Below are 108607 nucleotides of genomic sequence, written 5' to 3' on the forward strand. Positions count from 1 at the left end.
CGCGGCGCGACGGGCTGCCTGCCGATATCGTGACCGGCGATCCGCTGGAAGGATACGATCTGCGGGTCGAGGCGCAGACCTGCCTGATCGCCGCGCCGCTGGAGGTGGTTTTCATCGCCGCCAAGGATGCCCACGCCCGGCAGAGCATGGCGAAGCTGCGCGTTACTCTCGGGGCCAGCGCGCGCCTGACGCTGATCGAGCATCATGCCGGTTTCGGCGCGGGCGCGGCGCATGCGGCGGTGACCGAAGTATCCGTCGCGCTCGGCGCGCAGGCGAAATTGCTGCATGCGAAATTCCAGGATATGGGCGCGGAGGATTATCATCTCGCCGCGACGAAAGTAGATGTCGAAGGCGGCGCTTATTACGACCGTTTCGCGATGACCACCGGCGCGGCCTTATCGCGCGACGAGGTTCATGTGACGCTCAAAGCGCCTTTGGCGCAGACGCAATTGCACGGCGTCTATCTGCAGCGCGGCGCGCAGCATGCGGACACCACGACGGTCATCGATCACGCCGCGCCGCATACCAGCAGCCGCGAAGTCTATAAGGGCGTGCTCGACGGAAAATCGCGCGGCGTGTTCCAGGGGCGCATCACGGTGCGCCCCGGCGCGCAGAAAACCGACGGCCATCAATTGAGCCGCGTGCTGCTGCTCTCCGATCAGGCCGAGGCCGACGCCAAGCCGGAGCTTGAGATTTACGCCGACGACGTGAAATGCAGCCACGGCGCGACGATTGGGCAATTGGACGAGACGGCGCTGTTCTACCTGCGCTCGCGCGGCATTCCGGAGCGCGAGGCGCGGGCGCTGCTGATCCAGGCTTTCGCCGCCGAGATCATCGACGGGCTGGCGAGCGAGGAATTGCGCGCCTACGCTTCGGCGCGGGCGCATGAATGGCATGGGGGCCGCCCATGAGCCAGAACCAAGCCGCCGAACTTTTCACCTGCGCCGCGCCGCGTGGCTTCGATGCCGCGAGATTGCGCCGCGATTTTCCCGCGCTCGACCAGCAGATCAACGGCAAGCCCCTGGTCTATCTCGACAGCGCCGCCAGCGCGCAGAAGCCGCTGCAGATGCTGGAGGCGATGGAGCGATTCTACCGCAGCGACTACGCCAACATCCATCGCGGCGTGCATGAGCTTTCGGGCCGCGCCACCGCGCAATATGAAGCCGCGCGCGCGTCGGTGCGGCGTTTCATCAACGCGGCGGACGAGCATGAGATCGTCTTCACCCGCAACGCGACCGAAGCGGTCAATCTCGTCGCGGCGAGCTGGGGCCGGAGAAATCTGAAGGCGGGCGACGAGGTGCTGGTCACCGCGCTCGAGCATCACGCCAATATCGTGCCATGGCAGATGCTGGAGGCGGAACTTGGGATTAAATTGGTCGCCGTGCCGATCTCCGACGCGGGCGAAGTGACCATCGAGGCGGTACGCGCCTGCCTCACATTGCACACGAAACTGGTGAGTGTCGCGCATGTCTCGAACGCGCTCGGCACGATTTTGCCGGTCGCGGAGATCATTGCGCTGGCGCACGGGCGGAATATTCCCGTTCTGATCGACGGCTGCCAGGCGGTTTGCCATATGCCGGTCGATGTGCGGGGGCTGGGCGCCGATTTCTATGTTTTCTCCGGCCACAAGCTTTACGGCCCGACCGGCATCGGCGTGCTGTATGGCCGCGCGGAAGTGCTGGCGGACATGCCGCCCTATCAGGGCGGCGGCGACATGATCGAAACCGTCTCCTTCAAGGGAACGGTTTTCAAGGAGCCGCCTTTCCGTTTCGAGGCCGGGACGCCCGCGATTGCTGAGGCCATTGGCCTCGCGGCGGCCATCGATTATGTTTCCGCCATCGGCATGAGCCGCATTGCCGCGCATGAGCAGGATTTGCTGGCTTACGCGACGGAACGGCTGAAGGGCATCGACGGCTTGCGGCTCGTCGGCACGGCGAAGGAAAAAGCCTCGGCGATTTCCTTCGTGATCGAAGGCGCGCATCCCGGCGATATCGGCACGCTGCTCGACAAATACGGCGTCGCGGTGCGCACAGGGCATCATTGCGCCCAGCCGGTGATGGAGCGGCTGGGCCTGCCGGGCGGCACCGTCCGCGCCTCGTTTGGGCTATATAATACGCATGAGGATATCGACCGTTTTGTCGCGGCGCTCAAGGAAGTCCGGGAGATGCTCAGGTGAACGAAGCTGCGGAAATAAAAGACGATGCGGCGGTTGAAGATTTGCGCGCGCGCATCATTTCTCAGTTGCAGACCGTGCACGATCCGGAAATTCCGGTGAATATTTACGATCTTGGGCTAATCTATCGTTTAGATTTGATGCCGGAGGGCGACGGTTACCGCGCGGAGATCGACATGACGCTGACCGCGCCGGGCTGCCCCGTCGCGGGCACGATGCCGGGCCTGGTGGCGGACGCGGCGCGGCAGACGCCGGGGCTGACGGATGTGAAGGTCGAGCTGGTCTGGGACCCGCCATGGGACCGCTCGCGGATGTCAGAGGCGGCGCGGCTGGAATTGAATATGTTCTGACGCGATATGTGATATCTTGTAGAAGAGGTTTTTATGAAAAACGCCATTACGATCCATGCCGATGTCGTCGCTTATCTCAAAGATAAGATCGCGATGACGGCGTCGCTCGATCCGGGCAAGAAAGTCATCGGCCTGTGGGTCGAGGTGACGAAAAAGGGCTGCTCCGGCAACGCCTATGATTTCGACGTGATGACCGAGGAGAGACTGGCCGAATTCGCCGGGCGCAACCGCTTCGACCAGCCGGAAAAGATCGAGCAGGACGGTGTGACGGTCTATCTCGATCCGCAGTCGGTGATGAAAATCGTCGGCTCGGAACTTTATCTCATCAAGGATCAGTTCAGCGCCCGCCTGGATTTCCGCAATCCCAACGCCAAGGAATTTTGCGGCTGCGGCGAGAGCTTCACGGTGGAAACCCCCGTTCAAGGCCACGCCTGAGTCCGGCCTAAAGCCCCTCGCGCCGCGCCAGCGTGCGCCCGAGCGGAAGATCGACGCCGAAGCAGCGCTGGTAATATTCGGCGACGATGGGGCGCTCGGCCTCGTCGCACTTGTTGAGGAAGCTCAGGCGGAAGGCCGCCGCGATATCGCCGAAGATTTCCGCGTTCTCGGCCCAGGTGATGACGGTGCGCGGCGACATCACGGTGGAAAGATCGCCCTGGATGAATCCCTGGCGGGTCATCTCGGCGAGCGCGACCATCGTCGCCGCCGTCTTCTGGCCTTCCGCATTGTTGAGCGCGGGAACCTTGGCGCAGACGATTTCGACCTCGGCGGCAAGCGGCAGATAATTGAGCGTCGCGACGATGTTCCAGCGATCCATCTGGCCCTGATTGATTTGCTGCGTGCCGTGATAGAGGCCGGTGGTGTCGCCCAGCCCGACCGTGTTGGCTGTGGCAAATAAACGGAAGGACGGATGCGGATAGATGACGCGGCTTTGATCCAAAAGCGTCAGTTTCCCTTCGACTTCCAGAACTCGCTGAATCACGAACATCACGTCCGGGCGGCCCGCGTCATATTCGTCGAACACCAGCGCGCAGGCGTGCTGCAGCGCCCAGGGGAGAATGCCCTCGCGGAATTCGGTCACCTGCGCGCCTTCGCGCAGCACGATGGCGTCCTTGCCGATCAGGTCGATGCGGCTGATATGCGAGTCGAGATTGACGCGCACGCACGGCCAATTGAGCCGCGCCGCCACCTGCTCGATATGCGTCGATTTGCCGGTGCCGTGATAGCCTTGCACCATCACGCGGCGGTTATGGGCGAAGCCCGCCAGAATCGCCAGCGTGGTGTCGTGGTCGAAGCGGTAGGCCGGGTCGATCGCGGGCACATGCTCTTCGGCGGCGCTGAAGGCCGGGACTTCCATGTCGATGTCGAGGCCGAAAGTCTCGCGCACTTTGACAGTCGTATCGGGGGCGGTCGCGTCGGGCTTGCCGGGCATCGCGGCGGCATTCTTGGTTTTCGGCATCGCGGTCAAGAGCGGCTCCCTGTTGAGACAGGATCAAGATGGAACAGGCGGGGAAGATTCGGAAGCTAAATTTGTCGCGGTGGCATGAGAATCAAGTCCAATCCCCGGCCGCATGGATTTTCCGCAGCGTGGTGAAGGCGAGGTTGATCTCTTTCAGTTTCGCCTCGGCGCTTAGGCTGCCGCCATTGGCGTCGGGGTGATGCTTCTTGACCATGACCTTATACTGCGCCTTGACGCAGGCGAAATCGGCGGGCGGCACGAGTTCCAGGACTTCGAGCGCCGTCACGACCGAGGCGGGCATATGCCGGGTTCGCGCTTTGAAGGGCGGCGGGGCGGCATCGCCGTCTTCGCCGAAGAATTCGCGGGCGACATGCTCTTTCAGGGTTTCTTCGCGCCGCCGCCAGCTGCCGAGCGGCTTGGTTTCACGCTCCCAGCAGACGGCGTCCTTGATCGCCGCCTCGATCTCGGCCTCGTTCATGCCCGCGTAATAGTCCCAGTTCAGGTTGTATTCCCGCACATGGTCGAGGCAGAACTGGTAGTAATCGGTCAGTTCCCGGTTTTTGGGCGCGCGATATTCTCCCTGGCCCGGACAGCCGGGACAGTCGCAGGCGCGGGTTTTCACCGGCCGGTCGAGGCCGAAGAAAATCGCGTCCGTGACTTTGGTTTCGTAGCGCATGATGCTTTAATATGGCGTCTCGTTCGTTCTACCGCAACTATAGCCCGGAAAGTTTTACCATGTCGTCAACTTCTCCATTCGTCGCCGACCGGATCAAGGCCAGGCTTATGGCCGCATTTTCGCCGGTTTCGATGGAACTGATCGACGAATCGGCAAGCCATGCCGGCCATGCGGGCTATAAGCCGGGCGGCGAAAGCCATTTCCGGCTGACGATCGCGGCGGCGGCGTTCGACGGCAAAAGCCGCCTCGAGCGCCAGCGCATGGTGAATCAGGCCCTGGAAGAGGAGCTTGCCGATATTCACGCCTTGAGGCTGACGGTGCGCGGCGCAGAAGAATAAAGAAGCGTATATGGGGATATAAAATAGCTATATCAAAAACAATTATGAATTGTATTCATATCATCATACGAGGGTAACGCCATTTTCCTAAAATGGTATTATGCTAATGATATTACAATAAAAAATTGTTGATTTTTATAAAATGATATGATTACCTGTGCGTGTATTCCTCTCTGTCTAGTCCGGTCGTTCGAGCCCGGGGAGTTTCTGGATGCATACAGAATCTGTTGCGCGCGCGGTGTCGAGGCTCTCCGATCTCGAAGCCAAAGACAGCAATCTTGTCAGCCGTAATGTTACCGTCGATGGGCATCGCACCAGCGTGCGGCTGGAGCCAGAAATGTGGGAGGCGGTTAAAGAAATATGCCGCCGGGAACGGGCCAGCCTGCATGAAATCTGCACGATGGTGGCGCAGTACCGCCGCCCCAATTCCTCGCTTACCGCGGCGGTCAGGGTTTTTATCATGGCTTATTTCCGAACCGCCGCGACCGACGAAGGCCATGATCGCGCCGGACATGGCCGCGGGCCGTCGCTGACTCTCGCCGCCAATACGGTGATGCGGACCGATTTTGGCGCCGGCAGGGTCATGGCCGTTCCTCAGGACAAGTCATCATAAAAGGCGCCGCCGAGTCGGCCATCTCGGCTTTCCGGGGGTCAGGGCGCAGCCTCGCCACGCCTTAATTTTGAGCGGGAACGGAAAAATATCTTCTTGACAACTTGTGAATAACTTCGTGGAAGGTTCATATATGCATTTGAAATATCATGAGTTTTCAAAAGGCTTAAGCCTCGTTTGTTAATAAATGCCATCTCGGTTAATTTGAAGTTAAAGGCCCGGCGGAAGTTTGGGGTTGACAGTCAATCATGGCTTAATCATCTTCACGCTCAATGCAGAGGAAATAATCCCGGCATGAGGAAAGTATCGCGTGAAATTCTACTCTGACCTTCGCTTCGCCAGTTCTCAGTTCTCTGAACAGATTACCGCTCTCATTCTTGCTGGAGTTGTTGCTGTCATTGTCGGCGGTGTCGCTCATGTGGGCGTTCACCATCGCGATATTGCGCGCCAGGATCGGGACGCCGAAACCCGCGCCGCCGTTTCGGCGATGAATGCCGGCGGGAATGCCGCCGGGATTTTGAACAGCCAGCCCATTATGCAATCGGGTATGTCGGCGCGCGATGCTCATGCTTCGAACGCGGCCGCCGCGCCGTCCTTACCGACAATATCCGCCGCGCCCAGCGCCGCCCCTGTCTCACAGGTCTCGCCCGCCCTTCATCAATTAGCCGAAAACGCCAAGGCGGCGATTCTGACGCCTGAGCCTGTCGTGCGCGCCGTCGAACTCAGCCGGGGCGATACGCTTGCCAGCCTGCTCGCCGATGCCGACCTCGAAGCCAGCGACGCTCATGAAGTGCTCGAAGCCATCGGCAGCGTCTATAATATGAGGAAGCTGCCGCGCGGCCTCGAAGTCAGCATGCGTTTTACGCGCCTGGGCTCCGAGGAGACTTTCGACGGCCTGACCTTCCAGCCTGAGCCGACGGCGGAGATTCGCGTGGCGCGGGTCGATGGCGCCTTTAAGGCCGAGAAAATCGTCACGCCGGTGGAACGGCAGCGTTTCGCGGTCGAAGGCGCGATCGATTCTTCGCTATACGAGGCCGGCGCCGCCAAGGGCGTGCCGCATAGCGTCATGGCGGCCATGATCCATGCTTTCTCGCATACCGTCGATTTCCAGCGCGATCTCCAGCCCGGCGACAAGTTCCGCGTCCTTTACGATCAGCCCAGGACCAAAAGCGGCCAGCCTGCTGGCGACGCGACGATCATTTACGCGGCTCTCGAGGTCGGCGGCGTGGCCAAAGCGGTCTACCGCGTTCTTTACAGCGACGGCACCTCGGAATATTTCAACGACAAGGGCGAAAGCGTCCGGCGCGGCCTGATGCGCACGCCCATCGACGGCGCGCGCCTGAGCTCGTCCTTCGGCATGCGCCGCCATCCGATCCTGGGCTACAGCAAATTCCATAAAGGCATCGATTTCGCCGCGCCCACCGGCACGCCGATTTTCGCCGCCGGCGACGGCGTGGTGCAGGAAGTCGGATTCAAGAACGGCTATGGCCGCTTTATCCTGGTGCGGCATACGGACGGCCTTGCCACCGCCTACGGCCATATGAGCCGCTTTGCCAGGGGGATCAGCCGCGGCAGCCGGGTGCAGCAGGGCGATGTCATCGCCTATGTCGGCATGACCGGCCGCGCCACCGGCCCGCATTTGCATTTCGAGGTTCGCCGCGAAGGCCAGCCGGTCAACCCGCTCAGCGTCGATATGCGCGCCCGCTACGCCCTCACCGGCAAACAGCTGACGCAATTCACCAGCGGCAAGGCGATGATCGATCAGGAATTCAAGCGCCAGACGCTTGCCGACGCCGAGAAAGCCGCCGCAAAAGGCCGGGAAGTCCAGGTCGCTTCCAACAACGGCCGTCCGAAGCTGGGCGACAATTAAGGCGCTTCCGCGCGCCTCATAATAAAGGGGGCGCGCATGACTTCCTCTGTTTCTTCTGTTTCCTGGGTTTCCGCGGGCCCGCCTGTCGCCGTCGACGGGCTGCTGGAGCATCAGCGCCTGCAAGAGCCGCGAAGCCGGATTCACGTTCAGCCGATGCCGCTCGGCGCCATACCGGACGCGGAGACGCTGATCCGTCAAGTCGAACGAGGCGGCGGCGCGGATTGCGCGCTTGAAGAGCGCGCCGGCAGGTTTGTGCTGGTGCATCGCCCCGATCCGGCGGAAAATTTCCAGTGGGAGACGGAGTTCAGAAAGCCGATCAAAGAAGAAATCGAAAATGTGATGCTGCGGCAGCCGATATTTGCCGGTGGCGAGACCAAGCTTGCCGGGATTTGGCTGGTGGATACGCCCTACCTGGCTGTCGTCGCGTGGAACGACAAGCATCGCATGGCGCTGCCGATTGTCGGGCTCGGTTCGTCGCTAAGACCGCTCGATCGATATCTCAGCCAGTTATCCGAAGCGGTATCTGCGGCGCCGTCGCGGCCCGGCGCATCCTCATCGCCGCCGTCGAATCCGCCGGTACCCGCTTAAGCGCGCCGATCCGAACCCCGTCTATTTATAGCCTGTCGTCACGCACTGGCCTTCATTCAGGGCCTGCTGCATCGCGCTTGGATATTCTTTGCCGTCCATCACGTAGGTCGACTGGATGTTCGAGCCGCTGGCGGAGGCCGTGCCATGGGTTTTGCCGCTTATGGGTTTTCCCGAAGCGTAATTCCGGAGTTCCTCGGTCACGGCCTGGCGCATCTCGGGCGTATAGGCGCATTCAAGCCTGCCGCCGCCCGGCATCTGCTCCGTGTAAAGGCATTTGCCGTTATTTTCGCCGCGGATGTTTTTTTCCATCGCCTGACGCGTGAAAGGATGGACGAAGCTGCATTGATAGGGAGAGCAGGACTCGAGCATGGCGGGAAAATCGGCGCAATCGTCCGCGCGGCTTTGGCCGGGCATGGCGGCGAGAAACGCGCATGCCAGCAAGAATAAACGATATTTCATATTTCTCTCCGCGATCATGACTGCGCCGGGAATCGAATCCAGGGATTACGTGTTCTTCATTCCCTTGGCTTTTTTATCCAGCACGTCGATCAGCGCCTGAACGCCGTCGTCGCGGATGACCGAGGAAAACTCGGCGTGGCGGACGGCAAGCTCGCTGATGGTCGCGTCGAGATAGACATCGTTGATGCGCCATTCCTTGTTCGCGTCCTGGCGCAGCAGATAGTTCAGCGTCACGGGCGTCTCGCCTTCATGCGGCACCAGCCTGGTTTCGACGATCATGCCGCCGCCCGGGGCGGGTTTCTCGCCGATGACTTCAAACTTTTCGCCCGAGAATCCGGCGAAGCGGCTGGCGTAGGTCGCCACGCTGAAATCGCTGAAGGCGGCGATAAGGCGCTGCTGCTCCGCGGGCGCGGCCTTGAACCAGTCGCTGCCGACGGCGAAGCGGGTCATCATCGGCAGATCCAGCGCGCGCTCGATGGCAGGCTTGAGCTGGGCGTAGCGGCCCTCGAAGCCGAGCTTGTCGCCGCGCTGCATCACGAACAGCAGCTGGCCGTAGAAAGTCTTCACGACGTCCTGGGCGCTTTGCTGCGCTTCGGCGCGCGGCTGCTGGACGGGCTTCGCCATGGCGGCGCGCGCAACCTTGTGCGGCTGTTTCGGCATATCCGCGGCTTGCGCGGCGCCGTGCGCGGCAAGAAAGATCGCCGTAGCGGTTAAGAGGAATCGCATGGTGGTGTCTCCTGTTATGGCCTAGGCGTAAGCCGCCTTGGCTTCCTTCGTCGCGTCTTCGATCGTCATGCCCAGCATGTTCAGCGCCGTGGCGACGATATGCGCGGCGTTCAGCCTGGCTTCGTCATACTGCTTCATCGGCGCGTCATGCTCCTGGAATTGATCCGGCAGGGTCATGGTCCTGATCTTGAGGCCGTTGTCGAGCGCGCCCATTTGCGCGAGGTGATGCAGCACATGGCTGCCGAAACCGCCGATCGAACCTTCCTCGACGGTGATGACGGCTTCATGCTCGGCGGCCAGCATGCGGATAAGGTCGAGGTCGAGCGGCTTGGCGAAGCGCGCATCGGCCACGGTGGTGCTCAGGCCGCGCGCCTGTAGCGCATCGGCGGCTTTCAGGCACTCGCCCAGACGGGTGCCGAGACTGAGCAAGGCGATCTTGCCGCCCTCGCGGACGATCCGGCCTTTGCCGATCGGCAGCACGGAGCCGCGTTCCGGCAACGCGACGCCCATGCCCTCGCCGCGCGGATAGCGAATAGCGGAGGGCGCGTCGTCGATGGCGGCCGAGGTCGCCACCATGTGCATCAGGTCGGCTTCGTCCGCCGCCGCCATGATGATCATGCCCGGCAGGCAGCCCATATAAGCGAGGTCGAAGGAACCGGCGTGAGTCTGGCCGTCGGCGCCGACCAGCCCGGCGCGATCCATCATGAACCGCACCGGCAGCTTTTGCAGCGCCACGTCATGCACCACCTGGTCATAGGCGCGCTGCAGGAAGGTGGAATAGATCGCGCAGAAAGGCTTAAATCCTTCGCAGGCGAGACCGGCGGCGAAGGTCACCGCATGCTGTTCGGCGATGCCGACATCGAAGGTGCGCTTGGGAAAGCGCTTGCCGAAAATGTCGAGTCCGGTGCCGGACGGCATCGCCGCGCTGATGGCGATCACGCGCTCGTCATGCTCGGCTTCCTTGATCAGCGCTTCGGCGAAGACCTTGGTGTAGCTCGGCGCGGCGGGCTTGGGCTTGATCTGCTCGCCGGTGACGACGTTGAAGCCCTTGGTGACGGGCGTGGAGCTTATCGGCGGACGATTCCGCCGGGGCGTAGCCGTGGCCCTTTTCGGTGACGACATGGATCAGCACCGGGCCGCCGACGGGATCGTTCTTGACGTTTTCCAGCACCGGAATCAGATGGTCGAGATTATGGCCGTCGATCGGGCCGACATAGTAGAAGCCCATTTCCCTCGAACCAGGTGCCGCCGGTGATCATGCCGCGCGCGTAATGCTCGGCCTTGCGCGCCGCCTCTTTGATTGGGCGCGGGAACAGATCGGCGAAGACGCCCGCCATATGGCGGATATTGCGGTATTCCTTGGACGAGGCGCAGCGCGACAGATAGGCGCTCATGGCGCCCGTCGGCGGCGCGATCGACATGTCGTTGTCGTTCAGGATGACGATCAGGCGGGAATTGGACGCGCCCGCATTGTTGAGCGCCTCATAGGCCATGCCCGCGCTGATCGCGCCGTCACCGATGACGGCGATGACATGGTTGTTCTTGCCCTTGAAATCGCGTCCCGCCGCATAGCCGCAAGCCGCCGAAATCGAAGTCGAGCTGTGCGCCGCGCCGAAGGGGTCGTACTCGCTTTCGCTGCGCTTGGTGAAGCCGGAAAGCCCGCCGCCCGTCCGCAAGGTGCGGATACGGTCGCGCCGCCCGGTAAGGATTTTATGCGGATAGGCCTGATGGCCCACGTCCCAGATCAGGATGTCGGCGGGGGTCTCGAACACATAATGGATGGCGACCGTCAGCTCGACGACGCCCAGGCCCGCGCCCAGATGCCCGCCGGTATGCGACACCGCGTCGATGGTTTCGGCGCGCAGTTCGGCGGCCAGTTGCGGCAATTGCTCCACATCAAGTTTGCGGAGGTCGGCGGGGATTTTGACCAGATCGAGTAACGGGGTAACCGGCTTGCCGCCCGCGAGCGGCTGGATCGCCTCGGCTTCAACGAAGCACTCGGTTTGCACGGGGGAAAGCTTATCGGCATTCGGACGATCAATTTTGTTCAAGGTCTATACTCCCCAATGAAGACGCGCCTCGCCCGCGAGCGGCAGCGCATCGTTCTAAAGCCGTTATGTGTAGCGGGTCAGGTGGCAGAAAAGCAAGCACAACGGCGAATAATTTCGCTTGCAGAACAGTAGCTTGGTTAATTTTTTCACAGGCGTGGCCGTGCCGCCACAGCCGAATCGGGAATTTTGCAACTGCGAAAGGCGGATAATGGAAAGCGGATATCAAAGAGCCTGATTCGCATTTCAATTATTTTCATGGAATTCGGGGTATTGTCGAAGGCTGATATTACGAAGGAGGGCATGGGTTATGTCCAAATTGCGCGGCACGCTTATCGCCGATATGGGTGAAAAGCGTAAATAAAGAAGCCGAAAAGGCTTCCGGGTTTTCGCGTCTGCGCGGCGACTTGGCCAAGCGGCAAGCCGAATTCCTGGCCAGCGACGGAAAAACCGTCATTAAGCCCGGCGACGAGGTTCAGACCAAATCCGTCGAATCCGGCAATCTGAATCAATGGACGGTGCAGGAGATTTTCACGCAGGAAAAAAGGGGGTTATGCGTCAGGCTGGCGCAGGGACCGGCCCGCGTCGTTTTCAGCCAGAATGACGTCAAGCAAACGGCGGACAGGCTGACGTTGCTGCGCAAAGCCCTCGTCCCTTAAGCCTGCTCTTTCCCTCTCCTTTCACTTTTCTCATATGCCCGACCCACTGCGGCATCAGCGCCCAGTTGCCGCGCAGGATGAAGCTCGGGTGATAGGTGCAGATCACCGGGATTGTCGGCGCGAAGCGGCAGGGATGGGTCTTGCCCGCCTCTGCCGTCACGCCATTGAGGCCGGTCAGCGCCCATAGCGGCGTGCGCCCGACCGCCAGCAGTGCGCGGGGCTTTTCGGCCAGGATCGTATCACGCAAATGCTCAAGCTCGGGCTTGAATTGGGCGAGGCACAGCTTGCCGCTCATCAGGCCCCAATCCTCAGCCAATGCTTCGCCCGCCGCCTTCGCCGCGCGGCGCGAGGCGAAGAAATGGTCCACCCTTGTTGCCCGGCGGCTGATAGCGAAAGACATTGGCGATGAAGCTGGCGGGGCGCTCGATGCCCGCCTCGGCCAGGGCTTTGTCGAGCAGTTGCCCGCTGCGCCCGACGAAGGGGCGGCCCTGCCGGATTTCCCTCGGCTCCCGGCGCTTCGCCGACGATCATGACGCCGTTCCAGGCCGCGCGTGGCCGTTCATAATCGGCGAAGGGAAGCGTTAATCTTTGGGGCATGGCGCGGCGTTCAAGAGGGTTTTACTTTCGCGATTCGTTGTTATAATTAGCCCGATTTAATTTAATTGCGCGCTCATTTATTTTTTTAGGAGTCCGTCATGAAAAACGATGGCTTTGCGGAATTCGCCCAAGATTTGACCCGCGCCGCGCTGGAAGCGGGATAGCGCCTGGGTCGCCGCCAGCAACCTTGCCGTTCTGAGAAAAATTGTTAAGGCCGATAGGTCGCTCGCCGGATGGCACATGACAAGGGATCTGCTCGATATTCAGGAAAAATATCCCACCGGCCCCGCGCGCCGCGCGGCAAATGCCGTATGGGATCTTCTTCCGAAGCCGGCGGCCGCTTAAAGCTGTTTGCCGTACCGGTTGCATCCGCGCCGCCGATTAATGTAAACGAACCCCTCTTGTGGCAGAGGGCGCGTAGCTCAGCGGGAGAGCACTACCTTGACATGGTAGGGGTCACAGGTTCAATCCCTGTCGCGCCCACCACTGGTTTTTCTTAGCGAGCGCAGCGAGTTTAGAAAAACCGAGTGTCCGCCATAGCTCGCGTAGCGAGCGAAGGCGGACTGGCCGTCATGCGCGCCTTCGCGCGCGGCCCATATTCAGCAGCTATTGGCACCTCAGCCCAAAAATTGCTTTACTGGAATTATGGCTGATTCGCGTTCCGGGTCGAAAAAAACACGGGCTTCCCCCAAAGGCGGCGGCTTCGCCGCTGGCTTGGCGCGCCTGGCGTCCGGTTTGCGCCGGAAAATTTTTTCCAAACCCGCGCCGCGCGCCGCGACCATTCAAAAAGCCATCAAGCCCGAACCTGCCGCCGTTGCGCCCGCTTCACCTCCGGCCGTGCGTCCGGGATGGCGGACAAGCCGTCCGGAGCTGCTTGAAAGAATATGGGGCGCGGGGTGGCACCTGCCGCTCGGCAAGCCCCTGATGGAAGTCATGGTCGCGCCCTTCGGCCTGACCAAGGAAATGAGCGTCGTCGATCTTTCCGCAGGGCTTGGCGGCATGGCGCGGAGGATCGCCGGCGAATACAAGACCTATGTCACCGGCCTGGAACCCGATCCCGCGCTCGCGGCTTACGGCGCGGCGCAGTCGCTGCGCCAGGGCATGGCCCGCAACGCGCCCGTCGATCACTATGACCCCGAGATCCACGAAGCCGAGCGGCGCTATGATTGCGTGCTGGCGCGCGAGCTTTTTTTCCGGATCAAAGACAAGCCGCGCTTCATTGGCGTCGTGACCGGCAGCCTGAAAAGCTACGGCCAGGTGTCATGGACCGATTTCATCGTCGAGGAACCCGATCTTTCGCTGCCCGCGATGGAGGCATGGCTCGGCCATGAAGCGGGCGCGCGGCCATTGTCGCTCAATGCCTCGCAGGAATTATGGTCGGGCTTCGGCTATGATATGCGGGTCAGCGAAGACCGCACCGAGGCCTATAAAAAAGATATTCTGCAGGCGCTGGCGCGCTTCGTGCCGTTTCTCAAGCAGCAAAAGCTCGCCGAGGACGTCAAGCCGCTCATCATGGGCGAAATCGAATTATGGGCGCGCCGCGCCGCCGCGTTCCAGGCCGGGATGAAGTTCTACCGTTTTTACGCCACCAAGAAGACGGGCGCGTGATTTAGAGATCACCGCCGCGCGTGATGTTCCGAGAAATCCCAGATCAGCTCCTCAGCGCCGGACGGCCATGCGTGGGCGCCGCCGGGGATCGTATAGAAGGCGGCATCCGCGCCGTAGCGGCAGTCGCTCCACTGTTCGGCGATCATCCCGCTTCTTATGGCGCGCGCGGGTTTCGGATCGCAGCGATTTTGCGCCGTCCTGCCGCGCATGAAGGCGCGCGGGCCGAACTGGATGAAGCGTCCGTAATAAGGCATGATTTTATCCGCCGTGCCGTGAAACGCGATCACCGGAAGCGGCAGGCTGCTTTGGCAGTCATCGTAGAGCGGATAACTGCCCGCGACCGGCGCGATCGCCGCGAACAGATCCGGCGCGACGCATCCCATGCGCCATGCCATCTGCGCGCCGTTTGAAAGACCGGCCAGAATAATGCGCCCCGTATCGACGGGCATGCGGGCGGCGATGTCGCCGATCACGGCGCGGATGAAGTCTACGTCTTTTTGCGAATCCTGCTGTGCGAAGCGCCAGCCGCCAGTTTCCGCTTCGGGATAGGCGGCGATGAATCCCTGCCGGTCGGCCATCGCCGAAAATCCGCTCAACGATTCCATCGCGGCGGCGCTTTCGCCGAACGCGTGCAGGACGATGACCAGCGGCGCGGGCATGGCGCTTTGCTGCTGCGGCAGATGCAGCAGATAATGCCGAGGCTCGTTGTCAGATTTGACGGTTATATCATGGCTCTGCGTCTGATCGAACAGGCAGGCATGGGCTGGCGCATCGGCCGTGACGAGGAATGCAATGAGGGCGAGGAAAGTGCAGCGCCTTTTATGCACGCGCTAGCCCGTCGAGGTCGGCGGCGCGGGCTGATGGCTGAAATTCATGCCGGGCGTGGCCGCGGCGCGGCGGGCTTGGTTCTTCGCGACTGGCGCTGCCTTGTTTTGCGGACCGCCCCGGTTTTGCGCCGCCTCCCGCTCTTGCGCGACTAGGCGGTAGCCGAGAATGCCTGCCGGGTCGATGAAGGGATTTTTATCGCCGACCTCGATATAGCGCTGGATGCCGCCGAAAGACAGCCGATCCCGGCCCCCGCTCTCCTTGTCGCCGAACAGCGCTTCGCGGGCCAGCTCTTCGATCTCGGGCGGCAGGATGGGCACGGGCGCGTCGATGTCGGCCAACCGGTCAAGAGGGAAGCCATCGTCGATCGCGCGCTTCAAAACCTCTGGGGGCGCCTTATACATGGTGTGAACCCTAACCGGCCTCTGCCGGCTCTTCATAATATTTGCCGTTGCGGTATTTCACGAAGCTCGTGTCATAGCCTTCGATCACTTTTTCATTTTCTATTCTAATAAGCAATATCTTACGGATTTTTGTTAGGTAATAATTGACCTCGTCCGTCGCCATCCAATCCATCGGATAGTCGGTTCCGGTATCGAAGATGATTTTCATTTTTTTGGCGTCGATATCGTAGGCGACCCATACCGGGACCGCCTCGAAAGCCTCGTCATGGACAAGGCATACTTTGCCCTTGGCATTAATGATCAAGCCGATATTCAAAACAGCCCTCGTGGAAATGAGGCCCGCGCCCCATGCTTATCTGTGCGACGCCGAAGACATGTTGTCAACCGAATCCGTTAAGAAGCGGTGAAAGCGGTTCAACTTCCTTATGACGCTTTTTTTCGCCCCAGCATCGCCGCCGTCAGGGTCCCGTCATCGAGATAGTCGAGTTGTCCTCCCACCGGCAAACCATGACCCAGGCGGCTGATATGGATGCCCCCCGGCGCAAGCCTTTCGGCGACATAGTGGGCGGTGGTCTGGCCGTCCACGGTGGCGTTGAGCGCCAGGATGACTTCCTGCACCGTGCCGTTGCCCGCGCGCTCCATAAGCTCGGCGATGCGCAGATCGCCGGGCCGGATGCCGTCGAGCGCGGACAAGCTGCCCCCCAGCACATGATAAAGCCCGCGAAAGGCATGGCTGCGCTCGATCGCCCACAAATCGGCGACATCCTCGACGACGCAAATCCGCGTCCGGTCGCGCGCGGCGTCGGTGCAGACCCGGCAGGGATCGACGACGTCGAGATTCCCGCATTGAGAGCAGAAATTCATCTGCGCCGCCGTTTCCTGCAGCGCCTCGATCAGCGGCAGCATCAGCGTCTCGCGCTTTTTCAGCAGATGCAGCACCACGCGCCGCGCCGAGCGCGGGCCGAGGCCGGGAAATTTCGCCAGCAGCTGGATCAGGCGTTCGAGCGCGTTCATGCGTGGCTCATGGCGGCGGCTTTTTCCAAATCTTCGCGGCCGATCGTGCAATAGGACCAGCCGGGATAAATGACCGCTCCGGCTTTCTTGTACAAATCTTTGGCCATCTCGTTATGGCTTTCGACGACGCCGCTGATGAACTGAAAGCCGTGATCGAGGGCGTAGCGCGCGACGAAACGGTATAATCGTATGCCGTAACCGAGGCGCTGATATTCCTTCTCGACATAGATTCCCGGAATGTAAAGTCCGCGCTGGCAGCCATAAGAGGTGAAGGCTTCGTAGAACATGACGAAGCCGATGGGCCGCCGGTCGCGCTCGCCGAAAAAGGCCCGCACATTGGTGCCGCCGAAAAAAAGCTGCTCGCCAAGCTCGCGCGCGTTGATCTCGATTTTATAGCCGTCATGCGCGGCGAGATCGACGCAGAACCGCGCCAGAATATGCAAATCTTCCGCCTTGTCGGTCACCGGCCTGATCGTGAAGAAACTCATAGTCCCCTATGGCGGTAAAAATAACTCTAGCGCTTAAAACGGCAATTTCACGCCCGGCGGCAGCTTGAGGCCGCCCATCATTTTCTCGGTTTCGCCCGCGACGGCGGCTTCGGCGTTGGTCTTGGCGTCGCCCGCGGCGGCGAGAATCAGGTCTTCGAGCATCTCGACCTCGCCGGGATTGACGATCTTGGGATCGAGCTTGATTTTGCGCATCCGGCCTTTTGCGGTCATCGTGATTTGCACCAGTCCGTTCGCGCTCTGGCCGGTGACTTCGATCTCGTCGAGCCGTCCCTGGAGCAGCGCCATCTTGCCTTGCATTTCCTGCGCCTGTTTCATCATTTGCGCCAGATTGGTCATGAATTACTCCTCGGTGGGGTCAAAAACGGGTTCAAGGGGACTGTCGGTTTCGTTTTCCGCGGCGGGTTTCGATTCGGGCGGCGCGACGGCGTAACGGATTTTGCCGAGTTTCGCGCCCGGAAACAAGCCGAGCGCGGTTTGCACCAGGGGATGGCCGAGAATCGCCTCGCGCTCCGCCGCTTCCCGTTCCGCGTCCAGAGTCGCCAATGTCGGAGCCCCGGCGTCGCGCGCCAGCGTGACGAGCCAGCGTTGTCCGGTCCATGCCGTCAGGCACGCCCCGGCGCGCGAGGCGAGATCGGGAGACGCATGAGGATCGAGGAACAGTTCCAGCTTGCCGGGCTCCAGTTTGACCGGATGGGCGAACTGGTATAATTCGCCGTAAAGCTTGACTTCGCGCCCTTCGGCGAACATGGCGACCAGCGCGCGGAAATCATCCGGCATCGCCATCGGCGGCTTGATCTGGAGGTCGGCGGCGGGCGCGGCGACGGGCTGCGGATTCCTGACGGCGAGCGCGACATTGCCGCGCGTCATCATGGCCACTGGACCGCCGCCATGGCCCGGCCCGCCGGAAGGCGATGGCGCACTCGCCGCGGCCTGATCTTGCTGCAATTTGCGGATAAGGTCGGCGGGCGGCGGCAGCGAGGCGGCGTAAGCCAGCCGGATCAAGACCATCTCCGCCGCCTGCGCCGGATGCGCCGCGGCTTGAACTTCACCGATGCCCTTGAGCAGGATTTGCCAAGCGCGGGTCAGCGCCGGAATCTCGAGCTTGCCCGACGCGGCGATGAACTGCTTTTCGATTTCCGGCAGCGCGCTGCCTTGCGCCATGTCCGGCGCCAGCTTCGCGCGGGTCAGAAGATGCGTCAGCTCCGCCATGTCCTGAAGCAGCACCAGCGGATCCGCGCCGCTTTGCTGCATGTCGTCATAGACGCCGATTCCTTCGCGCATCTCGCCGAAGAAAATATGCCGCGCCAGATCCATGACCCGGGTGCGGTCGGCGAGGCCGAGCATTTCCTGCACGGCGGCGGCGGTGACGCTTTCGCCGCCGCGCGCGATGGCCTGATCGAGCAGGCTTAAGCCATCCCGCACCGAGCCGTCGGCCGCGCGGGCGATCAGCGCCAGGGCTTCGGGCTCGATGGACGTTTCCTCGGCCTTGGCGACGCCGGCGAAATGCGCGATCAGGGTTTCCGCGTCCACCCGGCGCAGATCGAAGCGCTGGCAGCGCGACAGCACCGTCACCGGAACCTTGCGCACCTCGGTGGTGGCGAAAATGAACTTCACATGCGGCGGCGGCTCCTCCAGCGTCTTGAGCAACGCGTTGAAGGCGTTCTTGGACAGCATGTGGACTTCGTCGATGATATAGACCTTGTAGCGGGCGTTGACCGGATTATAGCGCACGCCGTCGACGATCTCGCGGATGTCGTCGACGCCGGTGCGCGACGCCGCGTCCATTTCCAGCACGTCGACATGCCGGTCGGCGGCGATGGCGACGCAATTGCCGCAGACGCCGCACGGGTCAGGCGTGGCCTCGCCCTTGCCGTCCGGGCCGGTGCAGTTCAGTGCCCGGGCGATGATGCGCGCCGTCGTGGTCTTGCCGACGCCGCGGACTCCCGTCAGCATCCAGGCCTGGGCCAGCCGTCCGGCCTTGATCGCGTGGGTCAGCGTGCGGACGACGACCTCCTGGCCGATCAATTCCTGGAAATTCTTGGGGCGGTATTTGCGGGCGAGGACGCGATAGGGCGCGGCGCTGCCGCCGGGAACCGGATCGGAATCGGGGAGAGCGGCGGCGGGAAATAAGCTCATATCAATCAGCGATCAGTCATCGATGGCCGGAAAAGCACGCCTTCCGGCGGCTCGCGACTGTTACCTGTCCTCATGGTTAAGTGGGAGATTGAAACGACGACCCGGCGCGAAACTCGTTACGGTTGCTGCCTTTCGGCCCTGGCCGGATTGGCGAGAACGCCGTCCGCCGCCAATCTCCCGCCGTTTTTATAGCAGGATTCCAATGCCTCGTGTCCAATGATTCTTCCGGGCCGCGAAGCTTGCGCGCCGGGGCGGTTTTAACCCCGATTCCCGAACACGAAAACCTTTTTACTTTCCCGAAAAATCGTTATTAATTGGGGCTGTAAGGACATTTTACGGTTAAACTTTATCGTTCATTGATATGGAAGAATAAAAATGGCCGATTCTATTCGCATCGCCGTGATTCCAGCCGCCGGTCTTGGCACCAGAAATTTCGTGTCGCCGGAGCTTCCGAAGGAAATGCTGCCGGCTTTCGACCGACCGCTGATTCATCATATCATCGACGAGGCGCGCGAGGCGGGCATCGACCGCTTCGTCTTCGTGCTGAGTCCCGGCAAGGAAATATTGCCGAGGCATTTCGAGCCGCATCCGGAACTCGAAGACACGCTGCGGGCGCGGGGCAAGAAAGATGTTCTCGATTTTCTGAGCGCCGCCGCGTTGCGGCCCGAACAGGTCGAGGTGGTCTATCAGGAACGGCCCTTGGGACTCGGCCATGCGGTGCTGTGCGCTAACCCGTATGTCGGCGACCGGCCTTTCGCGGTCATGCTGCCCGACGAGATCACGCTGGGCAGGCCCCGATGCCTCGAGCAGATGATGCAGGCCTATAGGCGGCATGGCGGTAATATCATCGCGGCCACGAACGTGCCGCGCGACCAGACCAACCGCTACGGCATCCTGAAACTCGGCGCGCCCGAAGGTCAGACCGCCGCGATCGAGGGCATGATCGAAAAGCCCCGGCCAGACGTTGCGCCTTCGACGTCGGCGATTGTCGGACGTTATATCCTGCAGCCGAGAATTTTCTCCCATCTCGCCAGAACCGGGCAAGGCGCCGGCGGCGAAATCCAGCTTACCGACGCCATGGAAAGACTGAGGCAGGAGCAGTCGTTTCGGGGTTTCGTATATCCCGGCATGCGTCACGATTGCGGCCATCTAGTCGGGCTTTTAGGCTGCGCCGCCGCCGTGGCGCTGCAGCATCCGCGATACGCCGCCGAAGCGCGCGCTCATCTCAGCGCCCTTCTTGCTCCGGTCCGCCCGCCGCCGCAGCCGGGCGGCGAAACGGGGCAGACTCCGGAAAGCGGGATTGACCTTGCGCCTAAGTAACGGGTGAGGCATCAGTAACCGTGCCAACATTCAAGGTCAGGTGCCCGCGATGCTGAAATCATTGAAGCTGATATCTCTTGTCGGCGCAGCGCTTTTCTTGTTCCCCCACGGTCTGCGCGCGCAGGAGGCCCCGGCCCAGGAAAAACCCGCCCCGGAAAAAATAATCTATGCCGGTTCGCCGGGCATCTCCGTTCCCGTCATCGTCGCGCTCGCGAAGGGCTATTTCGCCGAAGAAGGGCTCGAGGTCGAATACGAAACCATCGAGACCGGCAAGCTCGGCATGGAGGCGCTGCTGGCGGGGCGGGCGGATTTCGCCTCGGTCGTGGCCACGAATCTCGTCTATGCCGGATTCCAGACCGACGCCTTGCGTGTCATCGCCTCTTACGGGGTCAGCCTGGACGACGCCGTGATGTTCCCGGCGGACTCGCCGATTCAAAAGCCCGCCGACCTTAAAGGCAAGAAAATCGGCCTCGCCGCTTCCACCTCGTCGCAGGCGTTCCTGATCCGCTTGCTGGAAAAGAACGGCATGAGCTGGGGCGATATCACGCCGGTTCCGCTGCAGCCGCCCGCGGGAGCCGCGGCGCTGATCGGCGGGCAGATCGACGCGTTCGTGACATGGCAGCCCTGGCGCACCGCGATCCGCAAGGCGTTCGAGGGCAAAGTGCGTGAAATCGAGAATGACGGCTTCTATCCGCGCCAGAGCTTCTGCGCCGCGACCCAGGCCTGGCTCGACGCGCATCCCGGCGTCGCGGAGAAATTGCTGCGGGCGCTGATCAGGGCGGAAGCGGATATCAATCTGCATCCCGAGGAAAGCGCCCGTATCGTCGCCGTGCGCACCGAGCAGGACATGGCCTTCGCGCGCAGCTATGTCGTGCCGCCGTTTCGCGTCGACATGAATAAGGACATTCTGCCGCTGGTGACATCCTATGCCGAATGGGTGGTGAAGAATCAGGAGGAATTCATCGGCAAGCCGCTGCCCGATTACGGCAAAAATCTCGCGACCGGCCCGATGAAAGCCGTCGTGCCGGAGCGCGTCGGGGAGGGCATGTGATGCGCCTTGCGCGGGCGGCGCTTGCTTTCCTGCTTTTCCTGCCCGCTTCCGTTTCGGCGGCGGACAAGCCCATAACCTTCTGCCGTCCCGATAACCTCGTGGCGTTGCTGGGCTATGTCGCCGAGGAAAACGGGTATTTCAAGGAAGAGGGCATCGCGCCGGTTTTCCTGACCGCCACCAACGCCAAGATATGCCAGGACAATCTGGTCGCCGGAAAGGGCGACATGATGTTCGGCGGCGAGGGGCCGTTCACCTATCTGGGATTCCGCGCCCATCCTCTGCTGCTCGTGGCGCAGCTCGGCACCAATCCCGAGACGGCGGTGTTCGCGCGCGCCGACGCCGGGATCGCCGCCGAAAGCGATCTGAAGGGCAAGCGCATCGGCTATCTGCCCGGCACGGTGTCGGCCTTGTATCTCGCCCGCCTGATGGAAAAATTGAAATTGACCGCCGATGACGTCAAGCTTACGGCAATGCAGCCGCCGGTAATGCCGCAGGCGCTGCGGGGCGGCATGATCGATGCCTTCGTGATGTGGGAGCCGTGGGGCGACGCGGCGCTCAAGCAATTGGGCGGCAAAGCTATAAGACTACGCGATCCCGCCTTGTATAATTACGCGTCGGTTTTCAGCGTGACGGCGGCTATCGCGCAAAACGATCCCGCCGCGGTGCGGGCGGTTCTGCGCGCGCTGCTGAAAGCGGAAATTTTCGTCAAGGACCATCCGGCGGAAACGATGCGGATCGCGGCGAAGGCGGTGCGTTTCGACGCGGCGGTGATCGAGAAATACTGGCCGGATTACGATAACCGGATCACGCTCAACCCGTCCCTGACGGCGTTGCTGGAAAAGAACGCGCGCTATATCATCCGCGACGATCCGAATTTCAAGGATAAAGCCGTGCCCGATTTTCGCCCATTTATCGATCCGTCGTTCCTCCGCGCCGTCGCGCCGGATCGGGTGGGAGAGGGGATGTGACGATGCACCGCCTCGTCCTGCTGTGTGCGGCGCTTCTGCTGTCCTTTCCCGCGCGGGCGTCGGAACTGGAAAAGGTGATTTTCTGCCGCCCGCAGAGCCTGGCGTCGGAACTGGCCTATATCGCGGAGCAAAAAGGCTATTTCCGGGAGCAAGGATTGGATGTCGAATTCCTGCCGTCCGTCAGCGGCAAGATATGTCAGGACAATCTCGTCGCGGGTAAGGCCGATTTCGGTTATGTCGGCGATGGGCCGATCAGCTATCTGGGGTTTCACGACCACGGCCTGCGCGTTCTGGCTCAAGTGCAGCGCAATCCGGAACAGGCCCTGATCGCGCGCCGGGATCACGGCATCGCGCGCGAGGCGGATATAAAAGGCAAGCGCATCGGCTATCTGCCCGGCACGACTTCTTATTTCTACCTGGCGCGGCTTTTGGATAAATTGGGCCTGCGGCTGGACGAAGTGAAGCTGCAGCCTTTGCAGCCGCCCGCCATGCCGCGCGCCCTTGAGGGCGGCGTGATCGACGCCTTTGTCGTCTGGGAGCCTTGGGGCAGTCAGGCCATGCGCCTTCTGGGCGATAAGGGAATACGTCTGCGCGACAAAACTTTATATGACTGGGCGTGCCTGCTTGTCGCTACCAAAGCTATGACGGATGAGCGGCCCGCCACCGTTGAAAAGCTTCTGAAGGCGATGCTTAAGGCCGAAGCCTATATTCGGGACAATACGGAAGCCGTCATACCCTTGCTTGCCGAAACGGTTAAGATGGATATTGAGGTGGTCAAACTGGATTGGCCGGATTTCGATCATGGAATTAAACTTGACCGCAGCCTGACCGGCTTGCTGGCCGCGAATGCGCATTACATTCTTCGCGACGACGCGAATTTCAAGGACAAACCCATGCCGGATTTCCGCAAGAGCTTCGAGCCGAAGTTCCTCCGCGCTGTCGCGCCGGAGCGGGTTCAGGAAGGATTCTGACGCATGAACGCGCGCGGGCACAGGGCCGAGTTTCTTCTGGGGTTCGCGCTGATGGCGCTCGCTTGGCTGCTGTTCGCGGATGTCGGCGGCATTGCCAATCCGCTGCTGCTGCCGCCTTTGGGCGAAGTCGTGAAACGGCTATGGCAGCTTGTCGAAAACGGCGCGCTGGGACGCGATCTTGGCGCGACATTGTGGCGCTGGCTGCAGGGCTTCGCGGCGGGCGCGGTTCTGGGAACCGGCGCGGGTCTGGTGCTGGGCGCGCTGCCCAGGCTCTACCGGATGGTCGAGGGGCCGATCGAATTTTTCCGCGCCATGCCGGTGACGGCGATCTTCCCGCTGTTCCTGATGATTTTCGGCATCGGCGACGAAAGCAAGATCGCGATGGCGTTCATGCCGACCTTTCTGCTGATGCTGATCAATGCGGGCTATGGCGTCCTGCATGCCAGCCGCGATCGCCGCCGCGCCGTCCGGGTGTTCGGCGCGAACCGCTGGCAGGTTTTCCGCCATGTGGTGGCGTTCGAGGCGCTGCCGCAGATTTTTATAGGTCTTCGTTTGGCGCTGTCGCTGTCGCTGATCGTCATCGTGGTGTCGGAGATGTTCATCGGCACCGATACCGGCATCGGCCAGCGGATTTACGATTCCTATCTCACCAACGCGGTGACGACGTTGTACGCGCTCCTGCTGGTGCTGGGGCTGACGGGCTACGTGCTGAACAAGCTCAGCGTTGCCGCCGAGAAACGCTGCGTCTTCTGGGCGGGGCGCGGATGATCGCGTTCGAGAACGTCCGCCGCATCTATGCCGAGAACGGGCAAGAGCATGTCGTGCTCGACGATATCAGCTTCAAGGTGGAGGCGGGCGAATTCGTGACGCTGTTCGGCCCGAACGGCTGCGGCAAATCGACGCTGATGAATCTGCTGACCGGCATCGATCGTCCGAGCGGCGGCGTCATCGGCGGCGCGGCGGCGCTGAAGGGCCAGATCGGATTCGTGTTCCAGGATTACCGCCGCGCGCTGCTGCCATGGCGCAGCGCCGCCGAAAACATCATGCTGCCGCTGGAATTGCGCGGCATGAAGCGCGCGGCGCGCCAGGCGAAGCTCAAGGGCCTCGTGCGGCGTCTGCATCCGGATTTCGATCTCGAGCAGCCGATCTACACGCTGTCGGGCGGACAGGCGCAGATGGTCGGGCTGATGCGCGCCCTCATCATCGAGCCGAAAATCCTGATTCTCGACGAGCCGTTCTCGGCGCTCGATTACGCCCGCACGCTGGCTTTGCGCCAGACGATCATGCAGGCGGCGAAAGAGTTCGATCTGACCGTGCTGTTCATCAGCCACGATCTCGAGGAGGCGCTGTATCTCGGCGACCGGGTGGTGTTCTTCACCAAAAAGCCGACGCGCGTCGCGGAAATCCTCGACGTGAATTTCGCGCGGCCGCGCCATCCCGATCTGATCGGCTCGCCGGACTTCGCCGCGCTCAAGCTCAAGGCGCTGCATGTTTTCGAGGGCTGCGCGGGGGTGTATTTATAGCGCGGCGTTTGCGCCGGCCCGTCTTCGTTCCGCTACGCGGAACTACGCCGGGCACTGCTTCGCCCTAACGGCCTGCGGTGGCTGCGCCACGCGTAGCCCGTAAGGGCGAAGCGTGGTGCGCCCGACATGATTCGAACATGTGACCCCCGGTTTAGGAAACCGGTGCTCTATCCAGCTGAGCTACGGGCGCTTGCCGCGAGGATTTAAGCTTTGCGGCGCGGCGGAGTCAATTTTTGCCCATGGCGGAATTTTTTTTGCGCAGCGCATACGGCGGAAACCGCGAAGGGTGAGCAGCGTATGTTTGGCTGATTATTCGCAGATATCCGCGGATTTTTCGGCATCGCTTCATTACGCGCGAGAGTAAAAAATGCGGTTCGTGGCTCAACAGAAATACACATAATCGTAGTCACCCTATGACTGTATATAGAGGGACTGCAAGGATGGGGGTTTCTAGAAGCCGGCCGTCGGGGGCGTTTCGCGCGCGGCGGCCGTTTGATCCATGGCCTCTTTGTGTTGGGCATTCCTGCCCGGCGGATTTTCTGAGAGCGGATTATTTGTTCAGAGCGTGCTGGGCATGGCAAGGCTTCTCGCCGGACTGCTGCTGGTCTTGAGCTGCATGGGCTGTGCGGCGCAATCCAGGAATTCCGGCGATATTCCGATCAACAAGGAACTGATCGGCAAGCTGCAGGCATGGATCGAGCGCGAAACCGGATACAAGGCGGCCAACCAGCCGATCGTCGTGTCGAGCACGGACAAATTCCGGCAGGTGATGGCCTTGAACGGCGCGCTGCTCAGTTCCGGTGTTGCCTTGTATATCCCCGGCATGATCGTTCTCAACAATGATGATGGCGGCGGCGGCCATGACGTGGTGGAAATCAGCTTGTTGCTGCATGAGCTCGTGCATCACGCGCAACTTTTCTCCAAGAAACAGTATCAATGCAATAACGCCAAAGAATATGAGGCCTATACGCTTCAGAACAAATGGCTGGCGCAGCAGGGCGAATCCGCTTTCGCCAGCCGGGCGTGGATCATGAAAATGGCGTATTGCGACACGCCCGATCCCCCGGCATTAAAAGCATGGGCCGCGCGTTCGGATCCAGCGGACAGAAAAAACAGCGTGAAAAAAGGACGGAAGGCGAAGAAAAAACACTCCATGATCGTCGTCCATCCCCAGCGTCATTAGGAGAATGTCATGCCCCATTTATCCCGAATGACCGGCAGGCTATTCCAGGCCGCGATGGTTTTTGGAATGCTGGCCGGCTGCGCGGAACAAGAGAAGCCGGATGACGGGCCGCCGATGAGAGGAGGCGATGTCTGGATCAAGATGGACGACATGAAATGCCAGCAGATGATGCAGGATATGCCTCCCGAGCATATACAAATCATGCAGAATTGCATGGGGGCGAATGCCGGTCTTAGGGAAGACATTCATGCCGAAACGAACGACCAGATGTGCCGGAAAACCATCAAAGCCATAGCCGCCGAACATATGGCATTGATGCGGAGCTGCATGGGGCCGAATATGAGCCTGATAAGCGGCCACGATGAGGCGGCGGATAAAACGGACATCAAAACCGATGAGCCGCATACCCGGTATCAGCCGGGGAAAAAGAAGAAGAATTAATGCGCTTCGGCCCAGTTCTTGGCGAGGCCGGTTTCGGCGACCAGAGGCACGCTTAGGGTTACGGCAGGCGCGGGGGCGGATTCCATCACCGATTTCACCAGCGCCGCCGTGGCTTCCGCTTCGCTTTGCGGAATCTCGAACAAGAGTTCGTCATGAACCTGGAGCAGCATCTTGCCCTTCAGCCCCGCCGCTTCGAGCGCGGGCGGAATCCGGATCATCGCGCGCTTCATGATGTCCGCCGCCGTGCCTTGCAGCGGCGCGTTGATCGCCTGGCGCTCGGCGAAATTGCGCCGCGCCGCGTTCTTTTCGCCGATGCCGCCGATATGGATGCGCCGCCCGAATAAAGTTTCGACATAGCCATGCTCGCGGGCGAATGCCTTGGTCTTTTCCATCCATTCGCGAAGTTCGTGGTAACGATCAAGATATTGGCGAATAAAAGCGTTCGCTTCGCCGGGCGCGATGCCGATCTGCCGTCCCAATCCGAAACCGCTGATGCCGTAGATGATGCCGAAATTGATCGCTTTCGCCGCCCGGCGGCGATCCGGCGTCATCTGGTCGAGCGGAATGCCGAAGACTTGTGACGCGGTCAGCGCATGGATGTCGGCGCCCTGGCGGAACGCGTCTGCCAGCGCGGTAATGCCCGCCATCGCGGCGGCGAGGCGCAGCTCGATCTGCGAGTAGTCGACCGACAGCAGAATATTGCCCTCGGCGGCGACGAAGGCGCGGCGGATGGCGCGCCCGTCTTCGGTGCGGATGGGGATGTTCTGCAAATTCGGCTCGGTCGAGGACAGTCTTCCTGTCGCCGCGCCGACCAGTGAGAACGAAGTGTGGACGCGCCCCGTGCGGGCGTCGATCTGTTTCTGCAGCGAGTCGGTGTAGGTGGACATGAGCTTGGCCAGCGCGCGCCAGTCGAGAACCTTGGCCGCGATCTCATGGCCTTGTTCCGCCAGCGGCTCCAGGATTTCCGAGCCGGTGCTGTAGGCGCCGGTCTTGCCCTTTTCGCCGCCCGGCAGCCCAAGCTCGGCGAACAAGACTTCCCCAAGCTGCTTGGGCGAGCCGACATTGAATTCGCGCCCGGCGAGGCGGTGAATCTCGGTCTCCAGCACCATGAGGCGCTTGCCGAAATCCTGGCTGAGATTTTGCAGTACATGGGGGTCGATCAGCACGCCGTCTCTTTCCATCGCCGCCACGATGGGAATCAGCGGACGCTCGATGCGCTCATAGACGCGCGTCACATGCTGGCGGGCGATTTCCGGCTTCAGTTTCAGCCATAGGCGCAGCGTGAAATCGGCGTCCTCGGCGGCGTAAGCGCAAGCCTGGTCGAGCGGCACGCGGTCGAAACTGATACGGCTTTTTCCGCTGCCGGTCACTTCGGCGAAGGAGATCATCTTGTGGCCGCAATGGAGCAGCGCCAGATCGTCGAGGCCATGGCCATGCAATCCGGCAGCGAGCGCGTAGGACAACAGCATGGTGTCGTCGATGGAGGCCATCGTCAGGCCGTGCTGCGCCAGAACCTGCATGTCGAATTTCAAATTGTGGCCGATCTTCAGCAGCGCCGGATCGGCGAGATAGGGCGCGAGGATTTCGGCGGCCTGTGCGGGAGTCATTTGCCTGGGGCGATTGCCGCCGCCGAAATCGAGTTCGCCGCTCGCGCTTGCCTGCGGGTCGCGATGATTGACCGGAATGTAGCAGGCTTCGCCCGGCGCGCGAGCGAGCGAGATGCCGACCAGCGTTGTCGTCGATGGCGTCAGCGATGTGGTTTCGGTGTCGATGGCGAGATAATCTCCGGACTTCGCCAGCCAGGATTTCAGCGCGGCGGCGTCCTGGATTAGGTCATAGTGCTGCGGGATGAGGGATTTCGACTCCGGCAGCGGCTCCACGGTTTGCGCGGGCGCTTGAGGCTGTTCGGAGACGGTCGGCGCGGCGGCATGACCAAGTCTCGTAAGCAAAGATTTGAAATTTTGTGCTGTCAGAAAAGCGCGCAGCACGGCGGGGTCTTGCTTGACGATCAAATCCTCGACCGGCGCGGGCATGGGCGCGTTCTCGTCGAGCGTGACCAGGCGGCGGGAAATGCGCGCCTGTTCGGCATGCTGGATCAGCAATTCGCGCCGCTTCGGCTGTTTGATTTCGGCGGCGCGCTCCAAAAGCGCGTCGAGCGAGCCGTAGATATTGATAAGCTCCGCCGCCGTCTTCACGCCGATGCCCGGCACGCCCGGCACATTGTCGGTGCTGTCGCCCGCCAGCGCCTGCACGTCGATCACCCGGTCGGGCGCGACACCGAATTTCTCCATCACTTCCGCCGCGCCGATGAGCTTGCTCTTGAGCGGGTCGTAGAGCGAAACCCCGTCGCGGATCAGCTGCATCAGGTCTTTGTCGGCGGAGACGATGCGGACTTCCCAGTTTCTTTCCCGCGCCGCGCGGGCATAGGCCGCGATCAGATCATCCGCCTCGTAATTATCAGCTTCGATGGCGGGCACGCCGAATGCGCGCGTCGCCTCGCGGATCAGCGGGAATTGCGGGATCAAATCTTCCGGCGCGGGCGGGCGGTGCGCCTTATATTCGGGATAGAAATCGTTGCGGAATGTCTTGCGCCCGGCATCGAAGATCACGCCGATATGCTCCGCGCCGATTTCGCGCAGCAGCTTCGCCAGCATGTTGCAAAAACCGGCGACCGCGCCGATCGGCGTGCCGTCGGGCCGGGTCAGCGGCGGCAATGCGTGATAGGCGCGGAAGATATAGCCGGAGCCGTCCACCAGATAAAGCGTGCGCGCCGGATCAGGATTGATGGCGGGTGCGGCCTCGGTCATGACGCGACGCGATGCACCGCCAGCGGGCCGGACGCCTGCGTGACCGGGAACATTTCGATGCGGCTGATATTCACGCGCGGCGGCAGCGTCGCGGCCCAGAATACCGACTCCGCCACGTCTTCGGCGGTCAGGGCGTTCGCGCCCCTGTATATGGCGGCGGCGCGTTCGGCGTCGCCCTTGAAGCGGGTGAGCGAGAAATTCGTCTCGACCATGCCCGGCTCGATGCTGGTGACGCGGACGTTGGATGCCGTCAGGTCGCAGCGCAAGGCGAGGCTGAACTGCGTCACGAAGGCTTTGGTCGCGCAATAGACATGGCCGCCCGGATAGGCATAGTCGGCGGCGATGGAGCTTATATTGATGATGTGGCCGAGCTTGCGCGCCGCCATGCCCGCGAGCGCGAGGCGCGAGCAGATGACGAGGCCCTTATTGTTGACCTCGATCATGGTTTCCCAATCGTCGAGATCGGCCTGGCCCGGCGGGTCCATGCCGAGCGCGAGGCCGGCGTTATTGATCAGCAGATCGATGGCGGCGAATTCGGGTGGCAGTCCGGCGAAGGCGCGCTCGATGGCCTTGCGGTCGCGCATGTCGAAGATCGCCTGGTGCACCGGCGTTTTTAATTCCTTCGCCAGCGCGGCCAGCTCGTCCTTCTTGCGCGCGGCCAGAATTAATTTGCTGCCTGCCGCCGCGAAACGGCGGGCGAAGGCGCGGCCGAAATCGCCGGTCGCGCCGGTAATCATCACGGTTTCTGGAACGTAACCTGTCATGGCTTTAGTGACCTGCTCCGATGTTGGCGTGCGGATCGGCGATGAAGCGCCGCCCGCAATAGGGGCAGTCGATCTGCCCGTTTTTCGCGAGCGTCAGATAAACCCGCGGATGGCCCGCGCCCGAAGCGGTGCTGCCGTCGCAGGCGAAACACGATTCCGTGACGGTGATGATTTCGTGGGGTTGCGTCATGGGATAAGGCCGTTGTTAAACTACCCGATCATAGATAATGTAAATATCCCGTCAGCGCAATGAGGCGGGTTCGATCGAAAGAATAATGCATGAAGAAAATTCCCCTTATTCTTGCCGCCGCTCTTTGCCTCTTCCTGGGCCGGGAAGCTGGCGCGGCGGAAACGCCGCCTGCCACGGCGCTCGATAAAATCCTTGCCAAGCGGGAATTGCGCTGCGGCTATCTGGTCTATTCGCCATACATAAGGCGCGATCTGAATAGCGGGCAATTATCCGGCGTATTTCATGACATCGTCGAGGCCATCGGCCATAATGCCAATATTAAAATCATCTGGGCCGAGGAAGTCGGTTTCACGGAAATGCTCACCGGCTTGGACGCGCGGCGTTACGATGCTTATTGCGGCGGGTTATGGCCGAACGCAACGCGAGCGGGGGCGGGTTATTTCTCCCGGCCGGGTTTTTACAGCGTCATCACCGCCTGGGCCAAGGCCGATAACGCCAAGCTAGGCAAAGACCTGTCGGAACTGAATTCGGATAAAATCACCATCAGCAGCGTCGATGGCGCGATGGAGGATTTGATCGCGTCGGCGGATTTCCCCAAGGCTAAAAGGCTTTCCCTGCCGACCGTAACGCCTTTCGCCCAGAACATGCTGAATGTCACAACCGGCAAGGCCGACGTGACGTTCGTCGAGCCGTCGATGATGGCAGAGTTCCTGAAAAGCAATCCCGGCGGCTTGCGCGAATTGTATGGCGGCAAGCCGCTGCGGATTTTCGGCAATAGTCTTGTCGTGCGGCGCGGTGACAACGAATTGCTGCATTTCTTCGATAATGCGATGGACGAGATCGTTTACAGCGGCAAGATGGAGGAGATTCTGAAAAAATACGAGCCGATTCCCGGCGCTTTCCGGCGCGTCGCGTTGCCTTACCAAACGCCATGACCCCAGCCATTCCCATTTCCGCCCCAACTCTCGCCGTCGAGCTCGTCGGCCTGACCAAGACCTATGCCGGACGCGGCAAGCTCCCGGACAAGCAGGCGCTTCTGGGCATCGATCTCGCGATTCCGCGCGGCAGCATCTTCGGGCTGCTCGGCCCTAACGGCGCGGGCAAATCGACGATCATCAATATCATGGCGGGTCTGGTGAAGAAAACCGGCGGCGAGGCCCGCGTGTGGGGCTTCGACACCGAAAAAGACGAGCGCCGGACCAAGAGCGCCATCGGCGTCGTGCCGCAGGAGCTTAATCTCGACGCGTTCTTTTCGCCGTTCGAGCTTCTGGAATTGCAGGCCGGGATGTATGGCGTGCCGCCGCGCGAGCGCATCACCGCGCAGATTCTTGAAGCCGTGGGGTTGGCTGATAAGGCGCATGCGGGCGCGCGCACGCTGTCGGGCGGCATGCGGCGCAGGCTGATGGTGGCGAAGGCACTGGTGCATCAGCCGCCGGTGCTGGTGCTGGACGAGCCGACGGCGGGCGTCGATGTCGAACTGCGGCAGTCCCTGTGGCGCTATGTGCGCGAGCTGAATCGCAACGGCACCACGGTGCTGCTGACCACGCATTATCTCGAGGAGGCGCAGGAGCTTTGCGACCAAATCGCCATCATCGATCAGGGGCAGGTGGTGGCGAATGAATCGACGGCGGCGTTGTTGCGGCGGCTGGACGCCAAGGAAATTATCATCACCGTCGGCACGGATATGGCGGCGTTGCCGGACAGCTTGCGCGCGCTCGGCTTCGAGCGGATGGCGGCGCGGCAGCTGCGGCTGCATTACAAGCCGAGCGAAGCGGCGATGGACAAAGCCCTCGGCGCGGTGCGCGAGGCGGGCCTGACCATCACCGACCTCAGCACCAAGGAAACCGATCTGGAGGATATTTTCCTGCAGCTGACGCGGAGAGGATGATGTCCAAGGAAGAAAAAACAAGCGGCGCTTTAATTAATATCGATATGGGCAATATAGGAGATTATTCAAAATCGGCGACAGTTTTATTCGAGAAAGTTTCCGCTGCTGTGGGGGGTATTGCTGGGCCTTGGCAAATTAAACGGGTAGCTAAAGCTGAGGCTGATGCCGAAATAATTCGTGCCAAAGCCCGCATAGAAATTGCTGAAGTTGAAATCCGGGGATTACAGCGTTTGGTTAGAGAAGAAGGAATTAAGCAAAAAAATATTGAAGATATAACCGCTAAAGCAATCCCTCATCTTTCTGTCGATGCTAAACCTGAAGAATTAGAAAATGACTGGCTGGCTCATTTTTTTGATCGCTGTCGCCTAGTTTCTAACGAAGAAATGCAGTCTCTGTGGGCAAAAATCCTTTCAGGGCAGGCCAATAAGCCAGGGGCGTTCTCGAAGAGAACCATAGATTTAGTCGCCACATTTAGCAAAGAAGACGCACAACTCTTCTCTCGGCTTTGCTCTTTCGTATGGAAAATCAATGGCGCTTTATTCCCCCTGGTGCTGAATCTTGAGCATCAACATTATAAACTTTCTAGCATCAGCTTTAGCCATTTAACGCATCTAGACGATATTGGCTTAATAAAATTTGAGAACTTGGCTGGTTTCGTGTCTCAACAGGATACAAAACATATGATGGCAGATTATTTTGGCGCGATAGTTATTATTGAAATCCCCAATCAACGCCGAGAAAAATATGAGATCAGTATAGGCAAAGTTTTGCTAACGCAGGCGGGTCAAGAGTTAGCGAACATTTGTGAATCCCTGCGCTCAGAAGAGCACTTCTCGTACGTTTTGAAAACATGGTTTGATCGCGGATATTGTTTATCATCGCTACTTCCGCTCAAATAGACGAAACTCAAACCTCCATCACCTCGACCCCGCCGGGGAGGGCGCGCATTTCGGTCTTCGCGGCTTCGGCGATCTGCCATGCGCCGGGGATGTCGATCTCGGCTTCCGCGCCGTCATCGAGCGCGATGACAAGCTGCAATCTGGCTTTGCCTTGGGGCAGCTTGCCGATCAGCGCGGCCAGCGGCTTCAGCGACGCGTCGGCGCGGACGGTCAGGCGCAGCCCCGTCGCCAGGCGCTCGGACGCGGCCTTCAGCGGCTCGATGCTGCGGGCGATATAGCGCAGATCGTCTCCGCCTCCCTGCGCGTCGACATCGAGCAGCAGCGCCGTGCCGGTCTCGAGATGCGCGCGCGCGGCGTTGAGCTGTTCGGCGAAAATCGTGACCTCGAAACTGCCGCTCATGTCGGAAAGCTGGAGAAAAGCGAAGCGGTTGCCGGATTTCGCGGTGCGCTCCTGCTTGCCCATCATGATGCCCGCGAGCTTGAGGCGGCTCTGCTCCATGCGCAGAAGCTTGCCCGCGACTTGCACGACCGGCACGACGCCGAGCCGCTCCAAAAGCGCGCGGTAGCCGTCGAGCGGATGCGCCGACAGGTAAAATCCCACCGCGTCGAATTCCTTTTGCAGCCGCGTGACGGCGTCCCACATCGGCGTGACAGGCAATCCGGGACGCGCCGCGGCGCTCGCCTCGCCGCCGAACAGATTGACCTGGCCGCTCGCCCGCGCCCCCGCCTGCGCCGCGCCGAAGCGGGTCAGCGTCTCGATGCCCGCCGTGATCTGCGCCCGATTGGGATTAAGGCTGTCGAACGCGCCCGACGCGGCGAGGCCCTCCAACTGTTTTTTGTTGAGCGCCTTCGGATCGACGCGTTCGGCGAAATCGAACAGGTCGCGGAACGGGCCATTGGCCTTGCGCTCGTCGCTGACCGTCTGCATGGCGTCCCGGCCCACGCCCTTCAGCGCGGCCAGCGCGTAGCGGATCGCGCGCGTGCCGTCCTCAAGCGTTTCCACCGCGAACAGGGCTTCGGATTTATTGATGTCGGGCGGCAGCAGCTTGATCCGGTGGCGCGTCAGTTCCTGGCGGATCAGGCTGAGCTTGTCGGTGTCGTTCAGTTCGAAATTCATCGCCGCGGCGAAAAATTCCACCATGTAATTCGCCTTCATATAGGCGGTCTGATACGCGATCAGCGCATAAGCGGCGGCGTGCGATTTGTTGAAGCCGTAGCCGGCGAATTTATCGATCTGGTCGAAAATCATCCCGGCCTGTTCGGCGGGCACGTCCTGCGCCGCCGCGCCCTTGATGAAATTGGCGCGCTGCGCCGCCATCTCGTCCTTCTTTTTTTTGCCCATCGCGCGGCGCAGCAGATCGGCGGCGCCGAGGCTGTATCCGGCCAGGATTTGCGCGGCCTGCATCACCTGTTCCTGATAGATCAGAATGCCGAGCGTTTCGGTGAGGATTGGTTCCAGCTTCGGATGCAGATAGTCGGGCGTCTCATGGCCGTGCTTGACGGCGATGTATTTCGGGATGTTCTCCATCGGGCCGGGGCGGTATAGCGCGACGAGCGCGATGATGTCCTCGAAGCGGTTCGGCTTCAGGCGGCGCAGCACGTCGCGCATGCCCGAACTTTCAAGCTGGAACACGCCAGTCGTATCGCCCTTGGCCAGCAGCGCGTAGGTCTTGGCGTTATCGAGCGGCAGATGGGTGAGATCGACGCTTTCTCCGCGCGCCTGCACGAGCTCGACCGCGCTTTGCAAAACGTCGAGCGTTTTCAGGCCGAGAAAGTCGAACTTCACCAGCCCGGCATATTCGACCGTCTTCATGTTGAACTGCGTCGCCGGAAACGCCGCGTCCGGTTCGCGGTAGAGCGGCACGATATCGGTCAGCGGCCGGTCGCCGATCACCACGCCCGCCGCGTGGGTCGAGGCGTTGCGGTACAGCCCCTCGAGCTTGAGCGCCATGTCCATGAGCTGTCCGACGGCGGCGTCTTCGCGGCGCAGCGCCTGCAATTGCGGCTCGCTGTCCAGAGCCTGCTGCAGCGTCACGGGGTTGGCGGGATTGTTCGGCACCATTTTGCAGATTTTATCGACATAGCCATAGGGCATGCCCGTCACCCGGCCCACGTCGCGCAGCACCGCGCGCGCCTGCAATTTGCCGAAGGTGATGATCTGCGCCACGCGGTCGGCGCCGTATTTCTGCTGCACGTAGTGAATCACTTCGTCGCGCCGCTCCTGGCAGAAATCGATATCGAAGTCCGGCATCGACACGCGTTCGGGATTGAGCAGCCGCTCGAACAGCAGACCGAAGCGCATCGGATCGATATCGATGATCAGCAGCGCCCAGGCCGCGACCGATCCCGCGCCCGAGCCGCGTCCCGGCCCCACCGGAATTTTGTTGGCCTTGGCCCATTTGATGAAGTCGGCGACGATCAGGAAATAACCGGCGAAACCCATCTTGATGATGACATCAAGCTCGAAATCCAGGCGGTCGCGATAGGTCTTCGCGCCGTCGCCCCCGACGTCGTTCCCAGTGATGCCGAGCGCGGCAAGCCGCGCGTTCAGGCCGTCATGCGCGTCGGCGCGAAGCTCGTCGGCTTCGCTGCGCCCGCCCTGCGTGGCGAACAGCGGCAGGATCGGATCGGTCTTTTGCGGCCACCAGGCGCAGCGCCGGGCGATGACCAGCGTGTTGTCGCAGGCCTCGGGCAGGTCTTTGAACAGCTCCCGCATTTGCGCGGCGGATTTGAAGTAATGCTCCGGCGTCAGGCGGCGGCGTCTCGGCTCCGCGACCATGACCTTGTCGGAAATGCAGAACAGCGCGTCATGCGCTTCGTACATATCCGGCTCGCCGAAATACACGTCATTGGTGGCCGCGAGCGGGAGATTCAGCTCATAGGCCAGATCGATCAGCGCGGGTTCGATGCGCCGTTCCAAAGTGCCCGCGTCTCCGGTTTCGTGGCGCTGCAATTCGACATAGAGCCTGCCGGGGAAGGTGGCGCTTAACTTGCTTAGGCATTCACGCGCGGCGTCGTTTTGGTCCCGCGAGCAGCAATTGCCCCACCGGGCCGCTTGCGCAGCCGGTCAGCGCGATAATGCCTTCCGCTTTCGCCGCGAGTTCGTCGAACGTGACGTAAGGCTCAAGCCGCGACGGCGCGAGGAAAGACTGGCTGACCAGTTGCACCAGATGGCGATACCCTATGGGGGATTGGGCCAGAAGCACCAGCCGGTCGGTCTGGATTTGCGCCTGCTTGGTTTGCTTGTCGCGCAGCAGCGCAATCTCGCAGCCGATGATCGGCTGAATCCCGGCATCCGCCGCGGCCATGGCGAATTCCAGCGCGCCGAACAGATTGCCCCGGTCGGTGACGGCCACGGCGGGCATGTCCTGCTCGCGGCAAAGCTGGATCAAATCCTTGCGGATGGCGGGCGAGCCGTCCTTGGGCTTGTCCTCGATGATCTTGATCGCGCCTTCGGCCAGCGAGTAGCTGCTGTGGACGCGCAAGTGAATAAAATCAGCGTGAGGCATTTTGGTTAACGGATTTCGCAATTGGTTTCATCGAAATCATAGCTTACATTCGGATCATATTATTAGGAATTTTTTATGCTTGGATTGACGCTCTCTTCGCCCCGGATCGAGGCGCCTTTCGCGGCGGCTTCGGGCATTCGTTGGGATATTTCGCCCGAGACATGGGCGCAGCTCGGGGTTTTGGCCGAGGCGGCTCCCGATCCGCGCTCCACGCTCGAACTGCCGGTCGCGCTTGGCGGACTCGGCGAAGACTATAAGGCGCTGTTCGTGCCCGATCCCGCGCTTGGCCGGTTCAAATATGACTGGAATCTGACGCATCACTACCGCCGCGCGCCCGGCCCGCAGCAATTTGCCGCCGTGGCGAAAAAATCACGTCGCAGGCGACGCAGTGGATTTTCGAGAATGACGGATTCCGCGATCCCGTTTTGACGCAGGCTCGCGCCGCGCATGTCAGGAAGCAAAATCCGCTTATCGCCGATATCCTCGGCCTCGATTACGCCCGATACGGCGGCAAGGCGGTCGATATCGATTTCAATTTCGATCATGACCTGCCCGCGCCGGGACGGGTGAAAAATCCGTGCTGGCACCAGGATGCAGTGGAAGAGTTATGGCGGGTTTACGTAATTCGCTTTTCCGTGACGCCCGATATCATCCGCGAGACGGCGGCCCTGACCGCCGGAATCCGCACCCGCTTATTGCCGGTCTTGCCGCAAAGCCCGCGCTGCGGGGCGCTAAGCATGAAGCGCTGGAAAAAGAGTTGCGGAAAGCTGGATTGATCGTCCGTCCCGAAAATAATCAGGTCGTGCTTATCAGCGGCAAAACTTGGCACCGCTCCCATTGCCCGGAGCCGGATGAGCCGCAGGAACCGTCGGCCTTCGTCGCGCTCGCCGTCAGGCCGCTTGTGCCCTCATGACGAAAATATTTCATTTAACCGAAGCCCATATCAGAAACCGCCGGCTGACGGCGCAGGATTATTCTGCTTATGCCGGTCATCCCGTGTTTGTCTTCAATCTTTCCGAACTTCCGCACTGGGAGGCCGCAAGAACCAAGCGGCTCGACCAGGACATGGAACGCGAACGGATCGAAGCGGTTCGACAAATAGCCCGGCAACTTGACCCCAAGTCCAAATATATAAACTACGGAGATATGCAGTCCATTGCCTGGGCTCATGGGGCTGCCGCCGGACCTCTGACGATGAAGCGTGTTGCGGTTAATCCTCGCGATATACCAAACTATCTGACTTTGGCCGGCGATCTTACGACATCGCAATTAGACAAGCCTTGTCCTTACAAACCCATGGACCGTGAACCCGGTACGATTCTCGGCCTCTGGCGAAAAGTAGCGAGCCTGACTCAAGCGCCGCTCACGGCTGTCATGGCACCGACGATGGGTGAAGATAGGGGAAATCTGGCACTCGTTTTTCCCCTTCGTGCGGCTTCCACGATGCTGATTGCGCACGAGCCCGGCGAAAAAGAGGCGTGGGCGAACTTCATCGGAGTTTCCGCGGACAGAATATCTTTCTTTCCCAACGAAGGCTTTCATGAACTAACAGCGCAATTGCACGAGATGCGCCATCTGAGGCAAATGCATGAGCCGCGCCCATCTATACAGAGAAAAGTGCAATATAATGGATCGGACGGTTATTATGTCGAGTTGGACGCGGAGCTATATGCGCTTCTTAGCCTTAAGGAAGCTGACGTGGGGCATGAAACCATAAAGGCGAACATCAATGCCCGATATCTCCAAACGTTTTTTACTAAAACCGATTACTGGTTTGCGCCGGCCCTCGAAAATCTTTTATCGGGCAAGCAGCCGCCGAATCCCTTGCAGATTTATGATGCGGTTAGCGAAATACACTGCCGTCTAGCCATGCAGGATAAGGATATGGACCAGAGGGAGTTTTCGTCGCGACAAATCCAAAACGCTATCGCCTTATGCGAGAACAGGGCCAAAGACGAGAATTGCGGCGGATTAACGGCATCGATCATGGATGGTCTTTTGCTGCATTACGACCAAAACATCAAAGATGCATTCAGGGAAAACTCCGCGAAATTCGATCCGGGCATGATGGAAAAGATTTTACCCAACCTGCGCAAATTGCACGAGGATGGAGTTCTTGCCGATCCGCTGAGCTCTCAAATTGCCGGGCGCATCCTTGAGGCGGGAGAGTATTTCAGCGCGGGCATTTCGTACCGGCCCAAGCCCGGCCCCTTGCAGCATCATCGCTGGCCTGCCGCAGTTTTTTAGAACGGAATCTCGTCGTCGAGGTCCGGGGCCGCGCCGCCGCGCGCGACGGCCTTGCCGCCGCCATTGTCGCTGAAGCCCGACGGATCGTTCGCCGCCATGCTCATGCCGCCGCCGTCATTTTTGCCGTCGAGCATCGTCAGTTCGCCGCGAAACTGGCGCAGCACGACCTCGGTCGTGTATTTGTCCGCGCCGTCCTTGTCCTGCCATTTGCGGGTTTCGAGCTGGCCTTCGAGATAGACCTTGCTGCCTTTTTTCAGGTATTTTTCGGCGACGCCGACGAGTGCGTCGTTGAAGATCGCGACGCGGTGCCATTCGGTGCGTTCTTTGCGTTCGCCGCTCTGCTTGTCTTTCCAGGATTCGGAAGTCGCGACCGTGAGGTTGCAAACCCGTCCGCCGTTCTGGAACGCGCGCACTTCGGGATCCTTGCCCAGATTGCCGATGAGAATGACTTTATTGACGCTGCCTGCCATGATTTTCCCCTTGCTTTGGATATGGCCGGACTTTAGCGCCGCAAAGCCCTTATGGCGAGTCCCTATTTATGAGTCCTGCCCCTAATTATCGGATGTTGATTATTCCAGGCCGTCCCGTCCCGCGCCGCACAGGACGCAGCAGATTTTCGCGTCCGGCGGCAAATCCAGATCAAGCTCCAGCGCCGCCACGGTGGCCGCCGCCGCCATTTCGGCGGCGATGCCGCATTCGCGCCACAGCCAGCGCGCCGCTTCCAGCATGGCCGGGTCGTCGACCAGAACCAGATCTGTCCACATAACGGCTGACCAGCGCGAAATTCAGCGGATCGGTGGTGCGCGCCGCCAGCGATACGGCTTTGGTCGTGATGGGCGGCAGGACCACCGGCTTTCCCGCCTGCCGGGCGGCATGATGCGTGGGCGCGCCCGCGGGCTCCACGCGATGATCCGGCAATTCGGCCAGCGCTCCTTGATGACGACGGCCATTCCCGCGATCAAGCCGCCGCCGCCCACGGCGATAATCACGGCGTCGGGCGTCACGGATTCCTTTTCCGTTTGCTCCGCAAGCTGCAGGCGAGCGTTCCCTGTCCGGCGATCACATCCGGATCGGCAAAGGGATGGATATAGTGAGCGCCGCTTTTCGCGACGAAATCGAGCGCGGCTTCATTGGATTCGTTCCAGTCCGCGCCGGTGACGATAACCTCCGCGCCCCAGTCGCGCAATTTCTCCACGCGCGCCGGCGGCACGTTCTTGCCGAGGAAAACCGTCGCCCTGGTTTTCGTGACCGAGGCGGCATAGGCCACCGCCACGCCATGATTGCCGCCGGACGCCGTGACCAGGCCCGCTCCCAGCCCTGCGCCGCTTTCCATCAGCCGCAGGACCTTATTGACGGCCCCCCCGCGCCTTGAACGAGCCGGTGATCTGCAGGAACTCGCATAAAAAAAGCAGATTCGCCCGTCTCGGCGTTTTTTTTGGTGACTTTTGGTAAAAAAAAGTTCGTGCGCCTCACATACGGCGCGATGCGGGCTGCCGCGGCGGCAATCGCGGCGGGCGTTATTTGATTTTCAGCGGCGGCGACGTCCATGAATCCATTCCCTTTTTTCTACAATAATAATGTTTATCTAAAACTTTATTCAAATCAAGAACAAAGTCAAACTAAAGTCAAAATACTAAAATTGAAGACAAGATTAAGCACGGTTTAAGTCGCAACGCCTATCCTAGCAACAAGGGGCAACATCAATACTTGGATGGCTAAGATGAAAATACTCAAACTGGCGACCGTAGCGGTGATGGGGATCGGATTAACCATAAATGGCGGCGCCCGCGCTGACGTTCCGGACGGCACGGCCATCGATCGCGCCATGGTGCAGGATCTCCAGAAATGGGTCGAGCGCGAAACCGGCTATCATATGCCCAACCAGCCGGCGGTCGTCGCCAGCCAGGAAAAATTCCAGCTGGTGATGAATATGAAGGGCGTCCATTACGCCGATGCTCGCGCCATGTATATCCCCGGCATGGTCATTCTGGACAATGAAACCTGGGAGCAGGACGATCCGATCCAGGTCAGCCTGCTGGTGCATGAGCTGGTGCATCACGCCCAGCTGTTCTCCAAGCGCAAATATCCTTGCGATGATGCGCGGGAATATGAGGCCTATACGATCCAGAACAAATGGCTGGAAGAGAAGGGCGAACATCCTTTCGCCAGCCAAGCCTGGATCGACCGGATGTCGCGCTGCGAGGGAAATGGCAGTTCGGATTAATATCGGGCTTATAAATAATGTCTTGCGCGGACGTTGCCTTTTAGTCACAAGCAATTGCCACAAACCGCGATAAACCGGGGAGAAGGCATTAGATAAGCCTTCTCCTTTGGTTAACGGCTTATCAACGTGGTAAACGCTCTCGATTCCTAATCGGAATTTTATCCGCAAAAATGCTTTGTTGCCGTCACGCAACTATTTCCCTGCAAATTTATCTTCTTTGCAGGTAATTAATTGTGTATAACGATGACGGAACGCAAGGTTGCAGCGCAGCGCGAATCAGTAGGCGAATCAGTTGTGCGAATCATCTGCCGGGCGGAAAGGAAACATTTTTTGGGAGTTTTAACAATGATCAGAACAATCGAAAGAGCTTTTTCTTCGAGCGCCCTGCTATTGGCCCTGGGCTTGGCAGTGACGCCGGCTGCCGCTTATGCGGCGCCCGCGACGACGAGCGCGCAATGCGCGACGGCTTTCAAGGAAGCCAACAAGACCGTGGCCACCGATATCAAGGCCGCGCTCGGACAGCTTGAGCAAACCGGCACTTGCGGCGCTCTGGATTTCGATCCCGCGACGGCGCAAACCATCGCCAGCGACATCAAATCGATCGTCGCCGCCGCCACGATCCAAGGCCAGCAGGGCTCGAATCAGGAAGATGTCGGCAAGGTCATGTCGATCGCTCTCGGCATCGCCGGACAGCCAAGCTTCGTCGCTGCCGATCCCACGCTGTATTCCGCGGTGCTGACGAATTCGGCCCAATTCGCCGAGCTGGCGCGCGATGAAAATGCCGACTCCAATTTGTCCAATAAGGTTCAGTTCGCGCGTCTGCCGGGATCGATGCCCAACAATAACCAGCAGCCCACGGTCTGCATCGAAGCCAGGTAAGGCGTTGCCGGCGGCGTCTGCCGCCGGTTGATGATGGTGACGAAAAGCCGTGCCGCCGGAATCTGCGGCACGGCTTGCGCATGAAGTAGGGCGCAAGAAGTTCTAAGGCAACCGCCGCCCTGCTCGGCAATTTTTATTCGGTGTTTCAAGTCTGGGTCCTGAGTTAAATCAGTTACAATTTGCGGAGTTAAACAATGAAGACTTTCTCGTTGCGCCAAAGCTTGCTGCTCACCGCCGCCGTGGTTGCGATTACCGGTTTTTCCACAACTGCTGAAGCTGCTTATGGCCAGACGGGATTTTTCACCGGCCGGGTTCAGCCGGACGGTTCGATCAATCTGCGCGATCCGGTTTCGGCCAGCCCCAACGGCGCCGTGGCCGGGCAGACGATCGCCCAGCGCCCGCGTCCCGAATATGATCCGATCCCGATCGATGTTGGCTCGTTCCAGATGTTCCCGTCAATCGAGGCGGGCGTCGTATTCGACAGCAATATCTATTCGCAACAGCAATCGACCGCCGATGTCGCCTGGATCGCGCAGCCCGCGCTGACGTTCTTTTCGAACTGGAACCGGCACGCGCTTTCCTTCGGCGCGCAGGCCGATTTCGGCCTCTACACCGACCATTGGGGTGAAAATTATCGCGACGGGCTTTTGAACATGCGCGGCCGTTTCGACCTCGCCAACCGCACTTATATCAATTACGGCGCGGACTATCAGCGCCTGACCGAAGCGCGCGGCTCGCCCGACAATATCGCGCAGGCCACGCCGATCGAATATAATTACTACCGGTTTTATACTGGCGGCCTGCGCAAGCAGGGCCGGGTCAGCCTGGAAGGCCAGTATGCCGTGCGTCGCTTCGATTACGATCCCTTGCAAACTGCCGCCGGCGGCGAGATCAACCTGAATTTCCGCAACCGGTTCATCCATACGGCGGAAGGCAAGCTGGAATATGAAGTGATGCGATTCTGGCAGCCTTTCGTAAAGGGCACCTATAACTGGCGCGATTTCGAGGCCAATGCGCCGCAGAATTCGCAGGGATTCGACGCTGTGTTCGGTTCCGGCTTTGAATTCTCCGGCGGCAAATTCACCGGCGAGGCCTATGCCGGTTACATGAGTCAGGATTACCGCAACTGGAACAATGCCGACGGCGCGGGCAATACGACATCCGACTTCAAGTTCGGCGGCAATTTGTTGTGGAATATCACCGGCTTGACATCGCTGGCGATGGAAGCCGACCGTACGCTGGAAGATACGCTCACCACCGGCTACCGCAGCTTTATCAGCACCGGCGGCTCATTCACGGCGCAGCATGAACTTCGGCGCAATATCCTGCTTGAAGGCAAGGCCGGGTTTACCCGTTATGACTTCAACGGCGCGCCGAACAGGCAGGACGACCAGTTCAATGCCGGCGCCGGGGTGAGGTATTTCTTCAACCGCCACTTCTATAGCGATCTGCAATATGATTTCGACAATCGTATTTCCTCGATCGGGGCGTTCAATTATGACCGGCATGTTGCGCAGTTGCGTTTTGGCGCGCAAATGTAGTAAGAATTTATCCGGCAATTATTATTCCAGGATGGGTTTCGAAATGTTGACGATATTGTTGCGTGTGCGTGTGCTGGCCGGCGTGTTGCTGGCCGCGCTTCTGTTCGTGCCATTGCCCGCGTCGGCGAAGACGCCGGTGAAGTACCTTTTCGCGCGCCAGCCGCAACAGCAGCAGCAAGCAAACCCCTTCTTTTGCGCGGCAGGAACCGAACGCCTCGCAAGAAGCTGAGGAAGCCGAAGACGAAGCGCCCGCGCCGACCATTGTTGCCGCTGCTTCGCAGGCGGTTGCGCCCGCGCCGAAAGCCGTCCCGGCGCAGGCCCCTGTTGCAGTCGCCGCGCCTGTGGCGATACCCGCCGCGGCGCCCGTTGCCGCCGCTCCCGCGCAGTCGCAGCCCTGCCATGGCGCCTCCGATCCAGCAGGTTCAAGCCTCTCAGGGCCAAGCTGCTCCGGAAGGAACCGCGGCTTATAAATTAGGCTCCGGCGATAAGCTTCGCATTACCGTATTCGGAGAGCCCGATCTTTCCGGAGAGTTCGAAGTCGACAGCATCGGCAAGATTTCGATGCCGCTGGTCGGACAGGTCAATGTCGCCAATATGACGGTAACCCAGACAACCGCCACCCTCGTGCAAATTCTAAGCGCCGGCTATCTGCGCGATCCCAAGGTCAATATCGACGTGCTTAATTATCGTCCGTTCTTCATCTTGGGCGAAGTTCTCAAGCCGGGCAGCTACCCCTATGTCAACGGCATGACTATCGTTAACGCGGTAGCGATGGCGGGCGGCTACACCCTATCGCGCCAATGACGACGGCATTACGGTCGTGCGCGCGGGGCGATCCCGAGAAAAAAGAACGCAAGACCGCCGAAACGGATCAGATCATGCCGGGCGACGTGGTGCGGGTTCCGGAACGGTTTTTCTAAGAATTTAGTAGGGGTTGGACTCATAAATCCATGAGTCCCAGCCCGGCTTTCCCATCGTAATTTTCCATTTTCGCGCTTCGGTTACTAACCCTTAACTTTGCCTTGGCAAATTAGGGGGCTTAGCCCCGTTTTTTTCGTCCTGCTTTTCGCTCCGTTTTCGCATCGAGACAATCCATGCTCCCATTGCCCGAAAATCACCACATGCCCCAGGTCCAGCAAGGCTAAGCCGGGTCATGCAGCAGACCCAAAACCTCGAATTCGGCGCCTTCGTCCGTTTATTCAACCGCCGCAAAACCGTCCATCGCAGCGTGACGCTCGCCATGACCGTATTCATGGTGCTGATGGCGTTCGTGCTGCCGCCGCGCTATTCGGGCACCGCGATCGTGATGCAGGATACGCGCAAGTCGCGCATCACCAACCTGGAGGATGTGCTGTCGGGCCTGGGCACCGACACCGGCGCGATCCGAAGCGAAATCGACATCATCGGTTCCCGCACGATGATCGCCCGCGTGGTCGACAAAATGGGGCTGATGAAGGACCCGATCTATAATCGCGCGCTGAATGTAAGCTGGCTGTCGCCAGCAACTGGTTTCGCTCATTCCGCCCGAACCCGAAGCCCGAAGAGCAGGACGCCGCCGTCCGCACTGCCGTGATCGACGAGGTCACCAAGCGGCTCGACGTCACCAATGACGGCCGTTCCTTCGCCATCAAGGTCGTGTTCAGCGGAAATTCGCCGCAAATGCCGCCGCCGTCGCCAACGCTTTTGCCGATGCCTATCTCGTCGATCAGCTCGAAACCAAATTCGAGGCCGCCGAGCGCGCCAACAAATGGCTGTCCGAGCGCCTGGCCGGCCTGCGCGACAAGGTTCAGGAGACCGAGAACGCGGTCGCCGATTTCCCGCCGCCAGAACAACCTGACCGAGATCAGCGGCGGCACGATCACGACACAGCAAGCCTCGCAGATCAACAGCCAATTGGTCGAGGCGCGCGCGATCCGCGCCCAAGCCGAGGCGCGGCTGCGCGGGGTTCAGGACATGGTGCGCACACCGCGCGGGGCCAATGCCTCGGGCGACGTGCTGGCCTCGCAGCTGATCCAGAGGCTGCGCGAGCAGGAATCGGAAGTGCGGCGCAAGCTCGCGGAGATGACCAACCGCTACGGCGAGCGCCATCCGCAAATTATCAATCAGAAGGAAGAGCTGCGCGACATTCAAAGCAGAATCGCCGAAGAAGTCGGGAAAATCGTCCAGGGCCTCGCCAATGAAAGTCGATATCGCCCGCGCCAAGGAAGCCAGCCTCGCGGGCGAGCTGAAGCGGATTCAGGCGCAGGCCGAGGAAGGCAGCCACGCGGAAGTCACGCTGCGCCAGTTGATGCGCGAAGCCGACGCCAACAAGGCGCTGTATGAAAGCTTCCTCAACCGCTTCAAGCAGATCAACGAACAGCAGAATATGCAGGAGACGGATTCGAGAATCGTCGCCCGCGCCGAACCGCCGCTCGAAGCCTCTTTCCCCAACAAGCTGATCTTCCTCATCGCCGGGATTTTCGGCGGGTTCGCGCTCGGGATCATGGCCGCATTCCTGATCGAATATTTCGACCGCGGCTTCCGCGGCATGCCGCAGATCGAAGAGGCGCTCGGCCTGACCGCGCTCGGCATGGTGCCGAGCCTGAAGAACGTCACCGACAAAACGCCGGAAGATTACATCCTTGAAAAGCCGCTATCGTCTTTCAGCGAGTCGCTGCGCACCATACGCACCGGGATTCATTTCTCCAACGTCGACCAGCCGCCGAAGATCGTCATGCTGACCTCCGCGCTGCCGAGCGAGGGAAAGACGACGGTGGCGGTTTCCCTGGCGCGCTCCCCTGGCGCTGACCGGCAACAAGATTCTCGTCGTCGAGGCGGATCTGCGCCGCCCCCAGGCTGCGCGCCATGCTCGGCGGCAGCAGCAAGACCGGCGACATCACCCATGTCCTGACCGGCGAGAAGCAATTCGCCGCCGTGGTGCAGAAAGACCGCGCTTCGGGCATGGATTATCTGCCCGCGCGGAACAAGGCTCCCAACCCGCAGGATTTGCTCGGCTCGCATCAGATGGAAAAAATGCTGCGCCAATGCGCCGTCCATTACGATCTGGTGATCATTGACACGCCACCGGTGCTGGCGGTTTCAGACGCGGCGATGGTCGCCAAGATCGCGGATACGTCGGTCTTCATCGTTCGCTGGGGCTCGACGCCGCGCGACGTGGCCGCGCAGGCGGTCAAACTGCTCGCCAATTATACCAACCGCATCGCCGGGGGCGATCCTGACGCAGGTGGATCTCGAATCCCACGTCAAATACGGCTATGGCGATATGGGCTATTATTACAAGCATTACCGGAGTATTATCACAACTAAGGCGCTTTGTTAGCGAGCCGCGTCTTGGCGCGGCAAGCATACAAAAGTCCATGAACACCTTTGGCGTTCAAGCCCTGGAAAAATGTGGCCGCAAAGCGGACGAATTTTATCCGGGGTCTCATGCAATCTGCTCCACTTCGATTCAAAACGACATGTCCACCCATCTCCGTTTCTTCAGTTTTCCCTGCTCGGCCTGGCGCTGCTTGGCCTGTGGCTCGGCCTGCCCCGCGACCTATGGCGGGGCGGCGCTCGGCGTAAGCGGCGAGCTGCGCGACAAGCTTTACGGCGGGGAAACCATGGCGCCGGAAGAGCTCGACCGCTATATGGCGCTGCGGCAGCAGGCGCTCAAATTCTGGGACAGCTGGCAGGCCTATGACGATCTGGCGCAGGCGACGCTGACTCGCGCGGCGCAGATGGGCCTCGACAAGCCCAAAGCCCGCCAGCTTCTGCCCGATGTCATGCGTTATGAGAAAGAGGCGCTGTTGCGCAATCCCGCCAACGGCTACCCTGGGCGCGGTTTGCTTATGCGCGGCTGATATTATAACGGGCCGTCGCGGCTGGTGATCGAGCCTTTATGGCAGAGGCGTGCTGACGGCGCCCTATGAACCGCGCCTGATGCCGTCGCGCATCATGCTGTTTTTGCAGACGAAGCCTCACTGGACGCCGGACATGGAAGACGCCTTTCCGCGCCAGGTGGATCTGGCCTGGCGGCAAAGCGCGCAGGAAACGGCGCGCGCCGCGTATCTCGACGATATGACCGTTCCCTTGAGAAATTATCTCACCGAAGATGCGGAAAAGGCTGGCGCAATACGACGCGTGGATCGCCGGCATGTCCGCTGGCGCACAAGAGGGGGCGCAAGAGGGCACGCAAGAGCAACCCCAGCCCCAGCCCCAGCCCCAGCCTCCATCGCAGATGCCGGCCCCAGCCAGGCCGCAATAGCGCCATGCCGATACCCGCAAAATCGCGCGCCTCGATTTGCGCGGCACCATCTGCTTTGCATGCTGACTTACGCGGGCAGGGGCTATAGCAAGGCGTTCGAGCGGAATTTCAAGCGCGTCATCAATTGGATCAATGCCCGTCCCCACGGCGCGCCGGTCAGGATCGTCGCGGGGCCGGATGCGCTGTGCCGTCCGCTGCACGGCGCTGCCGCCGCGCTTCGGGGCTGTTCGATGTTTCGCGCCGGAACCGACGAGGATAAGCTCCGGGCGCTATTGTTTCTCGGCTCACGCCGCCGAACGCGACGGCTGGCGCTTGAAGATGTTTCGGCATTTTTGGCGGCGCGTTCAGGCCGCGACGCCGGGCTGTGTCCTGGATCGAGGCTGCTGCTGACGGCGCCGATGGTTGCCGATCTTCGCGCCGCTTATCAGGCTGCGGGGGACGGCTCTCCGGCCTATAATGCGCCGCGCCGGGCTTGCGGGATGTGCAGCTGGCGTTCCCTGTGCGACCGGGTGGCCGGGAATAATTATAAAGGGGACGATTTGGGCGATGGCGCTTCGCGCCGGTTTTCCGCTGGTTAACGGAACCCCCTCCAAAATTCCTCTAGCCCTTGCCCGCAAAAAGAGCTATCAAAGGTTCACCCCCTAAGCTTTTAACAAGTTAACCGGGCGCAGCCGAACGGGGGGCTATGTTCTGAAGCAGGGTTGTTCCGAAGCAAGATTTGAATAGAGGGTGAAATGGCTCGTAGGAGTGTAGCTCAATTGGCAGAGCGCCGGTCTCCAAAACCGGAGGTTGTGGGTTCGAGGCCCCCCACTCTGCCAGCCAGAGGACAGAGAACAAAGAACAGAAGACAGGATTTATGCAGAAGCTGATCGAATTTATCAGGAAGTCAGGCGCGAGATTCTGAAGCTGGTCTGGCCGAGCCGCAAGGAAATCGGCGTCACCACCCTGTCGATCGTCGTCATGGCGGCGGTCGCGGCGGTGTTTTTCCTTTTTCGTCGATTGGGGGGTCAGCAAGGCGATCCGCCTGATCCTCAATTTGCATTAAGGCAAGGGAGTTCGCGCAATGTCGCACCGCTGGTACGTGGTTCACGTTTATTCGGTTTCGAGAAAAAGGTCGCCCAATCGGTGCGCGAGCAGGCCGAGAAAAAAGGCTGGTCGAGTTCTTTTCGGAAATCCTGGTTCCGACCGAGGAGGTCGTCGAGGTTCGCCGCGGCGCCAAGGTCAATACCGAGCGCAAATTCTATCCCGGCTATGTGCTGATCCGCATGGAGCTGACCGACGAAAGCTGGCATTTGGTCAAGACGACCGCCAAGGTCACGGCTTCCTCGGCGGCGGCGGCAAGCCCGCGCCGATTTCCGAAGCCGAAGCGCAGCGCATCCTGCACCAGGTTCAGGAAGGCATCGACCATCCAAGCCGTCGATCAATTTCGAGATCGGCGAGCAGGTTCGCGTCATCGATGGCCCCTTTGCCTCCTTCAACGGCACGGTGGAAGAAGTGGACGAGGACAAGGCGCGGCTCAAAGTCTCGGTTTCGATCTTCGGCCGCGCCACGCCGGTCGAGCTGGAATATACCAGGTCGAGCGCGGCGGCTAGCCATTAGCTCCCAAGACCGATATCAAAAGCCCAAACTCAGGAGGAGCTATGGCGTCGGCAATCCAAGAACTTGAAGCCTTTACCAAAGAAGCTTTGTCGCGCGGATTTAGCCGAAGCGACATCGAGCAAATCGTGCTGAAAGCCGGCTGGTCTCCCGAACAAGTGAAAAGCGCGCTCGGCGCTTTCGCCGATCTGGATTTTGCCGTGCCCGTGCCCCGGCCGCGCTCCTCTTTATCGGCCGCGAGGCGTTTTTATATCTGGTGCTGTTCAGCCACATTGTATTTCGGCGGCTTTAATCTCGGCAGCCTGCTTTTCGATTTTATCGATCAGGCTTTTCCGATTTCGCGGATTCTCGATACAACTGGCACGATCAGAAAAGCTGGGCGCCGCGGCCCTCACCGTCTCCTTGCCGCTGTTCCTTTTCCTGTCGCGTTATATCGGCCGGGAAACTCGCCAAAAATCCGGCCAAACGGCTTTCGCCCGTCCGGCGCTGGCTGACCTATATTAGCTTTTCATCGCTTCGGGAATCCTCATCGGCGACGTGACGACATTGGTCTACAATGTCTGAAGGGTGAAATAACGATGCGGTTCGTACTGAAAATCATCGTCGTTGCCGCTATCGCGGGCGCTTCGTTCGGCTATTATCTGTGGGATTTAGGCCGGGACGAGGAGAAAATTCCGTGAAGCGAATGGACCGGCACCACGATTCTCGCCGCCGTGGTCACGATAGTCGTCGTGGCCGCCGTGGCGGCTGCCATAGCGCCGATCCGCCGGACCGGCATCGGCAGCGCAGGATGGATGGAAAGAGGGCGGAGGATTTGCGCCGGATTTCCGAGCAGATCGATCTTTATTGGAAAGAGCATTCGCTGCTGCCGATCAATTGTCCCGTTTTGCAGAGACCCGGCGTCCAGCTGCCGCTGAACGATCCGAAACCAATGCGCCTTACGAATATGAAATCGCGGACATGAAATCCTACAAATTATGCGCCGTTTTCGCCCGCGACTCAGTGGAGGGAACGAAAACTAATATAATTATTTCGAGCGCGCATGGCCGCACGGCGTTGGGCGGCAATGTTTCGACAGAACGCCGCCGCCGCCGCCATTGTCCTTGGACACTCTATTGAAGCAGCGTTGATCCGCTTTCATCGGCGTTTTTAACCATAAGCCGTGCCGATAGAATCCATGAAAGTAAAGCCGCCGTTCCGGCGCGGCGGCGCGCGTGGTATATAAACATCATAGATTCAGGACAGATTTTTGCGGTCGCGATGCCGGTGGCATGCGGCGCTGAAGGAATTGCATGCCGCGCCCCTCCTTATCTTTTTCGCCGGACGGAAAATTCGCGGCGGCCGCCCGCGGCATGACGCGCCGGTCGCGGCCAACTCTTGAACGGATTTTTGCATAAGACCGATCCATGGGTCCGTTAAGGGCGGGGATTCTTCGGCTCGGCGCTTTTCGCCGGCGGCTTGATCGTTCATCGGATTCTGAGCGACGGCAACATCACGCCGCTTAAGAAGTATGCGATGGGCGCCTGGATCGCCACCAGCGGCGTGGGCGTCGGTTTACCCATTCTGCTGCGGTCGGGAACCCGCGTCGCAGATGGCTTGGCAAGCAGGACACGATCCATCTCATGATGTCGGGCGGTATCGCGCGTCATCCGCCGCATACGGCGCCGGCCTGCTGGCGACGGACGGTTCCGTGAAGGATACCATTTTCGCCTTTTGCGTGACGGCGGGCAATGCGATGACCATCGCTCATAAACTCATGCGCATTCGGATGTGAATCCGGCATTTAAGGAAGCCGCCCCGCGCGGTAACCCGGCGGATAAAAACCGCGCCTGCGGTTTGACGTTTCCGCCATCGGCCTGCGCGCGGCCAGCTATGTGCCGCTGGCGATGATCGATAAGCCTCGCGCCGCCGTTGCGGCTGCGTTCGGACTCGGACTTTACACCATCTTCCGCCGGGCCTATTTGACAAGGCCGCGCCACTTCCCGCCGCCGCAGCCATCGCCGCCCGGCCCGAATGGCGACCGTCGCGCCATGCCCCCGCCGCCTCCTGGGCCGTGATTAAGGAAAGCATGATGGAAATCGCCATAGGTTAATTTCTACTTCCGCTAGACATGGACCGCAATCTGCCTATAATCCGCCAGTTTCGATGGCTTGCGGCCATCCGCTGTGGAAGGCCATCCCCTTAACGATACCCTGGGGCGCCGCACCAACGGCACCCGATATTGGCGCAAGTGGCGGCAATGGCGGGTTCGGGGGCGTCTTTCGCTTTCGATAGATAGGACATTTCGATGCGCCGTTGCGTTAACCGGGGCGTTTGGCGTTTGTGTTGAGAGGAAAAGATGGCGAAGGAAATCGTAGGCTATATCAAATTGCAGGTTCGGCGGGCGCGGCCAATCCGTCGCCGCCGATCGGCCCGGCGCTGGGCCAGCGCGGCTGAACATCATGGAATTCTGCAAGCAGTTCAATGCCAAGACGCAGAATATGGAAAAGAACATGCCGATTCGGTGGTCATCACCGCGTTCTGGATCGCAGCTTCACCTTCGTTACTAAGACGCCGCCGAATTCGTACTTCATCATGAAGGCGGCGAAGATCGAGAAGGGCGCGCAGACGGCGGGCACGCAAACCGTCGGCAGATCACGATGGCGCAGTTGCGAGAAATCGCCGAGATCAAGATGCCTGACCTCAACGCCAACGACATTGATGGCGCAATCAGGAGCTGATCGGTTCGGCGCGTTCGATGGGCATTCAGGTGGCGGAGTAATCGACATGGCAAAGCACGGCAAAAAATTTCGCAAGGCGTTCTCGAACGTCGATCGCAACAAGACCTACGCCGCCGCCGAAGCGGTGAAACTGGTTCAAGCAGAACGCGGCGGGCGCGGCGCGCAAGTTTGATGAGACGTTGAAGTCTCCGTCAATCTCGGCATCGACACCAAGCAGTCGGACAGATGGTGCGCGGCATGGTGCAATTGCCGGGCGGCACCGGCAAGACCATCCGGGTGGCCGTGTTCGCCAAGGGCGACAAGGCCCGACGCGGCAACCAAGGCGGGCGCGGATATCGTCGGCGCCGACGATCTCGCCGAGAAAATCCTCGGCGGCTTCATGGCGTTCGACCGCGTCGTGGCCTCGCCCGACATGATGGGCGTCGTCGGCAAGCTCGGCAAAGTGCTCGGCCCGCGCGGCCTGATGCCTAACCCGAAGCTTGGAACCGTGACGCCGAATGTCGCCGAAGCGGTCAAGGCCGCCAAGAGCGGCGCGGTCGAGTTCCGCGCCGAAAAGGCGGGCATCGTCCAGGCCGGAATCGGTCCCAGGCCGGAATCGGCAAGGCGAGCTTCAGCGAAGACGCGCTGATGAAGAACCTGACGGCGTTCGTTCAGGCGATTCAGCAAGGCGCGTCCGTCGGGCGTGAAGGGCAATTACATCAATAAGGTCACGCTGTCCTCCACCATGGGGCCGGGCGTGAAGATCGATTTCAACGCTGTTTTGAATAGTGCGGCTTAAGGGAGAATTACTTTAAGTTTAAGAAGGATCTTATTATGCGCAAGCTTATGATGAAGGAAGTTTTAGATTGCACGATTATCGTTTCTGAGCAGATGCCGAAGGTTGATTCGGTCGAGCAGCAATGGCGGGTCGTTGAGCGGGGCATGTGCCTGCGGACGAGGGGCGCCATGCCTGGCCAAAACGGAAAGAAACCCGTTTGGGCGAACACGACGAAGCTTAAAACGGTTCTTGCCAAAGGTTTCTCCTCTCAAGCAGAAGCGCAAGAATACATTCACACAATGTCGGCGCCAAAAGACGCTGTTTTTGAGCCCAGTCGTTGGGACGGGGCGGTATTCAAACATCCTAAACGGCAACAGACGGCTGCGTTAGTCTGAGGGCAATTGGAGAATTTATTTTAAAAAGGAGGATTAAAATGAGAAACGCCTATCATAAAATCCCTACGATTATTATTGCCGAACAGATGCCGAAAGACGAAAATGGGGTGCGCAGCAGTGGCGCGTGGTCGAGCGGGCGATGTGCTTGCGATCAAGAGAAGACTTTGGTCAAGGCGAAGCGAGTACGTACATAAGCCCGACAAAGATCAATGAAGTCGTGGCTGAAGGCTTGCCGTCAAAAGAAGCTGCGCAGCAAACTCATCCGTGGGCTTGCAGAGACGGAAGGCGCTTCTCTTTCTAGGAGGCAGACGGCGGCATTCAAATATCCTAAACAACAGACAGCCGCTTTGGGGTAATGAAGTAATCGGAGAAGTTATTTTGCAAGGAGGAGCACATTATGGCGAAGAAAAATTTAAACTACACGATCATTATTCCTGAACAGATGCCCAAAGTCGCGGAGGGTGTCGAGCAGCAGTGGCGCGTGGTCGAGCGCACGATGTGTTCCCGCAGGGACGGACGAAATCCTGCTGGCCAGAACCCTCATGAGTGGGAGAGCATAGCGGAAGTCAAAGCTGTTCTAGGCGAAGGCTTTCCATCCAAGAGAGAGGCGCACAGCTTCATCAAGAAGATTCCGGAAGCCGGAAGACGCTTATCTCCATACCAACCACCGGGGCGTAGTTTTCAGGATTCCTAGGCCGAAGCAACAGATAGCCGCCTTGGGCTGATGGAATAGTCAGAGAAGTTATTTTCCAGGGAGGCGCGCATTATGGCGAAGAAAATTTTAGATTATACGATCATCATGCCTGAACAGATGCCGAAGGTTGAGGGTGTCGAGCAGCAATGGCGCGTGGTCGAGCGTGCCATGTGTTCCTGCAAGGCCGGGAATCCTCCTGGTAGAAATCTCATTATTGGGAGAGCGTGGCGGAACTCAAAACCGTCCTAGCCGAAGGCCTTTCCTCTCAAGACGAGCGCGGAAATTCATTCATAAGATTAAAGAGCCGGCAGATACGGTTTTTCATTCCAAGCGCTGGGGATATGTGTTGAAATTTCCGAAAGCGACGTGGGAACATTCTAAAAGACAGAGAGCCATCTTAGGTTTACAGGTTGGTTGAGGAAACGACATGTATAACGTATTTCCCTATTTTTATGTCACCGCCGTCGAGATTTCGCGGCAAAAAGGCGCCACGCAGGAATGGCGTCTTGCGCGCCGACAGATTTTGAGTGTAAAAGATCGTGGCCGCATGAAAGTTTCGCATAACGCCGAAGTGCTGGCCGATGGCCTTACGACCAAGGCGGCGGCTCAATTGGCTCTTGCGACGCTTCCGCCTTCGCCTGAAATGAAGATGGCGAAGAGCGGCATGGCAAGGCTGGAACGCTAAGAAACGTTCCATAAGGATTTCGCCCGCGAGGGCGGAAAAAGACCTGTCCAAGACTGCGGGTAGCAAGCTGGAGCGCAAGCGAAGGCGAGTTTAAAATCCCGCATAGACGGTGTTGAGACGGAAGTTCCGGGCGGGCCCTTTTTCAAGGGAACGCTCCATCTCCTTCAACTCCTTCAACGTGGGCAGGAAGAAGCGATACGGCGCGAAAGCGGCGAATCGTTTGATGCAACCGGCTGCGTCATGTGGCGCAGCCATAGCGGAAGGAGCAAAACATGGATCGTTCGCTTAAACAGGCGGAGATCGATGATCTGCGGACAGTGCTGGAGAAGCAATATTCTGTGATCGTCTACCGCCCCAAGGGGCTGACGGTCGCCGAGGATCGCGCGCTCCGGCAGAAAATGCATGCGGCCAACGCGGATATGCGGGTGATCAAGAACACCTTAGCCAAGCGTGCGGTCGACGGCACCAAGTTCGCCGGATTGTCGGATTTCTTCAAAGGCCCCACGGGATTGGCGTACTCCGCCGATCCGGTCGCGCCCGCGAAGGTGATCGCCGATTACGCCAAGGGCAACAACAATAAGGTCGAGATCATCGGCGGGGTTTTGGGCGAGCAAACGCTCGACGCCACGGCCGCGTCGGCGCTCGCCAAATTGCCGTCGCTCAATGAACTGCGCGCCAGGATCGTCGGCATGCTGCAAACCCCGGCGACGAGGCTTGCGGTGGTGCTCAAGGAACCGGCGGGCAAGCTGGCCCGAATCATGGCCGCCAAAGCAAAGCAATAAATTATCGTCTCAACACACACGCAACGTAAGGAGAATATCATGTCGAAGCTGGAAAAAATCGTCGAAGACTTGTCCACCCTCACCGTCCTGGAAGCCGCGGAGCTGTCGAAGCTTCTGGAAGAAAAGTGGGGCGTCAGCGCGGCGGCTCCGGTTGCCGTCGCGGCGGCTGGCGGCGCGGCTGCCGGTCCGGCGGCGGAAGAGCAGACCGAGTTCACGCTCGTTCTTGCTGCCGCCGGCGACAAGAAGATCGAGGTCATCAAGGAAGTCCGCGCCATCACCAATCTCGGCCTCAAGGAAGCCAAGGACCTGGTCGAAGGCGCGCCGAAGACCGTCAAGGAAGCCCTCAGCAAGGCCGACGCCGAGAAGTTCAAGAAGCAGCTTGAAGCTGCCGGCGCGAAGGTTGAAGTGAAGTAAGGCGCTTCGTTGGCGAGCGGGATCGCTTGCGATCCCGCGAACCTACAAAAGCCCATGAATGTTCCCCCGGAACATTCAAACCCGGAAAAGTTCGTCCATTTATGGACGAACTTTATCCGGGATCCAGGCCATACCTGCCAAAATCATGGTTAACCGGACGTTTGCCACGTCCGGTTTTTCATTTTATGCGGCGTATTTTTTATTTTCATCTTTTTCTGGTATAACGAAACAACGGAAATTTTCAGAGAATTGGGCATGGCAAATTCGATTGGTTTTAGTTTGTACGAGAGCGCTCTCGGCTTGTCGGGCATGGTCTGCGGCGCCGGTGGGATACTCTACGGTCTGCTTGGGTCCGAGCATCATCCGGCCGAATGGGTCGTTGGCGGCGCGGTGGCGATTTATGCCGGCGTGAAGACGTTTCGCCAGGCGGGACGAGAGATAACTTCGCCCGAGTCGTCGCGTAGATCGCAAGCGCCATCCTCGCGGCACAGCGTTACCGCGCCTTCCAGCACGCCTTGGGTGAATTATGTCGCGCCAGACGGCACGACGTCCGTTCAGCCGCCCGCCAGCGGCCCCATGCCGCGCGAGCATATGGAACCCGGCGTTCGCTATGTCGGGCCCGATGGCGCGACTTACCGCAAGCACGATGCGCGGCCCATGGGCACGCCGGACTCCGTCCGCCCCCCAGAGGAGTCTCAGAGGCCAAGCTTTATCCTGAGCCAAGAAGAGCTCGCGCGGCGATTCACGAAATTAAATCAGGGGTGATGACAACATGAACGCCATTCCCGTCAGATATTCCCGCATCACCGATGTCGTCGGCGCGACCGTGGGTTGCACCGGGTTGGTCGGAACGGTCATCGCCGGATTTGCCTCGCCTGAAGGGGCCCATGCCGTCAATGATCTGATCACAACCGGGGCCGAGGTTACAGGCGCGGGTCTGGCGATTTTCCTGTTCGGTCGCGCCGCGCAGGCGATTGTCAATCATGTGAAGACTCCCGCGCAAAAACAGCCCGCCGCCGCGGCATCGCCGCCGGAATCCAATCTTAAGGGCCGGCTTCCAACTACGCCGGATTATGCCGCGGCCAAGGCGCGCCGCACGCCGCCTGTTCAATACAGGGTTCGCTGATTCCGGTTCTCTCGTAAATTATTCCAACCTGCCGTCCTTGAGCGCCACGGTGCGATCCATCTTCGCGGCGAGGTCGTAATTATGCGTCGCCATCAGCAGCGCGAGATTCTGCCCCGCGCGTCAATTCCTTGAGCATGTCGAACACATGCCCCGCCGTGGCGGGATCGAGATTGCCGGTCGGCTCGTCGGCGATCAGCAGGCGCGGGCGGTTGGCGAGGGCGCGGGCAATCGCGACGCGCTGCTGCTCGCCGCCCGATAACTGCCCGGGACGGTGGCTGCCGCGCGCGGCAAGGCCGACGAGGCTGAGCAGTTCATCCGCACGCTCGTTCGCCGCGCTTCGGTCCATGCCCGCGATCATCTGCGGCAGCACGATATTCTCCCGCGCCGAGAATTCCGGCAGCAGATGGTGCATCTGATAGACATAGCCGATATATTGCCGCCGCAGCGCGGTGCGGCGCGCATCGTCGGCGCGCGAAGCCTCGACGCCGCCGATGAAAATTTCGCCGCCGCCCGGCTGTTCGAGAAGTCCGGCGATATGCAGCAGCGTGGATTTCCCCGCGCCCGAAGGCCCGACCAGCGCGATCCGCTCGCCCGCGCGGACGGCAAGCTCGCAGCCGCGCAGGATGTCGAGCCTGCCGTCGCCCTGGCCGAAGCTTTTGGTCACGCCGCGAAGCTCGAGGGCGATGTCACTCATAGCGCAGCGCCTCGACCGGATCGAGTCTGGCGGCGCGCCATGCGGGATAGATGGTGGCGAGGAAAGACAGCGCCAGCGCCATGGCGACGACCTGGAACACTTCATGCCAGTCGATCACGGCGGGAAGCTGCGAGAGGTAGTAGAATTCGGCGGCGAACAGTTCCTTGCCGCTCAGGCGCTGGAAAAACTGCCGGATGCTTTCGATATTGAGCGCGACGAAGACGCCGAGCGCCGTACCGCTCGCGGTGCCGATAACGCCGATGCTGGAGCCGCTGAGGAAGAAAATCTTCATGATCGAGCCGCGCGTCGCGCCCATCGTGCGCAGGATGGCGATGCCGCGCCCCTTGTCCTTGACCAGCATGATCATGCTGGAGATGATGTTGAACGCCGCGACCAGGATGATCAGCGTCAGGATCAGGAACATCACGTTGCGCTCGACCTGCAGTGTGCTCATGAAACTGGCGTGGCGCTGCTGCCAGTCCTGGATGCGGGTACCGGGCCCGGCGGCTCCCATCACCATGGCGCGCAAATCTTTCAGATGGTGCGGGTCTTTTACGAAAATCTCGACCGAGGTCACGCTGTCTTCGAGGCGGTAGAAGCTCTGCGCCGCTTCCAGCGGCATGAAGACGAAATTATTGTCGTACTCATACATGCCGACATCGAACACCGCGGCGACCGGATAGGCGCGCAGCCTCGGCATGGAGCCGAACGCGCTTGAACGACTTAGCGGCGATATCAAGGTCAGCATGTCGCCGACATTGACGCCCAGGCGTTGCGCCATGCGGATGCCGATGGCGATCTTGTCGTCCTTGAAGTCGTCCAGCGATCCGGCGCTGATATGCCCGGCGATGGCGGGGCGCTTGCGTATGTCTTCGGGGCGCAGGCCGCGCACCATCACGCCGTTCGACGCGCCGCTCTGGGTCATCAGCGCCTGGCCCTCGATCATCGGGTCGGCGAGCGCGACGCCCGGCAGCTGCATGATCCGGGCCCGGATTGGCTCGTAATCCGCCAGCGGCCCGGCCTCGCCATAGATATAGACATGGCCGTTCAGGCCGAGAATGCGGTTGAACAATTCCTCGCGAAAGCCATTCATCACCGCCATGACGATAATCAGCGTCGCGACGCCGAGCGCGATGCCGAGCAGCGAGAACCAGGTGATGACGGAAATGAATCCCTCTTTCCGCCGCGCCCGAAGATATCGCCAGCCTACGAGACGTTCAAAGGGAGTGAAGATCATCTAATAGGCCCTTGCGAAAATCACGTCCTGTGTCGCGGGTTTGCCGGTCAGGACGCAGGTTCCGGTCTTACCGTCCTGGTCGAACGGGATGCAGCGCACCGTCACCCCCAGAGGGTCGAGCATGGCGAGCGAGGTCTCGCAGCCGCACCATTTGCCGCGCACGAAGCCCTGGCCGCCGGTGAAGCCGTTATCGCCCCCGCCGCTCTTGCCGAAATATTTTTCCAGTTCGGCGAAGCTTGTAACATCCGTGACGGTGCGGGTGTCGCGCAATGTTTTGGCCTCGGCGAATAGCGCCTGCTGGATTTCCGCAAGTTCCGCGCCGAGCTGCGACGAAAACTCATCCGCGCCGACAAAGCGTTTCTTGGCGGTCATCTGATCGCGGCGCACCACGGCGACCTGGCCGCCTTCCACGTCGCGCGGCCCAATCTCGAGAATCAGCGGCACGCCTTTGCGTATCCATTCCCAGCGTTTTTCCTGAGCGGCCATGTCGCGCTTGTCGATCTTGGCCCGCACCGGCAGGCTGTTGAAACTCTGCGCTTTCAGCGACGCCAGAACTTTTTCGGCATAGCCAAGAACGGCGTCGTGATCCGCGCCTTCGCGCAGGATGGGCACGATCACGATTTGCTGCGGGGCGATCGCAGGCGGCAGCCGCAACCCGTCATCGTCGGCATGGGCCATGATGATCGCGCCGATCAGGCGGGTCGAAACCCCCCATGACGTGGTATAGGCGTATTCGATCTCGCCCGCCTTGCTCTGAAACTTGATCTCGGACGCCTTGGAGAAATTCTGGCCGAGGTAATGCGAGGTTCCGGATTGCAGCGCGCGGCCGTCCTGCATCATCGCCTCGATGCAGTAAGTATTCACTGCGCCGGGAAAGCGTTCGTGCGGCGGTTTTTCGCCGACGACGACGGGCAGCGCCAGCACATTTTGCGCCACATCCTCATAGACGCGCAGCATCTGCTCGGTTTCCGCCCGCGCCTCGGCCTCGTCGGCATGGGCGGTATGGCCTTCCTGCCAGAGAAACTCCACGGTGCGCAGGAAAATGCGCGGGCGCAGTTCCCAGCGCACGACATTCGCCCATTGGTTCACCAGAATCGGCAGATCGCGATAGGATTGCACCCAGCCCGCGAAAGCCTCGCCGATCACGGTCTCGGAAGTCGGGCGCACGACGAGCGGTTCTTCCAGCGGCGCGTCGGGCGTCAGCACGCCGTCCTTCATCGTCAGGCGGTGATGAGTGACGACCGCCATCTCTTTCGCGAAGCCTTCGACATGCGCCGCTTCCTTCTGGATGTAGGACAGCGGAATGAAAAGCGGGAAATAGGCGTTCTCATGCCCCGTATCCTTGAAGCGCTTGTCGAGCGCTCCCTGGATCAATTCCCAGATGCCATAGCCCCAGGGCTTGATGACCATGCAGCCGCGCACGCCGGAAAACTCCGCCATGTCCGCGCCGCGAATGACCTTCTGATACCATTCGGCGTAGTTTTCCGCGCGCGTCGGGCTGATGGCGTGCTTGGGGGCTTTTTGCTGCGGGGCGGGCGAGGCGGTCATTCATGATCTCTGACAAGGGAAAACGATGCGTCAGAGTATATAGGCTCAGGGCTTTTGCTCAAGGCACAAAACGGCCAGATTTTCCTGCGCCTGACTGGTCAAAGGCTGGCCGTTATAAGTCACCTGATCGCCGGTGACCTCGATGGCGCCGAGGCGGACCTTGCTGGCGTCCAGCTTATTGTAGGGATAATCCTGGTTCGGCAGCCACTGGCGCAGGCCGGAATCGAGTTCGATGGCGATCGTCTCCGGCAGTTCGATTGGCGGCGTATCCTCAAGATCGGCGGGGGCGACCTTCTTGCCGTTGACATCCACGCCCGGCTGATAGGCGACGTCGGCTGACGGATGATGCTTGATCAAGGCGCGGCAGGCGGCGCGGGAGATAGTGACGGTCTGCGCGCCTTCCTTCTTTGCCGGTTCGGCGGCCTGGGCGTGCAAAGGGCAGAGCGCCCACGCGCAAATAATCGCGGCGGCGATTCGCATCATGGCGGCTTCGGCGACAGGCGGTTAATGGAGATCTCGGGTTCACAGGGGAAGCCCACGGGGCGTGTCGGCGCCTGATAGCATGCTACGCCGACATTGACGGCGTAACCCAGGCCTTCGCCTGCGATCGTGGCGGTAGTTCCTTGTCCCCTGACGCCTCCTGCATAAGGGGCATAAGGGAAAATACGCAAATTATCGTGCCCTTGACCATTGATCACGAGCCCATAGCCGAAATCGGGGTCATCGGCGGGCGTTCTTATCTGAGCGGCGCCCGATGCATATAAACTTACCGCTCCTGCGCCCAGAGCGGCAAAGGCGCCAATCGCACCGGCGGCAAGGGTGGTTCGCATGCTTTTAGTTAACGCCATGGCGGCCTCTCAAGGATCGAACAAAACAAGATGGGAAGAGCATGAGGGTTTTCCGGGACGCGCCGGGGCGACATTGATCGCGCAATCTCTGCGGAGCGCGCTGTAGGAGGATGGAGTCTGGAAGCTGATCCCAGTTTCGGTTCCCATGTCCCGGCTATCGGCCCAATCGAAAACGGAAAGATTATATCGGCGGTTGCCGGACAGATTCAGCGTAACGCCTTTGACATCATTGTCATTGGTAATACTGACGGCGCCCGACGCGCAGAGACCGACGACGCCCGCGCCAAGCGCGCTGGCCGCCGCGATGGCGCCGATGGCGAAGTTTCTTTTTGTCAGAATGGATGTCATCGCGCGAGCTTGAAGTTGAATTGCGGTTTGCAGCGGAAACCGCCGGGCCGCGCGGGTACGGGATCGCAATCCCAGCTGGCCCCGCTGTAAGCCCAGGGTGTTGACAGGCCTATGCCGGTCGACGTCTCGAATGTCAAAGGGGAAGTCTTGTCGGAGATCGACAGGCCGAATCTAGCATGGCCGGGCATCGTCACCGTGACGCCGTTCAAATAGGGATACTCGTAGGCATGCGCCTCGACTATGCCGGTCATGCACAATGCGGTGCCGCCTAGGGCCGTTCCCCCGATGACGGTTCCCGCGCCGATGGCAAGATTTCTTTTAGTAAGCCAGGACATGCAACCCATCCTCGATATCGACCGACAGCAATATCTTGTTAGAATAGCTCAAAATCGTGAAAATAATGACACAAAAATGATTTTCCGGGGGTGGCTTTTCTCATTAACGCTCCAGCCCGACGACAGGTTTGCAGGACAAACCATGACTTGGAGGACGGACGGGATCGCAGATAAAGCCTGTCCTGAAGCCGCGGGAAGACCAGTCATTGGAGGCGGACTCGGAAGAGCTGTAGGCGTTCATCCCGAACCAGTGGCTGCTGCCGTCGGTCTGGCGATAGAATTGAAGCTGGAGATTATGGCGCGGCCAGGCGACGCCTATATTGCTGACGCCCGGTTCCTCGTCGTTTTCGATATAAGGTTTCGCGCCCGCTATCCATATGGCGGCCGCGCCAACACCAAGCATGCTCGCTGCGATAGCGCCGACAGCAAGGTTGCGTTTGCTCATGAGCATGGGCAGACGCCTATGGATACTGAAATCCGCATACCCTTTTGGGTATGCTCGGCAGATGCCGGGGATTAAAGGGAGAATCGCATGTCGCGCCGATGCCGACGCCTCCGGTATTGACGAATTTGCCGCCGACATTCTTGATGTGGTCGACGCCTATGGCAAAATGCCGAACGGGTTCCGATCCCAGCGACGGGAAAGACATATAGGTTGTCCAGAATTGGTATCGCGTGCCGCCTGGACTGCCCAGGCTAAGACCGGCCTCGTGTATGCCGTCGTCATTGTCGTTCAAATTCATGCCGCCGTTTATATAATGGGTTTTCACGCCCACGGTAGCCGTAATAGCCATGGCGGTCAGCGCCGCGCCGGCGATGATGAAGCGGCGCGCGCGCGAGGATTTCGGGCTTTTTTCCGTCACAGCGTCCATGGCTGGCCTATCGACTGGGTGCGGGCGTGGGGCGCGCAATCGGAATAGACCGGCTTTGCCGGAGACGGCGTGCAGCGAAAGCCGATCGTCTTGAATATGGGCTGTCCCGCGGTCTGGATCGTCGCGCCGATGTCGATATATCGTCCCCGGCTGCCCGATCCGGCATTAACGAAAGAAAAGGTGGCGTAACGCTTCCCGGGCAAGGGGATGCGAAACTCATTGCTGACATTGTTGAGCGCGCCCGACGCGCAAAGATCGACCGCGCAAAGCCCCAATGCGGCAGAGACCGTCATAGCGCCGATGGCGAGATTGCGTTTGGTTAACAGTGTCATCGGGGCCTCTTCGCGGACTCGGTTATTTTATGAAAGGAATATGGGTCACGCAAGGCACGGATCTGGGGCGCATAGGAGAATAATCGCATTCCCGGCTCAGGAATAATCTGCGTCCCTTGGGGCCACTAACCCCCAGACCCCATTCCGTATAGGGCACCGAAGAGTTTTTAACGCTGAAGGCGGAAAGCCTGGATCCGGCCATTTCGACTGAAACGCTTGTTTCGATGGAATTGTTTCTGGTTTTGACGAGGTCGGGCAGGAAAGTCCGTGCGCTCCAGCCGATGGCGCCTATGCCCAGGATCGCGCCGAGGGCGAAATGAGTTTTCGTGATCCGCGACATACGGCCTTATCCAGAAAAATTGCTAATAAAACTATGTTTTGAACATAGCATAAAATCCTGAAAGTAATAATGCCTATCCGGCAACGGCGCGTTTCGCGGCCTCGAGCTTGGCGAGGGTGGCGCGGCTGTCGGCGAGGCGCTGGCGCTGTTCCTCGACGACTTCGGGCGGGGCCTTGGCGACGAAGTCGTCATTGGCGAGCTTGCCCGCCAGCTTGTCGATATCCTGGGCGAGCTTCTTGGATTCCTTTTCCAGGCGGGCGCGTTCCTGCGCGAAATCGATGACGCCCGCGAGCGGCAGAAAGATCGTCATCTGGCCGAGAACGATCTGCGCGGCGTTTTGCGGCGCGGCGGATACGTACTCGATTTTATCGACGCGGGCGAGGCGCTTGATCGTGGCTTCGTGCATCGCGAACCGTGCGCGGTTCGCGTCGCTCGCGCCCGTGGCCAGCAGCGCGACGAAAGCGCCCGGCGGCACGTTAAGTTCGCCGCGCACCGCGCGAATTTCGGAAATCAGTTTGATCAGCCAGGCGATATCTTCTCCGGCGTCATTGTCCTGCGCCTGGAGGGCGGGCAGGTCTTCGCGCATCAACATGCCGCCGGGCGCGACTAGGCTTTGCCACAGTTCTTCGGTGATGAAGGGCATGACGGGATGCAAAAGCTTCAGCATTTGCGCCAGCGCCCATGCCGCCGTTTTTTGCGTTTCGATTTTCGCGGGAGAGTCGTCGCCCTGCAAAATCGGCTTGGCGAGTTCCAGGTACCAGTCGCAGAAATCGTTCCAGACGAACTGATAAAGCGTCTGCGCGATCAGGTCGAAGCGGTGATCGGCGAAATGCGCATTCAAGGATTCCTGGGTCTGCCGGATTTTGTCCGCGATCCACTGATTAATTGATTGCTGCGCTTCGCGCGGTTCGAAGGTTGCGTCGAAGCCGCAGCCGTTCATCTCGCAAAACCGTGCGGCGTTCCACAGCTTGGTGGCGAAGTTCCGATAGCCTTCGATGCGGGCGGGCGACAGCTTGATGTCGCGGCCCGGCGTCGATAGCGCGGTCAGCGCGAAGCGCAGCGCGTCGCAGCCGTATTTGTCGATCATGTCGAGCGGGTCGATGACATTGCCCTTGCTCTTGGACATTTTCTGGCCCTTTTCGTCGCGGACCAGCGCGTGGATGTAAATCTTGCTGAACGGCACGTCCTGCATGAAATGCAGGCCCATCATCATCATCCGGGCGACCCAGAAAAAGATGATGTCGAAGCCCGTCACCAGAATGTCGGTCGGATAATAACGCGCGAGTTCTTTAGTCTGCTGCGGCCAGCCGAGCGTCGAGAACGGCCATAGCGCCGACGAAAACCAGGTGTCGAGAACGTCTTCGTCGCGTTTCAATTCGGCGGGTTTGCCGTAATGCGCGGTGGCTTGCTTACTTGCTTCCGCCTCGGTTTCAGCAACAAAAATTTTCCCGTCCGGCCCGTACCAGGCCGGAATCTGATGGCCCCACCAAAGCTGGCGCGAAATGCACCACGGCTCGATATCGCGCATCCAGGCATAATAAGTATTTTCCCAGCCCACCGGAACGAATTGCGTGTTGCCGCTCTCGACGGCCTTCAGCGCGGGCGCGGCCAGGGTTTTCGCGTCCACATACCATTGCTCGGACAGCCACGGCTCGATGACCACGCCGGAACGGTCGCCGTGCGGCACGGCATGCGTGATCGTCTCGATCTTATCGACGAGGCCGAGCGCTTCAAGGTCGGCGATGATGCGCTTGCGCGCCTCATAGCGGTCGAGCCCGCGATATTGCGGCGGACAGTTTTCATTCAATTGCGCGTGCTGGTCGAAGAGATTGATCAATCCGCCATTCATTTGTTTCTTGAAATAATCCTTGTCGCGGTGGCGCTGCCAGACCTCGAAATCGTTGAAATCATGCGCCGCCGTGATTTTGACCGCGCCGCTGCCTTTTTCCGGGTCGGGATAGGTATCGGCGATCACCGGAATCAGCCGGTCCGTCAGCGGCAGGCGGACGAGCTTGCCGACAAGATGCTTATAGCGTTCGTCGTCGGGATGCACCGCCACCGCGCCGTCGCCGAGCATGGTTTCGGGCCGCGTCGTGGCGATGCACAGAAATTGCTCCGGATCGTCCGCCAGCGGATAGCGGAAATGCCACATATGGCCCTTGATCTCGATTTGCTCGACTTCCAGATCGGAAACCGCGGTCAGCATTTTCGGGTCCCAATTGACCAGGCGCTTGTCTTTGTAGATCAGGCCCTGCTTATGCAGCGCCACGAACACCTTGTTGACGGCCTTGTTGAGGTCGGCGTCCATCGTGAAGCGCTCGCGCTTCCAGTCGGGCGAGGCGCCGAGGCGGCGCAGCTGGCGCGTGATCGTGCCGCCGGATTCCGCTTTCCATTCCCAGACTTTCTCCAGGAACTTTTCGCGGCCCATGTCGCGGCGCTGGATTTGCTGTTCCGCGAGCTGGCGCTCGACCACCATCTGCGTGGCGATGCCCGCATGATCGGTGCCCGGCTGCCACAGCACGTCGAACCCGGCCATGCGCTTGTAGCGCGCCAGAACGTCCTGCAGCGTGAAGGTCAGCGCATGGCCCATATGCAGGCTGCCGGTCACGTTCGGCGGCGGCATCATGATGCAGAATTTTTCCTTGGCGGAATCGGGGTCGCAGGCGAACGCGCCGGATTGCTCCCAGCGGTCGTAATGCTTCGCCTCGGTCGCGGCGGGATCGTAGGTTTTTTCGAGGGTCATGGGGCAACAGTCTTAAGCCAGCTTTCGGTTTCCGCAACGGCTATTTCGGCCTGATTGGTTTGCATGGCGACTTGCGCGGGGGCGGTGCCGCCCGCCGAGGTGCGGCGGCCGACGACATTATTCAAATCCATCGCCGCATAGACATCATCGGCGAAAGCGGCGCTGAATTTCTGCAACTCCGGCAGCGTCAATTCATGCAATTCCTTGCCCGCGTCGAGGCATAGCCGCACCAGCTTGCCTGCAATCTCATGCGCTGCGCGGAACGGCACGTTGCGCGCCGCCAGATAATCGGCGACATCGGTGGCATTGAGAAAGCCTTTCGACGCCGCCGCGTGCATGGCGTCGCGCTTGACCCGCAGGGTCGCCAGCATGCCGGTCAGGTGGAAAAGGGATTTTTGCACCGTATCGACGGAATCGAACAGACCTTCTTTGTCTTCCTGGAAGTCCTTGTTGTAAGCCAGCGGCGTGCCCTTGAGCACCGTCAACATGGCAATCAGCGCGCCATAAATTCTTCCGGTCTTGCCGCGCACGAGTTCCGCCAAATCGGGATTTTTCTTCTGCGGCATCATGCTGGAGCCGGTGCAGTATGAGTCTCCAAGGGCGATGAAGCCGAATTCGCCGGTCATCCACAAAATGATTTCCTCGCAAAAGCGCGACAGATGCGCCGCGACCAGGGCGTTCGCGGCCAGAAGCTCGACGGCGAAATCGCGGTCGCTGACGGCGTCCAGGCTGTTGGGATAAATGCCCTCGAAGCCAAGCTCGCGCGCGGTGGCCTCGCGGTCGATGGGAAATGTGGTGCCCGCGAGCGCGCCCGCGCCGAGCGGCGAGATATTGGCGCGCTTACGGCAATCCTGCATCCGCCCGATATCGCGCTGGAACATCCAGACATAGGCCAGCAGATGATGGCCGAACAAGACAGGCTGCGCGCGCTGCAGATGCGTGTAGCCGGGCATGACCGCGTCGCCCTGCTCGGCGGCGAGTTTCAGCAGCGCCTTTTGCATGCCAAGGAGCAGCCGCGCGGTCTCGGCGCAGGCTTCGCGCGCGAACATATGCATGTCGAGCGCGACCTGGTCGTTGCGGCTACGCGCGGTGTGCAGCTTGCCCGCCGCCGGGCCGATGCGCTCATGCAGCAGGCGCTCGATATTCATGTGGATGTCTTCGTCACCCCTGGCAAACTCAATCTTCCCCTCGGCTAAATCCGCCGCCAGCCCTTCCAGGCCCGCGATCAAAGCCGTCGATTCCTCTGCGGAAATAATGCCCTGCGCGCCGAGCATCCGCGCATGCGCGATGCTGCCGCGGATGTCGAACGCCGCCAGCCTTTGGTCGAAGCCTATGGAGTTCCAGAAGTCTTCCAGGGATTCGCTGGCGCTTTCCGAGAAACGCCCGGACCAGAGCTTCTTCCTATTGGACACGCTTAGTCTCTATGAAAGCGCGCGATGCGGTCGAGCTCGCGCTGCACCAGCCGCTCGACGGTGGCGGGAAGATTCTGGTCGAGCCATTCCTTGAGCAGCGGGCGCATGATTCCGGCGACCAGCCCTTCCAGCGTCTGCTGCCCGTCGCCGACATAGAGATTGGCGGGCAGCGACAGTTTTTCATTTTGCAGATGCTGCGCGAAATCGGCGAAAGCCGAAGCGCTGGCCGAGGCCGACGGCTCCGATATCAACGGCTCCGCCGTCTGCGCCGGTGGAGGGTCTTCGGCGGGCAATTTCTGGATTTCTGGAACCGGATCGGGCTCGGTCATGGCATTCTCTTCCACAGAGGGCTCTTCCATAGGGGGAGGCGCTGGTTCCGGATCGGGCAGGGGTTCCGGCTGCGGCTCTTCGACGACCTCGGTCAGGTCAAGAATATCATCGCTGTTGGCGGCTTGCGGCGGCGCGCCGTCTTTATCGGAAGCGATGATCTGGCGAATGGAGGCAAGAATCTCCTCCATCGTCGGTTCAGTCTGCTGGGTTTCTGCCTCTGCCGTCATAAGGCCCTAACGAATCGTTGCCTAGTTAAAAACGAGCAAGTTTAACGCTTTAAGGTAGCAATGCAACGCTCTTATTCGCCGCCTATGCCTATCCATTTGGCGGCATTGTCCTCATGGTATTCCTTGGGATCGTAGCGCGGGCCGGAAAGATTTAGACCTTCTGCCGTCAATTTGCCGATGGCGGCCAGGATTTGATAGGCGCCGACCACGGCGTCATGCTCCGCCCTGACCAGATTGACCTCGGCGGCGAAAGCGTCCTGTTCGGCGTCGAGCACGTCGAGCACGGTGCGGGTGCCGACCTTGGCCTCTTCCTGGGTGCCGGTCAGTGCGAGACGCGCGGTCTCCGCCTCGGTCTTGCGGGAATTGATGGCCGCGAGCGCCGTCTTATATTGCTGCCAGGCCTGGACGGCGCTCTCATGGGCGCGCCGTCTGATTTCCATATATTCGAGCTGCCGCTGGCTTCGGGTCTGCTTGGCCTGGCGGGTGCGGGAATATTCGGCCCCCGCCTGATAGAGCGGGATCGTCGCCTGGACGCCGACGGTGTAGCTGTCGGCTCTGCCGCCAAACGCCGCGGTCTGGTCGTAATCGCGCTCCGCGCTGCCGACCAGATTGATCTGGGGCAGGAGGCTGGCCAAATTGCTGTCCACGGTTTCGTCCGCGCCCTCGAAGGCGAAATGCGCCGCGATGACATCCGGATTGGCGGCTTCGGCGGTTTCTGCCGCCTCGTCGAGCGTTTGCGGCAGGGGCAGGTTGATGTCCGGCTTACGGATATCCTGCGGCGTATCGCCGATGACGCGCTGATAATTGGCCCGCGATTGCTCGGCGGCGCCTTCGGCCTGGATCCTGTCGGCCGTCGCGCGGGCGAGGCGGGATTCCGACTGGCTGACATCGGTGCGCGTGATCTCGCCGACCTTGAACCGGTCGCGCGACGCATCGAGCTGTTTCTGCAGCACCTGCTCGTTGTTTTTCGTGAGGCCGAGCACCGCTTCGTCGCGGTAGATGTTCATGTAGGCGGATACGGCGTCGAACAGAAGCGACTGTTCCTGCGATTGCAGCCCGGCGCGTGCGGCGTCGACGGCGCGCTTGGCGGCGCTGATTTCGGGAATCGTGCGCAGTCTCAGCAGCGGCTGGCTTAGCTGAACCCCGACGCCGCGCGGCTTCAGGGTCGTGCGGGTGCCCGAGAATACTTGCGCGCCATGGCTTGCGCCGGCGTTGCCCGTGATCGTGGGACGCCAGCCGGCATGGGCTTGCGCCACCTGTTCGTCGATGGCGCGCAGCTGCGCCTGCTGCGCCTGGAGCCGGGGGCTGCCCTGATAGGATTTGGCCAGCGCTTCGTCGAGCGTGTCGGCATGGGCCGCCGCGCTTCCGAGCAACAAAATCGCCGCCGTACTCAGCAGCAGGACATTTTTCATCAATAAGTCTCCATAGCCGGATCGATGCGCCGCGCCCAGGCGTCGATGCCGCCCGCGAGGTTGGCGACATCATTGAAACCGTTTTGCCGCAGCCATTGCGCCGCCCTCATGCTGCGCCCGCCGTGATGGCAGTTAACGACGATGCGTCCGTGCTTCGGCAGTTCGCCCGCGCGTTCCGCCAGGCTCGCCAGCGGAATATGCAGGCTGCCCGGAATGCGGCACAGCGCGACTTCATCATCTTGCCGCACGTCAAGGACGACGGGCGGATCGGATGCCGCCAGAAGATCGCGCAGGGCTTCGACCTCGATCTGCGGCACGGGTTGGGGGTCGGTGGTCATGAGGACAGCTCTCGCAGTTCAAGAGTTGGCAGGCCGCGCCCCGAAATCTCAGCCGGTGCGGTTGTGCCGCTAAGCCGCCTGCCAATTCTTGAGTTGCGATGACTATACTACGTCAACTTAAAAACCGTAACAAAGCCCTGTCGACTTTTTGTTTATTTCCAAAACGCTGCATGACAGATGCGGCGGGGCGTTGTTACGGTTTTTAAGCGGACTGACTATATATCTACTCAACCATTCCCGTCATAACAAGCAGGCACCGTCGCGAAACCGGCGGCGGCATTCTTAGAGTGGTCTACAAGGAAAATTTCTGCGGGGGTTCAAAAGAGGGAAGGTACTCGACATTGGCGTCGAATATTTCGTGGCGCGTGAGCGTAGTCTGGCCTTTGACGTAAAGACTCGCTTTGCCGACCTTGGCGACATCGCCGCTCGCCGTCACCACGGCGAGCATGCGGCCGCCATTGGCCAGTTGCAGTCCCCAGCTTTCGGGCATGCTGCCCAAGGCGCCGTGAACGAAAATGACGTCGAAGGGCGCATGATCCGGACAGCCCGCCTCGAAAGGCGTCTGAATGAAGGTGGCGGTGCGGCCAAGGCGGGTCAGGTTGGACTCCGCCGCGCTCAACAGCTCGGCATCGGCATCGATGGCGAAAACCGCGTTGCTCAGATAGGTCAGGATCGCCGTGCCGTAGCCCGTATTGCAGCCGATTTCGAGGACGCGATCCTGTGGCCGGATCGCGGCGGCTTGCAGCAATTTGCCCATGACCATCGGCTCGAACAGGAAACGCCCCGGCGCGACTTCGATGTCTTCGTCCATATAGGCGGCAAGGGCCAGGCGCTCGGGCACGAATATTTCGCGGGGCACGTCTCCGAACGCGGCAAGCACGGCTTCATCCGTGACCTGGTTCGGGCGCAGCTGGCTGTCGATCATATGCTGCCGCTGATCGGCGAAATCGAAGGGAAATGCTTCTGCTAACACTGTCATGATGTCTGCCCGTTTAGATGAGTTTAGGTTAATGAATGGTTATCATGATACGCCGTTTTTCAGCGTGTCACAATCTTTGTATAATCGCGCCTGGAGGCACGGTAATAACTTGATTGCAAAACGAAAACTGGCGACTTGACCATCATGCGCGGGTAAGCCTAATTTGACGCCCTTCCAAGGTGCGGTGGCAGAATGGCTATGTAGAGGACTGCAAATCCTCGTATGCCGGTTCGATTCCGGCCCGTACCTCCATTTTCCTGCCCCCTATTTCCCGAATGATTTTAACCTTAAGCCATTGTTAATTAGGCGTATGCGAAGCTGGATGCTCGCAGGCCGAGTGTTCCATTCCATGGTATTCCCCGCCTGAACAGGAAAGAAAACCGGGCTGACAGGGATAATTTCATGGCCGAAAGCATACAAGGAAACGGGCAAGGAAACAGGGGCAAGTTTCAAAATCTGCATCTCGCGCGCGGGCAAAACGTCATGCGCTCCCACGGCACGTTCGACGCCATCGTCCGTCTGGCGCGACCGGAATATCGCCCGTCTTACATGAAAATTCTCGGCCAGTTCTCTCCCGGCTTCATGCGCGCCGAGATCGATTATACCGCTTTTCCCGAAGCGACGGCCGACCGCGACGTTCTGGCGGTCGAGCTGCGCGCCTATCAGTCGCAGGCTCCGGCCGGGTTGCAATAAGTCATTGCATGAGGCGGAGCCGCTAGTCTTTAACTCCGCGCCAGCGCCCGTGACGCCCATGTTCCTGCCCGCTCTCCTTATCGCCGCGCTGCTTCTGCCCGCGCTTCCCGCCCATGCCGAGGGCATGTTCGAGCTGTCCGGCAAGCCGCTGGATCTGGCGCAGGCGGTCCTCGATTTTCTGTTCAAGGGCAAGACGGAATTTTTCGACAACGAGGCGGCGCGCGAACTCCATAACGCCCTTCGCGCCATCTTCGGCTATTACAGCGGCGCCGTGATGGTCGTGGCGGTGTTCATCGTCATCTATCATATGATCGTCATGGTCGGCGAAACCGCCCATTACGGCGTGCCGATGGGCAAGCGCGACAAGCAAATGTGGATGCCGGTGCGCCTCGTGCTGGCGCTGGGCCTGCTGGTGCCGATCGGCGGCTTCAACAGCGCCCAGTTTCTGATGATGCAAATGGCGCGCTGGGGATCGTCGCTGGCCAGCAATGCCTGGGATACGTTCGCCAATACCGGGCAGATCAGGAAACTGACGCTGCACGGTTCGGCGCTCGTCGATCCTACGGCCACGATCGCCAATCTCGTCGCCATAGGCATATGCGCCAAATCATACGAATTGGTCGATTCCACGCTGTCGGCCGACAAGCTGCAAGCCGTCGTCGTTAAAGATAATTTCTTCAGGATAAAAGAAGAAAAAGGCCAGCCGGTTTCGCGCACCCTGTACCAGACTTATCTCGGCGCGACCCCGGCCATTCCTGTCGATTGCGGCAGCGTGACGTGGCTGGAGCGCCCTGCGGCGCTTGAAAATACGGCCATCGGAAAGCTGTCGGGGCTATTCTCGCGGGCCCATCTGGAATCGATCCATGCCGTCGAAGAGCGCGCGTTCGATCTCGGCGGCAGGCTGGCGCTCGGATCGCTGGGCGTCTATGTCAGCGCCCCGGTCGGCGTCGTCGAGGCCTTCGCCGGTCTCGTCGGCGACTACCGGACGCATTTCGTCGCCGCGCTGCAAACCGGCGGCGTCGATGTCAATCGCCGTTACGGTTTCAGCGTCGTCAGCCAGGATGAAGTCACCCTGCCGGGAACGTATGGATGGCTCGCCGCCGGGGCCACCTTTCAGAAATTCGCGTTGACCGACACCGGGCTGATGACTCCGGAATTGGCCGCGCCGGTCGTAAGCTTTACCTATCCGTCCCATGCCGGAGCCAGCGACCGGGCGACGGCGCAAATCGCCCGCGCCTTGTCTTTCACGCGGCTTTTGCTTGCGCGCTACGATTCCAACGAAGCGGCCAGCATCTGGTTTAATCCCGACATCGATCACGGCAAGGGGCCGTTCAAGCAAGCGCTCGCGCTCACGGCGGCCGTCCTGGCCCATGACGCGCAGGAGGACGGCAGCCGCCAGATTCTCGACTCCGGCATCGACGCGGAAAAAACCGGAAATCCGGGCGTCTTTCAGCCCATCGCGATGGGGTTCCGTTCGCTCGATCTGGCCGACAGATTTTTAGCCGCCGCCGAATGGTCGCCGCGCGCCAGCGGCTCCACCTTCGGCCCGGCGCTGCTGTTCGCCGATATGGCCAAAGCGGTCGCCGAGGCTTTTTACGCCATCAGCTCCCGCTCCGATGCCATGCAATTGCCGCTCCCGCCGGTCATAGACCATATTGACCGCCCCGCCGATTTCGCCCGTTATCTTCTGGTGGCGATCGCCGCCGCGCTGCTGATTCCCGGCCTGCTGCTGGTTTTCGTCCTGCCGCTCATACCGCTGGTCAAATTCGCCATCGGCGGCGTCATATGGCTGATCGCCATCGTCCAGGGACTGGCGGCGGCGCCGATCTGGGCCATGACTTTCCTCTCGCTGCGCGGCGACGATCTGATGCCGCAAACCTCGCGGCTCGGCCTCGCCCTGATTTTTAATATTTTCCTGCGCCCGATCCTGATGATCGTCGGCTTCATCGCCGCCATCATGCTGATGCATGTCGGGTTCGGCGTGCTGCAGACGGCGCTGCAGATTTTTTCGTATGACGGTCTGCAATCCAGCCACAGTCTCTACTCGCTCGGCTCGCTAGCGCTGCTGATCGCCAACCTGACGCTCAGCTTCGGGCTTGCCAATGCCAGCATGAAATGCATCGACCTGTTGCCGGAGATGACCTTGCGCTGGCTGGGGTCCGGGGCGCTGGGCACCGGGGCCGGAGGTGAGGAAGGGGCGGGAGCTTCTCAGGCGGGCGCCAGCGGAACCGCCGCCGCCACGGCCGCCGCGGCGGAAAGCGGCGCCAACGGCAATGGAACGGGAGCCGGAGGAGCCTCCGGCGGCGCGGGGGGAGGCGGCGAGGCAGGCGGAGGCCAGCAGCTATGGCAGAGAAAATTGCTGTCCGTTCTCGAAAATCTGGCGGGCCAGAGCGATAGAAGCAGCGGCAAAACGGGCCAGCTTAATCCCAGCATGTTCCCGCAAATGCCGGATAAAGCCGATTTGCTGACGACGAATAAACCCCCCAGCCTGGGCACGGCATCGATCGTAACGGTAGGAACCGGCAAGCCCGGCAATGACGGCAAGGCGGCGCAGCCCGGCGCGCAACCGGGCGCCATGCGCCATCTCGGTCATACCGATCGGCGCGAGCCGACGGCGAAATTGCCCGCCGAAACCATCATCGAACCCAAGGGGCCGGAGGATAAAAGCTAGGCGCGATTCTCGTGGACGCTGAGCGTGACAGCGGCGGCTATGTTGGTTATTCTGCGCCTCATGCTGGTTTAGCTCAGGGGTAGAGCAACCGCCCCGCGCGCGAAAGCGCGCAAACTTTATTATGCAAGGCAGTTGCGGTAAGTTATTCGTTGGATATGCCGGTTTAGCTCAGGGGTAGAGCAACCGCCTTGTAAGCGGTAGGTCGTGAGTTCAAATCCCACAACCGGCACCACGCTTCGCCCTTACGGGCTACGCGTGGCGCAGCCGCGCTTAGACCGTTAGGGCGAAGCAGTGCCCGGCGTAGTTCCGCGTAGCGGAACATAGACGGGCTGGTTCGACATGAACTTCTCTGCCTTCGTTCACTTCTCCGGCGATTTCGCGACGGGGATCGCTTCAAAAACTCTCCATGTCGCCAGGCCCGGCATGATCTCTTCGATCCTCGCCCGGTTGCCGAAAGCGGTCTGCATCGACGCCCGGCTGCATAAGCGGCCTGCGCAGATATTGTATAATCTCCGCTTCGTGGCTGCCGAGAGGTCGAGCAGCGCCGCCGCCTCTCCTGGAAGGATCGGCAGCGGTCTTTGGTCTTCGGCCATGTAAGGCTCGGTATAGGTGACGAGCTGATTTTTCGGCCCGTACAGCGCCTGGATATAGTAACCGCCCCATGAGGCGAAATTGACGATCGATCCCGACGCCGAATCCTCGGCATTGAAACGGGCGAAGATCGCATCCTTGTCGCGCGCCGATTCGGGGTTGACCGGCATCTGGGTCAGGAAAAGCGCGCAGGCGAGATTGAGCGCGCAGAAAAATCCGGCGGCGGCAAGCATGGCGGGCGGTTTGAGCCGCGCCAGCGCATCGTTGAGCAGCGCCAGCAGCGGCACCCATAAAAATATGAAATGATGGCCCGCCGAACTGTTGGGCGTGAGCAGCAGGCATAGCGCTCCCGCGCCGAACGACAGTGCCAGTAAAAGCGCGCGGCAGCCGTCCTTATCCCTGTTTTTCCATGCGACGGTTAAGCAAAAAGCCATGAAAGAAAAAATTCCCGCCTGAAGCAGCATGGGGAACGCTTCCGCCGCGTCGAGGACAAAATATTTATGGGCGAAGAACGGCCAGAACAGCATGGCCTGGGCGAAAGCGCCAAGCCGGCCGGCGAAAGGAACCGGACTCCCCTCCGCTATTTTCATCAACCATTCGAGATAGGTATTTCCCGCCGTGTTCGTCGACAGCAGCCAGAACATGATCCCGGCGAAAGCCAGCGCGAGAAAAGACGCGATGGGCGCGCGCGCCGTTTCCAGCCTGCGCGTCAAGCCTCTTAAGTCGCGTTCGGCATCGCCGCCGTTTCCGTCCCCGGCGGCAAAGGCCAGGCAGAACAAGATGAAGGACGGCAGCAGGAACAGGAAGAAAATCTTCTCCTCCACCCCGAGAAAGACCAGCAGCGCCAGCAGCGCCGCATAGCCGTGGCGCGGCAGCGGCGGGCCGGACCGCATCATCCGTCTGAACAAAAGCGCGCCGAGCGGGAAAACCAGCGTCGCGAAACTCACCGGCCCGGTATCATGGACGAACTGGATCGTGAACGGGAAGAATGCCAGCGTCAGCGCAAGGCTCAATCGCGGATTGACGGCCAGCCTAGCGAGCAGAAACGCGAAGCCGCCCAGAAAAGCCAGCCCGAACCCATATTGCCCGGCGGGCGAGTGGAAAAGAAAATAAACCGGCGCGTAAAGGACGGAATGAAAAATCCCGACATAGAATTCCGAACGCGTCACGTAAAAGCCCAGCGGCGTCGTCAGATCGTGCCGGGCGTTGCAGGCCTCGCGGAAGACATGCTGGGGCGCGAACGGATAATCGAAGCAGGCCAGGACGTGATAAATCCCGGCTTCGTCCATGTTCATCGGCACGAAAAAGACCGCGAAGCCCGCCAGCAGGACAAAGGCGGCGGCGCACAGCCCCATCGCGAAACGTTCGGCTTCTTTTGCGGCGTTCATGTCAGCTCAACCATTTCAGCAGGCGTATGATCCCCATCTTGGCGCTTCTTCGGTGCGCCGAAACGCCGGTGCGGCGATTGATCTCGCCGCGATTCGCCGCATAATAACGGTAAGCGAGCCACAACATGTCCTCATTCGTCAATGTCGGTTGCCAGCCGAGGGCGGCCTTGATCTTGCCGGTCGCGAAGACGAAATCCTCGGCGATCATCTTGTATTGGTACGGCCCCAGCGGCGAAAGACCGAGATGATAGGCGGCGCGCATGGCAAGCAGCGTCGGCGCGCGCGGCAGCGAGGCCACCCGCGCGCCGGTTCCCGCGCGCTCGATGACATGCTGGTAAACTTCGCGGAAGGATTTGACGTCGTCCGACCCGACATGGAACAGATCGGAGGCTCCGGCGCTGGCGCAGAGCAGGCAGGCATCGGCCAGGTCCTTGGCATAGATGAACTGATAGCGATTGCGTCCGCCGCCGACGACCCAGACCTTGCGGCCCTCCAAGATGAAATCGAACAGGATCGTCAATAACCCCAGCCGCCCTTCGTCGAGGATGGTGGGACAGCGGAGGATCGCGACATTCATGCTGCCGCGATAGCTCTCCAGGATTTTCTCGCCCTCCCATTTGGAGCGTCCGTAAATCTCCACCGGCGCGGGCGGATCGCTTTCTTCCACCGGCTTGCCGAGATTATGACCCCACAGGCAATTGCTGGAGGTGAAAACCAGATTCTTCGTTCCATGTTTCCGGGCGCTGTCGGCGACAACGCGCGTGCCTTCGACATTGCTGCGCCAGAGAAAATCCTTGTCGCGGGCGACATGCGCGAGAATCGCGGCGCAGTGATAGACCGTCTCGAAACGGTGCTTCGCGAACAGGCTTTCCATCATGCCGCGGTCGGTGATATCGCCGCGCAGGGCGATCAGGCTGGGATGAGACGTGCCGTCCGGCTCCAGATCGACGCTCACGACCTGCTGGCCCTCGCGCAGCAGCCGGTCTTTCAGAACGCCGCCGAAGAAGCCTGCGCCGCCGGTGACGAGAACCGCGCTCATGGCGTTTCCTTCCGGGGGACGCCGGCATCGACGGCGCGGATATTCCGGCGCGAGACGTTGAAGGTTTCGGCTATGGCGGTATGGGCTTCATAAAAGAATCTGCCCCTGGCGGTGAGGATATAGCGTCCGTCTTTCTCGACGATGTTGCCGGTGATCAATTGCTCGTGAAGCCGTTTTTTGACCGCTTCGTCGCCGTCCACATAGCCGCGCAGGAAACTTTCCTCGAGGCCGCCCAGCGGAATGCCATCCTCTCCGGCCTGCGCCACCGCGCTGATGATATAGACCGAGATCGAGCGGTCGATGACGACGGGGATGGTGACGATAAAGCTGTAAGCGAGCAGCGCGAAACAGGCGATCGCCGTGAATTGCGTCTCGAACCGCGCGCCCGCGCCCAGCCAGCCGCGCAAGCCGGCTAGCCGCCGCATGAGAAGCGGCGCCAGGAACGCGAAAAGCGCCGTGGCCGCGGCCACGGCCTTGATCCCGTCATAGAAAACCACGACGTCGCCGTCGATCTGCCGCCACAGCGCGTATAAGATTATGAAGGCGAGGAAATAGGCCATGCAGAACAAGATGCTTGCGGCGGCGTAATCCCGGCGGTTTCTGGTCATCATGGGTTCTGCGATTCGGGGGCAGGCGTGAGACTGCGGATTCTGTACCATGGCCTCGTCAAGAGGGGCAACTAGGGTCCCAAGCCTAGATTGGCCGCATGTCCGGTTGCGAAAGCGCGCCGCCTGGCCTATGGTTCTCGCCTGACAATGAGGTGGAATCATGTCGCGGCATCGGCGGCGTCAAAACACGCATAAGGCTTTCTCGGAGGCTGCGGCAACGACCGTTCCGGCGGCGGGCGCCGCGCGTTCGCAGCAGCCCAAGCAGCAAAAACAGCAGGAGCGGCCGCTTCGCGTCGGCGAGCGGCTGCGCATGGAGCGGGAAAGAACCAGCCTTGAGCTTCACGACATCGCGGAGCATTTGCGGATCAGGCCTGAATTCCTTCATGCGCTCGAGCAAGGGCAATATAACGATCTGCCCGCGCAGGCTTATATCGTCGGATTCTTGCGCAGCTACGCCCAATATCTCGGCCTGGACAGCGCCGCGGTGCTTGCCGAATATCGCCGCGAGGCGGCGGGGAAACCGCATGCGCCGCTTCTGTCGATGCCCCAGCCTTTGCCGGAAGGGCAGACGCCGCATGTCCTGATTATCATCGGCGGGCTTATTTTAGCGGTGGGCGATCTATGCCGGATGGTATTTTTCGGTCGCCCGCGACCGCGCCGTCATCACTCCGGCGGTTCCCGGTCTGAGCAAATCGGAAGCCGCTCCGGCCATGACGCTTTTGCCGGGTTCCCGCCTCGCGCCCGCCCCGCCGCCGCAAACTGCCGCCGCCAGCGCCGCGCCGCCTCCGGCCGCGTCCGCCGTCACCGCTCCGGCGGGCCACGCCTATGGCGCGACCGATCGCGCGGCCCGGCTTGTTGTCAAAGCCGAGCGCGAAAGCTGGGTGACGATCTCGGACGCGCAGGGCAATGTGGTTTTCAGCCATATGCTGGAGCCGGGCGATACCTATCTGGTGCCCGACGGGGCGGCGCTCGATCTGACAACCGGCAATGCCGGCAGCATCACGCTCAGCCTCGACGGAAAAGACCTGCCGAAGCTCGGCGGCCAAGGGCAGGTGATGCGCAATGTGCGGCTCGATCCGGCGGCGCTCAAAAAGCAATAAAACCACAGATATTTCAAATGCTTGGCTATAAAATAATGCTTGGTGCCGGGGCGCGGATGGGGTAGGTTAAGACGATTCTAAAATCTAAGGAGGCTTTCATGGCGAAAAGAAGAGAAAATCAGATCTTATCGCAGTTCGTCGATGCGCTTAATGAGTTCGGCCCCCAATCTCCGCAAGTGAAGGAATTCCATGAAGGCTATGCGAGACACCCCCGGCTTCCGGACCGGTTCACAAGCGCTATCGAGATACAGCAGGGGTTTCAGTCTGGAGAGTTAAAGCTTTAAGGCCGTATTTTCGGTCATGGAAAATGATTTAGTGAATTGAGATTGTCGCCTGCATGTCCCAACCAGTTCCCACTGCCCTGTCCGAAGATTACGGTTCAGATTCCATCACCGTGTTGCGCGGGCTCGAAGCCGTCCGCAAGCGGCCCGGCATGTATATCGGCGACACCGATGACGGCTCGGGCCTGCATCACATGGTCTATGAAGTCGTCGACAACGCGGTCGACGAAGCGCTCGCGGGGCATTGCACCAAGGTCGAAGTGACGCTGAATGCCGACGGCTCTTGCACTGTGCGCGATGACGGGCGCGGCATTCCCGTGGACATCCACGCCGAGGAAGGCGTGTCGGCGGCCCAGGTGGTGATGACGCAGCTCCATGCCGGCGGCAAGTTCAACCAGAATTCCTATAAGGTTTCCGGCGGCCTGCATGGCGTCGGCGTATCGGTCGTCAACGCGCTGTCGGAACGGCTCGATCTGCGCATCTGGCGGCAGGGCAGCGAATGGGCCATGCGCTTCAAGGACGGCGAAGCCGAAGCGCCGCTGAAACCCGTGGCGAAGAGCGACAAGCGCGGCACCGAGGTGACGTTTCTGCCGTCGCGCGTGACCTTCACCAAGACCGAATTCGATTTTGCCACGCTCGAACACAGGCTGCGCGAGCTTGCGTTTCTGAATTCCGGCGTTTTGCTGGTGCTGGCCGACCGGCGCGGCGTCGAGCCGAAAGCGGTGGAGATGAAATATGACGGCGGGCTGATCGAATTCGCCAAATATCTCGACCGCGCCAAGACTCCGGTTTCGTCGACGCTGAACGGCAGCAAGCAGGAGGGCGGCATCACCGTCGAATTCGCGCTGCAATGGAACGATTCCTATCACGAGAACATGCTGTGCTTCACCAACAACATTCCGCAGCGCGACGGCGGCACGCATCTCGCCGGCTTCCGCGCCGCGCTGACGCGTTGCGTGAACGGTTATGCGGAAAGCAGCGGCATTGCCAAGAAGGAAAAGATCACGCTGACCGGCGAAGACGCGCGCGAGGGCATGACCTGCGTGCTGTCGGTCAAGGTGCCGGACCCGAAATTCTCGTCGCAGACCAAGGACAAGCTGGTTTCGTCCGAGGTGCAGCCGGTGGTCGCCACCGCGGTGGCCGATATCCTGAACACCTGGTTCGAGGAGCATCCCGCCGAAGCGAAAAAGATCGTTGGCAAGGTCGTCGAGGCCGCCGCCGCGCGCGAAGCCGCGCGCAAGGCGCGCGAGATGACGCGGCGCAAGGGCGCGCTCGATCCGTCCTCGCTGCCCGGCAAGCTGGCGGACTGCCAGGAACGCGATCCGGCGAAATCGGAAATCTTCATCGTCGAGGGCGATTCGGCGGGCGGCTCGGCCAAGCAGGGCCGCGCGCGCCAGTTCCAGGCGATCCTGCCGCTGCGCGGCAAAATATTGAACGTGGAGCGCGCGCGCTTCGACAAGATGCTGTCGTCGGCGGAAATCGGCACGCTGATCACGGCGATCGGCGCGGGCATCGGCCGCGAGGAGTTCGATCCGGCGAAGGCGCGCTATCACAAGATCATCATCATGACCGACGCCGATGTCGACGGCAGCCATATCCGCACGCTGCTGCTGACCTTCTTCTTCCGGCAGATGCCGGAACTGATCGAGCGCGGCTATCTCTATATCGCGCAGCCGCCGCTTTACCGCATCAAGCGCGGCAATGCCGCCCGCTATCTCAAGGACGACCGCGCGCTGGAGCATTATCTGACTCAGTCCGGAATCGAGGATGTGACGCTCACGTTGCATGACGGAACCGTATGGACGGGAGACAGGCTCGAGCGCATGGTCGATCAGGCGCGGACGGTCAAGTCCTTGATCGCCGGGCTGAACCGCAAGATCGGCAACGCGGCGGCCATCGAGCAGGCGGCCATCGCCGGAATTCTGTCGGTCGAAAATATCCGCACGCAGCAGCAGGCGGAAGAAGCCGCGCGCTATCTCGCCAAGAGGCTCGACACCGTGTCGCCTCCGCTGGAGCGCGGCTGGCAGGGCGAGGCGGGCGCCGACTTGAATATTTCCTTGCGCCGCACCCGGCGGGGCGTGACCCATGAGCACAAATTCGACGCCGATTTCCTGGGCGCCGCCGAGGCGCGCAAGCTCGACGCCATGGCCGGACAGCTTCAGGAATGGTTCGGCGCCGCCGCGCAATTGAAGCATAAAGACAAGATCATGCCGGTCACCGGCCCCATCGCGCTGGCCGACAAAGTCATGGAGCTCGGGCGGCACGGCGCGGCGATCCAGCGCTATAAAGGTCTCGGCGAAATGAATCCCGATCAGCTATGGGAAACCACGCTCGATCCCGCGCACCGCTCGCTGCTGCAGGTTAAGGTGCAGCATGCCGACGAAGCGGAGCAGATTTTCTCCACGCTGATGGGCGATGTCGTCGAGCCGCGCCGCCTGTTCATCCAGGAGAACGCGCTGAACGCGACGAATATCGACGCCTAACCCTGGCAAACCCGTTCTTGTGTGCCTGACTTTCAAATTAAGACATTACCTGAATTGCGATTGGCATTTCTGGGCCGATCATGTATCCCCAAGATAAGACTTTCACGATGCTCATGATTATTTATAGGAGGAAGATTATGAATAGGAAAAATGCGCTGATTTTATCCTTGGCCCTGGCGGCGACAGCGGCTTGTTCGAAGGCCGAAGACGCGATTTGCGACAGAATTCCCGAAGGCACTTTCGACGGCGTTCCGCTTTCGAAGCGAGGAGCTTATGTTGGCGCGCCTCCCGTTTTGCTGGGCAATGAAAACGAGAGTTACGTCACGGCGCAGCCGGGCCAGGAGCCGATGCTTGTCGAGATGACGGAGTATGTCGCCCAGCAAAGGCTCGAGGAGCGTGAGATCGGCGCGTCGGAGCAAGGCCATTTCGATATGTATGAAAACCGCTATCGCGGAAATGGCAGGCCGGTCCAGAACGGGCTCTACAAGCTTGAGGATCAAGGCCCGTTGGGCTTTTCGACTTTGAGCAGCGGCGAACTTCGGATTATGTTTCCGACGGCTCCTGCTTCGCAAGCATGTCCTGAATTCGAGAAGCTGCCTTCGGAAACGAAAGTCTTGCTTTTCATCGACACTTGCAGGGATGACGAGATTTACGCCATCGCGACGAAAAAGGAAGTTCTCGGTTTCTTCCCGCCCATATCGCCGCATGACATGTCGCCTATTCCGGGCACATGCGCCGCCATCGGCCCGCAGCGCCCCAATCCGCTGGTCTGCAAATTTTCGGATCTGGCGTTGTAGTCATTCGCCCTTACGCCAGCTGCGCCAAAAACTTATCGAGCTCGCTGCGCATTTTGGCCGACTGGCTGCCCAGCTGCTCCGAAGCTTCCAGCAGATCGTTCGCGGCGCGCATGGTGCTTTCGGCGGCGCGGTCCACGGTGGTCACGTCGGTGACGACGGTCTGGGTTCCCTCGGCGGCCATCTGCACGCTGCGGCTGATTTCGCCAGTCGCGGCGTTCTGCTCTTCGACGGCGGAGGCGATGGTGGTCGAGATTTGCGAGACTTCCTGAACCGTGCTGGCGATCGAGGTGATGGCGGTCGCCGCCTCGCTGCTGGCGTTCTGGATGGCGGTGATCTGCGCGGTGATGTCTTCGGTCGCGCGCGCGGTCTGGTTGGCGAGGTTCTTGACCTCGGACGCGACGACCGCGAATCCCTTGCCCGCTTCGCCCGCCCGTGCCGCCTCGATGGTGGCGTTGAGCGCGAGAAGGTTGGTCTGGCCGGCGATGGCTTGAATCAGATTGACGACATCGCCGATTTTCTGCGCCATTTCGGCCAGCCGCGTCACGGTGGTGCTGGCGACTTTCGCCCGTTCCATCGCGTCCTGGGCGATCTTCGCGGCCTGTGACACCCGCTGGGCGATTTCCTCGATCGAGGCGGTCAGTTCGACGGCGGCGGACGCGACGGTTTCCACGCTTTGCGCCGCGCTTTCGGTGGTGGAGACGGTCGAGGCGACCTGCTGCTTGGTCTGGGCGACGTTGGCGACGACGGTCTGGGTCGAATTTTGCACCACGATGGCGGCTTCATTCAGCCTGGAGACCGACACGCCCATGGAGCTTTCAAGCTCCCGCGCCATGCGCTGCATCGCTTCGCGCTCGCGCAGCGTCAGCTGCGCCTGCTGGGCTTCCGCCGCGCTGAGCATCTTCTCGACCGTCTTGGTCCGGAAATGGTCGAGCGCCTTGGCGACCTGTCCCATTTCGTTGGGCTGGTCGAGATAAGGAATATCGGCATCCAGATCGCCGTCCGCGATATTGTCGATGCCTCTAATCAGGCCGTGGATGGCGCGCATGATCGAATGCGCGATCAGCCGGGAAAAGAGCAGGGCCGCCAGCACCAGGCCGCCGGTGACGCCGAGATCGACATACAGCTTGTGGATGTCGTCTCCGCTTTTCTCGATCAGGAGCCAGACCAGCAGCGCGATGGGCGCCAGGAACAATATCGATAGAATCGAAAGCTTGCGGGCTATGGACATATGGCCGAGTGACATTGAAAACACCGTGGCAAGGCTGACGGGAAGCGAGATCAGGGCTGGCCCGCATTCTCGTCAAACTTGCTTAACAACGGGTTAAGTCGCCTCGGGGGGGATTCAGGATTAGCGGGCGCGCGGGCCGCTATCGCCTCTGGTCGAAAGGTCGATGAATTGGCCGCTGGTGCCGGAATTGCGGGTTTTCGCCGGCGCGGCGGGTTCTTCTTTGGACGGGGCGGTGATTTCCTCATGAATCCGCTCGACCTGGCGCACGGCATAGACGCCGATCCGATTCCAGTTCGTGTGCAGCGACACTTCGAAGGCGCCGACGAACAGAACCTGCACCTGAGCGATGCTTAGCATCAGAAATATCGCTGCGATCACGCGGTCCATGATATGCGCCCGACGAAAAATGCGTTTCTGAAATCGATTCGATATGCTGCACTGTAGCAGACTCGCGCTTAAGGTTCTGTTAAGCTTTGCGGCAATTTTATCGGCATTTATTCAAAAAACGGCCTGACGCAATCTTCCCATCCGCGTCCCGCCCCCACTTGGAAAAGAACCGCTTCGCGGGTATAGTTGCCGCCGCGCGGGTGTAGTTCAATGGTAGAACATCAGCTTCCCAAGCTGAGAGCGAGGGTTCGATTCCCTTCACCCGCTCGGATTCAAATGACGGGGGCCGGATGACAGAATGTTCTGGCCGATAGAGTGCGCTGTGTTAGCATAACGCCTTCTGGCATCTGAAATCTTTTTTCCGGCATCCGCATGTATCATGCAACCACCCACAATATCCGCATTTCCGTCCGCGTCGCCTATCTGGAAGATCGCTCGGCGCCCGCCGACAGTCATTTCGTCTGGGCCTATCATGTGCGGATCGAGAATCTCGGCGGCGAAACGGCTCAGCTGATCAGCCGCCACTGGCGCATCACCGATGCGAAAGGCGAGGTGCATGAGGTGCGCGGGCCCGGCGTCGTCGGCGAGCAGCCGACATTGGAGCCGGGCGATTTCTTTGAATATACCAGCGGCACGCCGCTCGCCACGCCTTCGGGCATCATGCAGGGCAGCTATCAGATGGAAAACGAGCGCGGCGAGACGTTCGACGTGCAGATTCCGCCCTTCTCGCTCGACAGCCCGTATCAGCCTGTCCGCCTCAACTGAGAATTACTTCCCCGCCGCGTCTTCGTAAGGCGGCTTCGCGCGCAGGAATTCGCCGGGCGCGACCTCATATTTTTGCAGTGTCTTCTCGACGAAGCCCGAGGACAGCAATTCCTTGCCCGCGGTATTGAGAAAATCCCGCAAGGCATGATCTTCGGGCAGCACCATATAGGTTTCCTCGAACACCCGCAGCGGCCGGGCGAGCGGAATTTTCTTCAGCTTGCCGGGATTGCTCTTGTCATAGGGGTCGAACAGCGCGGGGGACGAGATCACGACGTCCGCCTTGCCGGTGGCGACGCTTTCGGTCATGAGCGTGATGTCCGCGGTCTGCGGCAGCGACAATTCGGAGGATTCGGGAAACTCGATCTGACGCACGCTTTGCTCCATCGAGCCATCGATGCCAACGAATTTGATCGCCGGCTTGTTCAATTCTTCAAGCTTGCCGATGAAGCGCTGCTCGTCCATGCGCGCGTATGCATTCATGCTGCTGTAATAGAGGGGCATGGAAAAGATGGCCTCTTTGGCGCGTTTCGCGCCCGACCAGATTGCCGAGCAGTACGCGTCGAATTTTCCGGCCTTAAGGTCGGGAATGACGGTCGCGTAACTTGTCGGCGCGGTCCAGACGACCTGAACGCCCGCCAGTTCGGCGATCTTTTCCGTCAGCTCGTACCACAGGCCCGAATAGGCGCCGGTATTCGGGTCTTTCACGAAATAGGGCGGCGCTTCGATGTATCCGCAGCGCAATTTGCCGGTTTTATTGACGCGCTCCAGCGCGGTTTCGATATGCGTCGCGACGGCCATGCTGTCGCGAGAGGGCAATACCAGATAAGCGCCTAAAGTTCCGGCGAGCAGGGAGATCACCAGGGTGGCGACAATTTGTTCGTAACGCATGGGAAAACCGGGGGAATGGGGGCCAGGGGAATGGAGGCGGGAGACGAATCATAGGGCCGTCCGTCGTCTCATGTCATCTTATTTCTGGCGCGGAGCGGACGAGCGGTTTATTCGGCGTCCGAGAAAGCCGATTCGGGAAGCTGATCGACCAGATACCGCACGGCTTGCTCGAATTGCATGGAGCGCAGCAGGGCCAGGTTTTCGATATGGAAACGGTCGAGGAAATCGCGTTTCACGGCGCTTTCGTCGCGCTGCATTTCCTCGGCGACCAAATGCACCAGCGCCGTCAGCGAGGTATGCTCGGTGGTTCCGATCGGGCGCATAACGCCAGCATGATCTTGCTGCGCTGCAAGAGAAGCGAAAGATTGTTCCATGCGATCCATGTCAGTTTTTCTTTCGCGAAGTTAACCATAGTGCGGCTTGGGAACAATATCGTCCTACAGGCAACTGATTTCAAAAAAGTCAAAACAGCTTCTTCCTGCTTATGTTATACATGCCAATAATAGGAAATAAAATACTTAATTTTGTTTCATGTCTTTATTTTTGTCGGAATATGTCCAATTCTGGTTAATTTGTTACCCGTATACGAAAGTAATTTGTTCTTTGACTGAATACCTTTTTTGGGTAATAAAAGTGTCTATAGATAATTGTATAGAGATTTCTCATGATCACTGCTCCCCAGCTTCGCGCCGCCCGCGGTATTCTCGACTGGACCCGCGCCGATTTAGCGAAGGCCGCCAATGTTTCGCCGGAAACGATCAAGAACATAGAGCACGGCACCTTCCGGCCCCAGGAAGCGACGGCCGAAGCCATCATTCGCGCCTTCGGCTCGCATGACGTCACCTTCACCGAAAATGAAGGCGTGCAGAAGAAAAAAGATCTGGTGAAAACCTTTACCGGCGGTTCGGGTTATAAGGATTTTCTCGATCACATCTATCTTTCGGTGCAGAGGAATCGCGACGACCGCCTGGCGACGCGGCAGTTTAATTACAGCGACGAGATCATCAAAACCTTTGCCGACGACTTTTCCGGCCCCCATCTCGAGCGCATGCAAAGCATACCGGGCCTGGACGCCAAATGCCTGGTGCCCGAAGGCGACTATAACTTTCCCGCCAGCCACTGCGAATACCGCTGGCTGAAGAAGGTCCATGCCGGCGCGATCCCGTTCTATCTGTACGGGAATAACGTCTCCATGGTTAGCGACCGGTCGGATAAGGAAATCGTGTTTATTTCCATCCATTCCGAATTACTTGCTAGTCTATTCTATAGCAGGTTTGATATGTATTGGCAGGAAGCGGCTATTCCGCCGAAGCGCGTTTGATAAAGATTTTTCAGGTAATTTAATGGCCCGAGCAAAAAGACCTAAGGCTACGCCCCTTGAGCAGGATATTGTCCAGCTTGTCGACTTTGCTTCGATAAACAGACAGCATCGCGAAGCTCTGGGCCAGCTCATGCAGCAGCAGGCGGAAGCGCATAATGCCCGCCTTAAGGATAACTGCGCCGAAGCTTTGGAACGGGAAATCAACGATGGTCGGGCTCGGGCATGCTTTATCGAACTTCAAAGCCCCAGCAAGCCCGAGGGCGAAATCGTCGGGCTGATGACCTACACTTTTGCCGTCACCGATATAGGCCGCTCTCTCTATCTTGAAGACATGGTCATCCATAAAGACTTCCGTCATGTGGGCATCGGCTCCGCGGCCTTGTTCAAACTGGCCGGACGCGCGCTGACTCATAATTGCCGAGGCATAAAATATTCCGTGGGAAGGAAAAACAAGCCTGCGCTCGGCATGTATAAAAAATTCTCGCCGGAAATAGATTTCGAGAACAGGAATTCCATCCTGTATTTTCACGAAGCGCAGCATGTTAACGAAAATACCGTAGATGAGCTCGAAGAACTTGGCAGCAACAGAAATGTTCGCCTGGCAAGGGAAAGCGACAGGCCGGCGCTCGAGAGCTTCCTGCGAAATCATTTCTCGCTTAACGGCGATCAGGCTGAACTGGCCGTGGCGACCGCTCTCTATGGCCAAACCGCCAAGGATCGCAGCGAGAATCACTTTTGCATCGTCAGCACCGATCAGGAGAGCCAGAAAATCGATGGCGTCATGATCTGCTCGCGGGGATTGTCGACCTTCCTTGTTCGTCCTACGACCCATGTTCAGCTTTTGAAATTCAACGACGATGAGACTCTGAGGCAGGTTTTACCGGCCATGCTGCATGCCGCGACATCCGAACAGCTTTCTCGCGACGGCGGCACGGCCTTATATATTCATACCGATTATATGCCGAAAAAACACCTACGATGCGCTTAAAAGTGCTTGTAAGCGCATGAGCGCCAAAATCCATCGTTATGGCGATTGGGACATGATTGCAGGAACATTGGTCAGCCGCCCTGCGCGCGCGCTGATGATGGCCTCGAATCAAAATGCCACGGTTATCGAGCCCGCGCCGGTATCCACGCCCATGCCTTTTGCTGCGGCGCCGGATCGCGGCAGCTCTCCCCGCGCGGCGCCTCCTCCGGGAGGACAGCGCGGCGTTGCCGCCAGCGGCGCCGGAGGAGGGCCGCGCGGATAAACCCTTCAAGCGAAGGGTTGTCGTCGCGGCATATCCGCAAATAAATAATTGTCGCTGCCTCGGCCCGAAAAAGGGTATAATCGCGGCAGTTTTGTAATCGTCGCAATTTTTGAACGGCGATGGGTTTGTATTCGTGATGGATCGGCAATGACTCAGCAAAAAGTGCGGCGGCTTATGGCTTCGCAAGACGATTTCACCGCATCAGGTCTGCGTGTTCTCGCCGCCGAGGCCGAGGCGCTGCGCGCGCTGGGCGCCGCGCTCGACGGCAATTTCTCGCTGGCGGCGCGGAAGATCGCCGATGCGAAAGGCCGCGTCGTCGTTTCCGGCATGGGGAAAAGCGGTCATATCGCCCGCAAGATCGCGGCGACATTTTCCTCCACCGGCACGCCTGCGCTTTTCGTCCATCCCGCCGAAGCGAGCCATGGCGATCTCGGCATGGTCACGCATAAAGACATCGTCATCGCGCTGTCCAATTCCGGCGAGACCAACGAACTCAGCGACCTGATCGCCTACACCAGCCGTTTCGATATGACCCTGATCGCGATCACCAGCGGCGCGGGCAGCGCGCTCGCCGAGGCCGCCGATGTCGTGCTGCTATTGCCGAACGTGCCGGAAGTGTGCCCCATGGGCCTGGCGCCGACCACCTCGACCACGATGATGTTGGCGCTCGGCGACGCGCTTGCCATCGCGGTGCTGGAACAGAACGGATTCACCGCCGACGATTACCGCAACGTCCATCCCGGCGGCAAGCTGGGCAGCAAGCTCAAGCGCGTCGCCGACCTGATGCATGGCGCGGACGAATTGCCGCTCGCGCCGCCGGACGCGATGATGGCCGACGTGCTGATGATCATGACCGAGAAGAGTTTCGGCTGCGCTGGAATCGTCGATGAAGACGGCAAGCTGCTGGGCATCGTCACCGACGGCGATTTGCGCCGCCATATGGGAAGCGAATTGCTGACGCAGCCGGTGGGCGAGGTCATGACCCGCAATCCCATGACCATCGAGGGCAGGGCGCTCGCCGCCGAGGCGCTCAATATCCTCAACGCCAAGCGCCGCACGCAATTATTCGTCGTCGACGCCGGCAACAAGCCGGTCGGCCTTATCCACATCCATGATTTGCTGAGGGCGGGAATCGCTTAGGGCCGCGATCGAGGCGATGTTACGGGCCGGAATTACGCAGCCGGCGCGCGCTCTCGAGATTGCGACGAGAGTTGTAATAAAAATTCCGTTCCATTTGGGTCATTCCTTCTCCGCCCGCGTCCTTCCATAGCCGGGCATGGGGCTGCTTAACCTCGAAGCGCGTGGCTTCTTCCAGTTTCTCTTGGGCGTCCTTGGCAGGCTGTGAATCCGGCATGGCGCGCGCCGCCACCAAGGTGAATGCCTCCAGTTTCTGAGATTTATTGACGACCGGCAGGCTCGCCGCGTTGAGGATGGGGCCTAGCAAGCTTTGCTCGACCTCCGAGCCGGGCTTGACGCGCTCTGCCGTCATCATCAAGACGACGAGCTCATAATAAGGATTGTTGAAGGCGCGCACATTTTTGAGAATCTTTTCCGCCGCCTGCTGGGCGGGATCGGAGCCGGCGGGAACAAGCAGCAGCGCTTTGGTGAGATAATCGACGCGCATCCCGGCATCGGAAACGAGATCGACGTGTTTCACCATGATGCCGACGGCTTTGTCCCGAAACTGTTCCCGATCCGGTCCGGCTTTCTCGGAGGTCATGGCGTCGGCGACGAAGCCAAGCCATGTCATCGCTTCGAGGGTGCGCGCCGGATGCGCGGCAAGCTGGTCCAGCGTATCGATAAGCGTATCGGCCGAATCCATTTGCCGTTGGTTGACGACGCGCTTGAACATCGCCGTCACGGCGGTTCTCAGGGCTCGAATCTCGCTGTGCGCGCTGGGCGGTTTCGCCGCGTCGGAAGAGTGTCCGGCCTTCTGCTTTTTCGTATGGGGCATGGCTTATCCGTTTCCGTATAATATTTCAGCAATAAGCCTGCATCCTATAGGCGAATGCATGAAACTAAAAAACAAAAATCCGCCAGGCCGTATGTCGGCGCAGGCTACGCCGCGACGGGATTGCGCTTGGCGATTTCGTCGAATTCCAGAAGCATCTTAACCAAGGCGGGCATGGATTTGAGCGGCACCATGTTCGGTCCGTCCGACGGCGCGGCGTCGGGATCCTGGTGGGTTTCGATGAACACCGCCGCGACGCCGACCGCGATCGCGGCGCGGGCCAGCACCGGCACGAATTCGCGCTGGCCGCCGCTGCGGTCGCCCTGGCCGCCCGGCTGCTGTACCGAATGGGTGGCGTCGAAGACGACTGGATAGCCGGTTTCCGCCATGATCGGCAGCGCGCGCATGTCCGAGACCAAGGTGTTATAGCCGAAACTCGCGCCGCGCTCGCACAGCAGGATGCGCTCGTTGCCGGTGCTGGCGATCTTGGCGGCGACGTTTTTCATGTCCCACGGCGCGAGAAACTGGCCTTTCTTGACATTGATCGCCCTGCCGGTTTTCCCCGCCGCAAGCAGCAGATCGGTCTGGCGGCACAGAAAGGCGGGAATCTGCAGCACGTCGACCGCTTCGGCCACGGGCGCGCATTGCAGGGCGTCATGCACGTCGGTCAGAACCGGCAGATTGGTTGTCTCCCGGACTTCGGCAAGGATCGGCAGCGACTCCGCCATGCCGAGGCCGCGCTCGGTTCTGACCGAGGTGCGGTTGGCCTTGTCGAACGAGGTCTTGTAGATGATGTTGATGGAGAATTTTTGCGCGATCTCGGCCAGCGCCGCGCTTATTTCCAAAGCGTGCGCGCGCGATTCGAGCTGGCACGGCCCGGCGATGATGCTGAGCTTCGCGTCATTGGCGATCGTCATGTCCGTCCCGTCGGGACGCTGTAATTTAACCTGGTGCGGCGTTGTCATTCGGGTTCTCGCTTGGCATGTTGCCGGAATTGCCACCAGCTTAGCGGCAGCGTGATGATATACAGCAAATTCAAAAGCCCCAGCGTGCGCCATGGATTGGTGACCAGCTGCGCCGCGAGCAGCCCGAAAGCGATCAGGATCGGCACGATCCAGCTTTGCGGCACCCGGCGGCCTTTCAGCGAGAAGGTCGGCAGCCGGCTGACCATCAGGCCGCCGAGCAGCATCAGCCACACGGCGATGACTTGCGGGATGCGCGGCAAATCGCTTTCGAGCGCGAAGCTCCAGACCATCGGCATGATCGCCAGGCCCGCGGCGGCGGGCACCGGCACGCCGGTGAAGTAATTCTTCTGCCAGGACGGGACATTCGGATTGTCGAGCATGGTGTTGAAGCGCGCCAGCCGCAGCGCGGCGCACAGCACGAAGGCCAGCACCGCGAGCCAGCCCAGCCCTTCGCCCTCGTCCAGCACCCATTGATAGAGCGTGATCGCCGGGGCGAGGCCGAAACTGACGAGATCGGAAAGGCTGTCGAGCTCGGCGCCGAATTTGCTGGTGATGTTCAGCATGCGCGCCACGCGCCCGTCGAGCAGATCGAAAATGGCCGCGATGATGATGGCGATGACCGCCGCTTCCCACTGTTCGCGCAGCGCGAAGCGAATGGCGCTCAATCCCGAGCAGAGCGAGAGCAGCGTCAGCACGTTGGGAAGCAGCCTCGTGAGCAGCATGCCGGGCCTGTGTTTGGATTGTATCAGCATGTCATGCCGCCTTCGCGTATTTTTTGTATTCGGGGTTGACGATATAGGGATCGTCCTTGCCGGTCATCAGATTGATCACCGATTGGGTTGCCCAGTCGCTCGCCAGCTTGTTGGCCTGCCGCGTGTTAAAGGCGATCGAAGCGTTGGTCTTGATAAACTGGCCGGCCGGACAGCCCGCCGGCGCTTTGAGATCGACATGATCGCCGGCAAAGAAAATCTCGCCCCTGGCAAGGCGCGCCAGCAGGGCAGCCGAGTCGATCACGCTATCGTCGCATGTATTCACTAGCCCGGCGCCGGACTTCATCTTGTTCACCTGGGAGGCCGTGATTAATCCCGCGCCGGATTTCTTGTCGACATGGATGGTCAGCACGTCGCTTTGCGTCACCAATTCGTCAATCGTGACGGGCTTGAGGCCGTCTTGCGCTATGCGCGGGCTGTTGGAGCGGGACGAAACGATAACCCTGAACCCAAGCGTCTTGAGCATGGACGCGACTTTTTGGCCGATGAAGCCATAGCCAAGCACGCCGACCGTCATGGCGGAAAATTCATCGGCGATATAAAAATCCTTGCCACCTTGCATGGTAAGCTGCGGAATGCGTCGCGCCAGCATTAATATATATGTCAGCGCGAACTCCGCCACGGCGGATGCGTTGGCTCCGGGACAATTCGTGATGGCGATTCCGTTTTGTGTCGCGAAATCGGCTACCGGAATAAACGCGCCGTAATCCGCGCCCGTGAAGCTGATGACTTTCAGATGTCCGGCCCCCGCGCGGATGACCGGCTCGGTGACCTGCTCAACTCCGCCCAGAATATAGCCTTCGCAGCCGCTGATGGCCTCGACGAGTTCGGCTTCGGTTGCTTTAACTTTATCAAGCCGCGTCGGATCAAATCCCGCCGCTTTCATCTGCGCGACATGTTCGTCAAAAACGAACAGGCTGTCGGTGATTAAAATTTTCCGGGGCATTAATTTTCCCCGCGGGCTGAAAAACTCATCGTGTCACCTCTGTGCGCGCAGACGCGCCGCCGACGCAATCGCCCAGCACGGTCTCGCCGCCGATCATGGTTTGCCCGACCGCGACCAGGGGCGCGACGCCTTCCGGCAGATAGACGTCGGCGCGGCTGCCGAAGCGGATGATGCCGTAACGCTGGCCGGTTTCGGTCTGCTGCCCTTCCTGCGCGTAGCAAAGGATACGCCGCGCGATGAGGCCCGCGATCTGCACCTGGGCGTAATCCTCGCCCGACGGCGTTTCGATCACCAGCGCCAGCCGCTCGTTATGCTCGCTGTCCTTGTCTCCGGCATGGAGGAATTTTCCCGGATGGTAGATTTTTCTGGCGATTTTTCCTGCGGCGGCGATGCGGTTCACATGCACGTCGAACACGCTCAGGAAGATGGTGATCCGCGTGCGCGGCTTATCGCCGAGTCCCCATTCCGCAGGCGGCATGATCTCGGCGATGGCGGTGACGCGGCCGTCGGCGGGCGCGACCAGCAATCCCTCGCGCGCCGGAACGACGCGGTCGGGATCGCGGAAGAAATAGACGCAGAATAAAGTCGCCAGCCCGCCGATGGCGCCCAGCGGCCACGCCAAGGCGCCCAGCGCCAGCGTGGCGATCCCCGCGACGGCGATGATGGCATGCCCGGCGGGATGCAGGGCGGGGATGGGGAAATAATCTGACATGACTGACCGGCGGTTGGTTATTTGCTGGTTAAGAACGTATCGAGCCCAGTTTATAGCGGTTTTTAAGCGGGTGTTAAATGGCTTTGCGTATCATCTGTCTTTTATTAGTGCGTCAACTTAAAAACCGGAAGAAAGCCCTGTCGACTTTTTGTTTGTTTCCAAAATGTTGCATGAGAGATGCGACGGGGCTTTCTTCCAGTTTTTAAGCGGACTGACTATAGCGATTTTTCCGGGTGATTGGCCGTGGGCGAGCTATTTTTGCCGCAAAATGACGATCTTGCGCCGACCCGCGCCGTCGCGCGCTTCTGCAAGGGCGATTTCGAGCTGGACGGGCTTCAGGTCCATTTCGCCCAAAAGCGGGTCAGGGGCGCGACGGAACTGCATTTCGAGGCTAAAGTCGGCTATCTGCCCTTTACCGTCGAAGGCCATGACCGCCGCATGATTTTGCTCGATATCATCGCCGGGGCTTCCAGGCTGGACAAGGCCCGGTTCCGGGTCGACGGCCATTCCTGCATCGTGCTCGAAGCCGACGCGCCGGTTGCCTGCGAGGCCTCCGACGCGGATATCATGGGTGCGCTGATCGATTTTTACCGGGAGGCCCGGCCTTTTTTGCAGCTTATCGGCGGACACTTGTAGGAACAGACTCTATTCTGGCGTCTAAACTAATTTTAACGAATCCCGTTCTATGATGATCCCCATGTCCTTTCGGATTCCCTCGTCTTAATTCAGGATCAGCGAAGTGCCTATCGATTCAGTGTGCGTTTATTGCGGCTCGTCCAATCGCGTGGACGAGGCATATAAAGATGTCGCCCGCGCCGTAGGCAGGGGCCTGGCGGAAAAAGGCAAGCGCATCGTCTATGGCGGCGGGCGCGTCGGGCTCATGGGCATCGTCGCCGACGCGGCGCTGGCGGCGGGCGGCAAGGTTACCGGCATCATTCCGGAACATATCCAGAGCCGCGAGGTCGAGCATACCGGCCTGACCGAGCTGATCGTCGTCGCCGACATGCACACCCGCAAGCGCATGATGGTCGAACGGTCCGATGCGTTCGTCATCCTGCCCGGCGGATTCGGCACGCTCGACGAGACGTTTGAAATCCTCACCTGGAAACAGTTGAATCTCCATGCCAAGCCCATCGTGATTTACAACGCGTGCGGCTATTGGGATCATCTTCTGGCCCTTATTCGCGGCCTGGTCGATGCCGGCTTCGCCCCGCCCGCCAATCTCGATTTGTTTGCCGTCGCCGACACGATGGAGGCGATGTTCGCCGCGCTCGCCCGTGCCGAGCCGGTCTCGGGCGACGTGGCGTCGAAGTGGATGTAAGGCGCGAATAGCGGATATCAGGCCGCGATTTGCAAGAAATTTCCTTTGAAATCGCCTGTTTTGCCAGCCAGGGCTGCGCTGTCAGCTATCATGCTTGACAAAGGATCGCGTTTAGGGCGACAACAGCGCCTCTCTAGATGCTGGCGCTCTTCGCTTGGCATTATATAGGTGACGCGGGGTGGAGCAGCCCGGTAGCTCGTCAGGCTCATAACCTGAAGGCCGCAGGTTCAAATCCTGCCCCCGCAACCATACAAACTTTAAGTCCAGCGTTTCTCTTGCAATGCGAAACGCCGCTCTCCGGATGACGGAAAGCGGCGCTGGAAATGCATTCGGCCTTGCTGAAAGCTAATTCGGGCCATAATCGATAACGGCCTTTTGCGACGGCGCCGTGAGAGACTGCCGCTCCGGCGGCGCAAGGCAGGCGCCGCATTCCTGCTCGCGTTGCAGATAGACCGGATAATTCGCGGCCGCTTTGACGACCTGCGCCGGATCTGCCGCGATTTCTTCCCTTGTCTTGGCGCGATATGCCACGAATTGAGGACTGACATAGGAAACGCCGAAGCTATTCTTGCCCTGTGCCGCCGCAGCCTGGCGCGCCATCTCTCGATAACGCTCGATAATTTCGCGGTCCACATATTTGCGCGATTCCGCATCGAGCGCGGCAAAATGCGGGCCATGATCTTGCCGTGTCGCCTCGGCAGCCTCTATCTGATCCGTTGTGAAGCTCACCGATGCTTCGGATGCCTTCTTAACCATGATGCGTCTCCCTGTTGATGGAGCGACTATAGCAAATAAAGAGGCTTGCATGCAGCAGGATCATTACTTTCATCTCTCGCGCATTGCCTCCTGCCCATGTTTGGCGAGCGGAGAGAGAAGATATTCGATGATGCGGCGGGTGCCGGTTTTGATTTCGGCGGTAACGGCCATGCCGGGCGATAGATTGACCAGTCTTCCATCGACATCCATTTGCGTGCGGTCGAGCGATACGCGGGCGGCATAGACCAGTTCCTGACCCTTCGGCTCGCTGGATTCGCTTTCCGCTCCCGCTGATTTTCTGTCGGTCGTATCCGAAGGCTTCTGCCGCGCAATGGCGTCTTGGGATACGGACATCACCCGGCCGTTCAGAAGCCCGTATTTGGTGAAGTTGAAAGTATCGATCTTGATCGCGACTTCCTGTCCGGCCTGGACGAAGCCGATATCGCGGTTGGAAACCATCGCTTCGATTTCGAGGCCGCTATCGGCCGGCACGATGGAAAGCAGCGCCTGCGCGGGGGTCACGACGCCTCCCTCGGTATGCACGGCCAATTGTTGCGCCGTGCCGTCCACGGGCGCGACGAGGGTTTGCAGCTTCGATCTTTGAGAAGCCTGGATCAATTGCTCCTGCAGGCCCGCGGCCTTTTGCTCGGCTTCGGCGAGATCGTGCAGATTGTTGCGGTGATACTCGGCCTCGATCTGCCGTCGCTGTTCCTTGAGGGCGGCCAGCGCCCCGTTGGCTTCCGCCAGCCGGCCCTGCTGAACCTTTAACTCGTTTTCATGTTCGCCGAGATCTTGCCGGGCCGCAAGGGCATCCAGCTTTGAGCCATAGCCTTTCTCGGCAAGTTCATGGCGCATTTCATCGCGTTGCTTCAGCAATGGGATGGATTGTTTCAGTTTGCCGATGGTCGATTCTACCGCCGTCTTATTGCCCTCGCTTTGCGCTATTTGCCTGTCGATTCCGTTCAGCTTGGCGTGCATTTCCTCGGCTTGATTGGCGAGCAGTCTTTGCTGCAGGAGGATTTGCTCCTGCGGCGCATCGGCGGGAGCGATGAATTCGCTCGTCAAATCCGGCTTGCCGCTTAACATGGCCTTCAATCTGGCAACGTCGAGTTTCGCGACAATGACTTCCTTTTGCAGCCGATCCCGCTCCGCTTCGTTGATCGTCGGGTCGATTTCGATAAGGACGTCGCCGGCCTTGACCTGCTGGCCGTCCCGCACGCGAATGGAGCGTACGACGCCGGTTTCAAACGGCTGGATGGTTTTCGTCCGCTCGGTCGGCATAATTTTGCCGGAAGCGGTAGCGATGATGTCCACGGTGCCGAAGCTGGCCCATAGCAAGGCGATCAGAAAGAATGCGATGATCGTTCCGGCGATGGCGCGGCCCGCAGGGGACGCGGGTGTCTCGACGATCTCCAGCGCGGCGGGCAGGAATTCCGTTTCGTCGTTCCGATGCGCGATAAAGGGAAAAGACAGAACTTTGGCCTGTTCAGACGACATGCAAGCCTCCCTGCAGGCGCAATAACGAGGCGTAGCGCCCGCCGGTCTTGACCAAATCCTCATGACGGCCGTCTTCGACAATGCGGCCCTTCTCGATGGTGATGATGCGGTCGCAATGCCGCACGGCGGAAAGCCGGTGCGCGATGATGATGACGGTGCGCCCCTTGACGATATGGCGCATGTTCTCCTGAATGACTCGCTCGCTCTCGTAATCGAGGGCGCTGGTCGCTTCGTCGAAAATCAGAATGCGCGGATCGGCAATCAGCGCGCGGGCGATGGCGATGCGCTGGCGCTGGCCGCCGGAAAGTCCCGCGCCGCGTTCGCCGACATGGGTGTCATAGCCTTGCGGCAATTCGAGAATGAATTCATGCGCGCCCGCGAGCTTTGCCGCCTGAATGACGCGCTCAATCGGCGTTCCGGGATCGGCTAGCGCGATATTATCGCGGATCGAGCGGTTGAACAGGACATTCTCCTGCAACACGACGCCGACTTGCCGCCGCAATCCCGAAACGTCGATCATGGATAAATCGACGCCATCCATCATGACGCGCCCGGCTTCCGGCGTATAGAGGCGTTGCATCAATTTCGTCAGCGTCGATTTGCCGGAACCGGACGGGCCGACGATGCCGACGACTTGTCCCGATGGAATGGCGATATTGATGTCGCGCAGAATTTCAGGGCCGTCGAGCCGGTAACGGAACGTGACATGCTCGAAAGCGACCGCGCCTTTGATGGCGGGAAGCGCGGTGCGCCCCGGCGTAAATTGCGGTTCCGGATGCGTATTGAGAATATCGCCAAGCCGGTCGATGGAAATTTTCGCTTGGTGAAAGTCCTGCCAGACCTGGGCCAAACGCAGGACCGGCTGCGAAACCCGCTGCGCCAGCATGTTAAAGGCGACCAGCTCGCCGACGCTCAAATCGCCGTCGATGACGGCCTTGGCCCCAAAGAACAGGATCGCGGCGGTGACGAGCTTGCTGACAAGCTGAACGCCCTGGCTTGCCCAATTGCCGAGATTGAGGACCTTGAAGCTCGATTGCACGTAACCGGCGATTTGCTCCTCCCAGCGCCGCTGCATCTGCGGCTCGACGGCCATCGCCTTCAAGGTTTCGATGCCGGTGATGCTTTCGACCAGGAAAGACTGGTTCTCCGCGCCGCGATTGAATTTCTCATCGAGGCGCTTTCGGAAGATTGGCGTGACGGCGACCGAGATCGCCACATAGACCGGAAGCGACGCCAGCACGATGCCGGTCAGAAACAGAGAATAATAAGCCATGACGGCAAGAAAAATGATCGTGAAGAAAAGATCGATCACCAGCGTCAGGGAGGAACTGGTCAGAAAATTGCGGATATTTTCCAATTCGCGGACGCGCGCGACGCTATCGCCCGCGCGGCGCGATTCAAAATAGGCGATCGGCAGTGCCACCAGATGCCGGAACAGCCTCGCTCCCAATTCTACGTCGATGCGGCTGGTCGTGTGGGAAAAGACGTAAGTTCGCAGCGCCGTCAGAACGCTCTCGAACACCGAGACGGCGACGATGCCGATAATCAGCACGTCCAGCGTCGTCAGGCCGCGATGCACCAGCACCTTGTCGATCACGACCTGGAAAAACAGCGGCGAGATCAGCGCGAAAAGCTGCAGGAAGAACGAGGCGATCAAAACTTCCGCCAGCAGGCGGCGGTATTTGTGCATCGCCTGCAAAAACCAGGTGATGTCGAAACGCCGCGCCAGATCGCTCAAGCCCGCGCGGCGAGTCATGAGAATGATTCTTCCGGTCCATTGCGCCTCGAATTCGGCGCGGCTCAGCATTTGCGGCTGCGCGGCGGCTGGATCTTGGATCAGGACTTTATCTTCGCCCATCTTGGCGAGAATAAGAAACTTTCCGTCCTTGCATTCGATCATGGCCGGAAGCGGCGTTTTTTCCAGCCGATCCCAGCGGCTATCGATCGTGCGCGCCTTGAGCTTCAGCGCGTTCGCCGCGCGCAGCATTTCGGAGACGCCAAAGGCGTTTCCGAATTGATGGAGCAGTTGTTCCGGGTTGACGGCGATGCCATGGAAGCGGGCCAGCAGAACGAATGCCGCCGTCCCACCGGTGAAGGCGGATCGCGTGACGTTATCGGATTCGGGCGGTTTCATGTCGCGCTATGATTTTATCTATATGGAGGCTGTGGATAACTTTGTAGCCGAAGCCAGCCGCAGAATCCACCATCCATCATGGTTAAAATACGCGCTGTACGGTCCGTTATGCCGTAAGTGGCGCTTAAGTCCAGTTGGCCGCGATGACCGGATCGAGTTCGGCGCGGTATTCCCCTGGGAAGACCGTGCCGCTCGGCACGCCGAACGTCGCCATGACATTGACGAGGTTCTGAACCTGGGTATTGGCGAGCGAATAGCCGTCCGAAGCCGTGATTTCCTCGATCTGATTGGCCGCGCCGCCATACCAGTTGTCGATCTTGACGCTGTGGCTGGTGCCGACGACCTGGATCAGCAAATCCCCGCCGGAACGCGAGAACCATAAATTGTCATGCATGATGCCCGCCCCAAGAGCCAGGACGTCATGATTGCCCGGCGTGGCATCGCTATCGCGGATCTCGTCCGCGCCGTCGCCGCCGGCGAAATGGTAGGTATCGTTGCCGGTGCCGCCATCCATGAAGTCGCCGCCGATACCGCCCGTGAGGTCGTCATTGCCGGCTTCGCCGTAGAGGCTGTCATTATAAGCGCCGCCTTCCAGATGGTCGTTGCCCTCGCCGCCATACAGATTATCATTGCCGCTGAGGCCATACAGCGAGTCATTGCCCGTCCCGCCGATCAGGTTCTGATGCGAGCCGTTGCCGATAAAGGTGACATCGCCGACGCTCAAACCCGCGCCGACGCTAAGATTGACCGTATCAGCCGCATTCCGCGTCGATAGATCATACGTGCCGGACGTTGCCGCCACGACATATTTGACGGGTTCGAAGCCGTAGATCGACGTGAAATTCGTAAACTGCTCCGCCGTCAGCATCACGCTGCTGCCATACATCATCAGCGTCTGCACATTGACGATCACCGCCTGTGAAAGATCGGTGAAGGGCCCCCAGACATTGATGACGTTGGAATCGGCATTGCCGTCGATATATTCGCCGGCCGGCGCCTCGCTGCCGGTGACGTTGAACGTGTCGTTGCCGTCGCCGCCGAGCATCGTATCCGCGCCGCCCTTGCCGGTCAGATAGTCATTGCCGCCGCCGCCGATGAGGGTCTGCGCCGCCACATTCCCGGTCAACATTTCGTCGCCGGAGGAGCCGGTGATATTGAATACTCCAACGACCGTTGTGACACTGAGATCGTAGTATTGATAGAGCGCGCTTTCCGCCGCCATGATCGTTTTCGGCCCGCTGCCTATGGCCGTGAGCGTATTTATCTTGTCCAGCTGTATCCCCGTCAGCTTGACCCAACTCTGATTGACGTTCAGCTTCTGCACATTGCTGATGGTGGCCGCGCTCACATCGGCGTCCCAGGTGGAGAGCGTGTTGATGCCCGCGCCGCCGTCGATGGTCTCGTCTTCGGGAGCTTCATTGCCGGTGATGTTGAACTCATCATCGCCTTCGCCGCCGTACAGCGTATCTGCGCTGTTTCTGCCACGGATGATATCGTTGCCGTCCGAGCCGTAAAAGTCGAATTCTCCTGTAATCGTTTTATTCGAAAAATCATAGGTGCCTGCTGTGGCGCCAAAGACATTTGGGGCCGCGCCTGCAAGCGTTGTGTCAATTTTGCTGAATAATGCTAGTTGGGCTGCCGTCAGCATAATGGCAACGCTGTCAATCTTCAGGGTTTGGACGTTGGCAATCGTGGCCTGAGAAATATTTAGGTTGGCCACCAGAGTATTATTGCCTGAGCCTCCATCCAATATCGCTCCAGAAAGTCCGGGAAGAAAGGCGTTTTCTCCACTCACATACAGGACATCATCACCTTCTTCACCATACATTTCGCAGGCACTGCCATCGTTATGCAAGTCATCATCGCCTTCGCCGCCATGCAGCACATCGAATCCCGCAAGATATGACGAATATTTACCTCCGGCGGAAATATGGTCGGCGCCGCCATTGCCATAAATGATGTCATTGCCGCTCTCGCCATAAAGATATTGGCCGTAATCGTCGCCGATGACCGTATCATCGCCCGTCGAGCCACGGAGGTCGATGGCATGCGTTGTGGTTTTGTTGCTTATATCGATTGTTCCGGCGGAAACGGCAACGATATCGCCACTGCCTATCAGCGCAGTGAATTGCTCAAGCTGTGATCCGGTCAGGTAGACGGTATTGTACCAGTCGAGCGCCTGCATATTTTGTATGGTGAGGTTAGAAATATTCGATGCTGTCGACAGCGTATTATATCCTGCGCCGCCATCGATATTGCCGGCCGGTGGATTATAATAATCCCCATTTACAAATATGGTGTCGTTACCGCCGCGGCCGTTGAACGAGAGGCCGATATTGCTCCCTGAATCTACCAAAACATCGTCATCGTCGCTGCCGATAATATTGCGGCCTCTGAATTTAAGCTGATTGGCTACCGTCTTGCCGGTTAAGTCAATGACATCATTTCCAATGGTTGCTCCGTCGGCAATTGAGACAAAATGGGAAATCCCTGCTATTTGGCCCGTGGACAGCCCGATAGATCCTGCCACTTCGAGCGTTTGAATATTGCGGATGATCGATTGGCTATAATCCTTGGATGGGAAGCCGCTCATGCTGCGAAGAACGTTATTTCCGGAGCCGCCATCTATTGTGCGAGCGACCGCATTGGCAATGATGAGATCGTCGCCGCCGCCAGCATCAATTGTTTGAAAGACGCTGTGGCTTATAAGCGTATCGTCGCCTGAAGATCCGACGAGGTCAAATACGCCATTCTGGATCTTTCCCGTTGCATCATAAGTCCCGGGCGTAGCGCCGATGATCTTTATTCGCGCATTGGCGTCATACTGGACTATGGAGCTGAACCCCGCCAATTGCGCCGCCGTCAGCGTCACGCTGCCGCCGTGAAGGCCGAGGGTCTGGACATTGCTGATCGAGGCTTGGGATAGGTCGACGTCGCCCCAGCTAGAGATGCGGTTCGACCCTGCGCCGCCGTCGATGATTTCTCCCGCCGGAGCGTCGCCGCCGCCGATGCCGAATTCGTCATCGCCTTCGCCGCCGAGCAGCGTATCCGCGCCGCCAAGCCCGCCGATATAATCATTGCCCGCGCCGCCGAGGATGGTTTGCCCGTCGACATTGCCGATGAGTTCGTCATTGCCGTCCGATCCCGTGAGGTTGAATACGCCCCAATGATCCTTGGCCTCGATGTTGTATTTGCCCGCGCCGGCCGCGATCAGCGTCGCCGGGCCGTCATAGGTTTCAAGTTTCGTGAAAGCGCTCAATTGAGCGGCGGTCAGTTTCACCCAATCCAGATGCACGCCAAGCGTCTGGACATTCGTGATCGTCGCCTTGGATAGATCCGCGCGCCAGCTCGATACCTGGTTGATGCCGCTGCCGCCGTCGATGATTTCTCCGTCAACGATTTCGTCGCCCCCGACGCCGAATTCATCATTGCCGCCTTCGCCATACATGAAATCCTGGCCGCCAAGACCGGCGATATAGTCGTTGCCTTCGCCGCCTTTGAGGGTTTGGGTGCCGAAATGGCCCAGCAAAATATCGTTGCCGCCGCGTCCGTCCAGAATATTATTGAAACCGGTCGTCGTGATGAGCGTGTCATTTCCTTGAGAGCCGACAAAATTCCATGTCGGGTTGAAAACCAAGATATTGCCAGAGGGAATCTTATATATGCCTGGCACCGCAGCTTCTATGGTTGCCGTATTCGATGGCGGCGAGATCAAAACGGAAAACATTCCGAGCTGCTCGGGTGTCAGAACAATTCTGTCAAATACGTTAAGGTTCTCGATACCGGAAATGGAAATTCCGCTGATATCCACGTTGTGGACTTCCAGCCCATCGTCTCCGTCGCCGCCATCTATCGACCCAGAGAATAAGACGTTCGGCGCAGATTCTGGCGCAATAAGTATAATACGGTCACTACCACCGCCCGCATTAACAATGTCCGCGCCGCCATTGGGGTAAATGGTGTCGGCGGAGTCGGTGCCGGGCAGAGTTTCACCCTCGGCGGTTCCGTTGATAATGGCCATGACAAAAACCTTTCAATATCACTATGGTCGCGCACTATAAAAAAGGCTGACGATGCAAACAAGGAGTTTATGAATTTTAGCCCTTGAAAGGCGACTTTTTATTTTTGAAATGCGCCTATCGCTTAAGGCTGGATCTGACCCTGGCATGGCTGGGCCGCGTCCGGATCGCTCCAGTATGTCAGATTGAACGCACCGTTCAGTTTGCCGAGCAAATTCATGGCCTCTCTCCCCGCATCGATCCAAGGCCCTATGACTAAAATCATGCAGCCATGAAAGATTGTCAAATCATTAGAATAATCTTGCCTTCTCCAAGGCGGCGTTGCGATTATGGCGGCGGCTCTATATATTCGATGACGGCATCCGCGCTCGTCACCGGTTCATCGCCCGATGAACAAATCATGGCATCGCGACAACATCAAAAGCGAACCATCTCCATGGCACTCGATCCCGCCCTTCTGCCGCGCGTTCAATTCGCCGCCAACATCACTTTTCATATCCTGTTTCCCAGCATTACCATCGCTTTGGGATGGATTCTGCTGTTCTTCAAATACCGGTACGATCGCACCAAAGACTATTACTGGATGGAGTCCTATTTTTTCTGGACGAAGATTTTCGCGCTCTGCTTCGCGATCGGCATCGTCACCGGCGTCACCATGTCGTTCCAGTTCGGCACCAACTGGCCGGGCTTCATGACCACCGTCGGCAATATCGCCGGGCCGCTGCTGGCCTATGAGGTGCTGACGGCGTTCTTTCTCGAGGCGACGTTTCTCGGCATCATGCTGTTCGGCTTTCGCCGGGTTCCTGGCTGGGCGCACGACCTCGCGACGTTTCTCGTCGCGGCCGGGACGACGCTGTCGGCGTTCTGGATTCTGGCCCTGAACAGCTGGATGCAGACTCCCGCGGGTTTCGAGATGATCGGCGGCAAGGCCCATGCGACGGATTGGCTGCGGATCATTTTCAACCCGTCTTTCCCATACCGGCTGGTTCATATGCTGCTCGCGTCCGGCCTTACGGCGGCATTCCTGGTGGCGGGGCTGTCGGCTTATCGCTGGCTTAGGAATGACCGGGGGCCTGATGTCATGGGCGCCTTGAAAACCGGGGTCTATCTCGCCGCTTTGCTGATACCCGCGCAAATCCTGGCGGGCGATTTGCACGGCTTGAACACGCTGCATCATCAGCCGCAGAAAGTCGCGGCGATGGAAGCTCTGTGGGAGACGGCGCAGGGAGCGCCGCTGGTCCTGTTCGGCATCCCGAACGAAGGCAGGCGCGCCAATGATTACGCCATCGAGATACCTCATGGGGCCAGCCTTATTTTGACCCATCGGTGGGACGGCGAAGTCAAGGGGCTCAATGAGTTCCCGGATAATCATCCGCCCGTCGCGCCGGTATTCTGGGCTTTCCGGATCATGATCGGAACCGGCATCCTCATGCTTTTGATATCGTGGACGGCGGCGTTCTATTTGAAGCGCCATGGAGATATTCGCCCGTGGCTGGCGCGCGCGCTCGTCGGCATGGCGTTCTCCGGCTGGCTCGCGGTCGTCGCGGGCTGGTATGTCACCGAGATCGGACGCCAGCCATGGCTTGTCGCCGGTGTCCTGAAAACCGCCGCCGCGGTTTCCACGGTGCCGCAATCCATGGTGGGATTCACCCTCGCGCTGTATTTGATCGTGTATGCCGTATTGTTCGTCGCTTTCATCGCCGCCGTTTTCCATATGGCGCGGAAGGCGGGGGAGAAAGCCGGATCGCCGCCGCCGGCCAGTTCGGGCCAGGCCGTCGTCGAAGCCATAGCCGAATAGGAGATCGCATGGAGATATTTTCCAACGGGCAATGGCTGCCGCTGGCTTTCGCGGGCCTGATGGGCCTCGCGATGCTGGTCTATGCCGTCCTCGACGGCTACGACCTCGGCGTCGGCGTGCTGGCCCATTTCGCGGATGACGGCGAGAAAGACCGCATGATCGGCTCCATCGGGCCTTTTTGGGACGCCAACGAGACCTGGCTGGTTCTAGGCGTCGGTCTTCTGCTGGTCGCTTTTCCCGCCGCGCATGGAATTATTCTGACCAATCTCTATTTGCCCGTCGCGCTGATGCTCATCGGCCTGATCTTGCGCGGCGTCGCGTTCGATTTCCGCGCCAAGGCCGAAGCCGGCCATAAAACCGCCTGGAACCGGGCTTTTTCCGGCGGCTCGCTGCTGGCGACCTTGTCGCAGGGATATATGCTCGGCTCTTATATTCTGGGTTTCGAGCAGAGCTTCGCGGCGGCGGCGTTCGCGATGCTGGCGGGCCTGTGCTTGGTCGCGGGCTATAGCCTGATCGGCGCCGGATGGCTGATCATGAAAACGGAGGACGGTCTGCAGCGCAAGGCCGTCCGCTGGGCGCGGCTGGCGCTATGGGGGACGGTGACGGGGATCGCGCTCGTCTCGATCGCGACGCCCTGGGTCAGCGCGCGGATTTTCGAGAAGTGGTTCTCGATTCCGAATGTCTTCCTGCTCGCGCCGATTCCGGCACTGACCGGCATCCTGGTCGTCGCGCTCGAGATGCTGCTGCGGCAGCTGCCCAAGGAAAACGACCGCCTGTGCTGGACGCCGTTCGCCGCCACGGTCGGTCTTTTCGTGCTGTGCTTCCTCGGCCTGGCCTACAGCTTCTATCCTTATATCGTGCCGGACCGGCTGCTGATCGTCGAAGCCGCCAGCGCGCCGGAATCGCTGATCATCATCTTCGTGGGCGCGATAGTCGTGCTGCCCGCGCTGATCGGCTATACGTTCCTCGCCTACAAGATCTTTCACGGCAAAGCCAGGGACCTGAGCTACGACTAGGCGGCTTTTATAAGCGTTTCATAAATTTCATGGCGTCGATCGGACGCATACATCACCCATCGCTTCTTTATGGGGCGCTGAGACAAGTTGAGAAATCAGACGATGCAAGCGCGTCACTTGTCCCATCACCACACAACATTATCGAAGGAGAAAAACATGAGCGACGGATTGGGTTTTGGACGAGGCCTATTGCTTTGGATGCTCGGCATTCCTCTGCCGATCGTGCTGCTGCTGGCGCTGTTTTGGCATAATTGATTAAGCCGCTCTTAAAAAGCGCGTCCATTCCGCTATCAAACCGCGAGGAACAAATATGCCTATCGCCCAATCTCCCGATTATAGTTCTTCCGCCATGACGGGACAGGCGCATTCGCGTTTCGGGCATTGCGTCATGTCCTGGCCGGCGATTATCGCCGGAGCCGTCACGATGTGCGCGGTGACGATGGTCTTATTCCTTTTCGGCTCCGGGCTAGGCCTCTCGTCCGTGTCCCCTTGGGCCAATACCGGCATCACGGCCACATCCTTCACGGTCGTTAGCGCGATATGGCTGATCGTCATGCAATGGGTGTCATCCGCGCTGGGGGGATATCTGGCCGGCCGGATGCGCAAGCAGGACGACAATGTCCATCCGCACGAAGCCTATTTTAGCGATACCGCGCATGGGTTTCTCGCATGGAGCCTTGCGACGATCATAGCGGTTTCCCTGCTCGGTTCGGTGGCGTCGGGCCTGGCAAGCGGCGGCGCGAATGCCATGGCGCATATGCCGCCCGCGCTTTCCGCGACTTCGGACCGCGCGACGCTGGCCGAGAGCGCGAATCCCGCCGCTTATGAAGTGGACCGGCTGTTCCGCGCCGTTCCCGCCGCGGCCAATACGCCTCGCGATGCGCAGCGCGATGGTGAAGCCAGGGCGGAAGCGATGCGCATTCTCGCTCATGGCTGGATCAATGAAGACAACGCGCAGGCCGACAAGCCCTATTTATCCCAGCTCGTGATCTCCCAAACCGGAATCAGCCAGGCCGAGGCGGATCAGCGGGTCAATGAAGCGTTCGAGCGTCAGCGGCAGGCGAAGGAACAGATAAAGCAAAAGGCCGATGATGTACGCAAGGGAGCCTCGCGTTTTGCCTTCTACACGGTCTTTTCCATGCTGATCGGCGCTTTCATCGCCAGCGCCGCCGCCGCGCTGGGAAGCGGTGCTGTTTTGCGGAATAAATACTTACCCCAGTAATCCGCCGATCAGCTTGGCGGTATAGTCCACCATCGGCACGATGCGGGCGTAGTTGAGGCGCGTCGGGCCGACGACGCCGACCGCGCCGATGATCTGCTCGCGGCTGTTGATATAGGGCGCGAGGACGAGACTATAGCCTGTGGCGGCGAAGGCGGCATTTTCCGAGCCGATAAAGATTTTCACGCCCGGCGCTTCGCCGGTGGTTTCCAAAAGCCGCATCATGCCTTCGCGGGTTTCCAGCGCTTCAAATAGTTTTCGTACCTGCTCGACTTCGTCGAGCGCCTGAATATCCTGCAGCAAATGCGCCTGCCCGCGCAGGATCAACTGCCCGCCGGGCTGTCCCGCCGCCCAGATGGCAAGCCCGGATGTCACCAGCTTCGCCGTCAGCTCGTCGAGCGCCGCCTGATGCGCGGCGATCTCCGCTTGCACGAGGCCGTGAACTTCGCCGAGCGTGCGGCCCGCGAGCCGCGCGTTGAGATAATTCGCCGCCATGCCGAGCGAGGCGGGCGGCAAATCGAGCGAAGTTTCGATGACGCGATTTTCGACGAGGCCGTCTTCGGTGACCAGGATCACCAGCACCCGGCCGGGGCCGAGGCTGACGAAATCGATCTGCCGCAAGCCCCGGTCGCTCTTGGGCGCCAGCACCAGACCGGCGCAGGACGATAATCCCGCCAGCTTTTGCGTCGCGCGGGCGAGAATGTCGGGAAGGCTGCGCCCGCCCGCCTGGCATTCGGCCTCGATGAGGCTTTGCTCCTCGGGGCCGAGCGCGCCGACTTCCAGGATGCCGTCGACGAACAGGCGCAGGCCCGCCTCGGTCGGCACGCGGCCTGCGGAGACGTGCGGCGCGCGCAACAGGCCGAGTTCTTCGAGATCGGCCATGACGCCGCGGATGGTGGCGGACGACAAATCGAGGCCGAGCTTTTGCGCCAGCGCCTTGGAGCCGACCGGCGCGCCGGTCGCCACATAGGCGTCCACCACCAGCCTGAGAATTTCCCGCGCCCGCGCGTCGAGTTCGGCGATCATAACCATAGAGGGGATTATGATGATTTATCCGTCTTGCGGCAACCCATACCAGGCGGCGAGGCGGGAAAGGCCGCGCCGCAGCGCCGCCATCTGCGCTGCGCGCGGGCCGTGGCCGTGGCAGCATAG

Annotated in this window: 120 protein-coding genes, 7 tRNA genes, 1 other RNA gene and 8 pseudogenes (2 of these 136 only partly in view); 73 read left to right on the forward strand and 63 right to left on the reverse strand. The window is 60.0% G+C overall.

Annotated elements, in window-relative coordinates:
* The 4 genes in view from sufD to WDO70_02055 are tightly spaced (at most 33 nt apart) and all read left to right on the forward strand, a layout consistent with a single transcriptional unit that may run on beyond the window.
* Positions 1-911: the 3' portion of a Fe-S cluster assembly protein SufD gene (gene sufD / locus WDO70_02040; protein MEJ0062003.1), read on the forward strand. The gene continues 202 nt to the left of window position 1, outside the view; the window shows 911 of its 1113 coding nt (coding positions 203-1113); the start codon falls outside the window, past its left edge; its stop codon occupies positions 909-911.
* On the forward strand, positions 908-2176 hold the full coding sequence (locus tag WDO70_02045) for a cysteine desulfurase (GenBank protein ID MEJ0062004.1): 1269 nt from the start codon (positions 908-910) through the stop codon (positions 2174-2176). The genes sufD and WDO70_02045 overlap by 4 nt, the downstream gene beginning before the upstream one ends.
* A gap of 14 nt (positions 2177-2190) precedes the next feature.
* A complete protein-coding gene (locus tag WDO70_02050) occupies positions 2191-2523 on the forward strand; it encodes a DUF59 domain-containing protein (GenBank protein ID MEJ0062005.1) in 333 nt (110 codons plus the stop codon).
* 33 nt (positions 2524-2556) lie between these two features.
* Complete coding sequence (locus WDO70_02055) at positions 2557-2958, forward strand: iron-sulfur cluster assembly accessory protein (protein MEJ0062006.1); 402 nt, start codon at positions 2557-2559, stop codon at positions 2956-2958.
* Positions 2959-2965: 7 nt separating this feature from the next.
* Here WDO70_02055 and cobS read toward each other — a convergent pair whose 3' ends face one another.
* A complete protein-coding gene (gene cobS, locus WDO70_02060; protein MEJ0062007.1) occupies positions 2966-3979 on the reverse strand; it encodes a cobaltochelatase subunit CobS in 1014 nt (337 codons plus the stop codon).
* A gap of 91 nt (positions 3980-4070) precedes the next feature.
* Positions 4071-4655, reverse strand: coding sequence for a DnaJ domain-containing protein (locus WDO70_02065; GenBank protein MEJ0062008.1), 585 nt, complete (start codon positions 4653-4655; stop codon positions 4071-4073).
* 59 nt (positions 4656-4714) lie between these two features.
* Here WDO70_02065 and WDO70_02070 point away from each other — a divergent pair, with 59 nt between their 5' ends.
* Positions 4715-4993 carry a BolA family protein gene (locus WDO70_02070; protein ID MEJ0062009.1) on the forward strand — a complete coding sequence of 93 codons (279 nt, stop codon included), beginning with the start codon at positions 4715-4717 and terminating at the stop codon, positions 4991-4993.
* Positions 4994-5204: 211 nt separating this feature from the next.
* On the forward strand, positions 5205-5606 hold the full coding sequence (locus WDO70_02075) for a ribbon-helix-helix domain-containing protein (protein MEJ0062010.1): 402 nt from the start codon (positions 5205-5207) through the stop codon (positions 5604-5606).
* A gap of 250 nt (positions 5607-5856) precedes the next feature.
* On the opposite strand, the gene WDO70_02080 is transcribed toward WDO70_02075, so the two are convergent.
* A complete protein-coding gene (locus tag WDO70_02080; protein MEJ0062011.1) occupies positions 5857-6171 on the reverse strand; it encodes a hypothetical protein in 315 nt (104 codons plus the stop codon).
* Here WDO70_02080 and WDO70_02085 point away from each other — a divergent pair.
* Positions 6151-7473, forward strand: coding sequence for a M23 family metallopeptidase (locus tag WDO70_02085; protein MEJ0062012.1), 1323 nt, complete (start codon positions 6151-6153; stop codon positions 7471-7473). The two genes, WDO70_02080 and WDO70_02085, sit on opposite strands and share 21 nt — an antisense overlap.
* Before the next feature lie 36 nt (positions 7474-7509).
* Positions 7510-8061, forward strand: a complete 552-nt coding sequence (locus WDO70_02090; protein ID MEJ0062013.1) for a hypothetical protein — start codon at positions 7510-7512, stop codon at positions 8059-8061.
* Positions 8062-8082: 21 nt separating this feature from the next.
* On the opposite strand, the gene WDO70_02095 is transcribed toward WDO70_02090, so the two are convergent.
* The 3 genes and pseudogenes from WDO70_02095 to dxs form a co-directional block, all read right to left on the reverse strand.
* Positions 8083-8520, reverse strand: coding sequence for a hypothetical protein (locus tag WDO70_02095; protein ID MEJ0062014.1), 438 nt, complete (start codon positions 8518-8520; stop codon positions 8083-8085).
* A 45-nt stretch (positions 8521-8565) separates the two neighbouring features.
* Positions 8566-9246, reverse strand: a complete 681-nt coding sequence (locus WDO70_02100; GenBank protein ID MEJ0062015.1) for an ABC transporter substrate-binding protein — start codon at positions 9244-9246, stop codon at positions 8566-8568.
* Positions 9247-9267: 21 nt separating this feature from the next.
* Positions 9268-11222 (reverse strand): annotated as a pseudogene (gene dxs, locus WDO70_02105) (1-deoxy-D-xylulose-5-phosphate synthase).
* A 419-nt stretch (positions 11223-11641) separates the two neighbouring features.
* Here dxs and WDO70_02110 point away from each other — a divergent pair.
* Positions 11642-11953 carry a hypothetical protein gene (locus WDO70_02110; GenBank protein ID MEJ0062016.1) on the forward strand — a complete coding sequence of 104 codons (312 nt, stop codon included), beginning with the start codon at positions 11642-11644 and terminating at the stop codon, positions 11951-11953.
* On the opposite strand, the gene WDO70_02115 is transcribed toward WDO70_02110, so the two are convergent.
* Positions 11901-12353: a hypothetical protein gene (locus WDO70_02115; protein ID MEJ0062017.1), complete on the reverse strand. Its 453-nt coding sequence runs from the start codon at positions 12351-12353 to the stop codon at positions 11901-11903. The two genes, WDO70_02110 and WDO70_02115, sit on opposite strands and share 53 nt — an antisense overlap.
* Entirely contained in the window at positions 12262-12450 is a 189-nt protein-coding gene (locus WDO70_02120) for a uracil-DNA glycosylase family protein (protein ID MEJ0062018.1), read from the reverse strand. The genes WDO70_02115 and WDO70_02120 overlap by 92 nt, the downstream gene beginning before the upstream one ends.
* Before the next feature lie 511 nt (positions 12451-12961).
* Here WDO70_02120 and WDO70_02125 point away from each other — a divergent pair.
* Positions 12962-13036, forward strand: a tRNA-Val gene (locus WDO70_02125).
* 159 nt (positions 13037-13195) lie between these two features.
* Positions 13196-14158 carry a methyltransferase domain-containing protein gene (locus WDO70_02130; GenBank protein MEJ0062019.1) on the forward strand — a complete coding sequence of 321 codons (963 nt, stop codon included), beginning with the start codon at positions 13196-13198 and terminating at the stop codon, positions 14156-14158.
* An 8-nt stretch (positions 14159-14166) separates the two neighbouring features.
* Here the strand turns inward: WDO70_02130 and WDO70_02135 are convergent, their stop codons facing one another.
* The 8 genes from WDO70_02135 to ffs form a co-directional block, all read right to left on the reverse strand.
* The gene (locus tag WDO70_02135; GenBank protein ID MEJ0062020.1) at positions 14167-14985 is read right to left on the reverse strand and encodes a PHB depolymerase family esterase; all 819 of its coding nucleotides are present in this window, start codon (positions 14983-14985) and stop codon (positions 14167-14169) included.
* 3 nt (positions 14986-14988) lie between these two features.
* Complete coding sequence (locus tag WDO70_02140) at positions 14989-15387, reverse strand: hypothetical protein (GenBank protein ID MEJ0062021.1); 399 nt, start codon at positions 15385-15387, stop codon at positions 14989-14991.
* Between the two features lie 10 nt (positions 15388-15397).
* Positions 15398-15691, reverse strand: a complete 294-nt coding sequence (locus WDO70_02145) for a hypothetical protein (GenBank protein ID MEJ0062022.1) — start codon at positions 15689-15691, stop codon at positions 15398-15400.
* 119 nt (positions 15692-15810) lie between these two features.
* Entirely contained in the window at positions 15811-16401 is a 591-nt protein-coding gene (gene recR, locus WDO70_02150; GenBank protein ID MEJ0062023.1) for a recombination mediator RecR, read from the reverse strand.
* The gene (locus tag WDO70_02155; protein ID MEJ0062024.1) at positions 16398-16889 is read right to left on the reverse strand and encodes a GNAT family N-acetyltransferase; all 492 of its coding nucleotides are present in this window, start codon (positions 16887-16889) and stop codon (positions 16398-16400) included. Before WDO70_02155 ends, recR begins: the two co-directional genes overlap by 4 nt.
* 33 nt (positions 16890-16922) lie before the next feature.
* Positions 16923-17246 (reverse strand): YbaB/EbfC family nucleoid-associated protein, encoded by a 324-nt coding sequence (locus WDO70_02160; GenBank protein MEJ0062025.1) that lies wholly within the window; start codon positions 17244-17246, stop codon positions 16923-16925.
* Between the two features lie 3 nt (positions 17247-17249).
* Complete coding sequence (locus tag WDO70_02165) at positions 17250-19046, reverse strand: DNA polymerase III subunit gamma/tau (protein MEJ0062026.1); 1797 nt, start codon at positions 19044-19046, stop codon at positions 17250-17252.
* Positions 19047-19126: 80 nt separating this feature from the next.
* An RNA gene (gene ffs, locus WDO70_02170) (signal recognition particle sRNA small type) lies at positions 19127-19224 on the reverse strand.
* 197 nt (positions 19225-19421) lie between these two features.
* Between ffs and WDO70_02175 the strand changes: the two genes are divergently transcribed.
* From WDO70_02175 to WDO70_02200, 6 genes are read left to right on the forward strand one after another with little or no spacing between them, the layout of a single operon-like run.
* Positions 19422-20366 (forward strand): UTP--glucose-1-phosphate uridylyltransferase, encoded by a 945-nt coding sequence (locus WDO70_02175; protein MEJ0062027.1) that lies wholly within the window; start codon positions 19422-19424, stop codon positions 20364-20366.
* 49 nt (positions 20367-20415) lie between these two features.
* The gene (locus WDO70_02180) at positions 20416-21417 is read left to right on the forward strand and encodes an NrtA/SsuA/CpmA family ABC transporter substrate-binding protein (GenBank protein ID MEJ0062028.1); all 1002 of its coding nucleotides are present in this window, start codon (positions 20416-20418) and stop codon (positions 21415-21417) included.
* Positions 21417-22385, forward strand: coding sequence for an NrtA/SsuA/CpmA family ABC transporter substrate-binding protein (locus tag WDO70_02185; protein MEJ0062029.1), 969 nt, complete (start codon positions 21417-21419; stop codon positions 22383-22385). The genes WDO70_02180 and WDO70_02185 overlap by 1 nt, the downstream gene beginning before the upstream one ends.
* 2 nt (positions 22386-22387) lie before the next feature.
* Complete coding sequence (locus tag WDO70_02190; GenBank protein ID MEJ0062030.1) at positions 22388-23356, forward strand: ABC transporter substrate-binding protein; 969 nt, start codon at positions 22388-22390, stop codon at positions 23354-23356.
* Between the two features lie 3 nt (positions 23357-23359).
* Complete coding sequence (locus tag WDO70_02195; GenBank protein MEJ0062031.1) at positions 23360-24124, forward strand: ABC transporter permease; 765 nt, start codon at positions 23360-23362, stop codon at positions 24122-24124.
* The gene (locus tag WDO70_02200; GenBank protein MEJ0062032.1) at positions 24121-24879 is read left to right on the forward strand and encodes an ATP-binding cassette domain-containing protein; all 759 of its coding nucleotides are present in this window, start codon (positions 24121-24123) and stop codon (positions 24877-24879) included. The genes WDO70_02195 and WDO70_02200 overlap by 4 nt, the downstream gene beginning before the upstream one ends.
* Positions 24880-24992: 113 nt before the next feature.
* Here the strand turns inward: WDO70_02200 and WDO70_02205 are convergent.
* Positions 24993-25069: transfer RNA gene (locus WDO70_02205), tRNA-Arg, on the reverse strand.
* Between the two features lie 384 nt (positions 25070-25453).
* Between WDO70_02205 and WDO70_02210 the strand changes: the two genes are divergently transcribed.
* Both WDO70_02210 and WDO70_02215 read left to right on the forward strand, forming a co-directional pair.
* Positions 25454-26062, forward strand: a complete 609-nt coding sequence (locus WDO70_02210) for a DUF6647 family protein (protein MEJ0062033.1) — start codon at positions 25454-25456, stop codon at positions 26060-26062.
* A 9-nt stretch (positions 26063-26071) separates the two neighbouring features.
* Positions 26072-26503, forward strand: coding sequence for a hypothetical protein (locus tag WDO70_02215; protein ID MEJ0062034.1), 432 nt, complete (start codon positions 26072-26074; stop codon positions 26501-26503).
* On the opposite strand, the gene polA is transcribed toward WDO70_02215, so the two are convergent.
* The 3 genes from polA to WDO70_02230 are packed head-to-tail and all read right to left on the reverse strand — an operon-like array spanning position 26500 to position 30264.
* Positions 26500-29310: a DNA polymerase I gene (gene polA, locus WDO70_02220; protein MEJ0062035.1), complete on the reverse strand. Its 2811-nt coding sequence runs from the start codon at positions 29308-29310 to the stop codon at positions 26500-26502. The genes WDO70_02215 and polA overlap by 4 nt on opposite strands.
* The gene (locus WDO70_02225; GenBank protein ID MEJ0062036.1) at positions 29307-30074 is read right to left on the reverse strand and encodes an SDR family NAD(P)-dependent oxidoreductase; all 768 of its coding nucleotides are present in this window, start codon (positions 30072-30074) and stop codon (positions 29307-29309) included. The genes polA and WDO70_02225 overlap by 4 nt, the downstream gene beginning before the upstream one ends.
* 4 nt (positions 30075-30078) lie before the next feature.
* Positions 30079-30264, reverse strand: coding sequence for a zinc-finger domain-containing protein (locus WDO70_02230; protein MEJ0062037.1), 186 nt, complete (start codon positions 30262-30264; stop codon positions 30079-30081).
* Between the two features lie 89 nt (positions 30265-30353).
* Here WDO70_02230 and WDO70_02235 point away from each other — a divergent pair, with 89 nt between their 5' ends.
* The 3 genes from WDO70_02235 to WDO70_02245 are packed head-to-tail and all read left to right on the forward strand — an operon-like array spanning position 30354 to position 33051.
* On the forward strand, positions 30354-31199 hold the full coding sequence (locus WDO70_02235; protein MEJ0062038.1) for an ABC transporter substrate-binding protein: 846 nt from the start codon (positions 30354-30356) through the stop codon (positions 31197-31199).
* Positions 31196-32152 (forward strand): ABC transporter ATP-binding protein, encoded by a 957-nt coding sequence (locus tag WDO70_02240; protein ID MEJ0062039.1) that lies wholly within the window; start codon positions 31196-31198, stop codon positions 32150-32152. The genes WDO70_02235 and WDO70_02240 overlap by 4 nt, the downstream gene beginning before the upstream one ends.
* Entirely contained in the window at positions 32152-33051 is a 900-nt protein-coding gene (locus WDO70_02245) for a DUF2806 domain-containing protein (GenBank protein MEJ0062040.1), read from the forward strand. Before WDO70_02240 ends, WDO70_02245 begins: the two co-directional genes overlap by 1 nt.
* Before the next feature lie 7 nt (positions 33052-33058).
* Here WDO70_02245 and dnaE read toward each other — a convergent pair.
* Positions 33059-36034 (reverse strand): annotated as a pseudogene (gene dnaE, locus WDO70_02250) (DNA polymerase III subunit alpha).
* Between the two features lie 19 nt (positions 36035-36053).
* The gene (locus tag WDO70_02255) at positions 36054-36536 is read right to left on the reverse strand and encodes a PHP domain-containing protein (protein MEJ0062041.1); all 483 of its coding nucleotides are present in this window, start codon (positions 36534-36536) and stop codon (positions 36054-36056) included.
* Positions 36537-36635: 99 nt separating this feature from the next.
* On the opposite strand from WDO70_02255, the gene WDO70_02260 reads away from it, so the two are divergent.
* From WDO70_02260 to WDO70_02275, 4 genes are read left to right on the forward strand one after another with little or no spacing between them, the layout of a single operon-like run.
* Positions 36636-36989, forward strand: coding sequence for a hypothetical protein (locus WDO70_02260; protein MEJ0062042.1), 354 nt, complete (start codon positions 36636-36638; stop codon positions 36987-36989).
* Positions 36986-37336, forward strand: a complete 351-nt coding sequence (locus WDO70_02265; protein ID MEJ0062043.1) for a hypothetical protein — start codon at positions 36986-36988, stop codon at positions 37334-37336. The genes WDO70_02260 and WDO70_02265 overlap by 4 nt, the downstream gene beginning before the upstream one ends.
* Positions 37333-37473, forward strand: a complete 141-nt coding sequence (locus WDO70_02270) for a hypothetical protein (GenBank protein MEJ0062044.1) — start codon at positions 37333-37335, stop codon at positions 37471-37473. Before WDO70_02265 ends, WDO70_02270 begins: the two co-directional genes overlap by 4 nt.
* The gene (locus tag WDO70_02275; protein MEJ0062045.1) at positions 37470-38807 is read left to right on the forward strand and encodes a hypothetical protein; all 1338 of its coding nucleotides are present in this window, start codon (positions 37470-37472) and stop codon (positions 38805-38807) included. The genes WDO70_02270 and WDO70_02275 overlap by 4 nt, the downstream gene beginning before the upstream one ends.
* Here WDO70_02275 and ssb read toward each other — a convergent pair.
* The 4 genes and pseudogenes from ssb to WDO70_02295 all read right to left on the reverse strand — a co-directional run bounded on the left by ssb (position 38804) and on the right by WDO70_02295 (position 40355).
* Positions 38804-39277, reverse strand: coding sequence for a single-stranded DNA-binding protein (gene ssb, locus WDO70_02280; GenBank protein MEJ0062046.1), 474 nt, complete (start codon positions 39275-39277; stop codon positions 38804-38806). The genes WDO70_02275 and ssb overlap by 4 nt on opposite strands.
* A 99-nt stretch (positions 39278-39376) precedes the next feature.
* Positions 39377-39811 (reverse strand): annotated as a pseudogene (locus WDO70_02285) (pyridoxal-phosphate dependent enzyme).
* Positions 39808-40140 carry a pyridoxal-phosphate dependent enzyme gene (locus WDO70_02290; GenBank protein ID MEJ0062047.1) on the reverse strand — a complete coding sequence of 111 codons (333 nt, stop codon included), beginning with the start codon at positions 40138-40140 and terminating at the stop codon, positions 39808-39810. The pseudogene WDO70_02285 and the gene WDO70_02290 overlap by 4 nt, the downstream one beginning before the upstream one ends.
* Positions 40140-40355 carry a hypothetical protein gene (locus WDO70_02295; protein MEJ0062048.1) on the reverse strand — a complete coding sequence of 72 codons (216 nt, stop codon included), beginning with the start codon at positions 40353-40355 and terminating at the stop codon, positions 40140-40142. The genes WDO70_02290 and WDO70_02295 overlap by 1 nt, the downstream gene beginning before the upstream one ends.
* A 172-nt stretch (positions 40356-40527) precedes the next feature.
* Here WDO70_02295 and WDO70_02300 point away from each other — a divergent pair, with 172 nt between their 5' ends.
* The 28 genes and pseudogenes from WDO70_02300 (at position 40528) to WDO70_02435 (ending at position 56866) form a co-directional block, all read left to right on the forward strand.
* Positions 40528-41031, forward strand: a complete 504-nt coding sequence (locus WDO70_02300; GenBank protein MEJ0062049.1) for a DUF6647 family protein — start codon at positions 40528-40530, stop codon at positions 41029-41031.
* Between the two features lie 345 nt (positions 41032-41376).
* Positions 41377-41910 carry a hypothetical protein gene (locus tag WDO70_02305; GenBank protein MEJ0062050.1) on the forward strand — a complete coding sequence of 178 codons (534 nt, stop codon included), beginning with the start codon at positions 41377-41379 and terminating at the stop codon, positions 41908-41910.
* A gap of 194 nt (positions 41911-42104) precedes the next feature.
* Complete coding sequence (locus WDO70_02310; protein ID MEJ0062051.1) at positions 42105-43451, forward strand: outer membrane beta-barrel protein; 1347 nt, start codon at positions 42105-42107, stop codon at positions 43449-43451.
* On the forward strand, positions 43408-43680 hold the full coding sequence (locus WDO70_02315; GenBank protein ID MEJ0062052.1) for a hypothetical protein: 273 nt from the start codon (positions 43408-43410) through the stop codon (positions 43678-43680). The genes WDO70_02310 and WDO70_02315 overlap by 44 nt, the downstream gene beginning before the upstream one ends.
* A 170-nt stretch (positions 43681-43850) precedes the next feature.
* On the forward strand, positions 43851-44255 hold the full coding sequence (locus WDO70_02320; protein ID MEJ0062053.1) for a polysaccharide biosynthesis/export family protein: 405 nt from the start codon (positions 43851-43853) through the stop codon (positions 44253-44255).
* Between the two features lie 349 nt (positions 44256-44604).
* A complete protein-coding gene (locus tag WDO70_02325; protein MEJ0062054.1) occupies positions 44605-45024 on the forward strand; it encodes a Wzz/FepE/Etk N-terminal domain-containing protein in 420 nt (139 codons plus the stop codon).
* Positions 45021-45773 carry a hypothetical protein gene (locus tag WDO70_02330; protein ID MEJ0062055.1) on the forward strand — a complete coding sequence of 251 codons (753 nt, stop codon included), beginning with the start codon at positions 45021-45023 and terminating at the stop codon, positions 45771-45773. The genes WDO70_02325 and WDO70_02330 overlap by 4 nt, the downstream gene beginning before the upstream one ends.
* A complete protein-coding gene (locus WDO70_02335; protein MEJ0062056.1) occupies positions 45739-46341 on the forward strand; it encodes a GNVR domain-containing protein in 603 nt (200 codons plus the stop codon). Before WDO70_02330 ends, WDO70_02335 begins: the two co-directional genes overlap by 35 nt.
* Entirely contained in the window at positions 46296-46757 is a 462-nt protein-coding gene (locus WDO70_02340) for a CpsD/CapB family tyrosine-protein kinase (GenBank protein MEJ0062057.1), read from the forward strand. The genes WDO70_02335 and WDO70_02340 overlap by 46 nt, the downstream gene beginning before the upstream one ends.
* Positions 46758-46909: 152 nt before the next feature.
* Positions 46910-47293: a hypothetical protein gene (locus tag WDO70_02345; protein MEJ0062058.1), complete on the forward strand. Its 384-nt coding sequence runs from the start codon at positions 46910-46912 to the stop codon at positions 47291-47293.
* Between the two features lie 49 nt (positions 47294-47342).
* Entirely contained in the window at positions 47343-48275 is a 933-nt protein-coding gene (locus WDO70_02350) for a hypothetical protein (protein MEJ0062059.1), read from the forward strand.
* Positions 48276-48440: 165 nt separating this feature from the next.
* Positions 48441-48515: transfer RNA gene (locus tag WDO70_02355), tRNA-Trp, on the forward strand.
* A pseudogene (locus tag WDO70_02360) lies at positions 48487-48633 on the forward strand (preprotein translocase subunit SecE). The gene WDO70_02355 and the pseudogene WDO70_02360 overlap by 29 nt, the downstream one beginning before the upstream one ends.
* A 127-nt stretch (positions 48634-48760) precedes the next feature.
* Positions 48761-49296, forward strand: a pseudogene (nusG, locus tag WDO70_02365) (transcription termination/antitermination protein NusG).
* Between the two features lie 41 nt (positions 49297-49337).
* The gene (locus tag WDO70_02370; GenBank protein MEJ0062060.1) at positions 49338-49787 is read left to right on the forward strand and encodes a hypothetical protein; all 450 of its coding nucleotides are present in this window, start codon (positions 49338-49340) and stop codon (positions 49785-49787) included.
* Between the two features lie 182 nt (positions 49788-49969).
* Positions 49970-50257 (forward strand): hypothetical protein, encoded by a 288-nt coding sequence (locus WDO70_02375; GenBank protein ID MEJ0062061.1) that lies wholly within the window; start codon positions 49970-49972, stop codon positions 50255-50257.
* Between the two features lie 627 nt (positions 50258-50884).
* Entirely contained in the window at positions 50885-51067 is a 183-nt protein-coding gene (locus WDO70_02380; protein ID MEJ0062062.1) for a hypothetical protein, read from the forward strand.
* Positions 51068-51179: 112 nt separating this feature from the next.
* A complete protein-coding gene (locus tag WDO70_02385) occupies positions 51180-51350 on the forward strand; it encodes a hypothetical protein (protein MEJ0062063.1) in 171 nt (56 codons plus the stop codon).
* Between the two features lie 384 nt (positions 51351-51734).
* Positions 51735-51842, forward strand: a complete 108-nt coding sequence (locus tag WDO70_02390; GenBank protein ID MEJ0062064.1) for a hypothetical protein — start codon at positions 51735-51737, stop codon at positions 51840-51842.
* A 58-nt stretch (positions 51843-51900) separates the two neighbouring features.
* Positions 51901-52013, forward strand: a pseudogene (locus WDO70_02395) (50S ribosomal protein L11).
* Positions 52014-52059: 46 nt separating this feature from the next.
* Positions 52060-52791 (forward strand): annotated as a pseudogene (rplA, locus tag WDO70_02400) (50S ribosomal protein L1).
* 35 nt (positions 52792-52826) lie between these two features.
* Entirely contained in the window at positions 52827-53165 is a 339-nt protein-coding gene (locus WDO70_02405) for a hypothetical protein (protein ID MEJ0062065.1), read from the forward strand.
* Between the two features lie 397 nt (positions 53166-53562).
* On the forward strand, positions 53563-53859 hold the full coding sequence (locus WDO70_02410; GenBank protein MEJ0062066.1) for a hypothetical protein: 297 nt from the start codon (positions 53563-53565) through the stop codon (positions 53857-53859).
* 427 nt (positions 53860-54286) lie between these two features.
* On the forward strand, positions 54287-54544 hold the full coding sequence (locus WDO70_02415) for a hypothetical protein (GenBank protein MEJ0062067.1): 258 nt from the start codon (positions 54287-54289) through the stop codon (positions 54542-54544).
* Positions 54545-54816: 272 nt separating this feature from the next.
* Complete coding sequence (gene rplJ / locus WDO70_02420; GenBank protein ID MEJ0062068.1) at positions 54817-55326, forward strand: 50S ribosomal protein L10; 510 nt, start codon at positions 54817-54819, stop codon at positions 55324-55326.
* A 39-nt stretch (positions 55327-55365) separates the two neighbouring features.
* Positions 55366-55740 (forward strand): 50S ribosomal protein L7/L12, encoded by a 375-nt coding sequence (gene rplL, locus WDO70_02425; protein MEJ0062069.1) that lies wholly within the window; start codon positions 55366-55368, stop codon positions 55738-55740.
* 255 nt (positions 55741-55995) lie between these two features.
* Positions 55996-56505, forward strand: a complete 510-nt coding sequence (locus WDO70_02430) for a hypothetical protein (protein ID MEJ0062070.1) — start codon at positions 55996-55998, stop codon at positions 56503-56505.
* A 7-nt stretch (positions 56506-56512) separates the two neighbouring features.
* Entirely contained in the window at positions 56513-56866 is a 354-nt protein-coding gene (locus WDO70_02435) for a hypothetical protein (GenBank protein ID MEJ0062071.1), read from the forward strand.
* Positions 56867-56884: 18 nt separating this feature from the next.
* On the opposite strand, the pseudogene WDO70_02440 reads toward WDO70_02435, so the two are convergent.
* The 17 genes and pseudogenes from WDO70_02440 to WDO70_02520 form a co-directional block, all read right to left on the reverse strand.
* Positions 56885-57560, reverse strand: a pseudogene (locus tag WDO70_02440) (ABC transporter ATP-binding protein).
* The gene (locus tag WDO70_02445) at positions 57553-58797 is read right to left on the reverse strand and encodes a lipoprotein-releasing ABC transporter permease subunit (protein MEJ0062072.1); all 1245 of its coding nucleotides are present in this window, start codon (positions 58795-58797) and stop codon (positions 57553-57555) included. Before WDO70_02445 ends, WDO70_02440 begins: the two are co-directional and overlap by 8 nt.
* Positions 58798-60345: a proline--tRNA ligase gene (gene proS, locus WDO70_02450; GenBank protein ID MEJ0062073.1), complete on the reverse strand. Its 1548-nt coding sequence runs from the start codon at positions 60343-60345 to the stop codon at positions 58798-58800.
* A gap of 45 nt (positions 60346-60390) precedes the next feature.
* Positions 60391-60828, reverse strand: a complete 438-nt coding sequence (locus WDO70_02455; protein ID MEJ0062074.1) for a hypothetical protein — start codon at positions 60826-60828, stop codon at positions 60391-60393.
* Positions 60825-61193, reverse strand: a complete 369-nt coding sequence (locus WDO70_02460) for a hypothetical protein (protein MEJ0062075.1) — start codon at positions 61191-61193, stop codon at positions 60825-60827. Before WDO70_02460 ends, WDO70_02455 begins: the two co-directional genes overlap by 4 nt.
* Before the next feature lie 9 nt (positions 61194-61202).
* Positions 61203-61541: a hypothetical protein gene (locus WDO70_02465; protein ID MEJ0062076.1), complete on the reverse strand. Its 339-nt coding sequence runs from the start codon at positions 61539-61541 to the stop codon at positions 61203-61205.
* Positions 61538-61876 (reverse strand): hypothetical protein, encoded by a 339-nt coding sequence (locus WDO70_02470; GenBank protein MEJ0062077.1) that lies wholly within the window; start codon positions 61874-61876, stop codon positions 61538-61540. The genes WDO70_02465 and WDO70_02470 overlap by 4 nt, the downstream gene beginning before the upstream one ends.
* A gap of 103 nt (positions 61877-61979) precedes the next feature.
* Entirely contained in the window at positions 61980-62321 is a 342-nt protein-coding gene (locus WDO70_02475; GenBank protein MEJ0062078.1) for a hypothetical protein, read from the reverse strand.
* 16 nt (positions 62322-62337) lie between these two features.
* Positions 62338-62748, reverse strand: coding sequence for a hypothetical protein (locus WDO70_02480; GenBank protein MEJ0062079.1), 411 nt, complete (start codon positions 62746-62748; stop codon positions 62338-62340).
* On the reverse strand, positions 62736-63080 hold the full coding sequence (locus WDO70_02485; protein MEJ0062080.1) for a hypothetical protein: 345 nt from the start codon (positions 63078-63080) through the stop codon (positions 62736-62738). The genes WDO70_02480 and WDO70_02485 overlap by 13 nt, the downstream gene beginning before the upstream one ends.
* A 22-nt stretch (positions 63081-63102) precedes the next feature.
* On the reverse strand, positions 63103-63420 hold the full coding sequence (locus tag WDO70_02490; protein MEJ0062081.1) for a hypothetical protein: 318 nt from the start codon (positions 63418-63420) through the stop codon (positions 63103-63105).
* Positions 63421-63493: 73 nt separating this feature from the next.
* Positions 63494-66163, reverse strand: a complete 2670-nt coding sequence (locus WDO70_02495) for a valine--tRNA ligase (GenBank protein MEJ0062082.1) — start codon at positions 66161-66163, stop codon at positions 63494-63496.
* A complete protein-coding gene (gene argH, locus WDO70_02500; GenBank protein MEJ0062083.1) occupies positions 66160-67575 on the reverse strand; it encodes an argininosuccinate lyase in 1416 nt (471 codons plus the stop codon). Before argH ends, WDO70_02495 begins: the two co-directional genes overlap by 4 nt.
* A 2-nt stretch (positions 67576-67577) precedes the next feature.
* The gene (locus WDO70_02505; GenBank protein ID MEJ0062084.1) at positions 67578-68132 is read right to left on the reverse strand and encodes a DUF2497 domain-containing protein; all 555 of its coding nucleotides are present in this window, start codon (positions 68130-68132) and stop codon (positions 67578-67580) included.
* Between the two features lie 71 nt (positions 68133-68203).
* On the reverse strand, positions 68204-69544 hold the full coding sequence (locus WDO70_02510) for a TolC family outer membrane protein (GenBank protein MEJ0062085.1): 1341 nt from the start codon (positions 69542-69544) through the stop codon (positions 68204-68206).
* On the reverse strand, positions 69544-69882 hold the full coding sequence (locus WDO70_02515; GenBank protein MEJ0062086.1) for a rhodanese-like domain-containing protein: 339 nt from the start codon (positions 69880-69882) through the stop codon (positions 69544-69546). The genes WDO70_02510 and WDO70_02515 overlap by 1 nt, the downstream gene beginning before the upstream one ends.
* A 292-nt stretch (positions 69883-70174) precedes the next feature.
* Entirely contained in the window at positions 70175-70861 is a 687-nt protein-coding gene (locus WDO70_02520) for a protein-L-isoaspartate O-methyltransferase (protein ID MEJ0062087.1), read from the reverse strand.
* A 178-nt stretch (positions 70862-71039) separates the two neighbouring features.
* Between WDO70_02520 and WDO70_02525 the strand changes: the two genes are divergently transcribed.
* The 4 genes from WDO70_02525 (at position 71040) to WDO70_02540 (ending at position 74457) form a co-directional block, all read left to right on the forward strand.
* Positions 71040-71113 (forward strand) — tRNA-Cys (locus WDO70_02525).
* A 150-nt stretch (positions 71114-71263) separates the two neighbouring features.
* Positions 71264-71554 (forward strand): hypothetical protein, encoded by a 291-nt coding sequence (locus tag WDO70_02530; protein ID MEJ0062088.1) that lies wholly within the window; start codon positions 71264-71266, stop codon positions 71552-71554.
* A gap of 58 nt (positions 71555-71612) precedes the next feature.
* Positions 71613-74225: a DotA/TraY family protein gene (locus tag WDO70_02535; protein ID MEJ0062089.1), complete on the forward strand. Its 2613-nt coding sequence runs from the start codon at positions 71613-71615 to the stop codon at positions 74223-74225.
* Between the two features lie 157 nt (positions 74226-74382).
* Positions 74383-74457 (forward strand) — tRNA-Thr (locus WDO70_02540).
* A 127-nt stretch (positions 74458-74584) separates the two neighbouring features.
* Here the strand turns inward: WDO70_02540 and WDO70_02545 are convergent.
* The 4 genes from WDO70_02545 to WDO70_02560 all read right to left on the reverse strand — a co-directional run bounded on the left by WDO70_02545 (position 74585) and on the right by WDO70_02560 (position 78428).
* On the reverse strand, positions 74585-76204 hold the full coding sequence (locus WDO70_02545; protein ID MEJ0062090.1) for a hypothetical protein: 1620 nt from the start codon (positions 76202-76204) through the stop codon (positions 74585-74587).
* A 1-nt stretch (position 76205) separates the two neighbouring features.
* Positions 76206-77243 (reverse strand): NAD(P)-dependent oxidoreductase, encoded by a 1038-nt coding sequence (locus WDO70_02550; protein ID MEJ0062091.1) that lies wholly within the window; start codon positions 77241-77243, stop codon positions 76206-76208.
* Positions 77240-77854: a hypothetical protein gene (locus WDO70_02555; GenBank protein ID MEJ0062092.1), complete on the reverse strand. Its 615-nt coding sequence runs from the start codon at positions 77852-77854 to the stop codon at positions 77240-77242. Before WDO70_02555 ends, WDO70_02550 begins: the two co-directional genes overlap by 4 nt.
* An 82-nt stretch (positions 77855-77936) precedes the next feature.
* On the reverse strand, positions 77937-78428 hold the full coding sequence (locus WDO70_02560; GenBank protein MEJ0062093.1) for a hypothetical protein: 492 nt from the start codon (positions 78426-78428) through the stop codon (positions 77937-77939).
* Positions 78429-78561: 133 nt separating this feature from the next.
* Here WDO70_02560 and WDO70_02565 point away from each other — a divergent pair, with 133 nt between their 5' ends.
* From WDO70_02565 to WDO70_02575, 3 genes are all read left to right on the forward strand, one after another.
* Positions 78562-78951 (forward strand): DUF4115 domain-containing protein, encoded by a 390-nt coding sequence (locus tag WDO70_02565; protein MEJ0062094.1) that lies wholly within the window; start codon positions 78562-78564, stop codon positions 78949-78951.
* Between the two features lie 337 nt (positions 78952-79288).
* Positions 79289-81715: a DNA topoisomerase (ATP-hydrolyzing) subunit B gene (gene gyrB, locus WDO70_02570; GenBank protein MEJ0062095.1), complete on the forward strand. Its 2427-nt coding sequence runs from the start codon at positions 79289-79291 to the stop codon at positions 81713-81715.
* Between the two features lie 137 nt (positions 81716-81852).
* Positions 81853-82512 (forward strand): hypothetical protein, encoded by a 660-nt coding sequence (locus tag WDO70_02575; protein MEJ0062096.1) that lies wholly within the window; start codon positions 81853-81855, stop codon positions 82510-82512.
* Between the two features lie 10 nt (positions 82513-82522).
* On the opposite strand, the gene WDO70_02580 is transcribed toward WDO70_02575, so the two are convergent.
* Positions 82523-83755: a methyl-accepting chemotaxis protein gene (locus tag WDO70_02580; protein ID MEJ0062097.1), complete on the reverse strand. Its 1233-nt coding sequence runs from the start codon at positions 83753-83755 to the stop codon at positions 82523-82525.
* A 105-nt stretch (positions 83756-83860) separates the two neighbouring features.
* Positions 83861-84127 carry a hypothetical protein gene (locus WDO70_02585; protein ID MEJ0062098.1) on the reverse strand — a complete coding sequence of 89 codons (267 nt, stop codon included), beginning with the start codon at positions 84125-84127 and terminating at the stop codon, positions 83861-83863.
* 196 nt (positions 84128-84323) lie between these two features.
* Between WDO70_02585 and WDO70_02590 the strand changes: the two genes are divergently transcribed.
* Positions 84324-84394 (forward strand) — tRNA-Gly (locus WDO70_02590).
* Positions 84395-84499: 105 nt separating this feature from the next.
* Positions 84500-84892: a Co2+/Mg2+ efflux protein ApaG gene (gene apaG, locus WDO70_02595; GenBank protein MEJ0062099.1), complete on the forward strand. Its 393-nt coding sequence runs from the start codon at positions 84500-84502 to the stop codon at positions 84890-84892.
* A 3-nt stretch (positions 84893-84895) separates the two neighbouring features.
* Here apaG and WDO70_02600 read toward each other — a convergent pair whose 3' ends face one another.
* Both WDO70_02600 and WDO70_02605 read right to left on the reverse strand, forming a co-directional pair.
* The gene (locus WDO70_02600; protein MEJ0062100.1) at positions 84896-85780 is read right to left on the reverse strand and encodes a transporter substrate-binding domain-containing protein; all 885 of its coding nucleotides are present in this window, start codon (positions 85778-85780) and stop codon (positions 84896-84898) included.
* Positions 85781-85887: 107 nt separating this feature from the next.
* A complete protein-coding gene (locus tag WDO70_02605) occupies positions 85888-86163 on the reverse strand; it encodes a hypothetical protein (GenBank protein ID MEJ0062101.1) in 276 nt (91 codons plus the stop codon).
* A gap of 281 nt (positions 86164-86444) precedes the next feature.
* Here WDO70_02605 and WDO70_02610 point away from each other — a divergent pair, with 281 nt between their 5' ends.
* Entirely contained in the window at positions 86445-87101 is a 657-nt protein-coding gene (locus WDO70_02610) for a helix-turn-helix transcriptional regulator (protein MEJ0062102.1), read from the forward strand.
* A 19-nt stretch (positions 87102-87120) separates the two neighbouring features.
* On the opposite strand, the gene WDO70_02615 is transcribed toward WDO70_02610, so the two are convergent.
* Positions 87121-87513 (reverse strand): hypothetical protein, encoded by a 393-nt coding sequence (locus WDO70_02615; GenBank protein MEJ0062103.1) that lies wholly within the window; start codon positions 87511-87513, stop codon positions 87121-87123.
* A 24-nt stretch (positions 87514-87537) separates the two neighbouring features.
* On the opposite strand from WDO70_02615, the gene WDO70_02620 reads away from it, so the two are divergent.
* From WDO70_02620 to WDO70_02630, 3 genes are all read left to right on the forward strand, one after another.
* Entirely contained in the window at positions 87538-88089 is a 552-nt protein-coding gene (locus WDO70_02620; protein MEJ0062104.1) for a hypothetical protein, read from the forward strand.
* Between the two features lie 16 nt (positions 88090-88105).
* Positions 88106-88351, forward strand: a complete 246-nt coding sequence (locus tag WDO70_02625; protein ID MEJ0062105.1) for a hypothetical protein — start codon at positions 88106-88108, stop codon at positions 88349-88351.
* A gap of 174 nt (positions 88352-88525) precedes the next feature.
* Entirely contained in the window at positions 88526-89491 is a 966-nt protein-coding gene (locus WDO70_02630; GenBank protein ID MEJ0062106.1) for a KpsF/GutQ family sugar-phosphate isomerase, read from the forward strand.
* A 19-nt stretch (positions 89492-89510) separates the two neighbouring features.
* On the opposite strand, the gene WDO70_02635 is transcribed toward WDO70_02630, so the two are convergent.
* The 5 genes from WDO70_02635 to WDO70_02655 all read right to left on the reverse strand — a co-directional run bounded on the left by WDO70_02635 (position 89511) and on the right by WDO70_02655 (position 93695).
* A complete protein-coding gene (locus WDO70_02635; protein MEJ0062107.1) occupies positions 89511-90305 on the reverse strand; it encodes a hypothetical protein in 795 nt (264 codons plus the stop codon).
* Between the two features lie 104 nt (positions 90306-90409).
* Entirely contained in the window at positions 90410-91219 is an 810-nt protein-coding gene (kdsA, locus tag WDO70_02640) for a 3-deoxy-8-phosphooctulonate synthase (protein ID MEJ0062108.1), read from the reverse strand.
* Positions 91220-91263: 44 nt separating this feature from the next.
* Positions 91264-92019, reverse strand: a complete 756-nt coding sequence (pssA, locus tag WDO70_02645) for a CDP-diacylglycerol--serine O-phosphatidyltransferase (GenBank protein ID MEJ0062109.1) — start codon at positions 92017-92019, stop codon at positions 91264-91266.
* Position 92020: 1 nt separating this feature from the next.
* Entirely contained in the window at positions 92021-92983 is a 963-nt protein-coding gene (locus WDO70_02650; protein MEJ0062110.1) for an NAD(P)-dependent oxidoreductase, read from the reverse strand.
* Positions 92984-93008: 25 nt separating this feature from the next.
* A complete protein-coding gene (locus WDO70_02655; GenBank protein ID MEJ0062111.1) occupies positions 93009-93695 on the reverse strand; it encodes a phosphatidylserine decarboxylase in 687 nt (228 codons plus the stop codon).
* Between the two features lie 243 nt (positions 93696-93938).
* On the opposite strand from WDO70_02655, the gene WDO70_02660 reads away from it, so the two are divergent.
* The 3 genes from WDO70_02660 (at position 93939) to WDO70_02670 (ending at position 95265) form a co-directional block, all read left to right on the forward strand.
* On the forward strand, positions 93939-94331 hold the full coding sequence (locus tag WDO70_02660) for a hypothetical protein (protein MEJ0062112.1): 393 nt from the start codon (positions 93939-93941) through the stop codon (positions 94329-94331).
* 103 nt (positions 94332-94434) lie between these two features.
* Positions 94435-95016: a TIGR00730 family Rossman fold protein gene (locus WDO70_02665; protein MEJ0062113.1), complete on the forward strand. Its 582-nt coding sequence runs from the start codon at positions 94435-94437 to the stop codon at positions 95014-95016.
* Between the two features lie 172 nt (positions 95017-95188).
* Positions 95189-95265, forward strand: a tRNA-Met gene (locus WDO70_02670).
* A 96-nt stretch (positions 95266-95361) separates the two neighbouring features.
* On the opposite strand, the gene WDO70_02675 is transcribed toward WDO70_02670, so the two are convergent.
* The 4 genes from WDO70_02675 to WDO70_02690 form a co-directional block, all read right to left on the reverse strand.
* Positions 95362-95772 (reverse strand): hypothetical protein, encoded by a 411-nt coding sequence (locus WDO70_02675; GenBank protein ID MEJ0062114.1) that lies wholly within the window; start codon positions 95770-95772, stop codon positions 95362-95364.
* Between the two features lie 69 nt (positions 95773-95841).
* Positions 95842-97269: an HlyD family type I secretion periplasmic adaptor subunit gene (locus tag WDO70_02680; protein ID MEJ0062115.1), complete on the reverse strand. Its 1428-nt coding sequence runs from the start codon at positions 97267-97269 to the stop codon at positions 95842-95844.
* Entirely contained in the window at positions 97259-99403 is a 2145-nt protein-coding gene (locus WDO70_02685; GenBank protein MEJ0062116.1) for a type I secretion system permease/ATPase, read from the reverse strand. Before WDO70_02685 ends, WDO70_02680 begins: the two co-directional genes overlap by 11 nt.
* A gap of 124 nt (positions 99404-99527) precedes the next feature.
* Positions 99528-103040, reverse strand: coding sequence for a calcium-binding protein (locus WDO70_02690; GenBank protein MEJ0062117.1), 3513 nt, complete (start codon positions 103038-103040; stop codon positions 99528-99530).
* A gap of 818 nt (positions 103041-103858) precedes the next feature.
* Between WDO70_02690 and WDO70_02695 the strand changes: the two genes are divergently transcribed.
* The 3 genes from WDO70_02695 (at position 103859) to WDO70_02705 (ending at position 107458) form a co-directional block, all read left to right on the forward strand.
* Positions 103859-105220 carry a cytochrome ubiquinol oxidase subunit I gene (locus WDO70_02695; protein ID MEJ0062118.1) on the forward strand — a complete coding sequence of 454 codons (1362 nt, stop codon included), beginning with the start codon at positions 103859-103861 and terminating at the stop codon, positions 105218-105220.
* 8 nt (positions 105221-105228) lie between these two features.
* Positions 105229-106236 (forward strand): cytochrome d ubiquinol oxidase subunit II, encoded by a 1008-nt coding sequence (locus WDO70_02700; GenBank protein ID MEJ0062119.1) that lies wholly within the window; start codon positions 105229-105231, stop codon positions 106234-106236.
* 310 nt (positions 106237-106546) lie between these two features.
* Entirely contained in the window at positions 106547-107458 is a 912-nt protein-coding gene (locus WDO70_02705; GenBank protein ID MEJ0062120.1) for a hypothetical protein, read from the forward strand.
* On the opposite strand, the gene hrcA is transcribed toward WDO70_02705, so the two are convergent.
* Both hrcA and WDO70_02715 read right to left on the reverse strand, forming a co-directional pair.
* A complete protein-coding gene (hrcA, locus tag WDO70_02710; protein MEJ0062121.1) occupies positions 107447-108481 on the reverse strand; it encodes a heat-inducible transcriptional repressor HrcA in 1035 nt (344 codons plus the stop codon). The genes WDO70_02705 and hrcA overlap by 12 nt on opposite strands.
* A 24-nt stretch (positions 108482-108505) precedes the next feature.
* Positions 108506-108607 carry the 3' portion of a DUF6456 domain-containing protein gene (locus WDO70_02715; GenBank protein MEJ0062122.1) on the reverse strand. Its footprint extends 447 nt past the window's final position, so 102 of the gene's 549 nt are visible here — the last part of the coding sequence; the start codon falls outside the window, past its right edge — the gene reads right to left on this strand; it ends in the stop codon at positions 108506-108508.

This window comes from Alphaproteobacteria bacterium (assembly GCA_037200005.1).
In the GTDB taxonomy this organism is placed as follows: Bacteria; Pseudomonadota; Alphaproteobacteria; order UBA9219; family RFNS01; genus JBBCGY01.

What these genes read in the sequence shown, in the direction of transcription:
- WDO70_02045 (MEJ0062004.1), top strand. Translation starts at nt 908, where the DNA reads ATGAGCCAGAACCAAGCCGCCGAACTTTTCACCTGCGCCGCGCCGCGT.
- WDO70_02055 (MEJ0062006.1), top strand. Translation starts at nt 2,557, where the DNA reads ATGAAAAACGCCATTACGATCCATGCCGATGTCGTCGCTTATCTCAAA.
- cobS (MEJ0062007.1), bottom strand. Translation starts at nt 3,979, where the DNA reads ATGCCGAAAACCAAGAATGCCGCCGCGATGCCCGGCAAGCCCGACGCG.
- WDO70_02065 (MEJ0062008.1), bottom strand. Translation starts at nt 4,655, where the DNA reads ATGCGCTACGAAACCAAAGTCACGGACGCGATTTTCTTCGGCCTCGAC.
- WDO70_02070 (MEJ0062009.1), top strand. Translation starts at nt 4,715, where the DNA reads ATGTCGTCAACTTCTCCATTCGTCGCCGACCGGATCAAGGCCAGGCTT.
- WDO70_02075 (MEJ0062010.1), top strand. Translation starts at nt 5,205, where the DNA reads ATGCATACAGAATCTGTTGCGCGCGCGGTGTCGAGGCTCTCCGATCTC.
- WDO70_02085 (MEJ0062012.1), top strand. Translation starts at nt 6,151, where the DNA reads ATGTCGGCGCGCGATGCTCATGCTTCGAACGCGGCCGCCGCGCCGTCC.
- WDO70_02080 (MEJ0062011.1), bottom strand. Translation starts at nt 6,171, where the DNA reads ATGAGCATCGCGCGCCGACATACCCGATTGCATAATGGGCTGGCTGTT.
- WDO70_02090 (MEJ0062013.1), top strand. Translation starts at nt 7,510, where the DNA reads ATGACTTCCTCTGTTTCTTCTGTTTCCTGGGTTTCCGCGGGCCCGCCT.
- WDO70_02095 (MEJ0062014.1), bottom strand. Translation starts at nt 8,520, where the DNA reads ATGAAATATCGTTTATTCTTGCTGGCATGCGCGTTTCTCGCCGCCATG.
- WDO70_02100 (MEJ0062015.1), bottom strand. Translation starts at nt 9,246, where the DNA reads ATGCGATTCCTCTTAACCGCTACGGCGATCTTTCTTGCCGCGCACGGC.
- WDO70_02115 (MEJ0062017.1), bottom strand. Translation starts at nt 12,353, where the DNA reads ATGTCTTTCGCTATCAGCCGCCGGGCAACAAGGGTGGACCATTTCTTC.
- WDO70_02130 (MEJ0062019.1), top strand. Translation starts at nt 13,196, where the DNA reads ATGGCTGATTCGCGTTCCGGGTCGAAAAAAACACGGGCTTCCCCCAAA.
- WDO70_02140 (MEJ0062021.1), bottom strand. Translation starts at nt 15,387, where the DNA reads ATGTATAAGGCGCCCCCAGAGGTTTTGAAGCGCGCGATCGACGATGGC.
- recR (MEJ0062023.1), bottom strand. Translation starts at nt 16,401, where the DNA reads ATGAACGCGCTCGAACGCCTGATCCAGCTGCTGGCGAAATTTCCCGGC.
- WDO70_02155 (MEJ0062024.1), bottom strand. Translation starts at nt 16,889, where the DNA reads ATGAGTTTCTTCACGATCAGGCCGGTGACCGACAAGGCGGAAGATTTG.
- WDO70_02160 (MEJ0062025.1), bottom strand. Translation starts at nt 17,246, where the DNA reads ATGACCAATCTGGCGCAAATGATGAAACAGGCGCAGGAAATGCAAGGC.
- WDO70_02165 (MEJ0062026.1), bottom strand. Translation starts at nt 19,046, where the DNA reads ATGAGCTTATTTCCCGCCGCCGCTCTCCCCGATTCCGATCCGGTTCCC.
- WDO70_02175 (MEJ0062027.1), top strand. Translation starts at nt 19,422, where the DNA reads ATGGCCGATTCTATTCGCATCGCCGTGATTCCAGCCGCCGGTCTTGGC.
- WDO70_02180 (MEJ0062028.1), top strand. Translation starts at nt 20,416, where the DNA reads ATGCTGAAATCATTGAAGCTGATATCTCTTGTCGGCGCAGCGCTTTTC.
- WDO70_02185 (MEJ0062029.1), top strand. Translation starts at nt 21,417, where the DNA reads ATGCGCCTTGCGCGGGCGGCGCTTGCTTTCCTGCTTTTCCTGCCCGCT.
- WDO70_02190 (MEJ0062030.1), top strand. Translation starts at nt 22,388, where the DNA reads ATGCACCGCCTCGTCCTGCTGTGTGCGGCGCTTCTGCTGTCCTTTCCC.
- WDO70_02195 (MEJ0062031.1), top strand. Translation starts at nt 23,360, where the DNA reads ATGAACGCGCGCGGGCACAGGGCCGAGTTTCTTCTGGGGTTCGCGCTG.
- WDO70_02200 (MEJ0062032.1), top strand. Translation starts at nt 24,121, where the DNA reads ATGATCGCGTTCGAGAACGTCCGCCGCATCTATGCCGAGAACGGGCAA.
- WDO70_02210 (MEJ0062033.1), top strand. Translation starts at nt 25,454, where the DNA reads ATGGCAAGGCTTCTCGCCGGACTGCTGCTGGTCTTGAGCTGCATGGGC.
- WDO70_02215 (MEJ0062034.1), top strand. Translation starts at nt 26,072, where the DNA reads ATGCCCCATTTATCCCGAATGACCGGCAGGCTATTCCAGGCCGCGATG.
- polA (MEJ0062035.1), bottom strand. Translation starts at nt 29,310, where the DNA reads ATGACCGAGGCCGCACCCGCCATCAATCCTGATCCGGCGCGCACGCTT.
- WDO70_02225 (MEJ0062036.1), bottom strand. Translation starts at nt 30,074, where the DNA reads ATGACAGGTTACGTTCCAGAAACCGTGATGATTACCGGCGCGACCGGC.
- WDO70_02230 (MEJ0062037.1), bottom strand. Translation starts at nt 30,264, where the DNA reads ATGACGCAACCCCACGAAATCATCACCGTCACGGAATCGTGTTTCGCC.
- WDO70_02235 (MEJ0062038.1), top strand. Translation starts at nt 30,354, where the DNA reads ATGAAGAAAATTCCCCTTATTCTTGCCGCCGCTCTTTGCCTCTTCCTG.
- WDO70_02240 (MEJ0062039.1), top strand. Translation starts at nt 31,196, where the DNA reads ATGACCCCAGCCATTCCCATTTCCGCCCCAACTCTCGCCGTCGAGCTC.
- WDO70_02245 (MEJ0062040.1), top strand. Translation starts at nt 32,152, where the DNA reads ATGTCCAAGGAAGAAAAAACAAGCGGCGCTTTAATTAATATCGATATG.
- WDO70_02260 (MEJ0062042.1), top strand. Translation starts at nt 36,636, where the DNA reads ATGCTTGGATTGACGCTCTCTTCGCCCCGGATCGAGGCGCCTTTCGCG.
- WDO70_02275 (MEJ0062045.1), top strand. Translation starts at nt 37,470, where the DNA reads ATGACGAAAATATTTCATTTAACCGAAGCCCATATCAGAAACCGCCGG.
- ssb (MEJ0062046.1), bottom strand. Translation starts at nt 39,277, where the DNA reads ATGGCAGGCAGCGTCAATAAAGTCATTCTCATCGGCAATCTGGGCAAG.
- WDO70_02290 (MEJ0062047.1), bottom strand. Translation starts at nt 40,140, where the DNA reads ATGGAAAGCGGCGCAGGGCTGGGAGCGGGCCTGGTCACGGCGTCCGGC.
- WDO70_02295 (MEJ0062048.1), bottom strand. Translation starts at nt 40,355, where the DNA reads ATGGACGTCGCCGCCGCTGAAAATCAAATAACGCCCGCCGCGATTGCC.
- WDO70_02300 (MEJ0062049.1), top strand. Translation starts at nt 40,528, where the DNA reads ATGAAAATACTCAAACTGGCGACCGTAGCGGTGATGGGGATCGGATTA.
- WDO70_02305 (MEJ0062050.1), top strand. Translation starts at nt 41,377, where the DNA reads ATGATCAGAACAATCGAAAGAGCTTTTTCTTCGAGCGCCCTGCTATTG.
- WDO70_02310 (MEJ0062051.1), top strand. Translation starts at nt 42,105, where the DNA reads ATGAAGACTTTCTCGTTGCGCCAAAGCTTGCTGCTCACCGCCGCCGTG.
- WDO70_02315 (MEJ0062052.1), top strand. Translation starts at nt 43,408, where the DNA reads ATGACCGGCATGTTGCGCAGTTGCGTTTTGGCGCGCAAATGTAGTAAG.
- WDO70_02320 (MEJ0062053.1), top strand. Translation starts at nt 43,851, where the DNA reads ATGGCGCCTCCGATCCAGCAGGTTCAAGCCTCTCAGGGCCAAGCTGCT.
- WDO70_02325 (MEJ0062054.1), top strand. Translation starts at nt 44,605, where the DNA reads ATGCAGCAGACCCAAAACCTCGAATTCGGCGCCTTCGTCCGTTTATTC.
- WDO70_02335 (MEJ0062056.1), top strand. Translation starts at nt 45,739, where the DNA reads ATGCGCGAAGCCGACGCCAACAAGGCGCTGTATGAAAGCTTCCTCAAC.
- WDO70_02340 (MEJ0062057.1), top strand. Translation starts at nt 46,296, where the DNA reads ATGCTCGGCGGCAGCAGCAAGACCGGCGACATCACCCATGTCCTGACC.
- WDO70_02345 (MEJ0062058.1), top strand. Translation starts at nt 46,910, where the DNA reads ATGTCCACCCATCTCCGTTTCTTCAGTTTTCCCTGCTCGGCCTGGCGC.
- WDO70_02370 (MEJ0062060.1), top strand. Translation starts at nt 49,338, where the DNA reads ATGGCGTCGGCAATCCAAGAACTTGAAGCCTTTACCAAAGAAGCTTTG.
- WDO70_02380 (MEJ0062062.1), top strand. Translation starts at nt 50,885, where the DNA reads ATGGCTTGGCAAGCAGGACACGATCCATCTCATGATGTCGGGCGGTAT.
- WDO70_02385 (MEJ0062063.1), top strand. Translation starts at nt 51,180, where the DNA reads ATGATCGATAAGCCTCGCGCCGCCGTTGCGGCTGCGTTCGGACTCGGA.
- WDO70_02390 (MEJ0062064.1), top strand. Translation starts at nt 51,735, where the DNA reads ATGGAATTCTGCAAGCAGTTCAATGCCAAGACGCAGAATATGGAAAAG.
- WDO70_02405 (MEJ0062065.1), top strand. Translation starts at nt 52,827, where the DNA reads ATGCGCAAGCTTATGATGAAGGAAGTTTTAGATTGCACGATTATCGTT.
- WDO70_02410 (MEJ0062066.1), top strand. Translation starts at nt 53,563, where the DNA reads ATGGCGAAGAAAAATTTAAACTACACGATCATTATTCCTGAACAGATG.
- WDO70_02415 (MEJ0062067.1), top strand. Translation starts at nt 54,287, where the DNA reads ATGTATAACGTATTTCCCTATTTTTATGTCACCGCCGTCGAGATTTCG.
- rplJ (MEJ0062068.1), top strand. Translation starts at nt 54,817, where the DNA reads ATGGATCGTTCGCTTAAACAGGCGGAGATCGATGATCTGCGGACAGTG.
- rplL (MEJ0062069.1), top strand. Translation starts at nt 55,366, where the DNA reads ATGTCGAAGCTGGAAAAAATCGTCGAAGACTTGTCCACCCTCACCGTC.
- WDO70_02430 (MEJ0062070.1), top strand. Translation starts at nt 55,996, where the DNA reads ATGGCAAATTCGATTGGTTTTAGTTTGTACGAGAGCGCTCTCGGCTTG.
- WDO70_02435 (MEJ0062071.1), top strand. Translation starts at nt 56,513, where the DNA reads ATGAACGCCATTCCCGTCAGATATTCCCGCATCACCGATGTCGTCGGC.
- WDO70_02445 (MEJ0062072.1), bottom strand. Translation starts at nt 58,797, where the DNA reads ATGATCTTCACTCCCTTTGAACGTCTCGTAGGCTGGCGATATCTTCGG.
- proS (MEJ0062073.1), bottom strand. Translation starts at nt 60,345, where the DNA reads ATGACCGCCTCGCCCGCCCCGCAGCAAAAAGCCCCCAAGCACGCCATC.
- WDO70_02455 (MEJ0062074.1), bottom strand. Translation starts at nt 60,828, where the DNA reads ATGATGCGAATCGCCGCCGCGATTATTTGCGCGTGGGCGCTCTGCCCT.
- WDO70_02460 (MEJ0062075.1), bottom strand. Translation starts at nt 61,193, where the DNA reads ATGGCGTTAACTAAAAGCATGCGAACCACCCTTGCCGCCGGTGCGATT.
- WDO70_02465 (MEJ0062076.1), bottom strand. Translation starts at nt 61,541, where the DNA reads ATGACATCCATTCTGACAAAAAGAAACTTCGCCATCGGCGCCATCGCG.
- WDO70_02470 (MEJ0062077.1), bottom strand. Translation starts at nt 61,876, where the DNA reads ATGTCCTGGCTTACTAAAAGAAATCTTGCCATCGGCGCGGGAACCGTC.
- WDO70_02475 (MEJ0062078.1), bottom strand. Translation starts at nt 62,321, where the DNA reads ATGAGCAAACGCAACCTTGCTGTCGGCGCTATCGCAGCGAGCATGCTT.
- WDO70_02480 (MEJ0062079.1), bottom strand. Translation starts at nt 62,748, where the DNA reads ATGGACGCTGTGACGGAAAAAAGCCCGAAATCCTCGCGCGCGCGCCGC.
- WDO70_02485 (MEJ0062080.1), bottom strand. Translation starts at nt 63,080, where the DNA reads ATGACACTGTTAACCAAACGCAATCTCGCCATCGGCGCTATGACGGTC.
- WDO70_02490 (MEJ0062081.1), bottom strand. Translation starts at nt 63,420, where the DNA reads ATGTCGCGGATCACGAAAACTCATTTCGCCCTCGGCGCGATCCTGGGC.
- WDO70_02495 (MEJ0062082.1), bottom strand. Translation starts at nt 66,163, where the DNA reads ATGACCCTCGAAAAAACCTACGATCCCGCCGCGACCGAGGCGAAGCAT.
- WDO70_02505 (MEJ0062084.1), bottom strand. Translation starts at nt 68,132, where the DNA reads ATGACGGCAGAGGCAGAAACCCAGCAGACTGAACCGACGATGGAGGAG.
- WDO70_02510 (MEJ0062085.1), bottom strand. Translation starts at nt 69,544, where the DNA reads ATGAAAAATGTCCTGCTGCTGAGTACGGCGGCGATTTTGTTGCTCGGA.
- WDO70_02515 (MEJ0062086.1), bottom strand. Translation starts at nt 69,882, where the DNA reads ATGACCACCGACCCCCAACCCGTGCCGCAGATCGAGGTCGAAGCCCTG.
- WDO70_02520 (MEJ0062087.1), bottom strand. Translation starts at nt 70,861, where the DNA reads ATGACAGTGTTAGCAGAAGCATTTCCCTTCGATTTCGCCGATCAGCGG.
- WDO70_02530 (MEJ0062088.1), top strand. Translation starts at nt 71,264, where the DNA reads ATGGCCGAAAGCATACAAGGAAACGGGCAAGGAAACAGGGGCAAGTTT.
- WDO70_02535 (MEJ0062089.1), top strand. Translation starts at nt 71,613, where the DNA reads ATGTTCCTGCCCGCTCTCCTTATCGCCGCGCTGCTTCTGCCCGCGCTT.
- WDO70_02545 (MEJ0062090.1), bottom strand. Translation starts at nt 76,204, where the DNA reads ATGAACGCCGCAAAAGAAGCCGAACGTTTCGCGATGGGGCTGTGCGCC.
- WDO70_02550 (MEJ0062091.1), bottom strand. Translation starts at nt 77,243, where the DNA reads ATGAGCGCGGTTCTCGTCACCGGCGGCGCAGGCTTCTTCGGCGGCGTT.
- WDO70_02555 (MEJ0062092.1), bottom strand. Translation starts at nt 77,854, where the DNA reads ATGATGACCAGAAACCGCCGGGATTACGCCGCCGCAAGCATCTTGTTC.
- WDO70_02560 (MEJ0062093.1), bottom strand. Translation starts at nt 78,428, where the DNA reads ATGCGGCGTCTGCCCTTCCGGCAAAGGCTGGGGCATCGACAGAAGCGG.
- WDO70_02565 (MEJ0062094.1), top strand. Translation starts at nt 78,562, where the DNA reads ATGACGCTTTTGCCGGGTTCCCGCCTCGCGCCCGCCCCGCCGCCGCAA.
- gyrB (MEJ0062095.1), top strand. Translation starts at nt 79,289, where the DNA reads ATGTCCCAACCAGTTCCCACTGCCCTGTCCGAAGATTACGGTTCAGAT.
- WDO70_02575 (MEJ0062096.1), top strand. Translation starts at nt 81,853, where the DNA reads ATGAATAGGAAAAATGCGCTGATTTTATCCTTGGCCCTGGCGGCGACA.
- WDO70_02580 (MEJ0062097.1), bottom strand. Translation starts at nt 83,755, where the DNA reads ATGTCACTCGGCCATATGTCCATAGCCCGCAAGCTTTCGATTCTATCG.
- WDO70_02585 (MEJ0062098.1), bottom strand. Translation starts at nt 84,127, where the DNA reads ATGGACCGCGTGATCGCAGCGATATTTCTGATGCTAAGCATCGCTCAG.
- apaG (MEJ0062099.1), top strand. Translation starts at nt 84,500, where the DNA reads ATGTATCATGCAACCACCCACAATATCCGCATTTCCGTCCGCGTCGCC.
- WDO70_02600 (MEJ0062100.1), bottom strand. Translation starts at nt 85,780, where the DNA reads ATGCGTTACGAACAAATTGTCGCCACCCTGGTGATCTCCCTGCTCGCC.
- WDO70_02605 (MEJ0062101.1), bottom strand. Translation starts at nt 86,163, where the DNA reads ATGGATCGCATGGAACAATCTTTCGCTTCTCTTGCAGCGCAGCAAGAT.
- WDO70_02610 (MEJ0062102.1), top strand. Translation starts at nt 86,445, where the DNA reads ATGATCACTGCTCCCCAGCTTCGCGCCGCCCGCGGTATTCTCGACTGG.
- WDO70_02615 (MEJ0062103.1), bottom strand. Translation starts at nt 87,513, where the DNA reads ATGAGTCAGCGCGCGTCCGGCCAGTTTGAACAAGGCCGCGGAGCCGAT.
- WDO70_02625 (MEJ0062105.1), top strand. Translation starts at nt 88,106, where the DNA reads ATGAGCGCCAAAATCCATCGTTATGGCGATTGGGACATGATTGCAGGA.
- WDO70_02630 (MEJ0062106.1), top strand. Translation starts at nt 88,526, where the DNA reads ATGGCTTCGCAAGACGATTTCACCGCATCAGGTCTGCGTGTTCTCGCC.
- WDO70_02635 (MEJ0062107.1), bottom strand. Translation starts at nt 90,305, where the DNA reads ATGCCCCATACGAAAAAGCAGAAGGCCGGACACTCTTCCGACGCGGCG.
- kdsA (MEJ0062108.1), bottom strand. Translation starts at nt 91,219, where the DNA reads ATGACGATCGCCAATGACGCGAAGCTCAGCATCATCGCCGGGCCGTGC.
- pssA (MEJ0062109.1), bottom strand. Translation starts at nt 92,019, where the DNA reads ATGCTGATACAATCCAAACACAGGCCCGGCATGCTGCTCACGAGGCTG.
- WDO70_02650 (MEJ0062110.1), bottom strand. Translation starts at nt 92,983, where the DNA reads ATGCCCCGGAAAATTTTAATCACCGACAGCCTGTTCGTTTTTGACGAA.
- WDO70_02655 (MEJ0062111.1), bottom strand. Translation starts at nt 93,695, where the DNA reads ATGTCAGATTATTTCCCCATCCCCGCCCTGCATCCCGCCGGGCATGCC.
- WDO70_02675 (MEJ0062114.1), bottom strand. Translation starts at nt 95,772, where the DNA reads ATGGTTAAGAAGGCATCCGAAGCATCGGTGAGCTTCACAACGGATCAG.
- WDO70_02680 (MEJ0062115.1), bottom strand. Translation starts at nt 97,269, where the DNA reads ATGTCGTCTGAACAGGCCAAAGTTCTGTCTTTTCCCTTTATCGCGCAT.
- WDO70_02685 (MEJ0062116.1), bottom strand. Translation starts at nt 99,403, where the DNA reads ATGAAACCGCCCGAATCCGATAACGTCACGCGATCCGCCTTCACCGGT.
- WDO70_02695 (MEJ0062118.1), top strand. Translation starts at nt 103,859, where the DNA reads ATGGCACTCGATCCCGCCCTTCTGCCGCGCGTTCAATTCGCCGCCAAC.
- WDO70_02700 (MEJ0062119.1), top strand. Translation starts at nt 105,229, where the DNA reads ATGGAGATATTTTCCAACGGGCAATGGCTGCCGCTGGCTTTCGCGGGC.
- WDO70_02705 (MEJ0062120.1), top strand. Translation starts at nt 106,547, where the DNA reads ATGCCTATCGCCCAATCTCCCGATTATAGTTCTTCCGCCATGACGGGA.
- hrcA (MEJ0062121.1), bottom strand. Translation starts at nt 108,481, where the DNA reads ATGATCGCCGAACTCGACGCGCGGGCGCGGGAAATTCTCAGGCTGGTG.